106 protein-coding genes, 1 tRNA gene, 3 pseudogenes and 1 riboswitch (1 of these 111 running past the window's edge) are annotated in these 115,343 nt (G+C 62.6%); of the genes and pseudogenes, 79 read left to right on the top strand and 31 right to left on the bottom strand.

Annotated features, from left to right (window positions below; translation table 11 throughout):
* The first annotated feature begins 168 nt into the window (after positions 1-168).
* On the top strand, positions 169-1,164 hold the full coding sequence (gene msrP / locus U4012_RS22360; protein WP_321801586.1) for a protein-methionine-sulfoxide reductase catalytic subunit MsrP: 996 nt from the start codon (positions 169-171) through the stop codon (positions 1,162-1,164).
* Between the two features lie 20 nt (positions 1,165-1,184).
* Positions 1,185-1,874, top strand: coding sequence for a protein-methionine-sulfoxide reductase heme-binding subunit MsrQ (msrQ, locus tag U4012_RS22365; protein ID WP_321801588.1), 690 nt, complete (start codon positions 1,185-1,187; stop codon positions 1,872-1,874).
* An 85-nt stretch (positions 1,875-1,959) separates the two neighbouring features.
* Here the strand turns inward: msrQ and lptM are convergent, their stop codons facing one another.
* On the bottom strand, positions 1,960-2,241 hold the full coding sequence (gene lptM, locus U4012_RS22370) for an LPS translocon maturation chaperone LptM (protein WP_124522252.1): 282 nt from the start codon (positions 2,239-2,241) through the stop codon (positions 1,960-1,962).
* Between the two features lie 36 nt (positions 2,242-2,277).
* Between lptM and cyaY the strand changes: the two genes are divergently transcribed.
* Entirely contained in the window at positions 2,278-2,604 is a 327-nt protein-coding gene (gene cyaY / locus U4012_RS22375; protein WP_124487840.1) for an iron donor protein CyaY, read from the top strand.
* 100 nt (positions 2,605-2,704) lie between these two features.
* On the opposite strand, the gene U4012_RS22380 is transcribed toward cyaY, so the two are convergent.
* Positions 2,705-5,092, bottom strand: a complete 2,388-nt coding sequence (locus U4012_RS22380) for a penicillin-binding protein 1A (RefSeq protein WP_321801592.1) — start codon at positions 5,090-5,092, stop codon at positions 2,705-2,707.
* A gap of 226 nt (positions 5,093-5,318) precedes the next feature.
* On the opposite strand from U4012_RS22380, the gene U4012_RS22385 reads away from it, so the two are divergent.
* The 12 genes from U4012_RS22385 to ugpQ all read left to right on the top strand — a co-directional run bounded on the left by U4012_RS22385 (position 5,319) and on the right by ugpQ (position 17,472).
* The gene (locus U4012_RS22385) at positions 5,319-6,242 is read left to right on the top strand and encodes a hypothetical protein (protein ID WP_044845986.1); all 924 of its coding nucleotides are present in this window, start codon (positions 5,319-5,321) and stop codon (positions 6,240-6,242) included.
* Positions 6,239-6,874, top strand: coding sequence for a fimbrial protein (locus tag U4012_RS22390; protein ID WP_321801596.1), 636 nt, complete (start codon positions 6,239-6,241; stop codon positions 6,872-6,874). Before U4012_RS22385 ends, U4012_RS22390 begins: the two co-directional genes overlap by 4 nt.
* Positions 6,871-7,737, top strand: a complete 867-nt coding sequence (locus U4012_RS22395) for a pilus assembly protein (protein ID WP_321801598.1) — start codon at positions 6,871-6,873, stop codon at positions 7,735-7,737. The genes U4012_RS22390 and U4012_RS22395 overlap by 4 nt, the downstream gene beginning before the upstream one ends.
* Positions 7,734-9,395, top strand: a complete 1,662-nt coding sequence (locus U4012_RS22400) for a type IV pilus secretin PilQ (protein WP_321801600.1) — start codon at positions 7,734-7,736, stop codon at positions 9,393-9,395. The genes U4012_RS22395 and U4012_RS22400 overlap by 4 nt, the downstream gene beginning before the upstream one ends.
* A gap of 40 nt (positions 9,396-9,435) precedes the next feature.
* The gene (locus U4012_RS22405; RefSeq protein ID WP_082088580.1) at positions 9,436-9,990 is read left to right on the top strand and encodes a shikimate kinase; all 555 of its coding nucleotides are present in this window, start codon (positions 9,436-9,438) and stop codon (positions 9,988-9,990) included.
* Positions 9,987-11,066 (top strand): 3-dehydroquinate synthase, encoded by a 1,080-nt coding sequence (gene aroB, locus U4012_RS22410; RefSeq protein WP_321801602.1) that lies wholly within the window; start codon positions 9,987-9,989, stop codon positions 11,064-11,066. The genes U4012_RS22405 and aroB overlap by 4 nt, the downstream gene beginning before the upstream one ends.
* A 41-nt stretch (positions 11,067-11,107) precedes the next feature.
* Positions 11,108-12,316, top strand: coding sequence for a deoxyguanosinetriphosphate triphosphohydrolase (locus tag U4012_RS22415; RefSeq protein ID WP_321801604.1), 1,209 nt, complete (start codon positions 11,108-11,110; stop codon positions 12,314-12,316).
* 90 nt (positions 12,317-12,406) lie between these two features.
* Complete coding sequence (ugpB, locus tag U4012_RS22420; RefSeq protein ID WP_044845979.1) at positions 12,407-13,741, top strand: sn-glycerol-3-phosphate ABC transporter substrate-binding protein UgpB; 1,335 nt, start codon at positions 12,407-12,409, stop codon at positions 13,739-13,741.
* A gap of 98 nt (positions 13,742-13,839) precedes the next feature.
* Positions 13,840-14,724 (top strand): sn-glycerol-3-phosphate ABC transporter permease UgpA, encoded by an 885-nt coding sequence (gene ugpA, locus U4012_RS22425; protein WP_044845978.1) that lies wholly within the window; start codon positions 13,840-13,842, stop codon positions 14,722-14,724.
* Positions 14,721-15,566, top strand: coding sequence for a sn-glycerol-3-phosphate ABC transporter permease UgpE (gene ugpE / locus U4012_RS22430; RefSeq protein ID WP_044845977.1), 846 nt, complete (start codon positions 14,721-14,723; stop codon positions 15,564-15,566). The genes ugpA and ugpE overlap by 4 nt, the downstream gene beginning before the upstream one ends.
* A gap of 27 nt (positions 15,567-15,593) precedes the next feature.
* Positions 15,594-16,679: a sn-glycerol-3-phosphate import ATP-binding protein UgpC gene (locus U4012_RS22435; RefSeq protein WP_124487847.1), complete on the top strand. Its 1,086-nt coding sequence runs from the start codon at positions 15,594-15,596 to the stop codon at positions 16,677-16,679.
* Positions 16,680-16,707: 28 nt separating this feature from the next.
* Positions 16,708-17,472, top strand: coding sequence for a glycerophosphodiester phosphodiesterase (gene ugpQ, locus U4012_RS22440; protein ID WP_321801836.1), 765 nt, complete (start codon positions 16,708-16,710; stop codon positions 17,470-17,472).
* A gap of 163 nt (positions 17,473-17,635) precedes the next feature.
* On the opposite strand, the gene U4012_RS22445 is transcribed toward ugpQ, so the two are convergent.
* Positions 17,636-18,361: an OmpW/AlkL family protein gene (locus U4012_RS22445; protein ID WP_044845975.1), complete on the bottom strand. Its 726-nt coding sequence runs from the start codon at positions 18,359-18,361 to the stop codon at positions 17,636-17,638.
* 193 nt (positions 18,362-18,554) lie between these two features.
* Between U4012_RS22445 and U4012_RS22450 the strand changes: the two genes are divergently transcribed.
* From U4012_RS22450 to thpR, 6 genes and pseudogenes are all read left to right on the top strand, one after another.
* The gene (locus U4012_RS22450) at positions 18,555-19,268 is read left to right on the top strand and encodes a transposase (RefSeq protein WP_006752972.1); all 714 of its coding nucleotides are present in this window, start codon (positions 18,555-18,557) and stop codon (positions 19,266-19,268) included.
* A gap of 289 nt (positions 19,269-19,557) precedes the next feature.
* The gene (locus U4012_RS22455) at positions 19,558-24,261 is read left to right on the top strand and encodes a glutamate synthase-related protein (protein WP_044845974.1); all 4,704 of its coding nucleotides are present in this window, start codon (positions 19,558-19,560) and stop codon (positions 24,259-24,261) included.
* Between the two features lie 85 nt (positions 24,262-24,346).
* Positions 24,347-25,813, top strand: a complete 1,467-nt coding sequence (locus U4012_RS22460) for a glutamate synthase subunit beta (protein ID WP_044845973.1) — start codon at positions 24,347-24,349, stop codon at positions 25,811-25,813.
* Between the two features lie 209 nt (positions 25,814-26,022).
* On the top strand, positions 26,023-26,556 hold the full coding sequence (locus U4012_RS22465) for an RICIN domain-containing protein (RefSeq protein WP_052664703.1): 534 nt from the start codon (positions 26,023-26,025) through the stop codon (positions 26,554-26,556).
* 571 nt (positions 26,557-27,127) lie between these two features.
* Positions 27,128-27,313 (top strand): annotated as a pseudogene (locus tag U4012_RS22470) (alanine:cation symporter family protein); the annotation flags it as partial.
* Between the two features lie 113 nt (positions 27,314-27,426).
* The gene (thpR, locus tag U4012_RS22475; protein WP_321801613.1) at positions 27,427-27,975 is read left to right on the top strand and encodes an RNA 2',3'-cyclic phosphodiesterase; all 549 of its coding nucleotides are present in this window, start codon (positions 27,427-27,429) and stop codon (positions 27,973-27,975) included.
* 81 nt (positions 27,976-28,056) lie between these two features.
* Here thpR and U4012_RS22480 read toward each other — a convergent pair whose 3' ends face one another.
* The gene (locus U4012_RS22480) at positions 28,057-29,826 is read right to left on the bottom strand and encodes an ABC transporter ATP-binding protein/permease (protein ID WP_044845970.1); all 1,770 of its coding nucleotides are present in this window, start codon (positions 29,824-29,826) and stop codon (positions 28,057-28,059) included.
* Between the two features lie 268 nt (positions 29,827-30,094).
* Positions 30,095-30,218, top strand: a riboswitch (TPP riboswitch).
* A gap of 234 nt (positions 30,219-30,452) precedes the next feature.
* Between U4012_RS22480 and U4012_RS22485 the strand changes: the two genes are divergently transcribed.
* The 29 genes from U4012_RS22485 (at position 30,453) to tatC (ending at position 51,968) form a co-directional block, all read left to right on the top strand.
* Entirely contained in the window at positions 30,453-31,589 is a 1,137-nt protein-coding gene (locus U4012_RS22485; protein ID WP_321801615.1) for an FAD-dependent oxidoreductase, read from the top strand.
* Between the two features lie 32 nt (positions 31,590-31,621).
* Positions 31,622-31,819, top strand: a complete 198-nt coding sequence (gene thiS / locus U4012_RS22490) for a sulfur carrier protein ThiS (protein WP_014898319.1) — start codon at positions 31,622-31,624, stop codon at positions 31,817-31,819.
* Between the two features lie 38 nt (positions 31,820-31,857).
* Entirely contained in the window at positions 31,858-32,673 is an 816-nt protein-coding gene (locus U4012_RS22495) for a thiazole synthase (RefSeq protein WP_039322226.1), read from the top strand.
* Positions 32,670-33,794 (top strand): thiamine phosphate synthase, encoded by a 1,125-nt coding sequence (gene thiE, locus U4012_RS22500; protein ID WP_321801619.1) that lies wholly within the window; start codon positions 32,670-32,672, stop codon positions 33,792-33,794. Before U4012_RS22495 ends, thiE begins: the two co-directional genes overlap by 4 nt.
* Before the next feature lie 84 nt (positions 33,795-33,878).
* A complete protein-coding gene (locus U4012_RS22505; protein WP_044845966.1) occupies positions 33,879-34,700 on the top strand; it encodes an ABC transporter ATP-binding protein in 822 nt (273 codons plus the stop codon).
* The gene (gene mlaE, locus U4012_RS22510) at positions 34,697-35,464 is read left to right on the top strand and encodes a lipid asymmetry maintenance ABC transporter permease subunit MlaE (RefSeq protein WP_006762098.1); all 768 of its coding nucleotides are present in this window, start codon (positions 34,697-34,699) and stop codon (positions 35,462-35,464) included. Before U4012_RS22505 ends, mlaE begins: the two co-directional genes overlap by 4 nt.
* A 24-nt stretch (positions 35,465-35,488) precedes the next feature.
* A complete protein-coding gene (gene mlaD, locus U4012_RS22515; RefSeq protein WP_044845964.1) occupies positions 35,489-36,049 on the top strand; it encodes an outer membrane lipid asymmetry maintenance protein MlaD in 561 nt (186 codons plus the stop codon).
* Positions 36,050-36,081: 32 nt separating this feature from the next.
* Positions 36,082-37,047 (top strand): VacJ family lipoprotein, encoded by a 966-nt coding sequence (locus tag U4012_RS22520; RefSeq protein WP_044845963.1) that lies wholly within the window; start codon positions 36,082-36,084, stop codon positions 37,045-37,047.
* A 110-nt stretch (positions 37,048-37,157) separates the two neighbouring features.
* A complete protein-coding gene (locus U4012_RS22525) occupies positions 37,158-37,787 on the top strand; it encodes a phospholipid-binding protein MlaC (protein WP_044846000.1) in 630 nt (209 codons plus the stop codon).
* The gene (locus tag U4012_RS22530) at positions 37,784-38,059 is read left to right on the top strand and encodes a lipid asymmetry maintenance protein MlaB (protein WP_044845962.1); all 276 of its coding nucleotides are present in this window, start codon (positions 37,784-37,786) and stop codon (positions 38,057-38,059) included. The genes U4012_RS22525 and U4012_RS22530 overlap by 4 nt, the downstream gene beginning before the upstream one ends.
* A gap of 192 nt (positions 38,060-38,251) precedes the next feature.
* Positions 38,252-39,178 (top strand): ABC transporter ATP-binding protein, encoded by a 927-nt coding sequence (locus tag U4012_RS22535; protein ID WP_044845961.1) that lies wholly within the window; start codon positions 38,252-38,254, stop codon positions 39,176-39,178.
* The gene (locus tag U4012_RS22540) at positions 39,175-40,014 is read left to right on the top strand and encodes an ABC transporter permease (RefSeq protein WP_321801624.1); all 840 of its coding nucleotides are present in this window, start codon (positions 39,175-39,177) and stop codon (positions 40,012-40,014) included. The genes U4012_RS22535 and U4012_RS22540 overlap by 4 nt, the downstream gene beginning before the upstream one ends.
* Positions 40,015-40,064: 50 nt before the next feature.
* Entirely contained in the window at positions 40,065-40,304 is a 240-nt protein-coding gene (locus U4012_RS22545; RefSeq protein ID WP_006477131.1) for a BolA family protein, read from the top strand.
* 14 nt (positions 40,305-40,318) lie between these two features.
* The gene (gene murA, locus U4012_RS22550; RefSeq protein ID WP_124487855.1) at positions 40,319-41,668 is read left to right on the top strand and encodes a UDP-N-acetylglucosamine 1-carboxyvinyltransferase; all 1,350 of its coding nucleotides are present in this window, start codon (positions 40,319-40,321) and stop codon (positions 41,666-41,668) included.
* A complete protein-coding gene (gene hisG, locus U4012_RS22555) occupies positions 41,665-42,318 on the top strand; it encodes an ATP phosphoribosyltransferase (protein ID WP_006751807.1) in 654 nt (217 codons plus the stop codon). Before murA ends, hisG begins: the two co-directional genes overlap by 4 nt.
* A 24-nt stretch (positions 42,319-42,342) precedes the next feature.
* Positions 42,343-43,659 carry a histidinol dehydrogenase gene (gene hisD / locus U4012_RS22560; protein WP_321801628.1) on the top strand — a complete coding sequence of 439 codons (1,317 nt, stop codon included), beginning with the start codon at positions 42,343-42,345 and terminating at the stop codon, positions 43,657-43,659.
* A 122-nt stretch (positions 43,660-43,781) separates the two neighbouring features.
* Positions 43,782-44,855 (top strand): histidinol-phosphate transaminase, encoded by a 1,074-nt coding sequence (gene hisC, locus U4012_RS22565; RefSeq protein WP_044845957.1) that lies wholly within the window; start codon positions 43,782-43,784, stop codon positions 44,853-44,855.
* Between the two features lie 65 nt (positions 44,856-44,920).
* Positions 44,921-45,508, top strand: a complete 588-nt coding sequence (hisB, locus tag U4012_RS22570; RefSeq protein WP_006751804.1) for an imidazoleglycerol-phosphate dehydratase HisB — start codon at positions 44,921-44,923, stop codon at positions 45,506-45,508.
* A 62-nt stretch (positions 45,509-45,570) separates the two neighbouring features.
* On the top strand, positions 45,571-46,191 hold the full coding sequence (locus tag U4012_RS22575) for a YchE family NAAT transporter (protein WP_044845956.1): 621 nt from the start codon (positions 45,571-45,573) through the stop codon (positions 46,189-46,191).
* Positions 46,188-46,829: an imidazole glycerol phosphate synthase subunit HisH gene (gene hisH, locus U4012_RS22580; protein ID WP_044845955.1), complete on the top strand. Its 642-nt coding sequence runs from the start codon at positions 46,188-46,190 to the stop codon at positions 46,827-46,829. The genes U4012_RS22575 and hisH overlap by 4 nt, the downstream gene beginning before the upstream one ends.
* A 163-nt stretch (positions 46,830-46,992) precedes the next feature.
* Complete coding sequence (hisA, locus tag U4012_RS22585) at positions 46,993-47,748, top strand: 1-(5-phosphoribosyl)-5-[(5-phosphoribosylamino)methylideneamino]imidazole-4-carboxamide isomerase (RefSeq protein ID WP_034183653.1); 756 nt, start codon at positions 46,993-46,995, stop codon at positions 47,746-47,748.
* A 104-nt stretch (positions 47,749-47,852) separates the two neighbouring features.
* Positions 47,853-48,626 (top strand): imidazole glycerol phosphate synthase subunit HisF, encoded by a 774-nt coding sequence (gene hisF / locus U4012_RS22590; protein ID WP_044845999.1) that lies wholly within the window; start codon positions 47,853-47,855, stop codon positions 48,624-48,626.
* Complete coding sequence (hisI, locus tag U4012_RS22595) at positions 48,626-49,042, top strand: phosphoribosyl-AMP cyclohydrolase (RefSeq protein WP_044845954.1); 417 nt, start codon at positions 48,626-48,628, stop codon at positions 49,040-49,042. Before hisF ends, hisI begins: the two co-directional genes overlap by 1 nt.
* Positions 49,039-49,404, top strand: coding sequence for a phosphoribosyl-ATP diphosphatase (locus tag U4012_RS22600; RefSeq protein ID WP_044845953.1), 366 nt, complete (start codon positions 49,039-49,041; stop codon positions 49,402-49,404). The genes hisI and U4012_RS22600 overlap by 4 nt, the downstream gene beginning before the upstream one ends.
* 71 nt (positions 49,405-49,475) lie before the next feature.
* Entirely contained in the window at positions 49,476-49,868 is a 393-nt protein-coding gene (locus tag U4012_RS22605) for a DUF4870 family protein (RefSeq protein ID WP_044845952.1), read from the top strand.
* 29 nt (positions 49,869-49,897) lie between these two features.
* Complete coding sequence (locus U4012_RS22610) at positions 49,898-50,263, top strand: histidine triad nucleotide-binding protein (RefSeq protein WP_044845951.1); 366 nt, start codon at positions 49,898-49,900, stop codon at positions 50,261-50,263.
* A 93-nt stretch (positions 50,264-50,356) separates the two neighbouring features.
* A complete protein-coding gene (gene tatA, locus U4012_RS22615; RefSeq protein WP_044845950.1) occupies positions 50,357-50,587 on the top strand; it encodes a Sec-independent protein translocase subunit TatA in 231 nt (76 codons plus the stop codon).
* Positions 50,588-50,613: 26 nt separating this feature from the next.
* Positions 50,614-51,144, top strand: coding sequence for a Sec-independent protein translocase protein TatB (gene tatB, locus U4012_RS22620; protein ID WP_044845949.1), 531 nt, complete (start codon positions 50,614-50,616; stop codon positions 51,142-51,144).
* A gap of 41 nt (positions 51,145-51,185) precedes the next feature.
* On the top strand, positions 51,186-51,968 hold the full coding sequence (gene tatC, locus U4012_RS22625) for a twin-arginine translocase subunit TatC (protein ID WP_044845948.1): 783 nt from the start codon (positions 51,186-51,188) through the stop codon (positions 51,966-51,968).
* A gap of 242 nt (positions 51,969-52,210) precedes the next feature.
* On the opposite strand, the gene U4012_RS22630 is transcribed toward tatC, so the two are convergent.
* The gene (locus U4012_RS22630; protein WP_044845947.1) at positions 52,211-53,416 is read right to left on the bottom strand and encodes a Do family serine endopeptidase; all 1,206 of its coding nucleotides are present in this window, start codon (positions 53,414-53,416) and stop codon (positions 52,211-52,213) included.
* Positions 53,417-53,437: 21 nt separating this feature from the next.
* Between U4012_RS22630 and U4012_RS22635 the strand changes: the two genes are divergently transcribed.
* The 14 genes and pseudogenes from U4012_RS22635 (at position 53,438) to U4012_RS22700 (ending at position 65,958) form a co-directional block, all read left to right on the top strand.
* Entirely contained in the window at positions 53,438-54,184 is a 747-nt protein-coding gene (locus U4012_RS22635) for a Nif3-like dinuclear metal center hexameric protein (protein ID WP_044845946.1), read from the top strand.
* Between the two features lie 218 nt (positions 54,185-54,402).
* Complete coding sequence (gene petA / locus U4012_RS22640) at positions 54,403-55,023, top strand: ubiquinol-cytochrome c reductase iron-sulfur subunit (RefSeq protein ID WP_124487917.1); 621 nt, start codon at positions 54,403-54,405, stop codon at positions 55,021-55,023.
* The gene (locus U4012_RS22645; RefSeq protein ID WP_124487862.1) at positions 55,020-56,402 is read left to right on the top strand and encodes a cytochrome b; all 1,383 of its coding nucleotides are present in this window, start codon (positions 55,020-55,022) and stop codon (positions 56,400-56,402) included. Before petA ends, U4012_RS22645 begins: the two co-directional genes overlap by 4 nt.
* 21 nt (positions 56,403-56,423) lie before the next feature.
* Positions 56,424-57,182 carry a cytochrome c1 gene (locus U4012_RS22650; protein ID WP_257775419.1) on the top strand — a complete coding sequence of 253 codons (759 nt, stop codon included), beginning with the start codon at positions 56,424-56,426 and terminating at the stop codon, positions 57,180-57,182.
* 94 nt (positions 57,183-57,276) lie between these two features.
* On the top strand, positions 57,277-57,888 hold the full coding sequence (locus U4012_RS22655; RefSeq protein ID WP_006400565.1) for a glutathione S-transferase N-terminal domain-containing protein: 612 nt from the start codon (positions 57,277-57,279) through the stop codon (positions 57,886-57,888).
* Positions 57,889-57,959: 71 nt separating this feature from the next.
* A complete protein-coding gene (locus tag U4012_RS22660; protein ID WP_044845942.1) occupies positions 57,960-58,481 on the top strand; it encodes a ClpXP protease specificity-enhancing factor in 522 nt (173 codons plus the stop codon).
* 19 nt (positions 58,482-58,500) lie between these two features.
* A tRNA-Thr gene (locus U4012_RS22665) sits at positions 58,501-58,576 on the top strand.
* A gap of 100 nt (positions 58,577-58,676) precedes the next feature.
* Positions 58,677-59,117: pseudogene (locus U4012_RS22670) on the top strand (IS110 family transposase); the annotation flags it as partial.
* A gap of 96 nt (positions 59,118-59,213) precedes the next feature.
* On the top strand, positions 59,214-60,152 hold the full coding sequence (locus U4012_RS22675; protein WP_321801641.1) for a hypothetical protein: 939 nt from the start codon (positions 59,214-59,216) through the stop codon (positions 60,150-60,152).
* Between the two features lie 166 nt (positions 60,153-60,318).
* Positions 60,319-60,657 carry a hypothetical protein gene (locus tag U4012_RS22680; protein ID WP_321801643.1) on the top strand — a complete coding sequence of 113 codons (339 nt, stop codon included), beginning with the start codon at positions 60,319-60,321 and terminating at the stop codon, positions 60,655-60,657.
* Positions 60,658-60,735: 78 nt separating this feature from the next.
* Positions 60,736-61,983, top strand: a complete 1,248-nt coding sequence (locus U4012_RS22685) for a DUF3987 domain-containing protein (RefSeq protein WP_321801646.1) — start codon at positions 60,736-60,738, stop codon at positions 61,981-61,983.
* A gap of 259 nt (positions 61,984-62,242) precedes the next feature.
* The gene (locus U4012_RS22690; RefSeq protein ID WP_321801648.1) at positions 62,243-63,451 is read left to right on the top strand and encodes a DUF3296 domain-containing protein; all 1,209 of its coding nucleotides are present in this window, start codon (positions 62,243-62,245) and stop codon (positions 63,449-63,451) included.
* A gap of 311 nt (positions 63,452-63,762) precedes the next feature.
* The gene (locus tag U4012_RS22695; protein ID WP_321801650.1) at positions 63,763-64,194 is read left to right on the top strand and encodes a hypothetical protein; all 432 of its coding nucleotides are present in this window, start codon (positions 63,763-63,765) and stop codon (positions 64,192-64,194) included.
* 504 nt (positions 64,195-64,698) lie between these two features.
* A complete protein-coding gene (locus U4012_RS22700) occupies positions 64,699-65,958 on the top strand; it encodes an inovirus-type Gp2 protein (protein WP_321801652.1) in 1,260 nt (419 codons plus the stop codon).
* A gap of 156 nt (positions 65,959-66,114) precedes the next feature.
* On the opposite strand, the gene U4012_RS22705 is transcribed toward U4012_RS22700, so the two are convergent.
* From U4012_RS22705 to U4012_RS22715, 3 genes are read right to left on the bottom strand one after another with little or no spacing between them, the layout of a single operon-like run.
* The gene (locus U4012_RS22705) at positions 66,115-67,014 is read right to left on the bottom strand and encodes a ParB/RepB/Spo0J family partition protein (RefSeq protein WP_264253316.1); all 900 of its coding nucleotides are present in this window, start codon (positions 67,012-67,014) and stop codon (positions 66,115-66,117) included.
* On the bottom strand, positions 67,011-67,931 hold the full coding sequence (locus U4012_RS22710) for a ParB/RepB/Spo0J family partition protein (protein WP_264253315.1): 921 nt from the start codon (positions 67,929-67,931) through the stop codon (positions 67,011-67,013). The genes U4012_RS22705 and U4012_RS22710 overlap by 4 nt, the downstream gene beginning before the upstream one ends.
* Positions 67,909-69,495: a recombinase family protein gene (locus tag U4012_RS22715; RefSeq protein ID WP_321801839.1), complete on the bottom strand. Its 1,587-nt coding sequence runs from the start codon at positions 69,493-69,495 to the stop codon at positions 67,909-67,911. Before U4012_RS22715 ends, U4012_RS22710 begins: the two co-directional genes overlap by 23 nt.
* A gap of 100 nt (positions 69,496-69,595) precedes the next feature.
* Between U4012_RS22715 and U4012_RS22720 the strand changes: the two genes are divergently transcribed.
* Positions 69,596-69,949 carry a hypothetical protein gene (locus tag U4012_RS22720; RefSeq protein WP_301771685.1) on the top strand — a complete coding sequence of 118 codons (354 nt, stop codon included), beginning with the start codon at positions 69,596-69,598 and terminating at the stop codon, positions 69,947-69,949.
* A 64-nt stretch (positions 69,950-70,013) separates the two neighbouring features.
* Here the strand turns inward: U4012_RS22720 and U4012_RS22725 are convergent, their stop codons facing one another.
* From U4012_RS22725 to U4012_RS22740, 4 genes are all read right to left on the bottom strand, one after another.
* Positions 70,014-70,496, bottom strand: coding sequence for a DUF6933 domain-containing protein (locus tag U4012_RS22725; protein WP_415750395.1), 483 nt, complete (start codon positions 70,494-70,496; stop codon positions 70,014-70,016).
* A 28-nt stretch (positions 70,497-70,524) separates the two neighbouring features.
* The gene (locus tag U4012_RS22730) at positions 70,525-70,851 is read right to left on the bottom strand and encodes an H-NS histone family protein (RefSeq protein WP_321801659.1); all 327 of its coding nucleotides are present in this window, start codon (positions 70,849-70,851) and stop codon (positions 70,525-70,527) included.
* Positions 70,852-71,352: 501 nt separating this feature from the next.
* Positions 71,353-73,584, bottom strand: coding sequence for a S8 family peptidase (locus tag U4012_RS22735; protein ID WP_321801661.1), 2,232 nt, complete (start codon positions 73,582-73,584; stop codon positions 71,353-71,355).
* On the bottom strand, positions 73,581-74,489 hold the full coding sequence (locus U4012_RS22740; RefSeq protein ID WP_321801663.1) for an ATP-binding protein: 909 nt from the start codon (positions 74,487-74,489) through the stop codon (positions 73,581-73,583). The genes U4012_RS22735 and U4012_RS22740 overlap by 4 nt, the downstream gene beginning before the upstream one ends.
* A 1,123-nt stretch (positions 74,490-75,612) precedes the next feature.
* On the opposite strand from U4012_RS22740, the gene U4012_RS22745 reads away from it, so the two are divergent.
* Genes U4012_RS22745 through U4012_RS22755 form a run of 3 tightly spaced genes read left to right on the top strand, consistent with a single transcriptional unit; the run spans position 75,613 to position 78,726 of the window.
* The gene (locus U4012_RS22745) at positions 75,613-76,620 is read left to right on the top strand and encodes a PP2C family protein-serine/threonine phosphatase (protein ID WP_321801665.1); all 1,008 of its coding nucleotides are present in this window, start codon (positions 75,613-75,615) and stop codon (positions 76,618-76,620) included.
* A 34-nt stretch (positions 76,621-76,654) separates the two neighbouring features.
* Entirely contained in the window at positions 76,655-77,656 is a 1,002-nt protein-coding gene (locus U4012_RS22750; RefSeq protein WP_321801666.1) for a serine/threonine-protein kinase, read from the top strand.
* Positions 77,653-78,726: a serine/threonine-protein kinase gene (locus U4012_RS22755; protein ID WP_321801667.1), complete on the top strand. Its 1,074-nt coding sequence runs from the start codon at positions 77,653-77,655 to the stop codon at positions 78,724-78,726. Before U4012_RS22750 ends, U4012_RS22755 begins: the two co-directional genes overlap by 4 nt.
* Before the next feature lie 225 nt (positions 78,727-78,951).
* On the opposite strand, the gene U4012_RS22760 is transcribed toward U4012_RS22755, so the two are convergent.
* From U4012_RS22760 to U4012_RS22775, 4 genes are all read right to left on the bottom strand, one after another.
* Complete coding sequence (locus tag U4012_RS22760; RefSeq protein ID WP_321801668.1) at positions 78,952-79,788, bottom strand: HNH endonuclease signature motif containing protein; 837 nt, start codon at positions 79,786-79,788, stop codon at positions 78,952-78,954.
* On the bottom strand, positions 79,788-81,416 hold the full coding sequence (locus U4012_RS22765; RefSeq protein ID WP_321801670.1) for an AAA family ATPase: 1,629 nt from the start codon (positions 81,414-81,416) through the stop codon (positions 79,788-79,790). The genes U4012_RS22760 and U4012_RS22765 overlap by 1 nt, the downstream gene beginning before the upstream one ends.
* Before the next feature lie 380 nt (positions 81,417-81,796).
* Positions 81,797-82,123: an H-NS histone family protein gene (locus tag U4012_RS22770; RefSeq protein ID WP_321801672.1), complete on the bottom strand. Its 327-nt coding sequence runs from the start codon at positions 82,121-82,123 to the stop codon at positions 81,797-81,799.
* A gap of 690 nt (positions 82,124-82,813) precedes the next feature.
* Positions 82,814-83,992, bottom strand: a complete 1,179-nt coding sequence (locus tag U4012_RS22775) for a hypothetical protein (protein ID WP_321801674.1) — start codon at positions 83,990-83,992, stop codon at positions 82,814-82,816.
* 129 nt (positions 83,993-84,121) lie between these two features.
* On the opposite strand from U4012_RS22775, the gene U4012_RS22780 reads away from it, so the two are divergent.
* A complete protein-coding gene (locus tag U4012_RS22780; protein ID WP_208204946.1) occupies positions 84,122-84,469 on the top strand; it encodes a helix-turn-helix domain-containing protein in 348 nt (115 codons plus the stop codon).
* 78 nt (positions 84,470-84,547) lie between these two features.
* Here U4012_RS22780 and U4012_RS22785 read toward each other — a convergent pair whose 3' ends face one another.
* Together U4012_RS22785 and U4012_RS22790 are read right to left on the bottom strand one after the other, a co-directional pair.
* Positions 84,548-85,339, bottom strand: a complete 792-nt coding sequence (locus tag U4012_RS22785; RefSeq protein ID WP_321801678.1) for a methyltransferase domain-containing protein — start codon at positions 85,337-85,339, stop codon at positions 84,548-84,550.
* A gap of 9 nt (positions 85,340-85,348) precedes the next feature.
* Entirely contained in the window at positions 85,349-85,747 is a 399-nt protein-coding gene (locus U4012_RS22790) for a hypothetical protein (RefSeq protein ID WP_321801680.1), read from the bottom strand.
* Positions 85,748-85,812: 65 nt separating this feature from the next.
* On the opposite strand from U4012_RS22790, the gene U4012_RS22795 reads away from it, so the two are divergent.
* Positions 85,813-86,070, top strand: coding sequence for a helix-turn-helix domain-containing protein (locus U4012_RS22795; protein WP_038761981.1), 258 nt, complete (start codon positions 85,813-85,815; stop codon positions 86,068-86,070).
* Positions 86,071-86,073: 3 nt separating this feature from the next.
* Here U4012_RS22795 and U4012_RS22800 read toward each other — a convergent pair whose 3' ends face one another.
* The 9 genes and pseudogenes from U4012_RS22800 to U4012_RS22840 form a co-directional block, all read right to left on the bottom strand.
* Entirely contained in the window at positions 86,074-86,400 is a 327-nt protein-coding gene (locus tag U4012_RS22800) for a hypothetical protein (protein WP_415750396.1), read from the bottom strand.
* A 75-nt stretch (positions 86,401-86,475) separates the two neighbouring features.
* Complete coding sequence (locus U4012_RS22805; RefSeq protein WP_321801685.1) at positions 86,476-87,282, bottom strand: DUF4942 domain-containing protein; 807 nt, start codon at positions 87,280-87,282, stop codon at positions 86,476-86,478.
* Between the two features lie 66 nt (positions 87,283-87,348).
* Positions 87,349-88,476: a hypothetical protein gene (locus U4012_RS22810; protein ID WP_321801687.1), complete on the bottom strand. Its 1,128-nt coding sequence runs from the start codon at positions 88,474-88,476 to the stop codon at positions 87,349-87,351.
* A pseudogene (locus tag U4012_RS22815) lies at positions 88,473-89,380 on the bottom strand (phage capsid protein). Before U4012_RS22815 ends, U4012_RS22810 begins: the two are co-directional and overlap by 4 nt.
* A gap of 49 nt (positions 89,381-89,429) precedes the next feature.
* The gene (locus U4012_RS22820; protein ID WP_062885040.1) at positions 89,430-89,657 is read right to left on the bottom strand and encodes a hypothetical protein; all 228 of its coding nucleotides are present in this window, start codon (positions 89,655-89,657) and stop codon (positions 89,430-89,432) included.
* Between the two features lie 11 nt (positions 89,658-89,668).
* Positions 89,669-90,664 (bottom strand): YqaJ viral recombinase family protein, encoded by a 996-nt coding sequence (locus U4012_RS22825; protein WP_122780677.1) that lies wholly within the window; start codon positions 90,662-90,664, stop codon positions 89,669-89,671.
* A gap of 75 nt (positions 90,665-90,739) precedes the next feature.
* Positions 90,740-90,940: a hypothetical protein gene (locus U4012_RS22830; RefSeq protein WP_321801692.1), complete on the bottom strand. Its 201-nt coding sequence runs from the start codon at positions 90,938-90,940 to the stop codon at positions 90,740-90,742.
* Positions 90,937-91,905: a DUF932 domain-containing protein gene (locus tag U4012_RS22835; RefSeq protein WP_321801694.1), complete on the bottom strand. Its 969-nt coding sequence runs from the start codon at positions 91,903-91,905 to the stop codon at positions 90,937-90,939. Before U4012_RS22835 ends, U4012_RS22830 begins: the two co-directional genes overlap by 4 nt.
* 99 nt (positions 91,906-92,004) lie before the next feature.
* On the bottom strand, positions 92,005-92,745 hold the full coding sequence (locus U4012_RS22840; protein WP_321801696.1) for a hypothetical protein: 741 nt from the start codon (positions 92,743-92,745) through the stop codon (positions 92,005-92,007).
* Between the two features lie 414 nt (positions 92,746-93,159).
* On the opposite strand from U4012_RS22840, the gene bcpA reads away from it, so the two are divergent.
* The 6 genes from bcpA to U4012_RS22870 all read left to right on the top strand — a co-directional run bounded on the left by bcpA (position 93,160) and on the right by U4012_RS22870 (position 107,065).
* The gene (gene bcpA / locus U4012_RS22845; RefSeq protein WP_321801698.1) at positions 93,160-102,579 is read left to right on the top strand and encodes a contact-dependent inhibition toxin BcpA; all 9,420 of its coding nucleotides are present in this window, start codon (positions 93,160-93,162) and stop codon (positions 102,577-102,579) included.
* Between the two features lie 9 nt (positions 102,580-102,588).
* Positions 102,589-103,398 (top strand): immunity 49 family protein, encoded by an 810-nt coding sequence (locus U4012_RS22850; protein ID WP_161654666.1) that lies wholly within the window; start codon positions 102,589-102,591, stop codon positions 103,396-103,398.
* 70 nt (positions 103,399-103,468) lie between these two features.
* Positions 103,469-103,651 carry a CDI system lipoprotein BcpO gene (gene bcpO / locus U4012_RS22855; RefSeq protein ID WP_226809489.1) on the top strand — a complete coding sequence of 61 codons (183 nt, stop codon included), beginning with the start codon at positions 103,469-103,471 and terminating at the stop codon, positions 103,649-103,651.
* Positions 103,652-103,675: 24 nt separating this feature from the next.
* Entirely contained in the window at positions 103,676-105,412 is a 1,737-nt protein-coding gene (locus U4012_RS22860; RefSeq protein ID WP_321801701.1) for a ShlB/FhaC/HecB family hemolysin secretion/activation protein, read from the top strand.
* A 154-nt stretch (positions 105,413-105,566) separates the two neighbouring features.
* Positions 105,567-106,157 carry a hypothetical protein gene (locus U4012_RS22865; protein WP_321801703.1) on the top strand — a complete coding sequence of 197 codons (591 nt, stop codon included), beginning with the start codon at positions 105,567-105,569 and terminating at the stop codon, positions 106,155-106,157.
* A gap of 500 nt (positions 106,158-106,657) precedes the next feature.
* Entirely contained in the window at positions 106,658-107,065 is a 408-nt protein-coding gene (locus U4012_RS22870; protein ID WP_321801705.1) for a hypothetical protein, read from the top strand.
* 41 nt (positions 107,066-107,106) lie between these two features.
* On the opposite strand, the gene U4012_RS22875 is transcribed toward U4012_RS22870, so the two are convergent.
* The 3 genes from U4012_RS22875 to U4012_RS22885 all read right to left on the bottom strand — a co-directional run bounded on the left by U4012_RS22875 (position 107,107) and on the right by U4012_RS22885 (position 109,499).
* Positions 107,107-108,477, bottom strand: a complete 1,371-nt coding sequence (locus U4012_RS22875) for an integrase family protein (protein ID WP_321801707.1) — start codon at positions 108,475-108,477, stop codon at positions 107,107-107,109.
* Positions 108,478-108,897: 420 nt separating this feature from the next.
* On the bottom strand, positions 108,898-109,161 hold the full coding sequence (locus U4012_RS22880) for a helix-turn-helix transcriptional regulator (protein WP_321801709.1): 264 nt from the start codon (positions 109,159-109,161) through the stop codon (positions 108,898-108,900).
* 14 nt (positions 109,162-109,175) lie between these two features.
* On the bottom strand, positions 109,176-109,499 hold the full coding sequence (locus tag U4012_RS22885; RefSeq protein ID WP_321801711.1) for a type II toxin-antitoxin system RelE/ParE family toxin: 324 nt from the start codon (positions 109,497-109,499) through the stop codon (positions 109,176-109,178).
* Positions 109,500-110,324: 825 nt separating this feature from the next.
* Between U4012_RS22885 and U4012_RS22890 the strand changes: the two genes are divergently transcribed.
* The gene (locus U4012_RS22890; RefSeq protein ID WP_321801713.1) at positions 110,325-110,528 is read left to right on the top strand and encodes a hypothetical protein; all 204 of its coding nucleotides are present in this window, start codon (positions 110,325-110,327) and stop codon (positions 110,526-110,528) included.
* A 91-nt stretch (positions 110,529-110,619) separates the two neighbouring features.
* On the opposite strand, the gene U4012_RS22895 is transcribed toward U4012_RS22890, so the two are convergent.
* Positions 110,620-111,420 (bottom strand): cystine ABC transporter substrate-binding protein, encoded by an 801-nt coding sequence (locus tag U4012_RS22895; protein ID WP_044845938.1) that lies wholly within the window; start codon positions 111,418-111,420, stop codon positions 110,620-110,622.
* Positions 111,421-111,785: 365 nt separating this feature from the next.
* On the opposite strand from U4012_RS22895, the gene U4012_RS22900 reads away from it, so the two are divergent.
* The gene (locus tag U4012_RS22900) at positions 111,786-114,965 is read left to right on the top strand and encodes a type VI secretion system Vgr family protein (protein ID WP_321801716.1); all 3,180 of its coding nucleotides are present in this window, start codon (positions 111,786-111,788) and stop codon (positions 114,963-114,965) included.
* A 50-nt stretch (positions 114,966-115,015) separates the two neighbouring features.
* Positions 115,016-115,343, top strand: partial view of an RHS repeat-associated core domain-containing protein gene (locus tag U4012_RS22905; RefSeq protein ID WP_321801718.1) — the 5' end (the start) only. The gene runs 4,316 nt beyond the window's last position; 328 of the gene's 4,644 nt are visible here — the first part of the coding sequence; its start codon is at positions 115,016-115,018; the stop codon falls past the right edge of the window.

Here is a 115,343-nt window from a genome sequence, read left to right on the forward strand (position 1 = left end):
CAAGCTGTAAGATTTCCGACGCGGGTCCGACAAAAGACCGCCGGCGCACTGCGTGCCCGGCGGTTTTCTTTTGTAACGGGCGGGCGGTCCGGGCGTCGAACGGCGCAGGATGGGTCGGGTCGAACGCTCATGAAGCGTGCGCGCCGCGCATGCAGGAGGAGCAGCACGATGTGGATCAAACACCCTTTGCGCACCGTACTGACCGGCGGTGACATCGCGCAGAGCCAGATTACGCCGCGCGCGGTGTTCGAGAACCGGCGGCGCGTCTTGCAGGCCGCCGGCCTGGCGGCGGCGGGCGGATTGCTCGGCGGCAGCGGCGCGGCGTTCGCCGCCTATGCGTCGCCCGACGCGCGGGCCGCGAAGCTCGTGGCGAAAACCAACCCGAAGTTCGTCGCGGCCGACCAGGTGACGCCGTTCAAGGACATCACGTCCTACAACAACTTCTACGAGTTCGGCACCGACAAGGGCGACCCGGCGCAAAACGCCGGCACGTTGCGGCCGCGCCCGTGGCGCGTGAGCGTCGAAGGCGAGGTGCTGCACCCGAAGGTGTTCGATCTCGACGAACTGCTGAAGCTCGCGCCGCTCGAAGAGCGCGTGTACCGGCTGCGTTGCGTCGAAGGCTGGTCGATGGTGGTCCCGTGGATCGGCGTGCCGCTGTCCGAGCTGATCAAGCGCGTGCAACCGACCGGCAACGCGAAGTACGTGCAGTTCGTCACGCTGGCCGATCCGTCGCAGATGCCGGGGCTGTCGACGCCGGTGCTCGACTGGCCGTACTCGGAAGGGCTGCGGATGGACGAGGCGATGAATCCGCTGACGCTGCTGACGATGGGCGTGTACGGCCAGGTGTTGCCGAACCAGAACGGCGCGCCGGTGCGGATCGTCGTGCCGTGGAAGTACGGCTTCAAGAGTGCGAAGTCGCTCGTGAAGATCCGCTTCGTCGGCAAGCAGCCGAAAACGAGCTGGAACACGTACGCGTCGAACGAATACGGCTTCTATTCGAACGTGAACCCGAACGTCGATCACCCGCGCTGGAGCCAGGCGACCGAGCGCCGGATCGGTGAGGACGGCTTCTTCACGCCGAAGCGCAAGACGCTGATGTTCAACGGCTACGGCGATCTCGTCGCGTCGATGTATCAGGGCATGGACCTGAAGAAGAACTTCTGAGTGCGCCGGTGAGAAACGACATGCCTCCTTCGACGCTGACGCCCGCGCGCGCGTCCGGCACGCGCACGGCTGCCGCCGGCAGTTCCCGGGGCGGCGCAGCGCGTGCTGCCGCGCCGCGCTGGCTTGCCCCCGCCAAGGTACTGGTTTTCGCGGCCGGACTCTATCCGCTCGCCCGTCTCGTGCTGTTCGGGCTGACCGACCGGCTCGGCGCGAACCCGATCGAATTCATCACGCGCTCGACGGGCCTCTGGACGCTGGTGATGCTCTGCCTCACGCTCGGCGTCACACCCCTTCGGCGCGTGACGGGCGTTTCAGCGTTGCTGCGCTTTCGCCGGATGATCGGCCTGTTCGCGTTCTTTTACGCGACGCTGCATTTCACGACGTATCTGTGGTTCGACAAGTGGTTCGACGTGCTCGCGATCCTGAAGGACGTCGGCAAGCGTCCGTTCATCACGGTCGGCTTCGCCGCGTTCGTGCTGCTGATTCCGCTGGCCGCGACCTCGCCGCGCGCGATGGTGCGCCGGCTCGGCCGTCACTGGGCGACGCTGCATCGCGCGATCTATGCGATCGCGCTGTTCGGCGTGCTGCATTTCTGGTGGATGAGGGCCGGCAAGCACAATCTCGCGCAGCCGAAGCTCTACGCGGTGATCGTTGCGGTGCTGCTCGGCTGGCGCCTGCTCGAATGGGGCTGGCGGCGCGTCCGCGCATGACGAGGCGGGCTCGGAAAAACAAAAGGCGATGACGGGCAGTCATCGCCTTGGTCGCGCAGGAAGCCGCGCGAGCGGCGGCGCACGCTTACTGCGTGGCGGCCGGGCCGGATGCCGGCGTCACGGCCTTCGATGCATCGCTCGACAGCTCCGGTGACAGCGTGAGCGGCGTGCCGGAAGAATCGGGAATGCTGTCGGACGACGCGTTTTCATCGGTCGGCGTGACGTCGGACGGCGCCGTGTCCTGCTGCTGGATGGGCTTCGCCGGCAACGGGGGCACGGTGGGCAGATAGAGCGGACCGCGTTGACCGCAGCCGGCAAGAATCGCCAAAGCCGCTACAATCGCGCTCATCCGGAAAACGACTCGCATGATCGTCCCTGAACAATTTAACCGATAGAGTTTAGCATGTCCGATACTGAATACCTGGCCCGCGCCGAGGCCGTGCTGGCGGCCGTCGAGCGTACCGTGGATGCCGCGAACGACGGCGATCACGACATCGATCTGGAGCGCAACGGCAGCGTGCTGACACTGACGTTCGAGAACGGCTCGAAGATCATCGTCAACCTCCAGCCGCCGATGAAGGAGCTGTGGATCGCCGCGAAGGCGGGCGGGTTCCATTACCGTTTCGTGGACGGCGAATGGCGCGATACGCGCACCGGCACCGAGTTCTTCGCGGCGCTTACCGAATACGCAACGCAGCAGGCCGGCCTGCCGATCACGTTCGGCGCGTAACGCGTCCGGCGCTTGCCTGGCCGGGCGGCCGATACGCCGGATCGAAGCACAAAGAAAAAGCGCCCCGCGGGGCGCTTTTTTCATGCCCGGGCCGTTCGTGTCAGTGGCCGCGGAACAGGTTCATGATGTCCTGCTTCTCCTGTTCGTCGACGTGCGGCACCGCTTCGTCGGTGCTCTGCACCGCCGGCGCCTGCGGCACGCCGACCGTCGACACGAAGCCGTGCCCCGGCGTGAAGTCGGTGAAGTACAACTCGCTGCCGAGTGCCTGGACGTCGTCCGGCATCGTGGGCTTGAACTCCGGCACGCCCTTCAGCGCCGCGCCCATATAGTCGATCCAGACCGGCAACGACAGGCCGCCGCCGGTTTCGCGATCGCCGAGGCTGCGCGGGTTGTCGTAACCGATCCACGCGATCGCCGCGAGCGTGTGCTGGTAGCCGGCGAACCACGCGTCGTGCGAGTCGTTCGTCGTGCCGGTCTTGCCTGCGAGGTCGGTGCGCTTCAGTACGTTGGTGCGCGCGCCCGTGCCGCGCTGCGCGACGCTCTGCAGCAGGCTGTTCATCACGTACGCGTTGCGCGCGTCGATCGCGCGCGGCGCGTTCTGCTCGGCGATGAGCGGCTGCGCGCGGGCGACGACCGCGCCGTTCGGATCGGTCACTTCGGCGATCAGGTACGGATTCACGCGGAAGCCGCCGTTCGCGAACACCGAGTACGCGCCGGCCATCTGCAGCGGCGTGACCTGGCCCGCGCCGAGCGCCATCGGCAGGTAGGCCGGATGGCGGTCGGCGTCGAAGCCGAAGCGCGTGATGTACTGCTGCGCGTACTTCGTGCCGATGTGGTTCAGGATCCGGATCGACACGAGGTTGCGCGAGCGCTGCAGCGCGGTGCGCATCGACATCGGGCCTTCGAAACCGCCGCCGTAGTTCTTCGGTTCCCACGGCTGGCCGCCGGTTTCCGCGGCGCTGAAATACAGCGGGCCGTCGTTGATCACCGTGGCCGGCCCGAGGCCCTTGTCGAGCGATGCCGAGTAGATGAACGGCTTGAACGACGAACCCGGTTGCCGCCACGCCTGCGTGACGTGGTTGAACTTGTTCTTGTTGTAGTCGAAGCCGCCGACCAGCGAGCGGATCGCGCCGTCCTGCGGAACGATCGAGATGAACGCGCCTTCGACCTGCGGCAACTGCGTGATCGACCACTTCCCGGCGTCGTTCTTCACGACCCGGACGATCGCGCCCGGGCGGATGCGGCGGTTCGGCTGCGCGCCGGCCGACAGCGCGCCCGACGCGAAGCGCAGGTTGTCGCCTTCGATCGTCGCGCTGCTGCCGTCGATGAAGGCGATGGTGATCTGGCGCGGGGTGGCCGCGGTGACGACCGCCGCGATCAGCTCGCCGTTGTCGGGGTGTTCGAGCAGCGCATCGTCGATCGCCTGCTCGCGATCGTCGGCGCCGGCCGGCAATTCGATGAAGCCTTCCGGCCCGCGATAGCCGTGGCGGCGCTCGTAATCCATGATGCCCTTGCGCAGCGAGGTGTAGGCAACCTGCTGGTCGGCGGAATCGATCGTCGTGACGACGTTGAAGCCGCGCGTATAGGTTTCCTCGCGGTACTGCGCGTACATCATTTGCCGGACCATTTCCGCGACGTACTCGGCGTGCACGCTGAACTCGCGGCCCGCACCCTTGACGGCGAGCGGCTGCGCGACGGCTTGGTCGTACTGCTCGCGCGTGATGAAGTTCAGCTCGAGCATCCGCTGCAGGATGTATTCCTGGCGCACCTTCGCGCGCTTCGGATTGACGACCGGGTTATACGCGGACGGCGCTTTCGGCAGCCCCGCGAGCATCGCCGCTTCGGCGAGCGTGATGTCCTTCAGGTCCTTGCCGAAATAGACCCGCGCGGCGCTCGCGAAGCCGTACGCACGCTGGCCGAGATAGATCTGATTCATGTAGACCTCGAGAATCTGATCCTTCGTCAGCGCGCGCTCGATCCGGTAGGCCAGCAGCATTTCGTAGATCTTGCGCGTGTAGGTCTTTTCGCTCGACAGGAAGAAGTTGCGCGCGACCTGCATCGTGATCGTGCTCGCGCCCTGCGACGCATGGCCATTCGTCAGTGCGACGAAGCCGGCGCGGGCGATGCCGGTGAGGTCGACGCCGCCGTGATCGTAGAAGCGTGCGTCCTCGATCGCGAGGATCGCCTTCTTGAGCGAGTCGGGCACGTCCTTGAAATGGACGATGTCGCGGCGTTCCTCGCCGAATTCGCCGATCAGCACGTGATCGGACGTATAGATGCGCAGCGGTACCTTCGGACGATAGTCGGTCAGCGCGTCGAGCGACGGCATGTTCGGCCACGCGACGACGAGCGCGTAGCCGAGCACGAGGCCGCCGGCCACGACGAGGGCCACGCATATCGCGGCGAGGCCGATCAGGACTTTCAGCCACCAGGACCGCTTCTTCGGCTCGGGCGCGGGAGGCGGGGACGTAGGGGACGTGGATTGCATAGGCATACCGGAAAACAGTCCCGCGATTATAGCTGCCCGGTAAGACCGGTCCTGACGCGGGGGGCGGCGGCCGGAAACCGGCTGATCGCGGTGCCGCCGGCATAGTGTCCGCGAGGTCGCCCCGTGCCACAACTGGCCGTCCGGCCGACTGTCGGGCACACGCGCCGCTTTGCAGAATCAGGCCTCGGAAACGCGGCGTGGGCCGCAACGATCGCGGGAGGCTGGGATGACAGGACGATGGGCGGCGCGGTTCGCGCCGGGCAGGCACCGTTCGACGGGCATCGACGTCGGGGCGGACGAGGTGAGGGTGGCCGTGCTGAGCCGGCGCGGGCGGGCCGTGGAGGTGCGGGTCGAAGGACTCGAGCGGGAGCCGGTCGGATTGCAGGACGGGCCGGAGGAGGCGCGCTGGGCCGCGGTCGCACGCGCGTTGGCGGCGGCCGTGTCGCGATTGTCGGCGGCGGGCGTGCGCTGCGACACGCGCGGCGTGATGGCGCTGCGCGACGACGAAATGCGGACCGCGACGCTCGATCTGGCCGGGCGCGACGACGTCGCGGACGCCGCCCGGCAGGCCGCTGAACGGATCTCGGGGCTGCCGCCCCACAGCCTCGCGTTCGACTGGCGGCAGGACGACGGCGCGTGCTCGGGCGAGATCGAGGTCGCCGTGGCGCCGCAGGCATTGCTCGAACGGCGGATCGACGTCGCCGCGCAGGCCGGCGTCGACCTGACGGCCGTCGACGGCGAGTCGGCCGCCGCGCTGCGCGCGTTGCGCTATGCCGCGCAGTTCGAACCCGATGCCCACGGCCCGTACGCCGCATTCTGGTTCTGCGACACGGGCGTGCGCGGCTGGCGGGTCGACGGTTCGATCGCCGTACCGGTGCTCGCGGTGTCCGGCGACGTGCAGGCGGCGTTCCCCGACGCATTGCGCCAGTGCGTGTTCGAGCCGGTGCGCTGCGTGCTCGTAGCCGGCGACGCGCGCAGCATCGCCCGCTGCGGTACGTCGGCCGCCGATATCGGCGATGCGCTCGGCGTGGCCGCGGTGCCGTTCGACTGCACCGGATGGGACGGGCTGCCGGGCGTGCCCGCCGGAACGCAGGGCGGTCCGGCGTTTGCCCTCGCGATCGGGCTGGCGCTGCGCGGGGTGTGGGAATGATGGCCGATGTGGGGTTCGGGCGAACTGCCGCCGGCCACGCCGTGCTCGGCGGCTTCAATTTGCTGCCGTACCGTGAGCGGCTGGCGCAGGCGTTGCGGCGGCGCCGTGCCGCGCAGTGCGGGGCGGCGATCGTGCTCGGCGTGCTCGGGGCCTGCGTTTGGACGGGGGCGGCGACGGCGTGGCGATGGCGCGTGGATGCGGAGCGTACGCGTGTGGAGGCGCGGCTGCGGCAATTGCAGCCACGGATCGATGCCGAACGGCGCGCCGCCGGCGTGGCCGCCGACCTCGCGCGACGCGATGCACGGGCGGCCGCGCTTGCCGCGCCTTGCCGGCGTGTCGCCGGGCTGCTCGCGACGCTGGCGCAGGTGCGCGACGACACCGTCCGGCTCGACGCATTGCGCACGACTGCGTCCGGCGCCGTGCTCGACGCGCGCACGACGAGTTACCGGGCGGCCGCGCGGTGGCTCGCACGGATTGCGGTCGAGCAGCGTGACTGGCGATTCGATGTCGGTGCGCTGACACCTGCTTCGGCCACGCCGGTCACGGGTTCGGCCGTGCCGTTCCGGTTTTCCGTGCAGGTGCGTTGGCACGACGCGCCGCCGCGGCAGAACGCAGCGGGAGGCGACGCATGACGGCGATCACGCATCGGTCCATGCCAGCCGGTGCCGGGCGGCGCGGCCGCATGGCGCGGATGTCGCCGGCCGCGGCGCATGCCATCGGCTGCGTGGCGGCATTCGCGTGCGTGACGATGGGCGGCATTCATCTGATGGATGCTGTCGACGCGAGCGGACTCGCACGCAGTCGCGCGTTGCTGGCAACGGCACAAGTGCGTGCCGCCGACGCACAGCGGCTGCTCGCGACCGCGCCACGGCGCAACCCGGGCCCAGCCGCCGGGCACGCCCCCAGCGTGCCGCGTGCATCGGGGTGGCCCGCACTGATGCTTGAGCTGGCGGACCTGGCCGGCGCGAGCGGACTGCGGATCGTGTCGATCGAGCCGCGGCGCACTGACGAAGCGGCCCCGGATGGCCGACGCACGGTGCGGATCGTCGCGGACGGCGGCTTTCCGGCGTTGCTGCGGCTGATCGGCGGGCTGGCGAGTTTTCCCGCGCTGGTGGTGCCGTCGAGGCTGCACATCGAGCGGAAACCGCCCGCGTTGCGGGTGGACATGACGATCGACGTGTTTCCGGCGCTGTCGGGGGCTCGTGTTCCCGATGGCACGGTGCGGCTGCTTGCCGGCGTGCCGAGCGACGATCCATTCGGCGGCGATGGCTTGCCAGCGCAGGCCGACGATGCGACGCCGCGCCTGGCCGGCACGATTCGCGACGTACGCGCCGGGCTCGCGCTGTTCGACGCGGGCGATGGCGCATTCGCGACCGTTGCGCCGGGCGAAGCGTTCGGGATGTCACGCGTGGTGAGCGTCGATGCCGGTGCGGTGACGCTTGCGACAGCTGATGGCGCGCGCCGGTTCGTCATGGATGACGGAGGTCGCCCATGACGAAGTACGGATGGCGGGCGATCGCATTCTGGGTCGGATCGGGCGTGGCCGCGGCACACGCGGCGCTGCCGCCGTTGCCCCTGTTGCCGCCTTTGCCGCCGGCCGGCTGGCCGATCGCATCGATGCAGGCGCATGCCCAGGACACACCGCTGCCGCAGGGTGCGCCCGACGGTGCGGACGGCGCGGACGGTGCAGCGCCCGCGCATGACGGCCGGCCGCCGTTCGATCACGCCGTGCGCGCGGCGCTTCAAGCGGACACAATCGCACCGGTGCCCCGGCTGGAAGGGCCGCCGATTCCATTGCCGCCGCCGACGCGCATGAGCGACGCCGCGGCCCGGCACCCCGGCGATGCGGATGACGCGCGGCGGATCTCGCTGAATCTGCAAGGCGCCGGGCTCGCCGCCGCGTTCGACGCGCTCGCGCGATTCACCGGGCTGAACATCATCGTCGGCGAGCAGGTGCGCGGCACCGTGACGTTACGTCTGAACAATGTCCGCTGGCGCGATGCGTTCGACACGTTGCTCGACACGCACGGGCTCGCGATGTCCCGGCGCGGCAACGTGATCTGGGTCACGCCGGCGGCCGAACTCGCCGCGCGCGAGCGCGAGCGCTTCGAAACGCACGCACGCGCGGCCGAGCTGGAGCCGCTCGCGAGCCGGACCTTCGCGCTGCATTACCCGCGCGCGCAGGACGTGCAGCGGCTGCTGGCCGGAGCGACCGGCCAGCGCCTGCTGTCGAAACGCGGTGCCGCGGCGGCCGATCCGCGCACGAACCTGTTGTTCGTCACCGATCTGGCGCCGCGCATCGCGCAGATCGCGGGCTTGATCGACGCGATCGACCGGCCATCGCGGCAGGTCCGGATCGAGGCGCGGATCGTAGAAGGCGAGCAGGGCTTCTCGCGCAACCTCGGCGCACGCGTCGCGCTGCGCGCGCAGGGACGGGCGCCCGCGGCCGACGGCGCGGCATTCGCGACGGACACGCGCAACGCGCTCGACCTGGCCGCACGACCGCTCGGCGGCTTCGAGGCGGCGACGGCCGGCTTCACGTTGTTCGCCGCGCCGCTCAGCCGCGTGCTCGACGTTGAATTGAGCGCGCTCGAGGCGCAGGGGCGGGGCCAGATCGTTTCCAGCCCCCGCGTGGTGACGGCCGACCGCGTGAAGGCGATCGTCGAACAGGGCTCGGAACTGCCGTACCAGGCGAAGGTCGGCAACGGCGTGAGCGGCGTGCAGTTCCGCCGCGCGACGCTGAAGCTCGAGGTCGAGCCGCAGATCACCCCCGACGGGCGCGTCGTGCTGGACCTGGACGTGACGAAGGACAGCATCGGCGAGCCGACGGCGGCCGGCCCGGCGATTCATACGAAGCACGTCCAGACACGCGTCGAGGTCGAGGACGGCGGAACGGTCGCGATCGGCGGGATTTACGAGCAGTTGAACCGGGACGATGTGACGCGGGTGCCGCTCTTGGGCAAAATACCGGTACTGGGCGCGCTTTTCCGGCACCGCGCACGGCGCGACCAGCGCAGCGAATTGGTCGTCTTCATCACGCCGACGGTCGTCGGCGCGCGTTGCGAAACGGCCGGCGCGGGCGACGCGGATGCGCGAAAAACGGGGCCGGAAGTCGGCGGCGCAGGCTCGACAAGGCAGCCGCTTTGCCAGTAAGCTGCGCCACACACCAGCAAGATTCAAGCAGAGGAAGCCGTTGCAAGCGCGGGACCCACACGCAAACGTATTTTTCGTCGGCCTTATGGGAGCGGGTAAGACCACCGTGGGCCGTGCGGTCGCGCGCCGGCTCGACAGGACGTTCTTCGACTCCGACCACGAAATCGAGGCCCGCACGGGTGCGCGCATTCCGGTGATCTTCGAGATGGAGGGCGAGGCCGGGTTTCGCGACCGCGAATCGCAGGTGATCGCCGATCTCACGCAGCGCGAGAACATCGTGCTCGCGACGGGCGGCGGCGCGGTGCTGCGGCCCGAGAATCGCGACTGCCTGAAAAGCAGCGGCATCGTCATCTATCTGCGCGCCAATCCGCACGATCTGTGGCTGCGCACCCGCAAGGACAAGAACCGCCCGCTGTTGCAGACCGACGATCCGAAGGCGCGTCTCGAAGCGCTCTACGAAGTGCGCGACCCGCTGTACCGCGAATGCGCGGACTTCATCATCGAGACCGGCCGCCCGTCGGTCAACGGCCTCGTCAACATGGTGCTGATGCAACTCGAACTGGCAGGCGTCATCGCCAAGCCGCTACAAGCATGATTACCGTCAACGTCGATCTGGGCGAGCGCGCCTACCCGATTCACATTGGTGCCGGCCTGATCGGCCGCACCGAGCTGTTCGCCCCTCACATCACCGGTTCGTCGGTCACGATCGTCACGAACACGACGGTCGATCCGCTCTACGGCGACGTGCTGCGCGCGGCGCTCGCGCCGCTCGGCAAGCGCGTGTCGACGGTCGTGCTGCCGGACGGCGAGGCCTACAAGAACTGGGAAACGCTGAACCTGATCTTCGACGGCCTGCTGACCGAGCGCGCCGACCGCAAGACGACGCTCGTCGCACTCGGCGGCGGCGTGATCGGCGACATGACCGGCTTCGCCGCCGCGTGCTACATGCGCGGCGTGCCGTTCATCCAGGTGCCGACGACGCTGCTGTCGCAAGTCGATTCGTCGGTCGGCGGCAAGACGGGCATCAACCACCCGCTCGGCAAGAACATGATCGGCGCGTTCTGCCAGCCGCAGGCCGTGGTCGCCGATATCGGCGCGCTGACCACGTTGCCCGATCGCGAGCTGGCGGCCGGCGTGGCCGAGGTCATCAAGACGGGCGCGATCGCCGATGCGGCATTCTTCGACTGGATCGAGGCGAACGTCGAGGCGCTGAACCGCCGCGAGCCGGCCGCGCTCGCGCATGCGGTGAAGCGCTCGTGCGAGATCAAGGCGAGCGTGGTCGCAGCCGACGAACGCGAAGGCGGGCTGCGTGCGATCCTGAATTTCGGCCATACGTTCGGCCATGCGATCGAGGCCGGGCTCGGTTATGGCGAGTGGCTGCACGGCGAAGCGGTCGGCTGCGGGATGGTGATGGCGGGCGACCTGTCGGTGCGGCTCGGCCTGCTCGACGAAGCGTCGCGGCAGCGGCTCGACGCGGTGATCGCCGCCGCACATCTGCCGGTGCGCGGGCCGGCACTCGGCGATGCGCGCTACATGGACCTGATGCGCGTCGACAAGAAGGCCGAAGCCGGTGCGATCAAGTTCATCCTGCTGAAGCGATTCGGCGATACGCTGATCACCCAGGCGCCCGACGAAGCCGTGTTCGCTACCCTGGCGCAGACGACCCGGTAACGGCGCCCCGGATGCCCCGGCGCCCCTGACATGGAGGAGACGTGAGCGAGACATCCAGCAGCAAACCGACCCGAGCCGGCCGCGCATCCGTCGCGGCGCTGGCCGAGCCGCCGACGCTGGCGGCGCTGGAAGCCCATCTCGCTCCGTATGCCGCCCACGCGTCGCAGTCGCGCGGCCGCCGCCATCAGGAAACCCCGCCGGCGGCGCGCACCGAATTCCAGCGCGACCGCGACCGCATCGTTCATTCGACCGCGTTCCGCCGGCTCGAATACAAGACGCAGGTCTTCGTCAATCACGAAGGCGACCTGTTTCGCACCCGCCTCACGCACAGCCTCGAAGTCGCGCAGATCGCGCGTTCGGTCGCGCGCAACCTGCGCCTGAACGAGGATCTCGTCGAAGCGATCTCGCTCGCGCACGATCTCGGTCATACGCCGTTCGGCCATGCCGGGCAGGACGCGCTGAATGCGTGCATGCGCGAGCACGGCGGCTTCGAGCACAACCTGCAGAGCCTGGCGGTGGTCGACGAACTCGAGGAGCACTACGGCGCGTTCAATGGCCTGAACCTGTGCTTCGAGACGCGCGAAGGCATCCTCAAGCACTGTTCGCGCGAGAACGCCCGCAAGCTCGGCGCACTCGGCGAGCGTTTCCTGCAAGGCCGCCAGCCGTCGCTGGAAGCGCAGCTCGCGAACATCGCGGACGAAATCGCGTACAACAACCACGACGTCGACGACGGCCTGCGCTCCGGCCTGATCACGATCGAGCAGCTCGCCGAAGTCGAGCTGTGGCAGCGCCACTACGACGCGGCGCTCGCCGAATTCCCGCATCTCGAAGGCCGCCGCCTCGTGCACGAGACGGTGCGCCGCATCATCAACACGCTGATCGTCGACCTGATCGACGAGACCACGCGCAATCTCGCGCGTGTCGCGCCCGCGTCGCTCGACGACGTGCGCGCCGCGCCGCCGCTCGTCGCGCACAGCGAGCCGATCGCCGCGCAGGCGGCGGCCCTCAAGCGTTTCCTGTTCAAGAACCTGTATCGCCACTACAAGGTGATGCGCATGGCGAACAAGGCGCAGCGCGTCGTCACCGGGCTGTTCGACGCGTTCATCGACGATCCGCGCCTGCTGCCGCCGCCGTACCAGTCGGACGACGAAGCGCAGCAGCCGCGCCTCGTCGCGCACTACATCGCCGGCATGACCGACCGCTTCGCGCTGAAGGAATACCAGCGCCTGTTCGTCATCAACGACAACTGACTGTCACAAACGATCACTAGACTTCGCCGGTTCAATGGCGACGGGAATGTTGCACACGCTGTTGGTAACGTTTTCACAGGAGAGAGATCGATGAAGAAGAAGCCCGCGGGGACAATGGTTCGCTCGATCGCGCTGGGCGGCGCGCTCATGTTCGGTGTGCAGCATGCGGCGTTCGCCGCGACGGAGATCCAGTTCTGGCATGCGATGGAGTCGGCGCTCGGTGAGCGCGTCAACGAGCTCGCCACGCAGTTCAACGCATCGCAGAGCGACTACAAGATCGTGCCGGTCTTCAAGGGCACGTACGACCAGGCACTCGCGGCGGGCATCGCCGCCTATCGTAGCGGCAACGCGCCGGCGATCCTCCAGGTCTATGAAGTCGGCACCGCGACGATGATGCAGGCGAAGAAGGCCGTCGTGCCGGTCTACGACGTGTTCAAGCAGGCCGGCGTGCCGCTCGACGAAAAGGCGTTCGTACCGACCATCGCGAGCTACTACAGCGACGCGAAGACGGGCCATCTCGTGTCGATGCCGTTCAACAGCTCGACGCCGGTGCTGTACTACAACAAGGACGCGTTCAAGAAGGCCGGGCTCGACCCGAACCAGCCGCCGAAGACGTGGGCCGACGTGCAGGCCGCCGCGGAGAAGCTGCGCAAATCCGGGATGACGTGCGGCTTCACGACCGGCTGGCAGGGCTGGATCCAGCTCGAGAACTACAGCGCGTGGCATGCGCTGCCGTTCGCAAGCCGCAACAACGGCTTCGACGGCGCCGACGCGGCGCTCGAATTCAACAAGCCGCAGCAGGTCGCGCACATCGCGTTCCTGCAACAGATGCAGAAGGACGGCACGTTCACGTACGCGGGCCGCAAGGACGAGGCATCGGCGAAGTTCTACAGCGGCGACTGCGGGATCCTGACGACGTCGTCGGGCGCGCTCGCGAACGTGCAGAAGTTCGCGAAGTTCAGCTACGGCACCGGCATGATGCCGTACGACGCGAACGTGAAGGGCGCGCCGCAGAACGCGATCATCGGCGGCGCGAGCCTGTGGGTGCTGGCCGGCAAGGATCCGGCGACCTACAAGGGCGTCGCGAAGTTCCTCGCATTCCTGGCCTCGCCGCCGATCGCCGCGAAGTGGCACCAGGAAACCGGCTACCTGCCGGTCACGACGGCCGCGTACGAACTCACGCGCCAGCAGGGCTTCTATGCGAAGAACCCGAGCGCGGAAACCGCGATCAAGCAGATGATGAACAAGCCGCCGCTGCCGTATACGAAGGGGCTGCGCCTCGGCAACATGCCGCAGATCCGCACGGTCGTCGACGAAGAGCTGGAGCAGGTCTGGGCGGAGAAGAAGTCGCCGAAGGAGGCGCTCGACTCGGCGGCCTCGCGTGGCGACGAGCTGCTGCGCCGCTTCGAGAAGTCGGGCGGCTGAGCCTGCATCGCGTTCGTGCCGCCGGCCGCCGCATCGCGTATGCGCGCGTGCGGGCCGGCGGCACGGTTCCCTTCCCGTTTCGCCTCCGGACACCCGCGATGCAATCCCGTTCCCGTTTCGGCGCGAGCCTGCTGCCGTACCTGCTGATCGCGCCGCAGCTCGCGATCACCGCCGTGTTCTTCCTGTGGCCGGCCGGCGTCGCGCTGTGGCAGTCGACGCAGATGCAGGACGCGTTCGGCACGTCGAGTGAATTCGTCGGTTTCGCGAACTTCACGCACCTGTTCGCCGACCCGCTGTACCTCGACTCGTTCCGCACGACGCTGGTGTTCAGCTCGCTCGTCACGGTCAGCGGGCTCGTCGTGTCGCTGCTGCTCGCCGCCTGCGCCGACCGCGTGATCCGCGGCGCGCGCGTATACCGCACGCTGCTGATCTGGCCGTATGCGGTCGCGCCGACGATCGCGGCCGTGCTGTGGGCGTTCCTGTTCAACCCGAGCATCGGCCTCGTCACCTATGCGCTCGCGAAGGGCGGCATCGTGTGGAATCACGCGCTGAACGGCGGCCAGGCGATGTTCCTCGTCGTGCTCGCGTCGGTATGGAAGCAGGTGAGCTACAACTTCCTGTTCTTCTACGCAGGGCTGCAGGCGATTCCGCGCTCGCTGATCGAGGCGGCGGCGATCGACGGTGCCGGGCCGGTGCGGCGTTTCTTCCACATCGTGCTGCCGTTGCTGTCGCCGACGAGCTTCTTCCTGCTGGTCGTGAACCTCGTCTACGCGTTCTTCGACACCTTCCCGGTGATCGACGCGGCCACCGCCGGCGGCCCCGCGCAGAGCACGAAGACGCTGATCTACAAGATCTTCACGGAAGGCTTCCAGGGGCTCGACATCGGCAGCTCGGGTGCGCAGTCGGTCGTGCTGATGATCATCGTCGTCGGCCTGACGGTGATCCAGTTCCGCTTCGTCGAACGCAGGGTGCAATACGCATGATCGAAAATCGCAAGGGCTTCGACCTGTTTTGCCACGCGGTGCTGATCGCGGGCGTCGTGCTGATCGTGTTCCCCGTGTACGTCGCGTTCTGCGCGGCGACCATGAACGCGCAGGAAGTGTTCACGATCCCGCTGTCGCTGGTGCCGAGCACGCACCTGCTGGAGAACGTCGCCTATATCTGGGGGCACGGCAGCGGCGGCACGACGGCGCCGTTCGGCCGGCTGCTCGTCAACAGCTTCGTGATGGCGCTCGCGATCGCGGTCGGCAAGATCGCGGTGTCGATCCTGTCCGCGTACGCGATCGTCTACTTCCGCTTCCCGTTCCGCAACACGGCGTTCTGGCTGATCTTCATCACGCTGATGCTGCCGGTCGAGGTGCGGATCTTCCCGACCGTGCAGGTCGTGTCGACGCTCCACATGACGAACACCTACGCAGGGCTCTCGCTGCCGCTGATCGCATCGGCGACCGCGACGTTCCTGTTCCGCCAGTTCTTCATGACGCTGCCCGACGAGCTGATGGACGCCGCGCGCATCGACGGCGCGGGGCCGCTGCGCTTCTTCCGGGACGTCGTGCTGCCGCTGTCGAAGACGAGCATCGCGGCGCTGTTCGTGATCACGTTCATCTACGGCTGGAACCAGTATCTGTGGCCGATCCTGATCACGACGGAGGCGTCGCTGTCGACGGCGGTGGTGGGCATCAAGACGATGATCGCGAGCGGCGACGCCGCGACCGAATGGCAATACGTAATGGCGGCGACGCTGCTGGCAATGATTCCGCCGCTCGTCGTCGTGCTGGCGATGCAGCGCTGGTTCGTGCGCGGCCTCGTCGATTCCGAAAAATAACTGACGTAACCGGGAGAAGGACAAGGTATGGCTGCGCTGAGCTTGAAGGGCGTCAGGAAATCCTACGACGGCAAGCAGCACGTGCTGCATGGCATCGACGTGGAGATCGCCGACGGCGAATTCATCGTGCTGGTCGGCCCGTCGGGCTGCGGCAAGTCGACGCTGCTGCGGATGATCGCGGGGCTCGAGACGGTGACGGACGGCGAGATCGCGATCGGCGAGCGCGTGGTGAATGCGCTGGAGCCGAAGGATCGCGACATCGCGATGGTGTTCCAGAACTACGCGCTGTATCCGCACATGACGGTCGCGCAGAACATGGGCTACGGGCTGAAGATCCGCGGCATCGAGCGCGCGACGATCGACGCGCGGGTCGCTGCCGCCGCGAAGATCCTCGAGCTCGAGCCGCTGCTCGCGCGGCGGCCGCGCGAACTGTCGGGCGGCCAGCGACAGCGCGTCGCGATGGGGCGCGCGATCGTGCGCGAGCCGTCGGTATTCCTGTTCGACGAGCCGCTGTCGAACCTCGACGCGAAGCTGCGCGTGCAGATGCGGCTCGAGATCCAGCGGCTGCATGCGCGGCTCGCGACCACGAGCGTGTACGTGACGCACGACCAGATCGAGGCGATGACGCTCGCGCAGCGCGTGATCGTGATGAACCGCGGCTATGCGGAGCAGATCGGCGCGCCGGTCGACGTGTACGAGAAGCCGGCGACGGTGTTCGTCGCGGGCTTCATCGGCTCGCCGGCGATGAACCTGATGCACGGCCGGCTGTCGGAGGATGGCGCGACGTTTACGGTCGCGGGCGGCGGCCCGGCGCTGCCGGTCGCCGGCGCGCCCGGCATCGGCACCGCGATCGCCACCGGGCGCGACTGGGTGCTCGGCGTGCGGCCGGAGCACATGACGCCGCAGCCGGGTGTCGCGCAGGCGACGCTGCCGGTCGACTCGTGCGAGCTGCTCGGCGCGGACAACCTCGCGCACGGCCGCTGGGGCAACCACGACGTCGCGGTGCGGCTGCCGCACGCGGATCGTCCCGCGCGCGGCACGGCGCTGGGTGCCGCGCTGCCCGCGCACCGGCTGCATTTCTTCGATCCCGAGACCGGCAAGCGGGCCGGCTGAACCTGACGAACCCGTTGCGAGGCGCATGATGACTTCCCGAACCGACTGGCCCTATCCGCGCGTCGTCGCCCATCGCGGCGGCGGCACGCTCGCACCGGAGAACACGCTCGCCGCGTTCGACGAGGGCGCGCGGCGCGGTCACCGGATGGTCGAGTTCGACGCGAAGCTGTCCGCCGACGACGTGACGTTCCTCCTGCACGACGACACGGTCGACCGCACGTCGAACGGCCGCGGCCCGGCGGCGGGCATGCGTTATGCGGCGCTGGCCGCGCTCGACGCCGGTGCCTGGTTCGACGCGCGTTTCGCGGGCGAGCGGATGCCGACGCTCGAGGCGGCGGCGGCGCGCTGCGTCGCGCACGGGCTGGCGGCGAACGTCGAGATCAAGCCGTGCCCGGGCCGCGAGCGCGACACGGGGCAGCGGGTCGCAGCGGATGCGGCCGCGTACTGGCATGGCGCGGCGGTGCCGCCGCTCTTGTCGTCGTTCTCGTTCGAGGCGCTGCAACAGGCGCGCGCGAGCGCACCGGCGCTGCCGCGCGGGATGCTGTACGAGGCGGTACCGGACGACTGGCACGCGCAGGTCGTCGGTGCGCTCGGCTGCGTATCGTTGCACGCAAGCCACAAGGAGCTCGACGAACCGCTCGTGCGCGCGATCAAGACGGCGGGCCTGCGGATCCTGGTGTACACGGTCAACGACCTCGCCCGGGCGCGCGAACTCGCGCGCTGGGGCGTCGATGCGGTCTGCACGGACCGGATCGACCTGATCGCCGCCGATGCGCTGGACGACATCGCGTAGCGACCGGTCCCGCGCGATGCTGGTCGCGGGAAAACCCTGAGGCAAAAAAACGACGCCCCGGCGGGTTTCCGCCGGGGCGTTTTCCATCGTGGAGACGTTACGTCACGAAAAATCGGCTACAAATTGCAGCAGGATTAACCATTCCCCAAATATTCGACTACGCTTAGAAGCGGTAGCCGATGTTCAGGTACGTGACGATCGGATTGAGCGAGATCTTCGCTTTCGACGTTTCGGTCAGGGTGCCGACCGGCGTCCGGCGGGCCGTCGTGAAGGTCGCGGTGACGCTGATCGGGATGTACGAGATCGACAGGCCGCCGAACCAGTGTTTCGTGAAGTTGTACGTGAAGCCGGCGTTGAACACGGGCGCCCACTGGTTGCTGGTCGTCGCGCTGGTCGGGCCGCCGAGCACGCCGTTCTCGAAGCTGCTGTTCGTGATCTTTGCGCCGGTGAACCACGTATATGTCGCGCCGACGCCGACATACGGACGGAACTTCGCGTTGGCGTCGTTGAAGTGGTAGCGCAGCAACACGGCGGGGCTCCACTGGTACGCACGGCCGAGTACGCCGAAGTTTTCGAACCGACCCTTGCCGGTAATGTCGAACTTCGGCGGTATCCCCATCACGAGCTCGGTGGAGATATGGTCGGTGACGAAGTAGCCCGCTGCGAGACCGAGCGTATCGGCGTCGTTGATGCCGGCGCCGGTGTTGGGAATCGATTGGTTGATGGGCGTGCCGCCGACGCCGTAGACGAACAGCGGGTCGCTGCTGTCCTGCGGCGAAAAGTGCAGCCAGCCGGTGCTGACGTAGAAATCACCTGCGGATTGTGCGTGTGCCGTACCGCCCGCGAATGCGAGCGCCACGGCCCCCGTAATGGCCAGTTTTCGTTTCATTGTGTCTCCTCCGATCAAAGGCGTGCTCATTATGACGACTGCGTTTAAAACCAAACAAGCTCGCAAGTTAGAGCTTTCTCCCTAGGATTCGCACGACCGTACGCTTCCGCGCCCCGCCAGGACAGGCATTCTACGCAGGTGCGCATTTTCGGACCTTCGGGTATTTCCTAACGCGTTCAAACGGACATTCAGCATGGCACGGTTAGCACGACTCTACGTTCCCGACCAGCCGCAGCACGTGATACTGCGCGGCCTGGATCAGCAACCCGCGTTTGTCGACGACCAGGACTACGAACTCTTCATCGATTGTCTGAAGGCCGCGGCACGCGATCACCATCTTTCGGTGCATGCCTACGTGCTGCTGCCGCGTCAGGTGCAGCTCCTCGTGACGCCGAGCGACGAGGCGAGCCTGCCGAAGGCGATGCAGGCGGTCGGCCGCCGCTACGTCGCGCATTTCAACCGGCGCTATTCGCGGCGCGGCACCCTGTGGGAAGGCCGCTATCGCGCGACCGTGATCGAAGGCGAGCGCTATTTCCTGCTCGCGAGCCGCGTGGTCGAGATGAGCCCGGTGCGCGCGCAGCTGGTCGCGACGCCCGACGCCTATCGCTGGTCGAGCTACCGGCACCACGTCGGGCTCACCGTCGACAGCCTGATCACCGACCATCCGCTCTACTGGGCGCTCGGCAACACGCCGTTCGACCGTCAGCGCGCGTACAAGGAGCTGTGCGAGCAGCCGCTCGACGAGCGGCAGGCCGATCAGCTCCAGCAGGCGACGCTGAAGGGCTGGGTGCTCGGCGGCGAGAACTACCGCGAGTGGGCGGCGCGCACGGCGAACCGCCGCGTGTCGCCGCTGCCGCGCGGACGCCCCAGAAAGGTGCGTGAAAACACGCCGCCGATCCAGCAGTAATGCGGGAAAGGCGGATCACGAGGCGGCGCTGCGGGCGCCGCTTCTTTTTGCACCAAAACGATACGGCCCCAATAAAAAGGCACCAGATTCGAGCATTGGTTTAAATGGGGTTCGATCAAGCGGTTTTTGTTGCTATTCCTTTGATTCGTCGCGTATATTCCGAATTCCGGTGGCCCGGGTGAAGCTCGCCCAACCACTGTCGGCCGTGCCGTCTCCCGTCGGGAGCGGGATCGACGGCAACAAAAAAATGGTTCAACGGCCCTCGAGGCCCCTTTACGACGGTGTCCCCATGAACGACCACCAGCAGCCGCTCGCCGCGGTGCCCGCCGCACAAGGTCTGTACGACCCGCAAAACGAACACGACGCCTGCGGCGTCGGCTTCGTCGCTCACATCAAGGGCAAGAAGAGCCACGAGATCATTCAGCAGGGTCTGAAGATCCTCGAGAACCTCGATCACCGCGGTGCGGTCGGTGCCGATCCGCTGATGGGCGACGGCGCCGGCATCCTGATCCAGATTCCGGACGCGTTCTATCGCGAGGAAATGTCGAAGCAGGGCGTGACGCTGCCGCCGGCCGGCGAATATGGGGTCGGCATGATCTTCCTGCCGAAGGAAAACGCATCGCGTCTCGCGTGCGAGCAGGAGCTCGAGCGGACGGTGCGGGCAGAAGGGCAGGTCGTGCTCGGCTGGCGCGACGTGCCGGTCGACCATACGATGCCGATCTCGCCGACGGTCAAGGCGAGCGAGCCGCTGATCCGCCAGATCTTCATCGGCCGCGGCAAGGACATCATGGTGACGGACGCGCTCGAGCGGAAGCTGTACGTGATCCGCAAGACCGCGAGCCACCGCATCCAGGCGCTGAAGCTCAAGCACGGCAAGGAATACTTCGTGCCGTCGATGTCGGCGCGCACGATCGTCTACAAGGGGCTGCTGCTGGCGGGCCAGGTCGGCGTGTACTACCGCGACCTGCAGGACGCGCGCGTCGTGTCGGCGCTCGCGCTCGTGCACCAGCGCTTCTCGACCAACACGTTCCCGGCCTGGGAGCTGGCGCACCCGTACCGCATGATCGCGCACAACGGCGAGATCAACACCGTCAAGGGCAACGTGAACTGGCTGAACGCGCGTACCGGCGCGATCGCGTCGCACGTGCTCGGCGACGACCTGCCGAAGCTGTGGCCGCTGATCTACCCGGGCCAGTCGGACACCGCATCGTTCGACAACTGTCTCGAACTGCTGGTGATGGCCGGCTACCCGCTCGTGCACGCGGTGATGATGATGATCCCGGAAGCCTGGGAACAGCACACGCTGATGGACGAGAACCGCCGCGCGTTCTACGAATACCACGCCGCGATGATGGAGCCGTGGGACGGCCCCGCCGCGATCGCGTTTACCGACGGCCGCCAGATCGGCGCGACGCTCGACCGTAACGGCCTGCGCCCGGCGCGCTACATCGTGACCGACGACGACCTCGTCATCATGGCGTCGGAAGCCGGCACGCTGCAGATCCCCGAATCGAAGATCGTCAAGAAGTGGCGCCTGCAGCCGGGCAAGATGTTCCTGATCGACATGGAACACGGCCGCATCATCGACGACAAGGAGCTCAAGGACAACCTCGCGAACGCGAAGCCGTACAAGAGCTGGATCGACGCCGTGCGCATCAAGCTCGACGAGATCGAGCCGAAGGCCGAGGACGTCGCGGCCGGCCGCACGCAGGGCGCCGCGCTGCTCGACCGCCAGCAGGCGTTCGGCTATACGCAGGAAGACCTGAAGTTCCTGATGGCGCCGATGGCGCAGCAGGGCGAAGAGGCCGTCGGCTCGATGGGCAACGACTCGCCGCTCGCGGTGATGTCGAACAAGAACAAGACGCTCTATCACTACTTCAAGCAGCTGTTCGCGCAGGTCACGAACCCGCCGATCGACCCGATCCGCGAGAACATGGTGATGTCGCTCGTGTCGTTCATCGGCCCGAAGCCGAACCTGCTCGACACGAACAACATCAACCCGCCGATGCGTCTCGAAGTGTCGCAGCCGGTGCTCGACTTCAAGGACATCGCGAAGATCCGCGCGATCGACCAGTACACGGGCGGCAAGTTCAGCGCGTACGAACTGAACATCTGCTACCCGGTCGCATGGGGCAAGGAAGGCATCGAGGCGCGCCTCGCGTCGCTGTGCGCGGAAGCCGTCGACGCGGTCAAGTCGGGCTACAACATGCTGATCGTGTCGGACCGCAAGACGGACGCCGAGCACGTCGCGATTCCGGCGCTGCTCGCCACGTCGGCGATCCACTCGCACCTCGTCCAGCAAGGGCTGCGCACGAGCACGGGCCTCGTCGTCGAGACGGGCTCCGCACGCGAGACGCACCACTTCGCGCTGCTCGCGGGCTACGGCGCGGAAGCCGTGCACCCGTACCTCGCGATGGAAACGCTCGCGAAGATGGCCGAAGGCCTGTCGGGCGACCTGTCGCCGGAGAAGGCCGTCTACAACTTCACGAAGGCGGTCGGCAAGGGCCTGCAGAAGGTGATGTCGAAGATGGGCATCTCGACGTACATGTCGTACACGGGCGCGCAGATCTTCGAAGCGCTCGGCCTGTCGAGCGACCTCGTCGAGAAGTACTTCAAGGGCACGGCCTCGAAGGTCGGCGGTATCGGCCTGTTCGAAGTCGCGGAAGAAGCGATCCGCCTGCACCGCGATGCGTTCGGCGACAACCCGGTCCTGCGCGACATGCTCGACGCGGGCGGCGAGTACGCGTATCGCGTGCGCGGCGAAGACCACATGTGGACGCCGGACTCGATCGCGAAGCTCCAGCACGCGACGCGCAGCAACTCGTACCAGACCTACAAGGAATACGCGCACCTGATCAACGACCAGACCAAGCGTCACATGACGTTCCGCGGCCTGTTCGAGTTCAAGGTCGAGCCGACCAAGGCGATCCCGATCGAAAACGTCGAACCGGCGAAGGACATCGTGAAGCGCTTCGCGACGGGCGCGATGTCGCTCGGTTCGATCAGCACGGAAGCGCACGCGACGCTCGCGATCGCGATGAACCGGATCGGCGGCAAGTCGAACACCGGCGAAGGCGGCGAGGACGAGAAGCGCTACCGCAACGAACTGCGCGGCATTCCGATCAAGTCGGGCGAGACGCTGAAGTCGGTGATCGGCGACGAGATCGTCAGCGACATTCCGCTGAAGGATGGCGATTCGCTGCGCTCGAAGATCAAGCAGGTCGCGTCGGGCCGCTTCGGCGTCACCGCCGAGTACCTGGCATCGGCCGACCAGATCCAGATCAAGATGGCGCAGGGCGCGAAGCCGGGCGAAGGCGGCCAGCTGCCGGGCCACAAGGTGTCCGAATACATCGGCAAGCTGCGTTACTCGGTGCCGGGCGTCGGCCTGATCTCGCCGCCGCCGCACCACGACATCTACTCGATCGAGGATCTGGCGCAGCTGATCCACGACCTGAAGAACGTGAACCCGAGCTCGAGCATCTCGGTGAAGCTGGTGTCGGAAGTCGGCGTCGGCACGGTCGCGGCCGGTGTCGCGAAGGCGAAGGCCGACCACGTCGTGATCGCCGGCCATGACGGCGGCACGGGCGCGTCGCCGCTGTCGTCGGTCAAGCATGCGGGCACGCCGTGGGAACTCGGCCTCGCCGAAACGCAGCAGACGCTGGTGCTGAACCGCCTGCGCGGCCGCATCCGCGTGCAGGCCGACGGCCAGATGAAGACGGGCCGCGACGTCGTGATCGGCGCGCTGCTCGGCGCGGACGAATTCGGCTTCGCGACGGCACCGCTCGTCGTCGAAGGCTGCATCATGATGCGCAAGTGCCACCTGAACACGTGCCCGGTCGGCGTCGCGACGCAGGATCCGGTGCTGCGTGCGAAGTTCAAGGGCCAGCCCGAGCACGTCGTGAACTACTTCTTCTTCGTCGCCGAGGAAGTGCGCGAGATCATGGCGCAGCTCGGCGTCGCGAAGTTCGACGACCTGATCGGCCGTGCCGACCTGCTCGATACGCGCAAGGGCATCGAGCACTGGAAGGCGAAGGGCCTCGACTTCTCGCGCGTGTTCTACCAGCCGGAAGAGTGCGAGGACGTCGCGCCGCGTCACGTCGACGTGCAGGATCACGGCCTCGAGCGCGCGCTCGACCACGTGCTGATCGAGAAGGCGAAGGCCGCGATCGAGAACGGCGAGCATGTGTCGTTCATCCAGCCGGTGCGCAACGTGAACCGGACGGTCGGCGCGATGCTGTCGGGCGTGATCGCGAAGAAGCACGGCCACGAAGGCCTGGCCGACGACGCGGTGCACATCCAGCTGAAGGGCACGGCCGGCCAGAGCTTCGGCGCGTTCCTCGCGAAGGGCGTGACGCTCGACCTCGTCGGCGACGGCAACGACTACGTCGGCAAGGGCCTGTCGGGCGGCCGGATCATCATCCGTCCGACCAACGACTTCCGCGGCAAGTCCGAGGAAAACATCATCTGCGGCAACACGGTGATGTACGGCGCGATCGAAGGCGAATCGTTCTTCCGCGGCGTCGCGGGCGAGCGCTTCTGCGTGCGTAACTCGGGCGCGACGGCGGTCGTCGAAGGCACGGGCGACCACGGTTGCGAATACATGACGGGCGGCACGGTCGTCGTGCTCGGCGAAACCGGGCGCAACTTCGCGGCCGGCATGTCGGGCGGCCTCGCGTACATCTACGATCCGGAAGGCACGTTCGCGGCGAAGTGCAACAAGTCGATGGTCGCGCTCGAGCCGGTGCTGCAGCAGGCCGAGCAGGAGCGCACGGTCGACCGCGCGCTCTGGCATGCGGGCACGACGGACGAAGCGCTGCTCAAGGGGCTCGTCGAGCGTCATTTCCAGTTCACGGGTTCGCCGCGCGCGAAGTCGCTGCTGGAAAACTGGGACGCGGCGCGCCGCCAGTTCGTGAAGGTGTTCCCGCACGAATACAAGCGCGCGCTGGGCGAGATCGGTGCGAAGAAGGCGGCGAAGGAAGTGCTGGCCGCCTGAGCGACGAACGACATAGAGAATGCCGCGCGCGCCTGACGGCCGCGCGCGGCTCCCCCACCCGATACACCGAACAGAAGAGCACCTTATGGGCAAGGCAACCGGTTTTCTGGAGTTCGAACGCCGCCACGAGGCGTACGAAGCACCGCTCACGCGCGTGAAGCACTACAAGGAATTCGTCGCGGCGCTGACCGACGCGGACGCGAAGGTCCAGGGCGCACGCTGCATGGACTGCGGCATCCCGTTCTGCAACAACGGCTGCCCGGTCAACAACATCATTCCTGACTTCAACGATCTCGTTTACCGCCAGGACTGGCAGCAGGCGATCGAAGTCCTGCATTCGACCAACAACTTCCCCGAGTTCACGGGCCGCATCTGCCCGGCGCCGTGCGAGGCAGCCTGCACGCTCGGGATCAACAACGATCCGGTCGGCATCAAGTCGATCGAGCACGCGATCATCGACAAGGCCTGGGCCGAAGGCTGGGTGAAGCCGCTGCCGGCCGAACACAAGACCGGCAAGAAGGTCGCGGTCGTCGGTTCGGGCCCCGCGGGCCTCGCCGCCGCGCAGCAGCTCGCGCGTGCCGGCCACGACGTGACGGTGTTCGAGAAGAACGATCGCGTCGGCGGCCTGCTGCGTTACGGGATCCCCGACTTCAAGCTCGAGAAGTGGCTGATCGATCGCCGCATGCGCCAGATGGAAGCGGAAGGCGTGACGTTCCGCACCAGCGTGTTCATCGGCAAGGATCCGCTGCCCGAGTCGATCGGCAGCCTCGCGAAGGAAACCATTTCGCCGGACACGCTGAAGGAAGAATTCGACGCGGTCGTGATCGCGGGCGGTTCGGAAACGCCGCGCGACCTGCCGGTGCCGGGCCGCGAGCTCGCCGGCGTGCATTTCGCGATGGACTTCCTGCCGCAGCAGAACCGCGTGAACGCGGGCGACAAGCTCGCCGACCAGCTGCTCGCGAAGGGCAAGCACGTGATCGTGATCGGCGGCGGCGATACGGGTTCGGACTGCGTCGGCACGTCGAACCGTCACGGCGCGAAGCAGGTCACGCAGTTCGAACTGCTGCCGCAGCCGCCCGAAGAGGAAAACAAGCCGCTCGTGTGGCCGTACTGGCCGATCAAGCTGCGCACGTCGTCGTCGCACGAGGAAGGCTGCGAGCGTGACTGGGCGGTTGCGACCAAGCGTCTCGAAGGCAAGAACGGCAAGGTCGAGAAGCTGATCGCGGTGCGCGTCGAGTGGAAGGACGGCAAGATGCAGGAAGTGCCGGGCTCCGAGTTCGAGATGAAGGCCGACCTGGTGCTGCTCGCGATGGGCTTCACGCAGCCGGCAGCCACCGTGCTCGAGGCATTCGGCGTCGCGAAGGATGCACGCGGCAACGCGCGTGCGGCGACCGAAGGCGATCGCTCGTACTACACGTCGGTCGACAAGGTGTTCGCGGCAGGCGACATGCGTCGCGGCCAGTCGCTCGTCGTCTGGGCGATCCGCGAAGGCCGCCAGTGCGCGCGCTCGGTCGACGCGTACCTGATGGGGCATTCGGAACTGCCGCGCTGAGCTGAAGCGCGCGAGCGGGTTTCGAGGAAAACCGGGCGTCCGAAAGGGCGCCCGGTTTTTTTATTGGGCCGAGCGCTGCCGGCAATCAATAAAGCAGCAATTAAATCGACAATTTATAAAAACAAAAATATCAAACGATATATTGAGGTAGAGATTGAATCGGGGTCTATCGCCACCTATAGTGATTTTCGCCTGATTAATTCAGGTGCATGAAAAAGGTCTGGTTTTCATACTTTTTGGAGAAAATCATGGCGTATATATCGATGTCGTTTCAGTTTACGCAAGACCCCACGCGCGTCCTCGGTGTTGCCCAGAACAATACCAACGGCAGCGTGATCGGCCCCAATGCCCCGGTACAACTGCGCTACTTCACCGACCCGAATGTGCAGACCCTGTGGGACTACGATCCCACCCACGGTTGCATCATTCTGGATTTCAGCGATTCGAACGGCGGCGGCAAGCTGGCGGTCGACTTCGCAGACGGGAAGGTCGCGCCCGAGACGCCGCTGGTCCTGCGTCCGTTCACGGGGGCGCCGTCGCAGCGCTGGAGCATTTCGATTCGCCCGGGATATATTACGTCCCTCGCCAACACAGGCCTCGTGATCGACGACCATTACGATAGCCTGCAAGCGAACAACCTCGTCTGGGCATTCCCCTACAACGGGACCCACGCACAGCAATGGACGCCGGTTCATGCCTTCCAGGCAGTCGCCGAAAGAGCGCCGCAATCGCTACGAGCATAAGAACGGTTCGTTGTCGCCACGGGAAGGTGGTGCCCGTGGCGGCAACGGGGCGGCCCATTCCGTGCGCGAATGCCGTGACATCGATAAGTCGGAATCGTGGAAAACCGCTTCGGTTCGCCACATTAATTTCTGCTTTGGCATGCTCGCGTTTTGAGAAATTTTCCATGGCTAATCGGATGGCATGAAAAGCCGGTTCAATGGCGGGTTTTGTTTTTCGTCGTGATTTCTATTTGGCGCTCCGCTATTGCGAACGTTTTCCGGTGCGAAAAGCCGCGAATCGCCCACCGCGCTATTTTCGGACTGGATCGCTACTTGGCGCCGCGCCAACCACTCCGCGTGACGAAGTGCGTGGCTTCGCGGCACACACGAGTCCCAGGCATGCATGCGCCGCTCGCTCCCCCCCGTTGCGCGTCCCGCATCTTCCCGAAGCGTCGCCTAACCTGATCACATCGGGCGTTGATGTTTCGTTTCGCGATTTCGAAGCCTTTCGTTTTGTAATAACCATTGAGAACTGTCTTCGCCGTGTTCACACGGCCGCCGCGTATGACGACCCCATTTACAACGACTCTGGATGGAGGCATTCGTGCATGGGTTGATCGACGCCGCCAACGGCGTGTTGTGGAATGACGTGCTAATCGCACTGCTGCTCGGCGCCGGCAACATCGCCGGCGTCGCGGTCGCGCTGACGGTCGGCGGGGCGGGCGCGATCTTCCGGATGTGGATGACGGCGCTCGTCGGGATGTCGTCGGCGTTCGTTCCCGAACTCGCTCACGTGCTGCCGGCCGACGTGTGGGGCGAGCACGGCCCGCTGCCGCAGCGAGCGGCGCCTGTCGAAGTGGTGGCCGAAGCACGCGTGGCGGTGCGCGAGTCATGAACGGCGACCGGCTCCGTGTGTTCGTCGCACTGATGCCCGATACGGCGTCGCGCGATGCGTTGCACGCGCTGCCGGTCACCCGCGGCGCGCGGCGCACGCTGCCCGCGCAACTGCACGTGACGCTCGCGTTCATCGGCGCGATCGAACGCGCGCGTTGCGACGCGCTGGCCGCACGCCTGCCGGCGCTCGCGGCCGCGCATGCTTTGCCGTTGCAGCCGGTCGAGCGGATTGCATGGTGGCCGAGCCTGCCGCGCGCGAGGCTGATCGTCGCGGAACTCGCGCCCGATCCCGCCTGTGTGGCGCTGAATGCCGAGTTGTCCTTGCTGCTGCGCGAGCTGGGCGTGCCGGCCGACCGCCGGCCGTTCCGGCCGCACGTCACGCTCGCGCGGCTGCCGCGCGACGCGGACGGGCAGCCTGCGCACGGCGGCGCGACTGGGCGGCCGGTTGCGCTGCGTTTCGTCGCGCTGACGCTATTTGAAAGCCGGTTGTCGCACGACGGCGTGTCGCATGTGCCGATCGTGTCGGTGCCGATCGTGCCGGCGTAGCGGGAAGACGGGAAGACGGGAAGACGGGAAGGACGCGGAAGAGAAGGCCGGCGCGGCATGCGCCGGCCTTCTGTTGTGCGGTTACGCGGCGACCTTGTCGCTGTCGTTCACGCGTTCGACGTTGATCGTGCCGACGTGGAACGCGGCCAGCGACTCGCGGTGCGCGATGCTGACGATCGCGGCCTTCGGCAGCCGTTCGGCGAACAGGTGGTAGAGCCGCGCTTCGTTGTCGGCGTCGAGCGCGCTCGTCGCTTCGTCGAGGAACAGGAAGTCCGGCTTGTGCAGCAGCACGCGCGCGCCGGCGAGACGCTGCTGTTCGCCCGGCGACAGCACACGCGTCCAGTGGCCGGTCTCGCCGAGGCGCTCGACGTAGTCTTCGAGGCGGCACGCGCGCAGCGCGTCGCGGCACGCGTCGTCGGTGAACGTGTCGGGCGCGGCCGGATACGTGAGCGCTGCTTTCAGCGTGCCGATCGGCAGGTAACTCGTCTGCGGCACGAACATCATCCGCGCGCCGACCGGCGCGTCGATCGCGCCGTCGCCGAACGGCCAGAGGCCCGCGAGCGCGCGCATGAACGTGCTCTTGCCGGAACCCGACTTGCCGATCACGAGCCAGCGCGAGCCGGGTTCGATCGTCACGTTGCCGATGTTCGCGAGCGCGTTGCCGTTCGGCAGCGCGAGCTTCAGCGACGACGTCGACAGCTTCGCGGCATCGACGTAGTGCAGGTTGATGCCGCCGTGCTCGGTCGCGGGCGACAGGCTTTCCTTCAGGTGCGACGTGCCCATCACGCGCTTGAATTCACGCAGACGGTTGACGGTGGCGCGCCATTCGACGAGGGTCGAGTAACTGTTGATGAACCACGAGAACGAATCGCTGACGGTGCCGAACGCGGACGAGATCTGCATCAGCACGCCGAACGAGAACGCGCCGGCGAAATAGCGCGGCGCCGCGACGACGAGCGGGAAGATGATCGCGATCTGCCCGTAGAAGCTCAGCACGAACGTGAGGCGCTTCGTGTACTTCATCACGCGCCACCAGTTGTCGCGAATGCGCGTGAACAGGCTCTGCGCGTTGGCGGTCTCGGTTTTCTCGCCGTCGTAGAACGCGATCTGCTCGGCGTTCTCGCGCACGCGGATCAGCCCGAAGCGGAAGTCGGCCTCGACGCGCTGCTGCTGGTAGTTGATCGACACGAGCGGGTGACCGACCTTCTGGATGATCAGCGAGCCGACCACCGCGTACAGCGCGGCCGCCCACACCATGTAGCCGGGGATCGTGATCGGCGTTGCGCCGAGCGAGAGCGTGAGCGCGCCGGCGAGCGACCACAGGATCGTGATGAACGACACGAGCGTGACGACCGTCGACAGCAGGTCGAGCGACAGCGCGAGCGTCGTCGTCGCGAACGACTGGAGGTCATCGGTGATCCGCTGGTCGGGGTTGTCGGCGAGACGGTCGCGTTCGATCCGGTAGAACGCGCGATCGCCGAGCCACTGGCCGAGAAACCGGTCGGTCAGCCACTGGCGCCAGCGGAACCCGAGCATCTGGCGCAGGTAGCGGCCGTACACCGCGAGGATGATGAAGCCGAACGCGAGCGCGGAGAACTGCATCAGCAGGTTCGGGAAGTCGTGGACGTCCTTCGACTGCAGCGCGTTGTAGAACTGCGCGTTCCACTTGTTCAGCTTGACGTTGATCCAGACCACGCAGAGGTTGATCGCGATGATCGTGACCAGCAGCCCCCACGCGACTTTCCATTCGGACGACACCCAGTAGGGCTTGATGAGGCTCCATGCGGATACCGGGCGCTCGTCCTGCGGCGCGTCGGAGGCGGAGCGGACGGGATCGATCGATTGGGTCATGTGCTTCCTGATGAGTAGCCGGCGCGCGGGCCGGGCGGAGCCGGACGCGCGCCGCGATACGGCATGCCGGGACGAGGTGCCGACTGACGGCGGGCGTCCGGATGGTGGCCCGCGCGTCTTAAACGGCACTTAAGGCCGGCGGTGACGCGGCAACCGGCCGCTCGCGCGGCCGGCCTGCGGGCATTGTGCCAGAGCGGCGCGGCGCGACGGCGAATTTGCCGCAAGGGGACAGTTTGCGGCGCTTTCCGCTTTTATGGTCTAATGGCCGACGACGAAACAGGGGTGCTTCGAGCGCGGCCGACGGACAGTTCCGGGCAACGCGGCGAGGCTGAGAAAGACCCTTCGCACCCGATCCGGGTAATACCGGCGAGGGAAGTTTCTGATCCCGCCGGGCCGCGCTGGCCGCCATCCCACATGGTCAGCGCCCGAGTCCCGCCCGGCCGGCCTTTGCTGCCGGTTTCGTCCTTTTGGGTACGCGCGTCGCGCGTTACGGAAGGAATGATGACCGCTCAATCTTCAGTCTTTTGCGCTGTTCCCGATCCGCTGTCGTGTGCGTCTGCACGGGACCGTGTGCGCGCGTCGACATCCGTCGCATGCGCCCGCCTGGTTCGCGGGGAGGGGGCGCGATGAACCTCCATGCTTCCCGGCCGGATTTCGCGGTACTCGGCGGCGGCCTCGTCGGCCGCCTGATCGCGTGGCGGCTCGCGGGCGACGGGCATCGCGTCGCGCTGTACGAACGCGGCGGCCCGGACGGCGAGCAGTCGGCCGCGTGGGTCGCGGCCGCGATGCTCGCGCCGCTCGCCGAGGCGGCGAGTGCCGAGCTGCTGATCACCGAGCTCGGCGCCGCATCGCTCGCGCGCTGGCCGCAATGGCTCGCGGAACTGCCCGAACCGGTGTTCTTCCAGCAGCACGGCACGCTCGTCGTCTGGCATCACGCGGATCGTGCCGAGGCGCCGTTGTTCGAGCGGCGCGTGCGCGCGAACGCGCCGGCCGAGCTGTTCGACGGCGGCTTCGTCGCGCTGGCCGGTGCGCAGGTCGACGCGGCCGAGCCCGCGCTCGCGGGGCGCTTCGCGCGCGGCCTGATGCTGCCGCGCGAAGGGCAGCTCGACAACCGGCAGGCGCTGTGCGCGCTCGCGGCGGGCCTCGCGCAACGCGGCGTCGAGCTGCACTGGCACGCGACGATCGACGACGCGAACCGGCCCGACGCGCATTTCACGATCGATTGCCGTGGGCTCGGCGCGAAATCCGCGCTGCCCGAGCTGCGCGGCATCCGCGGCGAAGTCGCGCGCGTGCATGCGCCCGGCATCGGGCTCACGCGGCCCGTGCGGCTGCTGCATCCGCGCTATCCGCTGTACATCGCGCCGAAACAGGACGACCTGTACGTGATCGGCGCAACCGAGGTGGAGGGCGAGGACATGTCGCCCGTCAGCGTGCGCTCGGCGCTCGAACTGCTGAGCGCGGCGTTCTCCGTGCACCCGGCATTCGGCGAGGCGCGCATCCTCGAACTCAACGCACAGTGCCGCCCGACGCTGCCCGATCATCGCCCGGCGGTGATCTGGGACGGCGCGAGGACGCTCGCCGTCAACGGCCTGTACCGGCACGGCTTCATGATCGCGCCGGAAGTCGCGCATGCGGCGGTCGCGTTCGCGCAGGCCGCGCTCGGCGGCACGTTCGCCGATGCCGACGCGTTCGCCGCGTGGCGCGATGCCGCGCGCTGGCCGACGCTCCTTCATCACCGCGACGACGCGCGCCAGCCGGCCTGACGCGCGCCGCCGACCGAATTCGACCAAGCCTCATGGATATCCAGATCAACCAACAGACGCTGACGCTGCCCGACGGCGCGACGGTGGCCGACGCGCTCGCCGCGTACGGCGCGCGTCCGCCGTACGCGGTCGCGCTGAACGGCAATTTCGTCGCGCGCACGCAGCATGCGGCGCGCGCGCTCGCGACGGGCGACAAGCTCGACGTGGTGCACCCCGTCGCGGGCGGCTGAGCGCCGCCGGTTCGCCCCCGCTCTTCCAGGAAAACGACATGACGTCCCTCACTTCCGCCGACGCGCTGACGCTGTACGGCGAAACCTTCGCAAGCCGCGTGCTGCTCGGCACGTCTCGCTATCCGTCGCTGCAGTCGCTGTCCGACTCGATCGCCGCGTCGCGCCCCGGGATGGTGACGGTCGCGCTGCGCCGCCAGATGACCGGGGGCACCGCCGAGGCCGGTTTCTTCGACCTGCTCAAGCGTCACGCGGTGCCGTTGCTGCCGAACACGGCCGGCTGCCAGACCGTCGCCGAGGCGGTGACGACCGCGCACATGGCGCGCGAGGTGTTCGACACCGACTGGATCAAGCTCGAGCTGATCGGCGACGACTACACGCTGCAGCCCGACCCGGTCGGGCTGATCGAGGCGGCCGCGCAACTGGTCAAGGACGGCTTCAAGGTGCTGCCTTACTGCACCGAGGATCTCGTGATCGGCCGGCGCCTGCTCGACGTCGGTTGCGAGGCGCTGATGCCGTGGGGCGCGCCGATCGGCACCGGCAAGGGCGTCGTGAACCCGTACGGGCTGCGCGTGTTGCGCGAGCGGCTGCCGGACGTGCCGCTGATCGTCGACGCGGGGCTCGGGGTGCCGTCGCACGCGTGCCAGGTGATGGAGTGGGGTTTCGACGGCGTGCTGCTGAACACGGCCGTGTCGCAGGCCACGCACCCGGAGATCATGGCGCGCGCGTTCGCGCAGGGCGTCGAGGCCGGCCGTGCGGCCTACCTCGCCGGGCCGATGGATGCGCGCGAGACCGCGCATGCGAGCACGCCGGTCGTCGGGATGCCGTTCTGGCACCAGGACGGGGGCGGCGCATGAGCGCGCGCTTCGCCGATGCCTTCTGGCCGCCGGCCGACGAGCTGGCCGAAGCGGCCGAGCGGATTCGCGCGCGCCTCGGCGACTGGCCGGCCGGCACGACGCCGTGGCGGCTCTGCGTCGTGGCGCCCGACGTGCCGGCCGACGGCGACGTGCTGATCGTGTCGGCCGGCGACCGTGCCGCGCAGGCGCGCGCGTCGGCCGCATCGCGCCCCGCATCGCCGGATGCGGTCGCGATCGAATTCGACGAGCGCGGCGCCGTGCTGCATGCCGCGGGCGTGCGCCACGCGCTGGAAGCCGCGCATCCGCTCGCCGACGACTGGATCGCGGCGCTCGCCGCGTTCCTCGACTGCGGTTTCGCGCCGATCGACGCGCTGGTGCTCGCGCTGGCGTGGCGCGACGGCGACGAAACGCGCGATGCCGATGCGTGGCCGGTCGACGCGGCACGGTTTCCGCGTGTCGCCGGCCTGGCCGCCGCACCGGAGCCGGCATTCCCGCCGTGCCCCGCGCAACTGGGCCTGTATCCGGTCGTCCCGGATGCCGAATGGGTCGAGCGCGTGCTGGAATGCGGCGCGCGGACCGTGCAGCTGCGCGTGAAAGGCGCGGAGCCGGACGCATTGCGCCGGGAGATCGCGCGCGCGGTCGCGGCAGGGCGCCGCTATCCCGATGCGCGCGTGTTCATCAACGATCACTGGCAGATCGCAGTAGAAGAGGGTGCGTACGGCGTACATCTGGGCCAGGAGGATCTGGAAACGGCCGATCTGGCCGCGATCGCGCGCGCCGGCCTGCGGCTCGGGCTGTCGAGCCACGGTTATTACGAGATGTTGCGGGCCTTGCACGAGCGCCCGAGCTATCTGGCGCTCGGGCCGGTCTACGCGACCGCGACCAAGGCAGTCGCGGCGCCGCCGCAGGGCCTGGCGAGAATTGTCCGCTATGCGCGCTTCGCGGGGGCGCGGGCGCCGCTCGTCGCGATCGGCGGCGTGGGGCTCGACGCGTTGCCGGACGTGCTGGCGACGGGCGTCGGCAGCGTCGCGGTCGTCAGTGCGGTAACGGGCGCGATCGATTATCGGGCGGCGATTGTTGCGTTGCAGCAATGCTTTGCCCGACAATTTGACAATCATTGACCGCAGGGCCCGGAACGGCGTCACGACATCATTCCAATGCAGGCCCTATAATTCGGCGTTCTGCGTAAAAGGACTGTCAGCTCCGTGAGCCCCACTCCTACCGAGACCCTGCTGGAACTTCGCGACGTCGACTTTGGCTACGGCGACCGCCTCGTCCTGTCGAACCTGAACATGCGCTTCGGGCGCGGCCAGGTCGTCGCCGTCATGGGCGGGTCGGGTTGCGGCAAGACGACCGTGCTGCGCCTGATCGGCGGGCTGGTGCGCGCACGCCGCGGCCAGGTGCTGTTCGACGGCGCCGACGTCGGCGCGCAGACGCGCGACGGCCTGTACGCGCTGCGCCGCAAGATGGGCATGCTGTTCCAGTTCGGCGCGCTGTTTACCGACATGTCCGTGTTCGAGAACGTCGCGTTCGCGCTGCGCGAACACACCGACCTGCCCGACGACCTGATCCGCGATCTGGTGCTGATGAAGCTCAATGCGGTCGGCCTGCGCGGCGCGCGCGACCTGATGCCGTCCGAGGTGTCGGGCGGGATGGCGCGCCGCATCGCGCTCGCGCGCGCGATCGCGCTCGACCCGCAGCTCATCATGTACGACGAACCGTTCGCCGGCCTCGATCCGATCTCGCTCGGCATCACCGCGAACCTGATCCGCACGCTGAACGAGGCGCTCGGCGCGACGTCGATCCTCGTCACGCACGACGTGCCGGAATCGTTCGCGATCGCCGACTACGTGTATTTTCTGGCCAACGGCGGCGTGCTCGCGCAGGGTACGCCCGACGAGCTGCGCGCATCGACCGACCCGAGCGTGCGCCAGTTCATCGACGGCGCGCCGGACGGCCCGTTCAAATTTCATTACACGAGCCCGCCGCTGGCAGCGGATTTCGGGCTCGGCGGAGGGCGCGCATGATCAGCGCGATCGGACGTTACGTCATCGGCGGCCTCGAGCGCGCGGGCTACGGCACGCGGCTGTTCGTGCGCCTCGTGCTGGAATTCTTCCCGCTGTTGCGCCGGCCGCGGCTGGTCACGAAGCAGATCCACTTCCTCGGCAACTATTCGTTCGTGATCATCGCCGTGTCGGGCCTGTTCGTCGGCTTCGTGCTCGGCCTGCAGGGCTACTACACGCTGAATCGCTACGGTTCCGAGCAGGCTCTCGGCCTGCTGGTCGCGCTGTCGCTCGTGCGCGAACTCGGCCCGGTCGTGACCGCGCTGCTGTTCGCGGGCCGCGCGGGCACGTCGCTGACGGCCGAGATCGGCCTGATGAAGGCCGGCGAGCAGCTCACCGCGCTCGAGATGATGGCCGTCGACCCGGTCAAGACGGTGATCGCGCCGCGCCTGTGGGCGGGCATCATCGCGATGCCGCTGCTCGCCGCGATCTTCAACGCGGTCGGCGTGCTCGGCGGTTATTTCGTCGGGGTCGTGCTGATCGGCGTCGATCCGGGCGCGTTCTGGTCGCAGATGCAGGGCGGGGTCCAGGTATGGGCCGACGTCGGCAACGGCGTGATCAAGAGCATCGTGTTCGGGTTCGCCGTGACCTTCATTGCGCTGTTTCAAGGGTATGAAGCGAAGCCCACGCCCGAGGGCGTGTCGCGCGCGACGACCAAGACGGTCGTGTTCGCGTCGCTCGCCGTACTCGGCCTCGATTTCCTGCTGACCGCGCTGATGTTCAGCTAAGCCTCAGCCAAGCCAAATTTTGGGATGACGATGAAAAAGACTGCTCTCGACTTCTGGGTCGGCCTGTTCGTGGTGGTGGGCTTCCTTGCGGTGCTGTTCCTGGCGCTCAAGGTCGGCAACATGAGCTCGCTGTCGTTTCAGCCGACCTACTCGGTGCGGATGAAATTCGACAACATCGGCGGGCTGAAGCCGCGCGCGGCCGTGAAGAGCGCGGGTGTCGTGGTCGGCCGCGTGAAGGCGATCGGCTTCGATCCCAACACCTATCAGGCGCTGGTGACGATTGATATCGACGGCCAGTATCCGTTCCCGAAGGATTCGTCGGCGAAGATCCTGACGTCGGGCCTGCTCGGCGAGCAGTACATCGGCCTCGATCCGGGCGGCGACACCGAAATGCTGAAGGCGGGCGATACGATCACGATGACGCAGTCGGCGATCGTGCTCGAGAACCTGATCGGCCAGTTCCTGTACAGCAAGGCAGCCGACGCGGGTGGCGCGAAGCCGGCATCCGGCGCCTCGGCCGCACCGGCGGCGCCCGCACCGGTCGCGGTGCCGGCCTCCGCGGTGTCCGGTTCGGCCGCCCAATAACCACACGAGAGAAAGACCAGAGGGTAATGACCATGCAGACGATCCGCATCAGGCACGCCGCGCTCGCGGTGGCGGCAGTCGCCGCGTTGAGCGGTTGCGCGACCGTGCAGACGCCGACCAAGGGCGATCCGCTCGAAGGCTTCAACCGGTCGATGTACAAGTTCAACGACACGGTCGACACGTACGCGCTGAAACCGGTCGCGAAGGGCTACCAGTACGTGGTGCCGCAGCCGGTGCGCGACAGCGTGACGAACTTCTTCTCGAACATCGGCGACGTCTACATCGCGGCGAACAACATCGTGCAGCTGCGGATCGCGGACGGCGTCGGCGACATCATGCGCGTCGTGATCAACACGGTGTTCGGCGTCGGCGGCCTGTTCGACGTCGCGACGATCGCGAAACTGCCGAAGCACACGGCCGACTTCGGGATCACGATGGGTCGCTACGGCATGCCGTCGGGTCCGTATCTCGTGCTGCCGCTGCTCGGCCCGAGCACGCTGCGCGACACGGCCGGCCTCGGCGTCGACTACGTCGGCAACCCGCTCACCTACGTGAAGCCGGACGGCCTGAGCTGGGGCCTGTTCGGCGTGAACCTCGTCAACACGCGTGCGAACCTGCTCGGCGCGGGCGACGTGCTGGATGCCGCGGCGCTCGACAAGTATTCGTTCGTGCGCAACGCGTACCTGCAACGCCGCCAGATGCTGATCGACAACGCGCGCGGCGAGGCCTCGACGACCTCGAGCAACGATGCGCTGCCGAAGTACGACCTGCCGGACGACGGCGCGGCACCGGCGGCAGCCGGTGCGGCCGGGACGGCGGGCGCCGCGGCAGTCGGTGGCGCGACGGCGCCGGCCGGCGCATCGGGCGCGGCCGTTGCCGCACCGGCGTCGGGTGCCGCCCAGGCGCCGAACCCGGCCAGCGCGACGACCGTGCCGCCGATGCAGGTGGCGCCGCCGTCGCCGGGCGGATTCCGCTTCCCGAGCATCCGGCTGCACTGACGCGCTTACATTCGTTACAGCCGGAAACGATTCAGTCGGTAGCGCACGCGAACCTTCGCGTAAGCTACCGGCTCCAACCTTCGCATCGACTCTTCATGCAGGTCTCCATGATGAAAAAACTGTTCCTGATTCCCGTTTTCGCGGCGCTGTTCTCGTTCGGCAGCGCAGCTCACGCGCAAGTCGACCAGTCGAACCCGCAGGCGCTGATCAAGACGGCGACGCAGCAGGTGCTCGACGAGGTCAAGCAGCAGACGATCAAGCAGGGCGACACCAACCGCATCATTACGATCGTCAACAAGGACATCCTGCCGTACACCGATTTCCGCCGCACCACGCAGCTCGCGATGGGCCGCAACTGGCGCACGGCGTCGGCCGAGCAGCAGCAACAGGTTCAGGAGCAGTTCAAGCTGCTGCTGATCCGCACGTATTCGGGCGCGCTTGCGCAGCTGAAGCCGGACCAGCAGATCCAGTACCCGCCGTTCCGTGCCGATCCGGCCGACACCGACGTCGTCGTGAAGACGGTCGCGATGAACAACGGCCAGCCGGTCCAGATCGACTACCGCCTGTACAAGACGGCCAACGGCTGGAAGGTGTATGACCTGAACGTGCTGGGCGCATGGCTGATCCAGACGTACCAGCAGCAGTTCAACGAGAAGATCCAGCAAAGCGGCGTGGACGGCCTGATCAAGTTCCTGACGCAGCGCAACCAGGAACTTGCCGCCGGCAAGCAGGCGTCGTGAGCGGCTTCGCGGCCGGCTCCTCGCTGACCGTCGCGAGCGCGAAGTCCGCGCTCGCGGACGGTCTCGCGCGCATCGACGCGGGCGAAACCGCCGTCGACTGCGCGGCGCTGACGCAGTTCGACTCGTCCGCGCTCGCCGTGCTGCTCGCATGGCAACGTGCCGCCAAAGCGCGCGGCGCGACCCTCGACATCCTCAATCTCCCCTCGAAGCTCGCCAGCCTCGCGCGCGCCTACGGCGTCGACGCGCTCATCGACGGCACCGGGCGACATTGACCCTGTCCGACCGAAGCCTGCCGCGCCAGCCGGCGCGCGCACGCTTCAGGCCGCGCGCCTTAGGCGCCGGCTCCACCAGCCGGTTTGCCCTATAATCAAGCGTTTTGCGGGGCAGCCAATCGGCGTCCGGCCCCCATTTTCTTTCGCAGCAAGCACAGAATAGGCGTCGCGGCCCCTGCGCCGCGCACAGTCATGTCAGCCATAGAAATCCGTCACGTCAAGAAGCGCTACAAATCGCTTCAGGCGCTCAAGGGCGTCAGCCTGTCGGTCGAGGAGGGCGAGTTTTTCGGTCTGCTCGGCCCGAACGGCGCAGGCAAGACCACGCTCATCAGTATCCTCGCCGGGCTCGCCCGGGCCGATGAAGGCAGTATCTCGGTGCGTGGCCACGACGTCGTCAAGGACTTCCGCGGTGCGCGCCGCGCGCTCGGCGTCGTGCCGCAGGAACTCGTGTTCGACCCGTTCTTCACCGTCCGCGAGACGCTGCGGATCCAGTCCGGCTATTTCGGGCTGCGCCGCAACGACGACTGGATCGACGAAGTGATGGCCAATCTCGACCTCACCGAGAAGGCCGACGCGAACATGCGCGCGCTGTCGGGCGGCATGAAGCGCCGCGTGCTGGTCGCACAGGCGCTCGTGCACCGGCCGCCCGTGATCGTGCTCGACGAGCCGACGGCCGGCGTCGACGTCGAGCTGCGCCAGACGCTGTGGAAATTCATCTCGCGGCTGAACCGCGAAGGCCACACGATCGTCCTGACCACGCATTACCTCGAGGAAGCCGAGTCGCTGTGCGACCGCATCGCGATGCTGCGTCGCGGGGAAGTCGTCGCGCTCGACCGCACCGACGCGCTGCTGCGCCGCTTCGCGGGCTTGCAGCTGTACCTGCGGCTGGCAACGGGCGCGCTGCCCGCCGAGCTGCGCGGGCTGGAGACCGATCCGGCCGCACGCGCGCCGGGCGAGCATCTGCTGCGTCTCGCGAGCTACGACGATGTCGAGCGGATTCTCGCGCAGTGTCGCGCGGCGGGCTGCACGTTCGACGAGATCGAGGTCCGCAAGGCCGACCTCGAGGATGTGTTCGTCCAGGTGATGAACGGAGCAGAAGTCGTCGAGGGATTGGCATGAATCAACAACCCCCACGCGAACTTCGTTCGCTGCCCCCCGAGGGGGCGCCCGCCACTCTTGGGGCGGCCCGGCGAGTGTCGGGAAGCGGTTTTCAAACGCTGTTCTACAAGGAACTCCTGCGTTTCTGGAAGGTGTCGTTCCAGACGGTGTGCGCACCGATCGTGACGGCGCTGCTTTACCTGACGATCTTCGGCCACGCGCTGTCGGGCCGCGTCGAGGTGTATCCGGGCGTCGAGTACGTGAGCTTCCTGGTCCCCGGCCTCGTGATGATGAGCGTGCTGCAGAACGCATTCGCGAACAGCTCGTCGTCGCTGATCCAGTCGAAGATCACCGGCAACCTCGTGTTCGTGCTGCTGCCGCCGCTGTCCTACCGGGACATGTTCGGCGCGTACGTGCTCGCATCCGTCGTGCGCGGGCTCGCGGTCGGCGCGGGCGTGTTCGTCGTGACGATCTGGTTTGTCCCGATGCATTTCGCGGCGCCGCTGTTCATCATCGCGTTCGCGCTGCTGGGCTCGGCGATCCTCGGCACGCTCGGGCTGATCGCCGGGATCTGGGCCGAGAAGTTCGACCAGCTCGCCGCGTTCCAGAACTTCCTGATCATGCCGCTGACGTTCCTGTCCGGCGTGTTCTATTCGACGCACTCGCTGCCGCCCGTGTGGCGCGAGATCTCGCGTCTCAACCCGTTTTTCTACATGATCGACGGCTTCCGTTTCGGGTTCTTCGGCGCGTCCGACATCAACCCGCTCGCGAGCCTCGCGATCGTCACCGGTTTCTTCGTGCTGCTCGCGATGTTCGCGATGCGGCTGCTCGCGACCGGCTACAAACTGCGTCATTGATATCGACGGCGGCGGCCGCCACGGGCGGCGCGCGCCGACAGGAGCCCCTCATGTTGCCGACTCCCGAACAGGTCAAGCAATACATCGCCGGCGGTCTCGCCTGCACTCATCTGGAAGTCGAAGGCGACGGCCAGCATTTCTTCGCGACGATCGTGTCGGCGGCCTTCGAAGGCAAGCGGCCGATCCAGCGGCACCAGCTCGTCTATGCGGCGCTCGGCGATCGCATGAAGCAGGAAATCCACGCGCTCAGCATGAAGACGCTGACGCCCGCCGAATGGCAGAACGCATAAACCGGAACCACTGAGTGCAAGTCACCGTCAACGAGCGCGACGCCGTCCAGAGCGTCGCCACGGCACACCCGGCCGCCAACGGGGAATCGCAGGGACATGGGATGGACAAGCTGGTGATCGAAGGCGGTCGCCGGTTGTCGGGCGAGATCGTCGTGTCGGGCGCGAAGAACGCCGCGCTGCCGATCCTGTGCGCGGGGCTGCTCAGCGCCGAGCCGGTCGAACTCGACAACGTGCCGAACCTGAAGGACGTGCGCACCACGCTGAAGGTACTGAACCAGATGGGCGTGAAGAGCGAAACGGACGGCTGCCGCGTGCAGCTCGACGCATCGCGCGTCGACAATCTCGTCGCGCCGTACGAGCTCGTCAAGACGATGCGCGCGTCGATCCTCGTGCTCGGGCCGCTGCTCGCGCGCTTCGGCGAGGCCAAGGTGTCGCTGCCGGGCGGCTGCGCGATCGGCGCGCGGCCGGTCGACCAGCACATCAAGGGCCTGCAGGCGATGGGCGCCGAGATCAGCATCGAGCACGGCTTCATCGAGGCACGCGCGAAGCGCCTGAAGGGCGCGCGCATCGTGACCGACATGATCACGGTGACGGGGACGGAAAACCTGCTGATGGCCGCGACGCTGGCCGACGGCGAGACGGTGATCGAGAACGCGGCGCGCGAGCCGGAAGTGAGCGATCTCGCACACTTGCTGGTCGCGATGGGCGCGAAAATCGACGGCATCGGCACCGACCGCCTCGTGATCCAGGGCGTCGAGCGGCTGCACGGCGCACGCCATTCGGTGATTCCCGACCGCATCGAGGCCGGCACGTTCCTGTGCGCGGTCGCGGCGGCGGGCGGCGACGTGATGCTGACGGGCGTGCGCCCGCACATCCTCGACGCGGTGATCGACAAGCTGCGCGAGGCCGGCGTGTCGATCGAGGAAGGCGACAGCTGGCTGCGCGTGAAGATGGACCGCCGCCCGCAGGCGGTGACGATCCGCACGTCGGAATACCCGGCGTTCCCGACCGACATGCAGGCGCAGTTCATGGCCCTCAATTCGGTCGCGACGGGCACCGCGCAGGTCGTCGAGACCATCTTCGAGAACCGCTTCATGCACGTGCAGGAGCTGAACCGGCTCGGCGCGAACATCACGATCGACGGCAACACGGCGCTCGTGACGGGCGTCGACAAGCTGTCCGGCGCGAACGTGATGGCGACCGACCTGCGCGCGTCGGCGAGCCTCGTGATCGCCGGGCTGCGCGCCGAAGGCGAAACGCTCGTCGACCGCATCTATCACCTGGACCGCGGCTACGACCGCATGGAAACCAAACTGACCGCCGTCGGCGCGAACGTGCGCCGCCTCTCCGGGAGCCAAGCATGACCGCGCCGCTGACCCTCGCCCTGTCGAAGGGCCGGATTTTCGAGGAAACCCTGCCGCTGCTGGCGGCCGCCGGCGTGCAGGTGGCCGAGGATCCGGAAACGTCGCGCAAGCTGATCCTGCCGACGACCGATCCGAACCTGCGCGTGATCATCGTGCGCGCGAGCGACGTGCCGACCTATGTCGAATACGGCGCGGCCGACTTCGGCGTGGCCGGCAAGGACGTGCTGGTCGAGCACGGCGGCTCGGGCCTCTACCAGCCGATCGATCTGAACATTGCACGCTGCCGGATGTCGGTGGCCGTGCCGGCCGGTTTCGACTACGCGAACGCGGTGCGCCAGGGCGCGCGCCTGCGGGTCGCGACCAAGTATGTCGAAACGGCACGCGAACACTTTGCCGCGAAGGGCGTGCACGTCGACCTGATCAAGCTGTACGGCTCGATGGAACTGGCGCCGCTCGTCGGGCTGGCCGACGCGATCGTCGACCTCGTCAGCTCGGGCGGCACGCTGAAGGCGAACAATCTGGTCGAGGTCGAGGAGATCATGGCGATCTCGTCGCGCCTCGTCGTGAACCAGGCTGCGCTGAAGTTGAAGCGCGCGGCGCTCAAGCCGATTCTCGACGCGTTCGAACGCGCGTCGCAGAATGGCAATTGAGCGCATCACCGTAACGGAACTTCCATGGCCATCACCATCCGCAAACTCGATTCGACCAGCGACGGCTTCGACGCCGCGCTGCGTGCGGTGCTCGCGTTCGAGGCGAGCGAGGACGAAGCGATCGAGCAGTCGGTCGCGCAGATTCTCGCCGACGTGAAGTCGCGCGGCGACGCCGCGGTGCTCGAGTACACGAACCGCTTCGATCGGCTGGACGCCAGCAGCGTCGCCGCGCTCGAACTGCCGCAGGACGCGCTGCAGACGGCGCTCGACGGCCTCGCGCCGAAGGCGCGCGCGGCGCTGGAAGCCGCCGCCGCACGCGTGCGGGCGTATCACGAGAAACAGAAGATCGAGTGCGGCACCCATAGCTGGCAGTACACGGAAAGCGACGGCACGGTGCTCGGCCAGAAGGTCACGCCGCTCGACCGCGTCGGCCTGTACGTGCCGGGCGGCAAGGCCGCCTATCCGTCGTCGGTGCTGATGAACGCGATTCCCGCGCGGGTCGCGGGCGTCGGCGAGATCGTGATGGTCGTGCCGACTCCGGACGGCGTGAAGAACGACCTCGTGCTCGCCGCGGCGCTGCTCGGCGGCGTCGATCGCGTGTTCACGATCGGCGGCGCGCAGGCGGTCGGCGCGCTCGCGTACGGCACGGCCACGGTGCCGGCGGTCGACAAGATCTGCGGGCCGGGCAACGCGTACGTCGCGTCGGCCAAGCGCCGCGTGTTCGGCACGGTCGGCATCGACATGATTGCCGGACCGTCGGAAATCCTCGTGCTGTGCGACGGCACGACCGATCCGAGCTGGGTCGCGATGGACCTGTTCTCGCAGGCCGAACACGACGAACTCGCGCAGTCGATCCTGCTGTGCCCGGACGCCGCGTTCCTCGAGCGCGTCGAGAAGGCGATCGACGAGCTGCTGCCGACGATGCCGCGCCAGGACGTGATCCGCGCGTCGCTCGAAGGTCGCGGCGCGCTGATCAAGGTGCGCGACATGACCGAAGCGTGCCGGATCGCGAACGACATCGCGCCGGAGCACCTCGAGATTTCCGCGCTGGAGCCGCAGCAATGGGGCCAGCAGATCCGCCACGCCGGCGCGATCTTCCTCGGCCGCTACACGAGCGAAAGCCTCGGCGACTACTGCGCCGGCCCGAACCACGTGCTGCCGACCTCGCGCACCGCGCGCTTCTCGTCGCCGCTCGGCGTGTACGACTTCATCAAGCGCTCGAGCCTGATCGAAGTCAGCGCTGAAGGTGCGCAGACGCTGGGCGAGATTGCTTCCGAACTCGCATACGGCGAAGGGTTGCAGGCGCACGCGCGCAGCGCCGAACTCCGGATGAAGGGGTGACCCGCGCGCCGGAGCCGATGCCGACGCATCGACTCCGGACGACGAGGAGACCAAGCGCAGGGCGGCAGCCGCCGCCCTGCCGACCAATTTGACGCCGGCGCGACGCACGCCGGCTTGAGACCATGACGACGCCACAAGACATCATCCGCCGCGACGTGCTCGCAATGACGAGCTACCCGGTGCCCGACGCGAGCGGGTTCGTGAAGCTGGACGCGATGGAGAACCCGTATTCGCTGCCGGCGCCGCTCGCGGCGGCGCTCGGCGAGCGCCTCGCGCAGGTCGCGCTGAACCGCTACCCGGCGCCGCGCCCGGGCGCGTTGCTCGACAAGCTGCGCCGTGCGATGGGCGTGCCGGCCGCGTGCGACGTGCTGCTCGGCAACGGTTCGGACGAAATCATCAGCATGATGTCGGTGGCATGCGCGAAGCCGGGCGCGAAGGTGCTCGCGCCGGTGCCGGGCTTCGTGATGTACGAGCTGTCCGCGAAGTTCGCGCAGCTCGAATTCGTCGGCGTGCCGCTCAAGGCCGACCTGACGCTCGACGCCGACGCAATGATTGCGGCGATCGCCGAGCACCGGCCCGCGATCGTCTATCTCGCGTACCCGAACAACCCGACCGGCACGCTGTACGACGAAGCCGACGTCGAGCGGATCATCGCGGCCGCGCGGCACAGCCTGATCGTGATCGACGAGGCGTACCAGCCGTTCGCGGAGCGCTCGTGGCTGCCGCGCGCCGCCGAGTTCGACAACGTCGTCGTGATGCGCACGGTGTCGAAGCTCGGCCTCGCGGGAATCCGCCTCGGCTATCTCGCCGGGCTGCCGACCTGGCTGACCGAGTTCGACAAGGTGCGCCCGCCGTACAACATCAACGTGCTGACCCAGGCGACCGCCGATTTCCTGCTCGACCACCTCGACGTGCTCGACGCGCAGGCGGCCGAACTGCGTGCGGAACGCACGCGCCTCGCGCAGGCCGTGGCCGCGCTGCCGGGCGCGACGGTGTTCCCGAGCGCCGGCAATTTCCTGCTGGTGCGCGTGCCGGACGCGGCGGCCGTGTTCGATGCGTTGCTCACCGAGCGGGTGCTGGTCAAAAACGTGAGTAAAATGCATCCGTTGCTGGCCGAATGCGTGCGGCTGACCGTCGGTTCTCCCGACGAAAACGCGCGCCTGCTGGCTGCCTTGAAACTCGCGCTGCCCGGTTGACCCCAGGGCGCGGCGGCGCGCGACGATCAATCCCCATTTACATCAGACTCAATCAAGGAATTGCCATGCGTGTGGCGGAAGTCGTTCGCAATACCAGCGAAACGCAGATCCGTGTGAAGCTCGATCTCGACGGTACGGGCCGGCAGAAGCTGGCCACCGGCGTGCCGTTTCTCGACCATATGCTCGATCAGATCGCGCGACATGGTCTGATCGATCTCGAGGTCGAAGCGCATGGCGATACGCATATCGACGACCACCATACGGTCGAGGACGTCGGCATCACGCTCGGCCAGGCCGTCGCGAAGGCGATCGGCGACAAGAAGGGCATCCGCCGCTACGGCCATTCGTACGTGCCGCTCGACGAGGCGCTGTCGCGCGTCGTGATCGACTTCTCGGGCCGGCCGGGTCTCGAATTCCACGTGCCGTTCACGCGCGCGCGGATCGGCACGTTCGACGTCGACCTGTCGATCGAATTCTTCCGCGGGTTCGTGAACCACGCGGGCGTCACGCTGCACATCGACAACCTGCGCGGGATCAACGCGCACCACCAGCTCGAAACGGTGTTCAAGGCCTTCGGCCGCGCGCTGCGTGCGGCGGTGGAGCTCGACGAGCGCGCGGCGGGGCAGATTCCGTCGACGAAGGGCAGCCTCTAACTTTCGAACGGACAGGACGCCACGGACAACCTCACGGCTTCGGCGCGGCGCGCCGGCTTGCGATGGATCTGCTCAAATCGTTCATTTCCCTGCTCGCGCTGATCAATCCGGTCGGCGCGGTGCCGTTCTTCCTGAGCCTGACGGCGCAGCAGACGGACGACGAGCGGCGCCGCACGATCCGGATCGCGTCGGTGTCGGTGTTCTGCGTGATGACGGTGACGACGCTGCTCGGCCAGCAGATCATCGACTTCTTCGGCATATCGGTCGGCTCGCTCGAAGTGGGCGGCGGGATCATCATGCTGCTGATGGCGATCAGCATGCTGAACGCTCAGGCCGGCAACACCCGCTCGACGCCGGAGGAGCGCCACGAAGCCGAGCAGAAGGACAACATCGCGGTCGTGCCGCTGGCGATTCCGCTGCTGACGGGCCCCGGCTCGATCAGCACGGTGATCATCTATGCGGCGAACTCGCATCACTGGTATGAGCGAGCCGGGCTCGTCGCGATCGGCGCGGCGCTGGCTCTGCTGTGTTTCTTCGCGATGCGGCTTGCCGAGCCGATCGCGAACTGGATCGGCCGCACCGGCATCAACATCGCCACGCGGCTGATGGGTTTGATGCTGTCGGCGCTGGCGGTGGAATTCATCGTCAATGGACTGAGGGCGCTACTGCCTGCACTGAGATGAAAACTTCGATTGCGATTGTGGATTATGGGATGGGCAACCTGCGCTCGGTCGCGCAGGCGCTCAAGAAGGCCGAACCGGCCGCCGACGTGGCGATCGTCGACACGCCGGCCGCGATTCGCGCGGCCGACCGCGTCGTGCTGCCCGGCCAGGGCGCGATGCCCGACTGCATGCGCTGCCTCGGCGAATCGGGGCTGCAGGAAGCGGTGATCGAGGCGTCGCGCACGAAGCCGCTGCTCGGCGTGTGCGTCGGCGAGCAGATGCTGTTCGACTGGAGCGCGGAAGGCGACACGAAGGGCCTGGGCCTGCTGCCCGGCAAGGTCGTGCGCTTCGAGCTCGATGGCCGCCTGCAGGACGACGGCTCGCGCTTCAAGGTGCCGCAGATGGGCTGGAACCGCGTGCGCCAGTCGCAGCCGCACCCGCTGTGGGACGGCGTGCCCGACGACGCGTATTTCTACTTCGTTCACAGCTATTACGTGAGCCCGGACAACCCGGCGCACACGGTCGGCGAAACGGCCTACGGCGCGCCGTTTACGTCAGCGGTCGCGCGGGACAATCTCTTCGCGACCCAATTCCACCCCGAGAAAAGCGCGGAAGTCGGGTTGCGTCTGTATCGCAACTTCGTACACTGGAAGCCGTGAACGTGGTGCGCGAGCCACAGTTGACAGGGCGCAAACGCCTGTCGTGCGGGGCTCGCACGCTTAAGCACCGAAAGAGTTGTACTAAACTAGCGAGACGGCGCGGCACCGGTTTGGCCGGTGCGCGCCGGATTCTTTTCATTTTCCACGACGACACCCGATTGCTATGTTGCTGATTCCGGCCATCGATCTCAAAGACGGTCAGTGTGTGCGCCTCAAACAGGGCGATATGGACCAGGCCACGATTTTCTCCGAGGACCCGGCGGCGATGGCCCGCAAGTGGGTCGATCTCGGCGCCCGGCGGCTGCATCTGGTCGACCTGAACGGCGCATTCGCCGGCAAGCCGAAGAATCTCGAGGCGATCGAAGCGATCCTCGACGAAGTCGGCGACGAAATCCCCGTTCAGCTCGGCGGCGGCATCCGCAGCCTCGAGACGATCGAGAAGTATCTCGACGCGGGCCTGTCCTACGTGATCATCGGCACCGCGGCCGTGAAGGATCCGGGCTTCCTGCAGGACGCGTGCACCGCGTTCGCGGGCAACATCATCGTCGGCCTGGACGCGAAGGACGGCAAGGTCGCGACCGACGGCTGGAGCAAGCTCACGGGCCATGAGGTGATCGATCTCGCGCAGAAGTTCGAGGACTACGGCGTCGAGTCGATCGTCTACACGGACATCGGCCGCGACGGGATGCTGCAGGGCATCAACATCGAGGCGACCGTGAAGCTCGCGCAGGCGGTCGGCATTCCGGTGATCGCCAGCGGCGGCCTGTCGAACCTCACGGACATCGAGAACCTGTGCGAAGTGGAAGAGCACGGCGTCGAAGGCGTGATCTGCGGCCGTGCGATCTACTCCGGCGATCTCGATTTCGCGGCCGCGCAAAAGCGCGCGGACGAACTGAACGGCGAACTCGACAACGCGTAACCGCGGTGTCCCGTTCGCCGGGGCTGCCCGCAGGCGGCCCCGACCGGAAGCCTCGCGCGAGGCTTCCGTAACCGGCCGTTCCACCGCGGCCTATGGCGTACATCATGGCTCTAGCTAAACGCATCATCCCCTGCCTGGACGTGACTGCCGGGCGTGTCGTCAAGGGCGTCAACTTCGTCGAGCTGCGCGATGCCGGCGACCCCGTCGAAATCGCCCGCCGCTACGACGACCAGGGCGCCGACGAACTGACGTTCCTCGACATCACCGCGACCTCCGACCAGCGCGACCTGATCCTGCCGATCATCGAAGCCGTTGCGTCGCAGGTGTTCATTCCGCTGACCGTCGGCGGCGGCGTGCGCGCCGTCGAGGACGTGCGGCGCCTGTTGAACGCCGGCGCGGACAAGGTCAGCATGAATTCGTCGGCGGTCGCGAACCCGCAGCTCGTGCGCGACGCGGCCGACAAGTACGGCTCGCAGTGCATCGTCGTCGCGATCGACGCGAAGCGCGTGTCGGCCGACGGCGAGGCGCCGCGCTGGGAAGTCTTCACGCACGGCGGCCGCAAGGGCACGGGCCTGGATGCGATCGAATGGGCGCGCAAGATGGCCGAACTCGGCGCGGGCGAGATCCTGCTCACGAGCATGGACCGCGACGGCACGAAGTCGGGCTTCGACCTCGCGCTCACGCGCGGCGTGTCGGACGCGGTGCCGGTGCCGGTGATCGCATCGGGCGGTGTCGGCTGCCTGCAGGATCTCGCGGACGGCATCAAGGACGGCCGCGCGGACGCGGTGCTGGCCGCCAGCATCTTCCACTACGGCGAGCACACGGTCGGCGAGGCGAAGCGCTTCATGGCCGAGCAGGGCATCGCGGTGAGGCTGTGATGAATACGGAAACGAAATCCCTGCCCGCGTGGCTCGACAAGGTCCGCTGGGACGACAACGGCCTCGTGCCGGTGATCGCGCAGGAAGCGTCGACGAACGACGTGCTGATGTTCGCGTGGATGAACCGCGAGGCGCTGGCGAAGACGATCGAGACGCAGCGCGCGGTCTACTATTCGCGCTCGCGCAAGCGCCTGTGGTTCAAGGGCGAGGAGTCGGGCCACGTGCAGCACGTGCACGAGGTGCGGCTCGATTGCGACGAGGACGTCGTGCTGCTGAAGGTCGAGCAGGTGTCGGGCATCGCCTGCCACACCGGCCGGCATTCGTGCTTCTTCCAGAAATTCGAAGGTACGGTGGACAGCGGCGACTGGGTCGCGGTCGATCCGGTGCTGAAAGACCCCGAACACATCTACAAATGACGCAATCGACCGAAGACACGCTGCTGCGCCTCGCGGCCGTGATCGATAGCCGCAAGGGCGGCGACCCCGAACAATCGTACGTATCGCGCCTGTTCCACAAGGGCGACGACGCGGTGCTGAAGAAGATCGGCGAAGAGGCGACCGAAGTCGTGCTGGCCGCGAAGGACGTACGCCAGGGCGGCGCGCCGACGGCGCTGGTCGGCGAGGTGGCCGATTTGTGGTTCCACTGCCTCGTGATGCTGTCGCATTTCGACCTGAGCCCGGCCGACGTGATCGCCGAACTCGAGCGCCGCGAAGGGTTGTCGGGCATCGAGGAAAAGGCGCTGCGCAAGCGCCGCGAGCGCGAGGAAAACGGCGGTTGACGGCTCGCGGCCTGCCGCGCCGGCGACAGTGCGGTAAGCTGTAAGAATTGTCATCCAACGGGGGTAGCATCATGACCGATACGCCGAGCCAGCTTCCGACGCCGTCGGTGCCGGGTGCAGCGGACGCCGAGCGGCTGAACGGTTTGCGCACGTTGACGCACGTGCTGTACGGCCTCTACGCGATTCATTGGCTGACGGGCGGCGTCACCGGCCTCATCGCGATCATCATCAACTACGTGAAGCGCGGCGACGTGGCCGGCACGCCGTACGCCGACCATTTCGAGTGGCAGATCCGCACGTTCTGGCGCGCGCTGATCGCCTACGTGATCGGCTTCGCGCTGATGTTCGTGGGCGTGGGATTCGTCATCATGTTTGTCACGTGGATTTGGACGCTGTACCGTATCATCAAAGGTTGGCTGTACCTGAACGACAACAAGACGCTCGATTCGCAGGCCTGGTTCTGACCGGCGCGCGGGCGTTTCGCAGGAGCAACATGAGTCACGATCCGAATTGCCTGTTCTGCAAGATCGCGGCGGGCGAGATCCCGAGCACGAAGGTGCACGAGGACGACGAATTCGTCGCGTTCCGCGACATCCGCCCCGCGGCCGAGACGCATGTGCTCGTGATTCCGCGCCGGCACGTGCCGACGCTGTCGGCGGCGAGCGAGGCCGACGCGCCGATGCTCGGCCGGCTGATGCTGCTGGTCGCGCGTCTGGCCGACCAGCTCGGCGTCGCGTACACGGGTGGCGAAACCGGTTTTCGCACGGTGATCAACACGGGGCCCGGCGGCGGGCAGGAGGTTTACCACCTGCACGCGCACATTCTGGCCGGCCCGCGCCCCTGGCTGCGGATGGGTTGACGTCGCGGGGCGTTTCCCCGCATCGATAGTCGAAGCCGGCGTGCCGCCGGCGATTTGCGCCGCGACGCGGCGTGGTTGAGGAGAGGTTTCATCATGGGTGGATTGAGCATTTGGCACTGGCTGATCGTGCTGCTGATCGTCGCGCTGGTTTTCGGTACGAAGAAGTTGCGCAACATCGGCAACGACCTCGGCAGCGCCGTGAAGGGTTTCAAGGACGGCATGAAGGACGGCGAGACGCCGGCGGACGCGCAGCAGCTGCCGCGCAACGGCTCGGTCGACGTCAACGCGAAGGAAACGACGCGTTCCGACTCGAACAAGGCGTAACGCCGGCACGCTGACAGGCATTCGCGATGCTGGATCTCGGTCTTTCGAAGATGGCGCTGATCGGCGTCGTCGCGCTCGTGGTGCTCGGCCCCGAGCGCCTGCCGCGCGTCGCGCGTACGGCCGGCGCACTGTTCGGCCGCGCGCAGCGGTACATCAACGACGTGAAGGCCGAGGTCTCGCGCGAAATCGAACTCGACGCGTTGCGGACGATGAAGACCGATTTCGAGACGGCCGCGCGCAATGTCGAGACGACGATTCACGACAACCTGCGCGAGCACGAGAAGGAGCTGAACGACACGTGGAACTCCGCGGTCGGCGGCCTTAACGAAGGCTCGGTCGATGCCGGTACGTACGGCTCCGACACGCCCGCGGCGCCGTCGTGGCGCGGCAGCACGGCCGCGCTCGCGCCGAAGCGTCGCAACTGGCGTGTGAAACAGGCGGCGACGCCTGTCTGGTACAAGCGCGCGACGACCCGCCGCACGCACGTGCAGTCGGGCGCCGCGCGTGTCGCGCGCCACCAGCCGGCCAGCCTGCGCCGGCCGACGCGCTTCTTCTGAGCCGAGCGCATGCTCGCTCGTCAATCCTACCGAGGGCCGGTGTGAGCGACCCCCAGCAGAACCCGGGCGACGCCCCGGAAGAAACCTTCATTTCCCATCTCGTCGAGCTTCGCGACCGCATCATTCGCGCGGGGCTGGCCGTGATCGTCGTGTTCCTCGGGCTCGTGTACTGGGCGCCCGACATCTTCCGGCTGCTCGCGCGGCCGCTGATGGAAAACCTGCCGAAGGGCGGCAGGATGATCGTGACCGACGTCACCGGCTCGTTCTTCGTGCCGATGAAGGTCACGATGCTCGTCGCGCTCGTGATCGCGCTGCCGATCGTGCTGTACCAGATCTGGGCGTTCGTCGCGCCGGGGCTGTACCAGCACGAGAAGAAGCTCGTCGCGCCGCTCGTCGGCAGCAGCTATGTGCTGTTCCTGTGCGGGATGGCGTTCGCGTACTTCCTCGTGTTCCCGACGATCTTCCGCGTGATGGCGCACTACAACGCGCCGCTCGGCGCGGAGATGTCGACCGATATCGACAACTACCTGAGCTTCGTGCTCGGGATGTTCATCGCGTTCGGCGTCACGTTCGAGGTGCCGATCGTCGTCGTGCTGCTCGTCCGGATGGGCGTGCTGACGCTGAAGAAGCTGAAGGAGATGCGGCCGTACGTGATCGTCGGCGCGTTCGTCGTCGCGGCGGTCGTCACGCCGCCGGACGTGTTCTCGCAGCTGATGCTCGCGTTGCCGCTCGTCGTGCTGTTCGAGATCGGGCTGCTGGCCGCGCGATTCTTCGTACCGAAGCCGACGGAAGAACCCGAGGCGGAGAACGGCGCCGCGAGTTGATACGGGACCGGTGCGCGGCGGCCGGCATGATCGCGGTCGTCGATACGGCCCCTCGACAGCGTTGAAGCCGGCCGGGCCGACCGGATGGTACAGATCGCGAGGGCGCCCGCAGCTTCTTCACCGTGAAGAAGGCATGCCGAAGCAACGCCGCCGGACCAAAGCAACAGGGCAGCCGATCAGGCTGCCCTTTTTTGTTTCCGTCCTTGGCTGGCAAGCGGCGCCGGTACGCCGCCCGCCGGAGGTCATTCGCTGTCGCTGTCCTGTTCGTCGAGCGCCTGCTTCGGCGGCGGCGGCCGCTTGCCGATCACGACCTTCACGTCGAACTCCTTGCCCTTGCGCACGACGTGCACTTTGGTCGGCGTGCCCGGCTTGATCTGCGCGACGGTGTTCAGCAGTTTCGTCGTGTCGGTGATGTCGTCGCCGTTCACGCTCACGAGGATGTCGCCCGGCTTGATGCCGGCCTTGTCGGCCGGCCCGCCCTGCAGCACGCCCGCGACGATCGCGCCCGACTTCTGCTGGAGCCCGAACGATTCGGCGATTTCCGGCGTGACGTCCTGCGGCTCGACGCCGATCCAGCCGCGCGTGACCGAGCCCGTCGTGATGATGCTTTCGAGCACGGTGCGCGCGGTCGACACGGGGATCGCGAAGCCGATGCCGAGCGAGCCGCCCGAGCGCGAGTAGATCGCCGTGTTGATGCCGAGCAGGTTGCCGTTGACGTCGACCAGCGCGCCGCCCGAGTTGCCCGGGTTGATCGGCGCGTCGGTCTGGATGAAGTTCTCGAACGTGTTGATGCCGAGGTGATTGCGGCCGAGCGCGCTGATGATCCCCATCGTGACCGTCTGGCCGACGCCGAACGGGTTGCCGATCGCGAGCACGACGTCGCCGACCCGCGACTGGTCGGAACGGCCGAGCGTGATCGTCGGCAGGTTCGTCATGTTGATCTTCAGCACGGCGAGGTCGGTTTCCGGGTCGCTGCCGATCACCTTCGCGGTGCCCGTGCGGCCGTCGGCGAGCGCGACTTCGATCTGGTCGGCGCCGTCCACGACGTGCTGGTTCGTTAGAATGTAACCTTCAGGGCTCACGATAACGCCCGAGCCCAGGTTGGCGGCCGGCTCGTCGTGCTGCTTGCGCGCATTGCGGTCGCCGAAGAAGTAGCGGAACAGCGGATCCTTCGCGCGCGGATCGGGCGGCAGCGAGCCGTCCTTGCTGGAGAAGACGTTGACGACGGCGGGCATCGCCTTTTGCGCGGCCTCGGCGTACGACGTGGTCGCGGGGGCGCCGCCGATGCCCGGTGCGACTTCGCGCAGCGCGACGATCGGCGTGGCGAGCTGCTTGCCGAGCTGTCCTTGCCGTTGCAGCCATTGCGGCTTGAGCGTCACGACGATGAACATCAGCGCGAGCAGTACGGTCACCGCCTGCGCGAAGAACAGCCAGAAGCGTCTAAGCATCTGAAAGGATTAGAGGTTTATATGGATCGGATCGAACTTGAATTGTACTTGAACAATACCCTTGAAATCGCGCGCTTCAAGGACTATTGCCCGAACGGCCTCCAGGTCGAGGGGCGCCGCAAGATCGAGAAGATCGCTACCGGCGTGACGGCGTCGGTCGCGTTCCTCGAAGCCGCGCTCGAATGGGGCGCGGATGCGGTGCTCGTCCATCACGGCTATTTCTGGCGCAACGAGGCGCCGCAGATCACCGGCCGAAAGTACCAGCGGCTGAAGCTGCTGCTCGCGAACGACCTGAACCTGTTCGCATTCCACCTGCCGCTCGACGCGCACCCCGAGTTCGGCAACAACGCGCAGCTCGGCGAGAAGCTCGGGCTGCTCGGCGAGCAGCGTTTCGGCGACGGCGACCTCGGCTGGATGGCCACGCTGCCGATGCCCGTCTCGCTCGAGCACTTCGTCGCGAAGGTCGAGCGCACGCTCGGCCGCACGCCGCTCGTGCTCGGCGATCCGGAGATGCAGTTGCGCCGCATCGCATGGTGTACGGGCGCCGCGCAAAGCTATTTCGACGCGGCGATCGACGCGGGCGCCGACGTGTTCCTGACCGGCGAGGTGTCGGAATCCGTCACGCACGCGTCGGCCGAGAGCGGCGTCGCGTTCGTTGCGGCAGGGCACCACGCGACCGAGCGCTACGGAATCCAGGCGCTCGGCGCCCACTTGTCCGAAGAATTCGATCTCGAACACCTTTTTATCGATATTCATAATCCGGTCTGAACGCCGGATTTGCGGCGGTGCATCGAAATTTCGCAATGTAGCGCATGCTTAAAAGAGAAATGATTTAATCGCTCCGATAGTGGGGGAAAACCCTTAACTATCAATTACTTCGAAGGGATTTTCGTCTCCGGGCCTTGTAAATGGCGACTCCATTCGCGCAAACTAGCGGCGGAATGAAAAGTCGTGACGGAAAATCCAACTCAGAAGTGGGGCGTGTGATGCGAGACAAGGAAGAGAAACGCGTCGACAGCGGCCGCCGTACCTGGCTGATTGCGACATCCGTAGCAGGTGGCGTGGGAGGCGTAGCCACCGTCATACCTTTCGCGGCGTCGCTTGCGCCGTCCGCGAAAGCGAAAGCGGCCGGAGCACCGGTCGAGGTCGACATCAGCGGCCTGAAGCCCGGCGAGATGGTCACGGTGCCGTGGCGCGGCAAACCCGTCTGGATCCTGAATCGCACCGATTCGATGCTGGCCGACGTCGTCAAGGCCGACAAGGAAGTGGCCGATCCGACCTCGAAATCCCCGTATTCGATGCCGTTGCCCGCGTATTGCGCGAACGAATATCGCTCGCGGGCCGATCGCAAGAACATTCTCGTCGTGATGGCCGTGTGTACGCACCTCGGCTGCACGCCTAGCCAACGCTTCACGCCGGGTCCGCAGCCGAACCTGCCGGACGACTGGCCGGGCGGCTTCCTGTGCCCGTGCCACGGTTCGACCTACGACCTCGCCGGCCGCGTGTTCAAGAACAAGCCGGCGCCCCAGAATCTCGACATCCCGCCCTACATGTTCACGTCGGCGACGACCCTCGTGATCGGCAAGGACGAGAAAGGAGAAGCGTGATGGCCGACAACAAGGAAGTCTCCACGACAGGTCTCACCGGCTGGGTCGACCAGCGCTTCCCGCTCACGTCCACCTGGAAGAAGCACGTTTCCGAGTACTACGCGCCGAAGAACTTCAACTTCTGGTACTTCTTCGGCTCACTCGCGCTGCTGGTGCTCGTCAACCAGATCGTCACGGGCATCTTCCTCACGATGAACTACAAGCCCGATTCGACGCTCGCGTTCGCGTCGGTCGAGTACATCATGCGCGAGGTGCCGTGGGGCTGGCTGATCCGCTACATGCACTCGACCGGTGCGTCGATGTTCTTCGTCGTCGTGTACCTGCACATGTTCCGCGGGCTGATGTACGGGTCGTACCGCAAGCCGCGCGAACTCGTGTGGATCTTCGGCTGCGCGATCTTCCTGTGCCTGATGGCCGAGGCGTTCTTCGGCTACCTGCTGCCGTGGGGCCAGATGTCGTTCTGGGGCGCGCAGGTGATCGTGAACCTGTTCTCGGCGATTCCGTTCGTCGGCCCGGACCTGTCGTTGTGGATCCGCGGCGACTACGTGGTGTCCGACGTCACGTTGAACCGCTTCTTTGCGTTCCACGTGATCGCGATTCCGCTCGTGCTGGTCGGCCTCGTGATCGCGCACCTCGTCGCGCTCCACGAAGTGGGGTCGAACAACCCGGACGGCATCGAGATCAAGGCGAAGAAGGACGCGGACGGCATTCCGCTCGACGGCATCCCGTTCCACCCGTACTACTCGGTGCACGATTTCTTCGGCGTCTGCGTGTTCCTGATGGTGTTCGCGCTGATCGTGTTCTTCTCGCCGGAGATGGGCGGCTACTTCCTCGAGTCGAACAACTTCGTCCCGGCGAATCCGCTGCAGACGCCGCCGGAAATCGCGCCGGTGTGGTACTTCACCGCGTTCTACGCGATGCTGCGCGCGACCACCGATCCGTTCAAGATCGTGCTGATGATCGTGATCGCGCTGCTCGGCGTGCTCGCGCTGATCCGCGCGCGCGGCAAGTGGAAGGTCGGGCTGCCGGTGCTGGCCGCGGCGATCGTCGTGTTCATGTTCCTGACGGAATCGAAGTTCTGGGGCGTCGTCGTGATGGGCTCGGCGGTGATCACGCTGTTCTTCCTGCCGTGGCTCGACCGCAGCCCGGTGAAGTCGATCCGCTACCGGCCGCTGTTCCACAAGGTGTTCCTCGGGATCTTCGTCGCGGCGTTCCTGATCCTCGCGTTCCTCGGCACGCGGCCGCCATCGCCGGTCTCGACGCTGATCGCGCAGGGCTGTGCGCTGATCTACTTCGCGTTCTTCCTCGGCATGCCCGTCTGGACGCCGCTTGGCACGTTCAAGCAGCCGCCGGAGCGGGTGCGCTTCAAGCCCCATTAACGAGAGCGAGGAGAGAACGACATGAAGAAACTGCTTTCGACGCTCGCGCTGATCGGGGCGACGGCCGTCGCGCTGCTGGCGGCGCCGGCCGTGCGCGCGGAGGGTAATTTTCCGCTCGACCGGGCGCCCGATAACACGGAAAATCTCGTTTCGCTTCAGCACGGCGCGCAATTGTTTGTAAACTATTGCCTGAACTGCCACAGCGCGAACCTGATGCGCTACAACCGTCTGACGGATCTGGGCATATCCCAGAAGGAGATCGAAACGAATCTCCTGTTCACGACCGACAAGGTCGGGAACACGATGTCCGTCGCGATGCGGCCCGAAGACGCGAAGAACTGGCTCGGCACGACGCCGCCCGACCTGTCGGTCGAGGAGCGGGCGCGCGGTCGCGACTGGCTGTACACGTATCTGCGGAGTTTCTACCGCGACGATACGCGGCCGAGCGGCTGGAACAACGCGGTGTTCGAGAACGTCGGCATGCCCCATGTATTGTGGCAACTGCAGGGGCAGCGCACTGCCAAATTCGAAGACAAGACGGACGAGGAGACGGGCGAGAAGGTCCACACGCTCGTCGGCTTCCAGCAGGTCACGCCGGGGACGTTGTCGCCGCCGGACTATGATGCTGCGGTGGCCGACCTGGTGGCCTATATGACATGGATGTCCGAGCCGGCCCAGCAGACCCGCAAACGCCTCGGCGTGTGGGTGCTGGTCTTTCTCGGTGTCCTGACTTTCCTGGCCTGGCGGCTCAATGCCGCGTACTGGAAAGATATCAAGTAAACACGCCTGACCGGCGTGGGGCCGGCGCAAGGCGGAACCCGTGAAAGGGGTTGCGCCGCGTGCCGGCCCTCGGCTTTTTTGAGGAAACGCAAATATGATGGTTCTGTATTCCGGCACAACTTGCCCGTTCTCCCAGCGTTGCCGGCTGGTGCTGTTCGAGAAGGGGATGGATTTCGAGATCCGTGACGTCGACCTGTTCAACAAGCCGGAAGACATCTCGGTGATGAACCCGTACGGTCAGGTGCCGATTCTGGTCGAACGCGACCTGATCCTGTACGAATCGAACATCATCAACGAATACATCGACGAGCGCTTCCCGCACCCGCAACTGATGCCGGCCGACCCGGTGCAGCGCGCCCGTGCACGCCTGTTCCTGCTCAACTTCGAGAAGGAGCTGTTCGTTCACGTCAGCACGCTCGAGAACGAGAAGGGCAAGGCAGCGGAGAAGAACCACGAGAAGGCACGCCTCGCGATCCGCGATCGCCTGACGCAACTCGCGCCGATCTTCGTGAAGAACAAGTACATGCTCGGCGAGGAGTTCTCGATGCTCGACGTCGCGATCGCGCCGCTGCTGTGGCGTCTGGATCACTACGGCATCGAACTGTCGAAGAACGCCGCGCCGCTGATGAAGTATGCCGAGCGGATCTTCAGCCGTCCGGCCTATATCGAAGCACTGACGCCGTCCGAAAAGGTCATGCGTCGTTGATGATGCAATGAGGGCAAGACGGAGCGGGCGGCGCGGCGTGCCGCGTGCCCGCTCCGGGTTCGAGGATTGTGATGCAAGAGATTTCAACGAAGCCTTATCTGCTGCGCGCGCTGTACGAGTGGTGCACCGATAACGGTTACACGCCGCATATCGCGGTGAGGGTCGACAACTCGACGCGCGTGCCGCGTCAGTTCGTGCGTGACGGCGAGATCGTGCTCAACATCAGCTTCGAGGCGACGAGCCAGCTGCAGATGGGTAACGAGTGGATCGAGTTCACCGCCCGGTTCTCCGGGAAGGCGCACAAGATCGAGATTCCGGTGGCCAACGTGCTCGCGATCTACGCGCGCGAGAACGGCCAGGGGATGGCGTTCCAGGTCGATGCGGTGGCGGGCGAGGGCGCGGATTCGGGCGCGTTCGAGGACGATGCCGAGCAGGCCGATGAGGTGCGGCGCGACGAGTCGCCTGTCGTGCTGGCGCCGGTTGCCGATCAAGGTGCGAACGAAGAACCGTCCGAAGGCGCTGACGAACCGCCGAAAACCGACGGGGATGGCTCGAAAGGCGGCAGCAGACCTCGCCTCAAGATCGTGAAATGAGGTAGAATCTCGCGCTTACGCCGGCTTAGCTCATCTGGTAGAGCAGTTGATTTGTAATCATCAGGTGGCGGGTTCGAGTCCTGCAGCCGGCACCATATAAAACAAGCACTTAGCCCAGCCTACATGGCTGGGCTTTTTGTTTTATGAGTTCGGTGTAGGTGTTGTGTAGGCATTTTCGGTCTGCCTTGATCCACGCTATTCGTCGTCGATCAGCCTTCCACCATCGGTGCACTTCCTGTAGCCGTCGCCCGAGCTGAGGGCGTACTCGTCGCCTATCTGCCCGGACTGGCCATGCGCCGCATTGCCGATCTGCGCACTGGCGAAGCCAAGACCGATGCCCGCGATGCCCCGATCATCGCCGAAGCCGCTCGCTCGATGCCGCATACGCTGCGCTCGCTTCGACTGGCCGACGAGCAACTCGCCGAGCTCACCATGCTGTGCGGCTTCGATGACGACCTCGCCGCTCAGGTCACGCAGACCAGCAACCGCATTCGCGGCTTGCTTACTCAAATCCATCCGGCGCTCGAGCGAGTTCTCGGACCGCGCCTCGACCATCCTGCGGTGCTCGATCTGCTTGAGCGCTACCCGTCCCCAAGCGCACTTGCTGCTGCCAGCGAGAAGACGCTCGCTGGCCGACCGTAGCTCGTCTCATTGTTAGTTTGGCACACGTAAAATCCGTGGATGACGGTGCCGACCCGGCGCCGCCAGTTATTCCAATGCGACGACGGGGCCATGACAGATACAAAATCGCAACAAGAACGCATTGCTGCCGCTAGAGCAGAGGCAGGTGAACGGAAGAGGATGGGGGAGCGAGAGTCTCTCTATCGCAATTTTCTGTCTTTATCCGAAACGATACAGATGGTCGCGAACTGCATCCAAATTCCGGATAATGAACTCGATCAGGTTGTACTGGCGGACAAGGAGCTGGGGGATGTTGCCGCCTTTGAAGCAAGAGTTGCTGCAACTTCCCGCAAACAGCTATTTCGAACCTCACGAGCAGCCGACATACTTGGCGTGAACATTGCCAACACACCGGCTGGTCACCGCTTGCGCTGGTTCGACGCGACGACTGGAAGAGGGGAAACCTATTGGCAGAGTACCGCGGCGCGCGAAGAGGGGCTAGCGCTTCTGGCGGACATGGCGAAATGGGAGTCCTCGGCGCGCGAAGCGCAACGTCGCCAAGCCATGTTCAATGGTTCGCGCTGGTCGGCCCATGAGCCTTCGTCTGCCCCGCGGTTCCGTGATCTGCCGACGACTCCGCGGATCCGATTGATCGGTTTCGATCCAGACGAACTCATCGACTTTCTCCTGGTGCAACGAATTCCGAACACGCTGGTGTCGGTGCTTCCGTTCTCCGAGGTGCGGGAATCTGCTCCGGCTCAGATTCCCACGTCGGCGGTATCTCGTGCAGAGAGACGTCCAAAATTTCGTGGCCCGCTAGCCGCGACACTCGCGATGGCTTGGCAAATTGCCCACGATCGTGATAGTCCTCATTCCATTCTGCATGCGCTTGTTGAGCTTGCGCAGAGGAAACCGCCACCGAGACCGCTCCACTCAGCTACGGACGATGGCCAGGAAGTTAAATGGGTGAATGATGAGGGCGAGATTCAAATTTTCACGATCAAGGACATGCAGAGCCGGATGCGCGTAATCCGCAAGACAAATACATAAACTGACGTAACTCGACGTAAGGCTGTCTGTCCGTCTGCATCTCGCTAAAGTTGGTTCCAAGCTGTTCGCATGGACCTAGGTTGAATCTGGTCGAAAGAGGTTGATCAGGATCTCTCGGTTCATGCGGCGCGAAACCCCTTGTTTCGTATTTTGCTAGGAGCGACAGATGCACCAGAACGCCATCAAGGCAGCGACGATTCCCGATCGCCGTCAATCCGTAAACGAGCCGCCGCGTCCGGTTCTCCTCCACGCCGACAACCGTTCCGATGAGGTCGAATCTGCTCGTCCCTGGAGCGGCACCTCGGCCCATACTTCCCCCGCTTCGAACGGGCGGGAATACTTCACGACTGAAGAGGCTGCAGATTTCCTTGGCCTGCGTCCTCAGACGCTGCGCAAGGCGTATTCCAACTATGGCCGCTATTTATCCGTCGTGCCACGAAAATCAGCTAACCGGCGTTTGTATTGGAGGGCTGACTTGGTCCGTGCACTGATCGAGGGGGCTTAAATGTACGCGCGATACAACCGCGGCTTCCATCTGCCAATTAACCCCGAGCGCTTTCCGACTGAGGCTCTCGGAACGAGAATGCGAAGCCTCTACGATTCTCTCGTCGACACGATTAGGATCCCGTCAATCGTCGTTGGACCGATCGTTGTGCATGCCGGTATCGCATATGCGAATCCAGTCGCGAATATGTCCTCACCACGCGGTCGAGACGGTCCGTTCGGTATCAACACGATGTTGAGCGCGGTGTCAGGTTGTGGTAAGACCGAGGCAAAAAACGCGGCGTTCGGTGAAATGTTCGAATTTCAGCGTGAGCAACTCGCGAACGCGGTCGACGGAGAAATCTGCATCGACAGTCACGTGATTCACAACGCATCGATGCCGGCGATCGTCAAGCGCGTCTCGAAGTATCCGGTTGCGAATGAGATCGACGACGAATTTGCATCGTCCCGAACCGGTTCGATGACCCGTGATGCTAATACGCGCGTCCAGTTTTTTGACGGGCAGACATTCTCCGTCGATCGCGCGACGACGGGACGCTACATTCTTCACGATCCGCGATTTACGAGCCTTGTGTTGACTCAGCCGCATGTACGCATCGCGTTCGACGAGCGGCATGCAAAACGCCTACGCGCATTAGGGCTTGCGACGCGCACACAGTTCGCTGAATACGCAGGCGAGCCGGTCGCACTCGATCTTGTCCCAGTTGATTCGCGCATCTGGGATGAAAACTGTCGACGTCTTCTTAACCTGTGGGTCGAAATCATGTGTGGACGAGCGCGGCGAGGGCTCGTTAAGTTTCAGCCAGATGCTATTCGACTCCTGAAAGAGATTGCCGAAGGCTACCGAGTGCGTGGGCTACGTGGCGGTGATCTGGAGGATCTTGTGGAGCACGCTGCTCGTCAGACCGAAAACATCGCGCGGTTGGCCGCCGGAATGCATGTGTTCGAGGATGTTCCCGGTGATGTATCGGCAGAAGAGTTGGAGCAAGCAGAGGCAATTGGTTTGTGGTTCACGGAGCACTACAAGCGCCGTTTTCAGCCGAAGCCAACTATGCCACGGGAGTTCGAAGAAGCCGACTGCCTTGTGCAATGGTTGCATGGGTTTGTGTACCGAACTCGGCAACTGACCATCAAACGTTGCGATTTACTTGCGTACGCACCGGACATGGGATTGAGTAGGGCTGCAGCAGTGCGAGCGTTGACGGTGATTTGTTCGTCCGGCTATGCCCGAATCTCTCCGGGCAAGACAGCATGGATTGAACTTAATCCTGCCTACTTTCACACGCAATCGGTTGTGAATCCTTGGTCTTTTCGTACGTTGATCTGATCGACTCTGCCCCAGTCCCTGCCCCTTGTACCAGAGGGGTGAGGTAGGAAGTAACGCAAGCCAGTTCGTAGTCGAGGCGAGGATAGTGAATAAATTAGATAGGAATGCAAAGTAAGAAAGTCTAAATATCGACAAAATTTCCGTGCGATTGATCGCGCCAAGCAAACATGTTCGTAGCCACCAACTGGTGGCTACGCGTAACTAATAACGGGTGCCATAACGGATGTGGATGGCAGCGAATAAATAACAGGTGAACGATATGGCAGCAAAAGAAGATTGGTTTCAAGCAGGCCGGATCAAGGATCTGGTTGATGATTCCCGTGATGTCAACAGGTCAGCTAACAGCGTGTGGGGTGACCACGGCAGTGAAATTCTGCTTGGCCGAAACTTAGGGGCGCTGGTGTTCGCGGTGAGGTTCATGGATGGAGTGATCCGGACGAAAGACGTGGCTTTCAAGATTCAAGCCCGCAAAGGCCGGAAAGTGGCGGTGGCGTCGTCCCCCCTCGCGAGGGGGTTCGACCTTTTGGGGGCAATGGTTCGTGTGTACTCGCGCGGCTTTCATTTCTCGCCTCAGTTGAGGCTGCTTTTCGACTGCTTCGCGACGCACGAGATTCGTCGCTGTCTTCGAAGAAATCGAAACCTTCCTTTCGATAAAGACCGTATAGAGGCAGAGGTGTTCGAGGAGTTCATCGCGTTTCTGCGCGAAGAGGGGGCTCGTATCGGCATCGTCAGCCAGATGAACGATTGGGAAAACTCTAGTAACGGAAACGAGAAGAGTGTGTTGAACTATATTGGCGCGCTGTTTAGCCGCAATAGTTCGATCGTTCCTGTGGAAATGCAGTTGTTCTACAAGAAATCTTGCGTCGACGAGTTGCGGTTGCATGAAGTCGCAGAAATGGTAGCCAAAGAAGAGGCCGATGACATGGCGTGCCTGTATCGTCGTGAAGATACAGTCGATGCCTTGCCGGAGGCGCTGAGGCAACATGACGTGACCGAGGTGATTGGGGACCGTGATCGTCTCTTTCGCAACATGCGCTCGAAGCGGTCAATCTTCGGGAACATGGTGGGTTATGTATGGCGGCTTGATTGCTCCTATACCGGGTACTACCTGCGTGTTGTGTTTTTGTTCGATGGTTCGCTGGCAGCAGCAGGTGGCGCGTTGGGGGAACACATCGGCCAATACTGGGTTGACGGGATCACGGACGGTCGAGGTCAGTTCCGCAACATGAGCAGTACATCGCGGAAATTTTCGGGGGATGCTGACTTGATCAGCAAGATCAATCACGATGATGCGGAAAAACGAGAGGCGCTGACGCGCTTTTTATGCCGCTTGGCTCGACGTGACCGGTATGTGTGCGTGCAACCGTTGTCGGGCTTTAAGCGCTTCGGCACAGGTCGCGCGCAGATGGTGGCGCCTGCGGTACCCCAGGGCAAGGCGCGAACCAAATTACAGAAGAAGTCGGAGTAAGGCTTCTCCGTCGCAGCGTGGCGAGCGACGAGGCATATCGGAGATAGCTCTTGGCCATATCAGAATTAGCTCTTTGCCTTACCTGATAACGCTCTCCCGCGAGTCTCATTAGCCTTGCCCGCTTTCTGCATTTTCCGTCCGAGTGACGAAACGGTCCTGAGCACGGTGTTCGCATCGGCCGCTGCAAAGTGGTTGGCTCACGCGGCAACTGCGTCAACAGGGCGTAGCCGTATCGTCAATGAATAGTACATGCCTCGGGTGCCGGCCGTTAATCGGTTGTGGCACCCGAGTAAGTCTTGCTGGAAGCTAAAATGAACATGAACGTAAAAACAGGTAACGTCAGTGGAACTGATAGTCCAATGTCGGATGCACTGGCACGTTCACCGGACAGCCGTATGAATGAGGTAGTCGGTGAATTGAACATTGATGCGTTGAAGGCTAGTCTCGAAGACTACGAACCGCCGAAGAAGTACACGACAACCGAGATCGTCCGCGCGCTATTTCCCTTGCTGGATGCAAAGCGGAAAGCCGGGGCATCGCCCGAGCAACTTGCCGACGTTCTACAGAAGAACGGTTGCGACATCACCGCGCAAACGCTCAAGACGTTGATGTCGAAGATTCGGAAAGAGGCAGGCATTGCTTACACGACGTGTCCTTGTTGCAATTCGAGGGTGCCGGAATCGACCATCTTGGTCCGGCCCGATGGTGCCACTGATGACGGATCGTCGACGCTGGCGGCATAGGTGATGAGTGATGACAGCGGCTCACTGGGCGACACATTGTCGATGTCGTTGTGTTGGCGAGGTGCTGTCATCGCTTGCGAGCTTACGATAGCTGCCGACAGAGAGTCAGCGAGGCAAACAAGCGCTCGATCGTGCGGCAATGACACGTTGTCGTAGATGAGACGAAAACACCAAGTCGACCACTACATCCTATGCGTGAATACTCAGCGCGGGAACGATGATTGAAGAAGGCGATCTCGGCGATGACTGGGCGATATTGATCAATCAATTCCGGTTCCTTTCTTATACCTCGTAGAGAGGTGTAGTGCGCCTCGTAGAAAGAGACCAGGAGAGATGTCTGGTACGACTCATAGGGAAGTATGAGCAAGAGAGTATTAAGCAATGCTACGCACAATGGGAGTTCCTCCCTTTAGGTGAAGAAAAAGCACAGCGTTTATTCTTTGCTCAAGTGACGATGGGCATGCGAAAAGATGATGGATGTAAAAAACACAAGAGGTAGATCAGATGACGAAGCTGATAGAGCGACGCAGCGATGCGGAGATTGCAGAGCTGTTGCTCAATGCGGCAACTTACTCCGCGAAAGATCGTTGGGCAGAAGAACATCGCGATGCGGTTGGGACTGTATCGCGGGAGGTGTCACGTATTGCCAAATGCGTGAAAGACGTCATCGACTCGCAACGACCGCTGTTCTCGATCAAGCTCGTGGAAAGCGCCTTGCCGTGGCTTCCGGAAAGCGTTGAGGTGGATTCGAAGGATCTCGGCAGAGCCTTCTTGGATTGCTTGAATATCGAATTGGAAAGCATCTTGCGGGAACATCCGATCGTACGCCAGCATCCATACGTTGACCTATTCTGGAAGAATCTCTATCGCGACGAGCAATCGGACGCAACGCAGGGCGTGTATTCGGTGTTCGATTTGCGTAACCGTGTCGGCAACTTGCCGACCCTGAACGACGACGAGCGAAGGGCAGTCGTTGCGGGATTGAATAACATCGTCACCAGGATACAAGAAGAAGGGCGCGGTGACGCGTTTCGCATGCAACTGAAGCGGTACTGGCGTCCTGCAGCGGAGAACTATCGGTCTGTGATCACCCTCATTCGCGCGATACAGGCCCGGTATCACCACCTGTTAATCATTCGACTGGACCTGAGCTACCTGAAGGCACATAGGGCTTCAATCAGCTACGCAGAAGTCCGTCGTCATCGAATCGCGTTTCGACGTTACGTGAAGCGTTGCAAGCGCCTGAAGCGTGCGTACTTGGGAGATGCCCTCAAACTGGAGTTTGGGGTCGACATGGGGCTGCATTACCACGCGCTGGTGTTCGTCAATGGTGACAAACTGCATGGTGATGTAGACCTTGCGCGAGCTTTGGGCGAGCACTGGAAGATTAACATCACCGCGGGCCGAGGCAACTACTTCAACTGCAACAGTCAATCCTACGGGAAGCTTCGCGGAATTGGCTCGGTGCGGTATTACGACGAGCAAACGCGCCACAACTTGGAGACGCGCGTCGCGGCTTACGTCACGAAACCGGATTTCTACATCCGCTCCGTGAAGGACGACGGGGATCATACGTTCTGGACGAGCCCGCCGCCCAAGGACGAGCCGATGAGACGCGGACGCAAGCGCGGGAAGATCGATGCGCAGGCCGCATTGATAAGCAAGCCGTTACCGTCCAAGCGAAGGTGTAGACCGCGCGTGCCGGAACGTAGAAAGGATTTTGCGATGCAGGCATCGGGAAGCTCTTTCGCTGTATCGGCATAGGGGGCAAATCGTATGCCGAAGGACAACAGAGGTGGCCTCGCTCGTTCGGACTGTATTCTGAGATTTCCAGTGGAACGTCCGAGGCAATTATGCTGTTGATCTAGTCGCCGGCAGCGCCGCGAAGTCCGCTGTACCTCGGTAGAGGGGCAAGACAGCTTATTCCCTCTCGGATGCTCGGTTGTCTGAGGCGATCGCTTCGATTGTTGTCACCACGCTGGACAGCAGGTCTTCGTGGTAGCGCTTCAGATGCCCGTGGATGTTCTCGTTGCGCAGCAAGCGAGCGATGAACCCCTTCGCCACGACGAGCGATAACATGGTGTCGCCGATGGTGTCTTCCACTGCCATACTGTCCTGTTGCAGGCGTTCCATCTCTGCTTCCATGCGCGAAATATCCTCGGGTGAAATTTCCTCCCGCTTTTTTGGCTTGGCCTTGTCCGTCAGGGCATCGGAGCGTGTGGTCACGAGAATCATTTCCGCGTAGGGCTTCGTGAATTTGTTCGCGGCAATCATCATCTCGGCGGCTTCGATCTGACGAAACGGCTTCATCTTGCGTAGCACCCCGAATACGGCGGGGATTACCTGTCGGTCCTTCAGGAGCCGGGCTGCTTCCGGTGCAATACCGTCGAGCAGGTGAGCTTTCTCGCGAACACGTTTTACGTCGATGTCGAGAACTTGGGCAATACGCTCTTCCGAGGCACCCTTGGCAAGCGCTGCACGGATCATGCGATGTTCTTGAACAGATGCAATACGGGTGATTTGCCGGTTGAACGTGAATCCCTCATCGTCGAGCGAAACCATGCAACGGGCCGTTGCTTGTCCGAGCTGCTTCAGGGCTTCGAGTCGCAGGCGACCGTCAAGCAGATCGTAATGGCCTTCCCCTTTCTGTGACGGATGAACGGCCAGTGGCTCGATCACACCCAGTTCACGGATGGAACTGAGGATTGTCCGAAACTTCGGCGTTTCGAGCACCTTCGCTCGGATGGGCACCAGCGGGTGAATATGGTCGAGCGGCACCTCGATCATGGTTGGCTCGAACCCATGTCTGATCGCGCTCATGGCAGCATCTCCGCTGGAATGCGTCGTGCAATGACTTCGGGAATGTCGCTGATCTGTTCGGCGCGCAGTAGGGTGCGGAAGTGTTCGTCGGATAGGAAGTGCCGCATAGCCGACGTAATGAGCAACAGGCGTTCTTCCTGTATACGCGCCTTCTGGATATTGAGTTTCTGTCGCCGCACTTCTGTCTTGTAGATACGCAGTAGTTTCTGCGGCGTGGGCTTGTCATCGCGGCCGGAACGGGGTTTCGCGTAGTACGCTTTCCCGAGTGCCTCGCGCTTGCTAATCAGTTTGCGTACGCGCAGCAGTTGTTCACCCTTGAGCGTGCCCTGTTCGTAGGCTTCCAGCAGCGCTTTCTGGACATCTTCGCTCGATGCGCGTGAGATTTCGACGGCGAGCCAGATCGGTACAATTCGTTTCTCGACAGCACGCACAAGGCGCTGTTCGCCGTTGTTGAGCAGGTGCAGGATGCTACTGATGTAATCGGCGTCGAGATTGATTTTTCGGGCAATCTGCTCTGCGCTGTATCCTTTGGCGCGCAACACTTGGATGCCGCTCAACAGTTCTTCGGTCGTATGCCGACGGCGTGCGATGTTCTCGGTCAATGAAATCAGGAATCGATCAACTTCCGGCGCATCGAAAATACAGCACGGAATCATGGTCTCTCCCAAATGCTTCAGGGCTTCAAGGCGTCCCTGTCCACATAGAACCTCGTACCAGTCGCCCTCCTTGTCTTTCCCGCCAAGCGCCACGCTGATTGGCCGTTTCAACCCGACCACGGCGATGTTCTCCACCAGTTGCGAAAAAAATAGGGGATTGCGTGTGCGCGGATTGAGTACGCGCAGCCGGTCAGCCGGAATTAGCAGTATCTTCTCCGACGACGAAGGCGGCCCAGGCTTAGAATCTTGGTTGCCATTCATGACTGCCTCCACGTAGCGGCACTCGGCGGCCGAGATAGACGAGCATCGATAGGTCGTCGTAGCGGTAAGCGTCGAAGCCCTGTTCGTTGTAGTCGCCGAGGCGCAGCTGTTCTGACCAGACGTCGATGGCTGGAAGCAGGTAGTAGTCCCGGATCGACTGCGCGTCGGGGGCCATACGTACGGCGATCGTGATGTCGGGCTTCAGCGCGGTATCGAACCGTACAAGCCAGCGATTGGTGCCAGCATTGGTCGTGCGACATCGGCACAGGGCGAGCGAAACTGTGAATTCCCCGTTGACCCGCAGCAGATCGGTTGTCGAGTTCCGATCTATTCGTGCTCCAGCGGCTGTCATGGCGTTCATTGCATCCGAAACGATGTTTGGATGCAGTTCGCGCAGACGGCGGTTAATTTCGAGGTAACGGTAGTCCCGATCCGGGGTATAGCCGATTAAGGTATATGTACGGATCAGGCTGCCGAAACGACCGGCGAACGCGCTGCTCGAAGGGCAGTCCGTTGTCTCGTCGATCACAATGCCAGATAAGTAGCCGTGTCGCAGCAGTACCCGGCGTAACGCAGCCAGCATTTCTTCGTCAGTGAGCCGGTAAGAGCGTGCGAGGATGATCTGGCGCGCAGCATTGAAGATCAGCCGGTCGACAATGGGATCGAATGCGTCTGCTGCTCGTGCCCAGGCTGCCGGTGGATTTCTGACCCGTTCTTCCTTGAGCTTGAAGGACGTGCGATTCCAGACATTGTCACCGACGTATTTGTCGTTGATCAGGATCTGGTGAACCGTGCCACGTGTCCAAGCGGTTCCGCGATCCGTGAGTTTGCCCTCGCGATTGAGCAAGGCCGCTATTTCCGATTCGGTCAGTCCATCTTCCACGAATGCTTTGTATATCCAGCGCACAGTATCAATTTCTTCGACCGGGCCGGGTACTAGGATCACGCGGTCGGTCTGGATTGACTTGTGCTCGCCCGGTTTCAGTTCAGCCTTCCGAGCACCGGTATGGTCGATCAGCATGCGGCGCAGACCATAGCCGGCCGGACCACCTTGCCTCACGCCAAGCTGAATAAGACGCATTTGGCCGGCGTGTACCTTAACGCTCAGTTCGCGGCTGTACTCGCCGGCCATCGTGCGCTTCACATTCTTGATGATGCTGGATACGGCGCTGCCGTCATTCTCGAACTGCTCTGCGCAGTACAACACACGGACGCCGGCCTGCTTGCAGCGAATTTCATAGCTCGCGCTCTCATCAGGATCCTGGAATCGGCCCCATCGGCTCACGTCGTACACAAGGACGACGGAATAGTCTGCCTGCCCTGATTCCACATCACGCAGTAATGCTTTCAACTGATCACGGCCTTCGAGTCGCAGCCCACTTTTCCCTTCATCGGCGTAAATTTTGACGATTTCAAGATTTCGTGCCGCAGCGAACGCGAAGATCACCTCCCGCTGGTTTTCAGTCGAATACTGCTGGTGTTCAGTCGACATGCGCACATAGGCCGCGGCACGTTCCGTACCGTCGCTGTTTTCCGCTCGATTTTTTCGTACCCGCCGAATCACCGTATTCCCCACCGAAATGGAAGTCGCAGCCTTTTAATTTCTGCTATTTCGTCGTAGTCACATTGCGATCACAGCCAATATACTTTCGGAGGTCGGAAATATGTTGCGGGAAACACGCAAGAAGTTGCCGATCGACTCAGGTCGAGGACTCACTGCCCGTGAATATGCAGTCGCGGTCGAGGTAGCGCTGAAACGCGAGATCGGAACATCTCGGCACGCGGTCAAGACGCTCGCTCGTATGACACATGCGAGCGAACGCACGGTTCAAAACTGGCTATCGGGTGTGCGTGGACCGAATGGCGTGCATCTGATTCTGCTGGCGCAAAATTTTGCGTCGATCCGTTCGACCATCATGTTTCTCGCAGGTCAAGGGATGCAGCAAGCTGCTGATCTGGAAGCCGTGATTCAGTTACTGCTTGATGCGATTGCAATGTTGAACGGCCAAACGGGATAGGTACCCGAATATGCACTGCGCGATGCGCACACCTTCGATCTGCCTGTAGGGCCCGCGTAGCGCTTTAAGCGAGTGTACGCACCCGTTGTGCTGGACTATCGTAGCGCAATGGCTTACACGGTACGTTGGCGAGCTTCATGGAGAGACGGTGTAGATCCGGCGGCGCATCTTGTTCTTCTTTCCAGGCGCGTGCCAGAAATGCGAATTCGTTGAGCGTCCCGACTACGCTCCGATTGGCAGTCTTCGCGATCTCGCATTCACGCATGTGCTGCATCTCGGCATCGATTTTCGCGGCGTCCCATCCATGCGCCTGCAACACGATCGCCAGTGCTCTCGGAAGACGAGCAGGCAGGGTTGCCGCCGGCGCGAGCGGCATGAGTACCGGTAAGAGCGTGAGTTCATTGACGCAAAGGACCACTTGAGGGCGCCAGAACAGCACCGTGGCGTACCAATGGCCCAATGTGGACGCCGGTGTGCTCTCCGGGACGGAGGTCGGCTGGTGACCCAGGCGATCGAGTAGCTTACGGGTACAGTGAAGGTGAAACATTGTGTCGAGACGTCGAGTTGCTGTGGCGTCAGCGTTCTTCTGGCCACCAGGACTTTGGGGCTTCTCGGATGAGATAGTCGTCGAGGTTCTTGCCGACGAGCCACTTGGGACGCGGGCCTTTGCCGGACCACGACTGCCCCGTATCCGGATCGTAGTACTTGGCTGGTGCCTTCTTTCGTTTGGCCTTGACGGAGCCGGCGGCGCGCAGCAGTTCGATCTCTGTGATGCCGTACTCCTTGACATGGTCGGCGATCTGTTTGAGTTTCGCTTGCTTTTCCTGCTGCTTCGTTTCTTCAACGAGCAGGTTCAACTGACCGAGTTGCTTCTGCCATTCGCGAATGGTAGGGCTGTTCATGTGATGTTGTATTGTCCGAAGAAGCGTCCGTTGGGGTCAGGCTGGGCGGTCGAGCTCGCGTGATGCACTTTCACGTTATTCGAAGCTCGACAAAGCCGCCGAAGCTCAGGTCGGCCTTGAATAGATAGTTGAGCGTGCCTCTGGCTTCGAGATTGTCCAATGAGTTTGAATGGAGTGACACTCTTGCCCGCTCGGGACGCATCGAGTCCCAGAGTATCGATAACGCAGAGCTGTGTTCGCGGGCATTGTTTCACGGGCACCTCACTTGTCACGATCGTAGTTGCCCAAGTTTCAGAGACATCGCGCAGAGAAGTTACTATCCTTGGATCTTCCATTCATCTGCTCCTACAAACGTGAGGCTATGAAAGGTGGGTGTCGTGGTGGGAGTTCGTGAAGCTCGCCGCTGCCGAGGTATCAAGCGCGAAATAAACGCTTAACCGGCGAGGCCACGTGCAGCGGGGCATCCCGTAGAGCTATTGGAATTAACGCAGTAGCCTCTCGTCAGTCCTGGCGCCCGGAACCAACTTGTACAGGAAGATCCAGCCGAGGGCGAATTACGGCCAATCGATTGGCGTAGCGTGTTAGGACCTTATCGTACAAATCTCGGTTTTTGGGACTTTGTATCGTCACAACAAGTGCGTATGACAGATGCGGCGCGTCATTCGGACTGCCGGGATCACCTGGACGGCGTGCTAGATAATGAATATCGAAAACTGGCTCATGTAATGAGCTAGCGCGCTTTTTGGCACGATTGTGTAGCACCGTATCCCATTTATGCGCGTCAATGCGAAGGTCCTGTTCTCGGCTACGATCGTGGCGTTTAAAAAAGCTGCTTGGCGTAGGATAGAGAGGGTCTTTATCGAATTTTTGGGAGTGCGGCCGGAAGGTTACCTCCAACCCTGCTCGGGTGTAGTCGCCGGGTGTGTGAGGATCGGTAGTGCAGGTGTAACAAAACGTCGCTGTTACGATAACGTCACCAGCCAATTGTTCCTTGGGAAGTGGGATTTGAGCGCGCAGTACTTTTCCCGGCTTGAGCTTTCCTTGGTACAGCACGCGGACCGAGCCATTAGTGCACACCGCGATGTCAGATATTTCGGTCGGCACGGCTCCCCAACCGACTTCGTCTCGATTGTGTTCTGCCGGCGACGAACAATGGAGTAGCAATGCTCGAATTGCTAGTGGGGATAGCGCGCTGCCGAAGTAGGCTCGAAGCCCTGCGGCGATACGCATTACTGCCGGTGTCGCATAGCTGGTTCCCCAGTCCTCTGCGATGATTGGGCCGGGAAACACGAACCGAAAGGGGTTGGTTGATATGCCACCAAAGTGCACCACGTCCGGCTTTACGGTTCCGGGGTGTCGACCAGGGCCAATCGAGCTGTATGGCGCGCGCCTCCAGAGTGGACCAGTCGAATCGGTGGCGCCGACAGCCACTGCATTTACGCTGTCGCTGGGGACCATAATGCGACATTGAGGCCACGGACGATCTCCGTCGTTTCCAACTGCGACGGTTGCGAGCAGCTCAGAGCTTCCCAAGTGATCGTCAAGCATCGACGTCCATGCCGTTACCAGATCATCACCGGCGACCTCATAAGGACCGAAGCTGAATGTAGCGAACGAATAGTTGCTTTGGGAGAGAATACGGTCAACGTAAAGCATTACGTTGTACAGAGACCGATCGTTGGTCTTAGTGCCGAGCACGCGATAGTGGTCGACGGAGCAATATGGCCGAGGCTGATACCCGGCTTCAACATGACCGAATAACACAGCTGACGTTACAGCAGTGCCATGATTTTGGAGATCGGGAATTGGGGCGCCGATTTTGTCAGAATCGCTTGGCTCTATACCTTGCGCCCATGCGCCGAAGGGATGATCGTCTTTCAGTCCGCCGTCGAACACTGCGACTGTACAGTCTGGGTCGATTGCTCCTTCGGCTGGCAAAAAGACATGCGGCGGCACGGAAGCCGAGCGCACAACGGCTGGTTGCTCCAAAATTCGCAGTTTCGGCATGGGACGGATTGCCCGTACAAAAGCGAATCGAGCGAGCCGCTCTGCCGCGGCAGCTGTTCCGGACCCCGGTAGAAAGAGGAGGCCACGTGTCTGATAGTTGCTTTCTTGATCGAGTTCGACGCCAGCCTCTTTTGCGAATTCAAGGAAATCAGCCTCCCATTCAAAATCGACGTACGTGTCGAAATGGACCACCACTTCTAGTGGTTGAGGTTCCTTAGAGGCGATCTTTCCCATGATGCGATCAGACGGGCTCATTATGGCAACGCGCTCAAGCTTTAGAAGGTCTGAGAACGCGCTGTCTTGGCTGTTGATGTGAGTAGCATCCTCGGCCAACTTCTTGAACGCTGTTCGCTTGCCGGCAACGAAAATTGCTGTCGACGCTGCGCCCGCTTCGTTATCGTTACCCCTTCCCGCCCGTGGGCGTACCTTCACCGGCTTGCTGCCTATGAGTCGAAGATCGAACTGGCGGAGTAGCTTGTCCGGAAAGGCGCTACGCGACAAGTACTGAGGGTGCAGTGTCATCAACGAAACTGCCTGGTCTCCGGGACACGCGGCTATAGGAAGGCTCGCCATCTCGGCCGCTTGCTTCGTCAGTAACGGTAACAAATACGAGCGCTGCTCATCCCAAGAATACGGCGGTACCGCTCGGCTGTCGCGGTTTTGATATGGGACGGGAACCGACAGGTTCTCGCCGCGCCCCAAAATGAAGTTGACCTTTTCACTCACTTGTTGTTTTCCTCACTAAGGGCAATTCGCAACGTTTCTCTCGCAATTCCCGTTACGCGACTTGACGCGCGTTGCGCGAGACCGGCGTCTTTCACCAATGAAACAGCGAGTTCTTTGCGGTCGCTTTTTTCAAGATTTCTAGACCGCTCGCTTACCACTTCAGTTAAGAGCCTTTCCCCGGCTTCTAATCCGCCGATTACGATCGTTCTACGCAGCCGATCGGCCTCTCGTGCGAAATCACTTTGTGATGTGCCGGCCATTAAGATGGCTAGGACTAGTCGCCAACTTTTCGGCAGCGGATCGCTTTTCATTGTCATAGCGGTGCCGAGTCGTTTGAGCTCGTCGCAGCTAGGGCGGGGGAAATCGATTACGGTTTCAAAGCGCCGCCATACGGCTGGATCAAGTAGCTGGCCATGGTTGGTAGCTGAAATCAGTAGGTTTTCCGAAGGCCACAGGTCCATCTCTTGAAGAATCACAGTCACGAGGCGTTTCAACTCGCCTATGTCAGCGTCGTCGTCACGGCGCTTCGCAACGGCGTCGAGCTCATCGAGCAATAAGACGCATGGCTGGCGCCGAGCGAATTCAAATGCTTGTTTTAGGTTGTTACCAGTTTTTCCGAGAAAGCTGCTTACGACCGTAGCGAGATCAAGAACGAGCAGCGGTAGCCGCAACTCAATGGCGACTCGTCTTGCGGCCATCGTCTTGCCGACCCCTGGCGGACCTGTAAACAGCACAGTGCGCGTCGGTTCCAATCCTGCTTTCCGCAGTTTGGCGACAGCCTTTCGTTCATCCAATATGCGCTTTAGCTGAACATCGACTCCGTCAGCACACACAAGAGCATGGGGAAGCGTCGGCGGGTCTTCGACGCGAAGGAGATCGAGACGGCTGTCGAGGTCGACAGGCACGGCATGTCCGACGCCCGACGCTGCTCTTCGCACTGCCCTTGTTGGCGCCCCGCCCGCTTCGGGTTTGACGATGACCTGTGACAGTACGTCTGCCAAGGGGTCGTGTGCCGCTCTCAGCGAGCGTATCAATCGCATGAGTTGGATTCGAACTCTCTCGGCATCACCGGCTGCTCCGTATCTTGCTATCTGGACTAGTTCGTTGATGGTGTTGCTCATTTTAGGCCATGCCGAATGTAAGTGTATGAAAAGTAGCCAAAATATTCAAACATGAGATGGTCTAGTGAGGGAATTATCTCACCCAGAGGAGGCGGGTGCAACGAAAACCTGTTTATACGAACAGTATCGGCGCCGCCAGAAGAAACGTCGCGCGATGGCTTGCTGCTGCGACGTCGTAGTGCCAGATAGCGTGCAGGGGTAGGCAAAACGATGGAGCGATCCACTGGAGCTTCTTGGAGATGGGTAGGGAGTTTGCTGAGTCGAGCGCAGGCGATCCACGGAACGTTGCTCATTGCAAGCGGTTGTAGCAGCGGCAATGGGCCTCCGAGGAAGTCAATGCGACAATGAAGCGCGGAGTGTCTGAAGCGCGGAGTGTCGTGCGCGTCCGGATACCGTGCAAGACGAATGGAACGAGATCAGTGATCGATGACGCACGGTAACCGGCGGACGAAGCATAAGGTACGACTGCAATGAAAGACCGGCCCACGCGAAGTCAGGGAACAAGGGTGCTGGGCCACTGATGCTATCGACTGCGCTGATCCGGTTCAGGCCGCCAGACTGGCTGACTACGTGGCTTCCTACCTCGCGAAGGATGACGGCCAGATGATTCGAGGGAAGCCGACTCCGAAGGCGTGGACGTTGACGAGGGGCGGTAGTCCGTGCGCCTGCGTGGTTGGTTGAGGATAGGTTAGCGCCCCATCTTACGCGCTGCGTGGTATTGTGTATCGGTGGGCACGAAAACAAAGCCAATTGCACCGGTTCCGAGAAGTAGAGCTTTGTGCTCTTGGGCTATAGATGTCGTGAACTTGAAAATAATCTCAACATGCTAAAAGATAAGCTCATTCGGTGGTTCTCTCGTTCCACGATAGATCGAGCTACAAACGTAACTGCGGGACTACCATTTGCGTTGGCAACAGACATTGGGGCGTCCAGAGAGGAAAACCAAGATCGGGTTGGGGCTATTCGGGTTTATCCGCACTCTCGATCTATCGATCCATTTGTCGTGATCGCCGTTGCTGATGGAATGGGGGGCATGCGGGACGGGGCCGCCTGTGCAGCACGGACGCTGGCCGTATTTTTTGCGAATATGGCTAGTAGTGAAATCGCTGATCCGATGCGGCGAATTGAGCTCGCTGCCCAGGAAGCAAACGCGGCCGTATTTGATCTTTATAATGGAAACGGTGGCGCGACTCTATCCGCTATTTGCGTGGGGCTGGCCGGTAAATCGGTGCTAGTAAATGTAGGTGATAGTCGGATATACGGCGGGGGGGAGAGGAATGCGCCTCCGGTAAACCGGCTAACCGTCGACGATTCATTGGCCGAAGCTGTTGGTGGTCATGGGCGGGAACTATTGCAGTTCGTCGGTATGGGTGAAGGTCTGAAGGCGCATGTTTCGGTGATTAGTTCGGATACTCAACGGGTACTGATTACATCGGACGGAGTGCATTTCATTAATCACGATGCCCTTTGCGATATTTTTTGGAAAGCCCCAGATATTTATCGAGCCGCCGAGCGGTTGACCGCAATGGCGCGATGGTGCGGCAGTCCCGATAATGCGTCATTGGCCGCCGTGGATATGAGGCGACTACGTGACGATTTCGGAAGCGCGACGGACGCGAGTGTTAGTATTTGGGATCCTTTCAGCTCTGCGGAATTTTTAGTTCTCGCGACCACCGTACCGCCTGAGCAGCCGAAGCGAAGCATGGACGTTGGTCTCAATCAAACGCGGACGGCTGAAAGCGGGACAGGGGATCAAACTGAGAATGACCCGGTGGCAAAAAAGCCAAGAAAACGCAGGACAAGAAAGGAGGCAGTCCCGGAAAAGAAAAGTGCAAACGGGCCACAGCTTGTAATTCAGATTGATGACGATAAAGATTCAACGGCTTCGGAGAAAAGCAGTGAAGCTTCCAAGTAGATACGAGTTGTCCGGGGGGAGTGGCGGTGGGGGTATGGGTGATATTTACTACTGCTCGGATAAGCATCTGCAGCGCGATGTGGTGCTCAAGTTGCTCAAGGATGGCGAGGACGAGCGAAGGCTGCTTGACGAGCAGAAGGCACTAATTCAATTGCGATCGAAGCACGTTGTTCAGCTTTTTGATGTAATCTCCATTAACGATGGCCAGGATAAGACCGCATTGGTTTTGGAATACATCAATGGGAGCAATTTGGAGATTGGAGGGTATGTTCCAAGTGACGCGTACCTGAAGATCCTCTGGCAGATCGCGTGTGGACTTGCGGACATTCATGCGGCGGATGTAATCCATCGCGATATTAAGCCCAGCAATATCCGCGTGGATGGCAGTGGTGTCGTAAAAATTCTGGATTTTGGACTGGCAAGGCGCGAAGGTGCCGACGCCAAGACCAGAAGTATCATCGGTACGATTGGGTATATGGCACCCGAGTTGTGGGGCGGTGCGACAATCAGTTTTGATGCTTCGATTGATGTGTATGCGTTTGGTGTAACGGCGCTCGCGCTACTGAACGCCACACCTCCGAAGGAGATCTTCGAACGGCCACCGGAACCAGTAGCTGCTGGCGCGCTTTCGAGTCTTAGGGGAAGTCTCCCGGACGATTTGGTCTCGATATTGGAGCGGTGTCTGAGCTACAAGCCAGCTGATCGACCGCGAATGCGAGAGATTGAAGAGGCGCTGCGTCAGCATTTGTTGAGGGACAAGCATCGTGCGCTCGTTGTGATGAGTGGAAAGGCTCATGAGCTCAATGCTGCGTCGCGAAAGATGACGTTGACCTACGGAACTATTGGGTCCGTCGAAATCGGATATGACGGTTTCCGCTTTTCCGTCCTTGCGTTTTCCGGTGTTGTTTCGATCAACAATAAACCTGTGTCAGTCGGAACGGTGCTACCGGATTGCTGCGTCATTACGTTTGGCGCTGCCGCCTCCGCGAGGACGTTTGTAACTTTCGATGTGTCGAATCCAGAGGTGATGTCGTGATCAGTCCGGGGACAGTTATTGGCGGCCGCTACACCGTCATCGAACACGTTGGGCGTGGCGGGATGCAGGATGTGTATCGGGCGCGTGATGGCCTGCTAAATGTAGATGTCGCGTTGAAAACGCCTCAAGCAGGCCAGCCCACGAAGCGGTTTGCTGATAGTGCGGTTATTGCTGCACGAGTGAATCACCATGACGTGGCGAAGACGCTTGATTACTTCGTAGACGGCGTCGCGTATCTGGTCGAAGAGTTTGTTGAGGGTGAGTCTCTGGAGCAAAAGCTCGAACGTTTCGGCGTCCTTGATCCGCACTTGGGGGCACGGGTGCTCCATCATCTCGCGAAAGGCGTTGCCGCGTCACATCGCGTTGGTGTGATCCATCGCGATTTGAAGCCGAGCAATATCATGGCGTCTGCTGGTGTCAATCTTCACAACCTGAAGATTACCGACTTCGGCATCGCCACGCTAACGGCGGAAGTGTTTGATGAAGCCGCAAAGGCTGGCGACTTGACGCGTTCGACGTCTGGCACGGTAAGAGGGGCATTACCGTTTATGGCCCCAGAGATGATGTTTCGTAAGCCTGGCGAATATCCAGGTCCGGAAATCGACATTTGGTCCGTTGGTGCAATGATGTTTAAACTGCTGACCGGCGAGTTTCCGTTTGGCGTTTATCTCGAAGCGGCTGTCAATGTCAAGAATCGTGACCGGAAGCCCTGGCCTGCGTTCATGACTTCAAACGCTCAATTTGCTCCGTTGGCGCGAGAACTGCAATCGATTATTGACAGTTGCTTGTTGTATGATCCTGCAGTTCGCCCAACGGCGGAGGACCTTGTCCGGCAATGTCAAGATCTTTGTTATTTGGCGATCGATCGAGAAGTAGGGAAGATTGAGAAATTTATACAGAATGGATATAGCGGCTTTATCGATGGCGGCAAAAATCCAGTCTTTTTCAGCACGGAGAGCGTTTACGGCGAAATTCAGCCTGATATGAAAGGGAATAGAACAGTGTGTTACGCAAGTTTCCCTGGATCTCCACGTCAACGAGCGCATCCAGTGATTGTACTGAAATCGTGATTTCGATAGGTAACTGAGATCCGGCGCGATGCCAATACGTGCGGCAGACGGCGGTATGCGGGTTATGGTCGGCATGCTCCGCCTTGCTGCTGAGAGAACAAGAAGCGAGCGCTATGGTCACGTCGCGAGGGGCACCCGGAACCGATTGTGGATGCGCATTTGAAGGCTCACTGATAGGTGACTTGCCGAATTTTTCAATTGATGCGTGTCTATCGAGACCATCGGTTAATACCCTAGCACTTTGTAGAATCCCCCTTTGCAAAATGGTTTGCATTTCGCGAGTGCGAGCAGCAGGGCGGCTCTCCAGTCGTTTTTACCAAAGACATCTTCGTCAGCAGCTGCGCTGCGCTCCAAGAACATACGGAGTCCCTTGGCACCTCCATACTCGTATGCCATTTCTATTCCAGTTTTCTGTTCGCTAAGAAAAATATTGACTTGTGCGGGATAACGATCATTCAAATGAAAATCGTCAAGGTGTTGCTCCAAGCGAGCTTTTAGCTCTCTGTTCATTCCAGCACTGCGCTTGATCTTGAACTCGACGCTCATGGCTTTCCCTTTTATCGTCACAGCGGCGACAAGAAAGCGATGCTTGGAGACATCCTCGAGATATGCGTGCAAATGGTGCTTGTTCGGGTCGCTCCGAGGTTTGCGCGGCTTGTGGCCATTGCATTTTGAGCACGCGGGAACAAGGTTAAGTGGGAAAATACTGAAGCAGTTGTAATGTGCCTTCTGTAAATGATGATCGAGATCCTTGATCTCACCGAATCCGCAATACGGGCACTCGTTGACGGAAAGTTTGAGTGCTGATCGGAGCGTGCTGAGCTTACCGGTGTCGCTCACTTGGCCATACGCTTCGAGCAGAGCTTCGCGAACGGATTTGGATAGTCCCCCTTGCAACCACGCGGAATTGGGCCGTCCATTAGCTTGAATGTATTCGTTATACAAGCGCTCAATGACATCCTTTTGGACCGACCCAACTACCAATCCGGCTTGATCGTCCGGGAATACCGTATCCAGATCATCCCGTACGCGCGAGACGTCGGGTTTTTTAAGATTCCACATTAGCTGTTATCCGTTTTTGATTGCAAGCGTCTTGCCATGACATATGACCGTGCTTGATGGCTCATTTGGCCATTCATAAACAGATCCTCAATCTCGTCTTGATCATCATATTGCTTAAGAAGCTTATCAAGCACTCTGTGGTAATCGGTGGATTCAGCATTGAGGCCGAAAACTTCGGAGGTGATAAGTCCGATGCTCTCTCCAAAAGTTTCGCGTGTTGGGGATTTTGTAATAGCAGTCGTTCCATCTCTGCAAACCAATTTAACGTGAGTTGCAAGAGATTCTTGAACTACCACTGGCGAATGTGTGGCGATAATTCCGTATGATTCGTTTTCTTCCAGAATCTTTCGGAGAGCATGCATCATTGCTGCTAGCAACGGTGGATGTAAATGTGTTTCTGGCTCGTCGAAAAGCACGAGTGATGAGCGTTCTAGGGTCGCGATCAACCCGCATATCACTAGAGAGACGATTTTGTGCCCGGTGCTGCATAGGAGGAAGGAGTGTCGGATTTCTTCTGAAGAGCTATTGCTGATACCTTTGCTGGCAAGGGAGGAAAGTGCTGAATCAGCAAGAAGCGACATGAACAAATCATTGAGTTCGACAGTCCTATCTTTTTCACGAATTTGAGTCAAATAGCGCTCAAATTCATCTGTCAGTTGTTGGACAGACTTCAGTCGTGTGCTGGGAAGTCGGTCAACATCGTCTAAGACGCCGGTGTGCGGCTGGCGTTTTCCCTCCGCAGCCATGTCTCGAAGTCCAATAAAAGCGAAGCGCCCTTTGCCAGCGCTCAATTCGGCGGCAATCTTACGGCGGTCTCTCCCATCATTGCCGGGTAAGCGGAAGCTGTCGAAAGGGCTGAAGGCTACTGTGATGACTCGTGGAAAGCCGATACCCGACGGTTCGACTGAACCAAGATCAAGCAATGGTGTTTCCTGGCGCTCGCTAACAGTGCCAAGCGCCACCCGTGCGAGACGGGCAAGCAGTGTGCTCTTACCGGAGCCATTGCGACCGACCAATACGGCTACACGCTCGGGGAGCGTGGGCGTACGCCGAGTGCCGGAACGTTCTTCGCTTCCTGAAAAGTGGAACTCGATTGGTTGGAGCCACCCTGGGGCAGCGAACGAAAACCGTAGGTCGCTTCCTGGTAAGTGACTATAGTCACCGGTGAGAAGGCCGCTCGCGAGTTGTAAGTAACCATCATCCTTTTCATCTCTGAAGAGCGACGTGCGCCATCCTTCCTCCTTCTTAAACTGGTCCATTAGTTCTGGATTGGCAACCACATCACGCAATGCCCTAAGTATCTTGCGACGAAGATTGGCCGGAAGGAGTTTCACCCGTTCGTAGTAGTCAAGTGACGTTCCTACGGAACAGAATTCGTCACCGAGCCGATTGAAAGGCTTTGTAATAAGAATGCCGTCTGATGGAGTTTGTCCCGCGCGGAGAATTTTGACGGGGCCGATCAAGTCTTCTTGGATACGTCCCTTTTCGTCTATCTTGGCGTAAGATAGCCTATATAGGGTCTGAAATCCATAGTCATTCCAATTATCCTGCTCTAGTACGAATGCTGGCAGTCCTTCCCGTGGCCATGTTCCACGAGGTTTTCGGACTAAAAATGTGAATTTCGGCATGCATATCCTTTCTGCATTATTCTGATGTAGATGTCAAAGCAAATTGTCGCAAGGAGTGAGTTTGTTAGCGGATGTTTTGATTTTCCACGATTTGGCGTGTACTTTGTCTATTTTCGTCAACGGTCCGGCTCATTGTGTCTCCTTGCTGTAAGGGGATTTTAGGGGCTGACAGATCGGACCGATGCTTCGGTTTCGAACCTTTGTATGCACTCGATTGACTTCTAAGTCGGTACACCCGGTTCGCTGCGCACAAGTGGCGCGTAAGCAAGTTGGGGTAACGTCAATCCGCTGTGGATGGTTCACGAAGATGCTGGCTCGCAGAGTCAGATGCCGCTCGCGCTGCAAGCGCTACATGTCAACTGTCAGGATTGGATGATCGGTCAGGTTCGCTCCGGCCACCAAGGTTTTGGTGCCTCGCGAATGAGGTAGTCGTCGAGGTTCTTTCCGACGAGCCACTTGGGACGCGGACCTTTCCCGGACCAAGACTGACCTGTATTGGAATCATAGTACTTGGCTGGTGCCTTCTTTCGCTTGGCTTGGATGAAGCCAGCAGCGCGCAGCAGCTCGATTTCGCTGATGCCGTACTCGTTCACGTGTTCGCCGATCTCGGCAAGTACGGCTTGCTTTTCCCGTTGCCTTGCTTCTTCAACAAGCAGGTTCAATTGACCGAGCTGCTTCTGCAATTCTCGAATGGTAGGGCTGTTCATGTGACGATGTCCCGAAGGCGATTGCAGGTTGGGTGCAATCGTGTCGCAAAATTAGGCGAACGCGATTCTATCAAGGCTGGATCAGAGTAAACGGCCAAGTTTGCGTACCGACCCGCTTCGAGCGCGGAGCGACTTCGCGTTGCGGATTGTGGGTCGATAGACGAAGATCATCAATTCTTGGCCGAATCCCGGCTCCTCGACTATCTTGGAAGCTTCCGGTATTTCAACGCGTTTCCAAATCCGAAGGTGTTCCCCATGAACGCTCCAACGGTAGAGGCGCTGTCGGCCGCAGCTCGCGCGGGAATCACGGTCATTAATCGCGATGGAAGTACCAGGCGAATACGTGGTGCCACGGCGTCGGTCGGAACATCGGTGGTCGATGTTTTTTTCGATCCAGAACTCGGCACGTACGTATGGACAGTCGACGGGATCGAGCGAAGCGTCGAGTGGGTGCGCTGGTTTCTAGAAACCGGGTAGTACCTGTTGGCTTGCCGAGGCGCAGGTCCGCGGGTGCGCCGTCGATGGCCCACCGGTAGTTCGGCGATTTGTGGAGCGGATGTGGGACCACGCAGTATACGACCGAACCCTCCGTCGATTGCGCTGTTGGCGCGCGCATTGCAAAAAAAGAGGGTGATAGCCCGAGAGGGATGCGCCCGAAAGCGCATCCATGATATGCCACGTTGGTGGCTGTTACGACGGCCGTTTTCCTGCCTTGCACCACGACCGCCATTCGTTGAGCTGGTCGGCCGTTACGGTCGCTTCGTCGCCGTTTTCACGGTGAAAGGCTGCCGTCCAGACTGATACGCAGATGTCGTTGTCCGCCGACCCCGCCGTCGTTGCCGACGGGGCGGCAGAGTTCAGCCCACCACGAAGCTTCTCTTTGCAAGTTGCTTCGAGGTCGTTCAGACGATCGACACCAACACCGTTCATGTTGTCCAAGGAGTGGAGTTGTTCGTCGACGCATGTTTTGACTTCGTTGCTGGCCGGCATCTCTTGCCCGTTCTGGTATGTCTTTTCGTAGATCAGTTTTCCATCAGCATTCCAGCGTTTGACTTCGCCGGATAGTTTCCCGTCGACATACTCGGCATGGCCGGTCAGCTTGCCCGTGTTCGGATCGAATGATTCTTCGGTTCCTTGTTGGGTACCGTGCGCAAACGTCGCCTTGTAAATTACCTGCTTGCCGTCTGACGCATAGCGCGTGAATGCACCGTCATACTTGCCATTGATGAGCGTAGCAGTCAGCACACGGTTGCCTGTATTCGGATCGAAGGCTTCTTCGTCGCCAGACAGAGCGCCGTCTTGCCAATGAGCAACATGGACCAGCGTGGCATTGCTCGAGCTGTAGATCGCCATTTTCCCGTCCGGGTGCCCATTGTTGAGCATCACGTCGACAAGCTGATGATCACCGCTGGTATTGAACAGCGCGAACCTGTCGTCGAGTGTGCCGTTCTTGAATCGGGCTTCGATCCGTTTTGCGCCGCCATTGGGATCTGAGCAGGTTGCGTTGCCATCCGGCAAACCTTCGTCGATGTTGACATCGCACAGTGCGTGTGGGGTCAACATGAGCAGGACGGCGTTTCCGCTTCCGATGAGACTTTGTGCCTCACGAGGATCTCCCGGAATCAACGCACCTGTATTGAGGATCGCTGCACTGATCTGGCGGAATCCCGGCTGCTGGCCCAAGAGATTGTCGGCTGGAACGTTCGTCAGCTTTCCGGAAAACGGCTCGTTCGCGTTTCCGGCATATACCTTGCCATTGACGAGCTGAGCGTTGCGATAGTCGAGTACGTCACCTTTGCAGCCGGCCAACGCGAGGGCCGCAACGAGGCTAGAAAGAATCAGCGGGTAGCGGCAGTTCGGTACTTTCATGTGAATGATCCTGTTCTTATGTGGAAGCGGAATCAGTTGAATATCAACTCAAAGAGAGGAATCTCAACCCTGTAAGTCCTTCATGTCAAGAAGTCGATGCCCAACCATCTAGGTGGAATGGGAGCGGACATGCGGGATACGGAAGAAACGCGGCTCGCCCGGCGGGTCGGCAAGGCGATTGCTCGGCGTCGGGAGGAGAGCCACTTGACACAGGAGGACGTGGCCGAACAGCTCGGGATCGGGAATGAAGCGATTTCGCGCATCGAGCGCGGCATCGTCATGCCGACGGTTGCTCGCTTGGTCCAGCTGGCCAAGGTGTTTCAGTGCAATGTCGCCGACCTGTTGACGGAAGCCAGCCATCGGCCCGACGATCAAGCTCGGCATCTCAGCCAGTTGCTTACGAAGCTGAACCCGCAAGATCGAGAAACCTTGGTATCGATCGTCGAAACGCTCGCAGCTCGACTGGCACACAAATAAAAAAACCGACCGGAGAACCGGCCGGCGAAACGGTTCTGGCGATCCGAGGGTGATGTTTGCCAGAACCCAGGCACCGAACTACGACGTCTTTTCGGCCAGCACGGTCAGGTGCGTCCGGTTCGAGATGCAGTGAGCGGACAGGACCTTGAAGCCCTGGTCCGTCATGAGTCGCCTCATGGCCGTCACGGAGAAGTACCAGAGGTGGCCGGGCGGGCCGAAGTGCTTCCAGTTCTGCCCGCGGCGGACAGCGGAGAAATGCGTGACGCACGGCACGACGAAGTACACGCGGCCAGCAGGCGCAAGCACGCGCCGTACTTCGGACATGAACTCGCCCAGATGCTGAACATGTTCGAGTACATGGAAACCGACGATGAACTCGAATCGGTTGTCCGGATAGTGCTGGTCGAACAGGCTGCCTTGCGCCACATCAATTCCGTTTGCGCTCATGTAGGCCATCGGCCCGGTCGCATAGTCGATGCCTCGCAGCTCGAATCGCTGCGTCTGCTTGAGCGCCATCAATAGGTGTCCTTCGCCATATCCGATCTCCAGCAGCTTGCGCCGACCCGCTGCGCACCGAACAAGGTTGCGTGCATGCCACCAGTTCTCAACCGATTTCGAGAAGCGCTTCGATAGCCGCTTCCGGGAGACCGGCACGAATTCGTTGACATCGCCGTAGTAGCCGGAATAGAACGCGGCGAGCGTCGCATCTGACGGTACGTTACGGACGTAGACGAACCGGCATTCCGGGCAGCGATCGATGTAGTAACCGTCCCGCTCGAAATATGGCATCGGCAGACCGCCACATACAGGGCAAGCCAGATTGAGGTAAGCATCCCCGCGGTGATGAACGTCTTTGGTCGTTTGCAACATCGTTTTTCCTTATAAGGGGCGGCTGAGGTCGTTGTCGGTCACCCGCGATGGAGCGGGAGTGATCTGCTGCGCCTCGACAGGCGGTTCTGCATGCAGGACCGCAGCGCACGCTCGGTAAATCACCGGACCGACCACGCCGACGTTTGCGAGAGCGATTAGCCGCTCCCGACGGACTTGATCGGGAACGGTCCGGTCGCCGACGAGTAACCAAACCGCATCAATCAACGCTTGCCGTGCTGCGCTCCGCCGGCTCAGATAAATCGCCCCCGCAATGGGACCCAGACATACGGACGCAACGCCCCATGCAATCGGTGGCAAGCCGACGCGGCGGGCGCCGAGCCGGCGCATGTCGAAGACGACGGCCAGTGCAGTGACGACGCCGCCTCCCAGCCAAATCAGTTGAAACATGTAAGCCTCCCGAATATACCGTATACGGATACAGAATATTCGAAATGCGTATCTAGAATCTCTTCATGACTCATCCAATCCACGATCCCCGCTATCAGCGGATCGCGACGCTGCTCGGCGAGCTGCGCAAACAGCGCGGTTTGTTACAGCAGGACGTCGCCGACCGCCTCGGGCGCCCACAAGCCTTCGTCTCGAAGGTAGAAAGCGGCGCTCGCCGTGTGGATGTCGTGGAATTGCTCGATTTCCTGAGGGCGCTGGACGCGGATCCGCACACCTTCATCGACGCGCTGCTGAACCCGCCGATTTCGTCCCTGCCGCGATAACGCCTAGTAGTCGCTAGGCAGCAAAAACGTCGTCGATGAGCGATCCCATTCGGTGATGACCCAGACGGTTTGCCCGCCGGGTAGGACGTAGCTGGACAGCGGGCGCAGCCCAGCATCAATCGACAACTCATTCTGCTGGCGGTCGGATTCGGAGAGGTCGCCCCAGTCGCCGCGGATGTGGCGGATCAACAGGTCGATGATCGACACGTGCGCGTCGGCAATTGCTACCAGCGCGGCGGGCGTGGCGAAGATCCGGCCGAGCTTGAAGCGCGGGCCGGCGGATTGTACGGAAGGCGGATTCACGAAATACTCCAGGTAATGGGCGAACACGGGCCTCCGGATAAACCGGATACCGAGTCCGCTGAATGGATAAAGGAAAGACGAGACGCAGGACGCGTCGCGGAACTACCGGGCTTCGGACGCCACGGCGTTCGGATAGTGCTTCGCGAGGATCTTGTTCATTTTGTCGACCAGATCAGTACGCTTGAACGTCAGGTGCCCGTTGCCGTTCTTGAACCAGCGCAGGTGGAAATAGCCGTGCTCGGCCTCGGTCTTTCGTTGACGCTGTGCCTCCGAAATGAGCGTCGACGTGCCATGCCGATGATCCGGCTCCGGCTTGCCATCGAGCACGCTGAACACTCGCATCAGATCGTCCAGTTCGTTCGTCACGTGGTAGTTGGAGCTGCCTTGCGAGAGGAGATACCGGACGATGATGCGCTTGCCGAACTTGAACGGCTCGTTCGTTTTGTAATTCCAAGACAGTCGCCGGAAGCACTGGAGCACGCCGCGTTCGAACATGTCGCCGCGCGCCCCGTAGAGTTGGGCGAAGGTCGCTTGGATGTTGGCGGCCGTCAGTTCCGGTACCTCGCCTTCGGCAATCTGGTTGCTCCATTGTTCACGTGCCTTCGCATCCATGAAGGTTCGCAGCCCCGACTCTGACAGCAGGTAGTCCCAGCCGCGTACGTCGACGATGCGCACCATAGCGGCTTCGGCTTCGTCGCGCTTCGCATACTCTCCGGTAACGGTCGGTCGGCCGCGGCAGCCGTAGCTTTCATCGAGCACGAGCCGGGGGAACCCGAGATGCGCAGCCTTGGCGAGTTGTTGGGCTTCGCCGAGCAGATCGAGCGCGGCGCGCACGCGTTCGACGACGGCGACGCGATGGTTGGCGAGGTTCGTAATGCTGACGCTGGGAACGAGTGCGGTGGTATCCATGTGGCATGACGAGAATGAAGTGAAATGAAGGCGACAAGAAAGAAGCCGGGCGCGCAGCCCGGCTGTTTATGCCGCTACGTTGTGTTCGGCAAGCTGACGACGTAGTTCAGCAGCGCGGGCCTGGGAGCAGCCCAGATGACGGCGTATGTCGGCAACGGTCGGACGGACGAGCCCAGTCGCGACATCCTGAATGAGTCGCGACAGGTGGTCGTCGTTGGGAGCGCCGGTCGGTAATGGCGTAATCGGATCGTCGCGCGGCGCATGACCGGTGGTCGTACGGTCGTGACTGGGCGTTACGGAATTGCGACTAACGGTCTCGTCGTCGCGACTGGCCGCGACGGGCATGACTCCCGGCTGAGTCATGCCGCCCGCATCCGTGACTATCGTGACTACGGGTTCAGTTACATTCGGCGCTGCCGTGACTGGCATGACGATTGGCTGAGTCACGGCGGGCGTCACCGTGACAGCTGCCGGCGTAACGCCCGTCACGACGGGTAACGGCTTCGGTAACGGCGATCGAAGCGCGACGGACCACAACAGACAGGCCACGCCTTCGAGTACCGCAGCGAACCCAAAGCCAGTCAACAGATCGACACGAGCGGTTGTCGTGCCGAGTAACGCGGCGAGTCGTGCCGTGACCGGATCGGCGAGCAGCGCGTCACGCCGTTCCGTTACTCGATCCGTCGTGACTTGCTGACGGCGGATGTCGTTGGCTTCGGCGTTCAGCGCATCGATCTTGGCCGCGAGCGTGACCCGCCGACCGTCTAGAGTCACGCAGTTACCGTTGCAGTAACGGGCGTTGGCGGTCGCGAGTTGCGCCGTTACGGCGGCGCGTTCCGCCATGACGGCGGTGAGACTCCGACCGAATGACGGAGCAGCGTCCATTCGGACTGTCGCCGCCCGTTGTTCGCCGGCATGCTGTTGGGCGAACGCGAAAAACACCGCATGCCCGTAGCAGGCCGTCACGAGGCATGCGCCCCATAACAGGCTACCCATGCCCCGAACGACGATCGGCGCATCCCGAATCAGTGCCGGCAACAAGTGTGCGCTCGTGACGAGCACCGTACCGATGGCGATCCAGATCAGCCGTTCCGGTAACGTACCGCCGCGCTGCCAGCCCGCCAGAATCGACAGGCTGAACGCAGTGGTCGTTGCCAGCGTCGCCAGCGCGATCGCCCCGCGTCGAACGCTCATGCTGCCTTGCCGCCGAGCAGGACGGCTTTGCGTTCGAGCTTCTGGCGAAGCGTGGCTGGGGTGTCTGCAGAGCCGCCGTCACCAGCGTCCGATTGCGGCGCATCCTGCGGATAGAATTCTTCGGCAACAGCAGCGCGCTCGTCCGGACTATCCTCAAACGCACCGTTGGCGAAGCCGAGCCGGGCGGCGGCATCGAGTGCCGCCTGGTCGAATCCGGCTTCGCGGCGGCGCGCGTCCAGTTCCTTCGCCTCGATTAGCGTCTGTTCGAGCTTGCTTCCCGAACGTACACCGCGAGGTCGACGTAGTAGATGGCTGACCGGTAGCTCTGTGTGGTCGACTTGCCGCGAATTTTTAATTCTAGCGGCAGACAGGCGAGCAGGTTGCCAGAGACGGCGCGGAAGTAGTGCAGACGTGCGGCGAGCGTGCGGATACTGTTATACGACGTCGTCCGGAAGATGAACGAATCAAGTTCATCGTCGTCCCCGATGGATACGTTCATGCGCCCGTAGGGCTTGCAACCGCTTTGACGGCCGAAGACGCAGCCATCCGGTGACGGGCAGGGAAGGGTTTCGATACCGACGTCGGTGACGCGTCGGCATTGTTCTCCATTGCCGACACACAGGGGTCGTCCGGTATCACGATCGAACAACGAATATTCCGACCGCAGGTTCAGATCGGGATCGTTGAACAGCACGCGAACCGGAATCGCGCGTAGCTTGCCGGACGTTGCCTTTCGCAGCGTTTCGTTGAGCGGGTGCAGCATCCATTCGCCGCGTTGTTGGACTTGGGTAGTGAGGGTGAATTGGTCGTCTTTCTCGGGGATGCGTTTACCGTTCTTTTCGACGATACGACCGATGGAGATGCGCCCGACAACGGGCGGAGTAATAGCAAGACCTTTGAGCATGCGGTCCTCTGAATAGAAAAGGGTGGGAGGTCTACAGGCGGCGCACCGGCTATCGCGCGAAGTGCGTTTCGAGCTTCGTGTGGATTTCCTGGGCGACGCCTTGCCAGGCTTCGACGCTGATCAGCGGGTGAACGCCGAACTGTTCTTGCAACGTTTCGAGGGGTACGGTCGCAACGCGCTCGGCGTGCTTACTGAGTGCGTCCATCACGAACGCTTGCGCGAGCGCGCCGTAGCGGGAGAACGTCATGATCTCCGTGAGACATTCGAGGTTGGTCATGGGGAATCGAATCAGGTGGAAACGAGAAAGCGCCGCGAACCCGGCTTCGAACGGGCGTACTGCGTTTCGAACTCGGGGTGGTCGGCGAGCAGCCGTTCTAGGTCGACGGTGGACGAATCCTTGCTGCGCTTGAACGAAACGGAGCCGGTTTCGAATACAGCCCGAGTTGCGTCACCCATGGCTTGCTGGAGCGTTTGCTTGAATTGCGCTTCGAGTTGCTGGCGCGTCTCGATCTCGGCTCGCACGGCGACCAGATCGGCGAACACGGAGGACAGCACCCGATCGTTGCTGAAGTCGATGGTTTCACCGTTGCCGGGATACAGGTGACGCAGCGCACGGTCGGCGGATTCCGATCCGTCCGCAGGAGGCGGCGTATCGGATTCCACGTAGCGCCAGAATCGCTGTTCCAGTTCGATGAGCCGTCCGATCAACGCGTCGTCCCGTTCGATTCGATGCACTTCAAGCGCCTGCCCGCAAAGCAGGACCGCGACGTGTGCTGCTGTCTTGCCGGTGACGGCGAGTTGATGTTGAACCTGGATCTGCACATACTCCGGCACGCCTTCGCGCCAAAGGCGGGTGCCATACTCGCCGGCCGTCTTGCACTCGAGGATCTGGACGTCAGGCGCGCCGACGACCTCCCGGTCGATGTTCGCCAGCATCCACGCGATCGATGGATGTCGCAGCACCGCGTTGACCTTGCGGACCTTGTTGCCGGTCTGCCGGGTATAAACGGCCGCGACGATGGGCTCCAACAACGTGCCCCAATACGTAGGGGACGTCGTATCGGCCGGATCAGGCCGGGGAAGACCTTCCGCGCGTCCGGTCTTGTCGAGCCACAATTCCAGCGCGCTCATGTACGGATTGAGCCCGACCGCAGCTGCAGCATCCGATCCGCCAATGCCGGTACGACGCACCGCGAGCCAGTCGTCGCGCGACAGATCGTGGGTCTTGACGAGCTTCAGCGCTGGCTTTCGCGTGCGCGGTGGCTCGGGGTGAGGAGTGTTCAAGAGACCTCCAAAACGAAGAAGCCCGGCAGACGAATCTGACCGGGCCAAAGGTGAGGGGAGTACAGGGGAAGAGTGTTACGCTGAGTGGGGGCGTCGGAAGGCGTCCTGCAACGCGTCGCCAGCGAAGGTCACGAGTTTTCCATTTCCGAGGTGGACAGTCGTGCCTTGGGGTTTGATTTGCAGGATCGTGGCATAACGGCCACCGAACCGTAACCCGGCTCCACGCGGGATCTGAATTCGCATGTCGACGGCAAGAGGCGGCATGGCCTTGGTCATGCGACAAGTTTCATCGCCTCGTCCCAGGCGCGCTGCTTGAGCGTTGCTCCCGCACCGAACCAAGCGGCATCGAGCCGGTGATCGTCGGTACGGGCACGCCGGTGGTGATCGACGTATTCCGTCACCGAATTCAGCAATCCCCATGCAGTACCCGACGCGGACGCAAGATCCGCACCCTTGCCGCGACCGGCGTAGAGCTGGCCCACCGCCCTGATCGCGCGTTCGTTGACGGCGACCGTTTCGCGATCCGGGAGATTGGCTGTCGAGTAGGTCAGCACGCGGCGCAGGAACGCTTCGGCCGCCGAGTCCGTCACCTTGCGTTCGGACAACGCTTTGGTGCGGGCCATATAGGCGTCCCATGTGGAAACGGCGATGCCGAGCTGTCGCTTCACGGCGGCTGCATCAAACTGCGATCGATGCGAGACTTTGATCGCGCCGGCGTTGTTTCCCAAGGCGATTTGCAGCGTGTTATTGCAAACGACTCGGATCGACGTGAACTGCGCCGTCGTCGCGAGCGTGCCGTCGCATGCCGTGGCGAGCAGCAGGTAGCCATTTACCTCGTCTTTGCCTTTAAGCATGCCGGACTGACCGGTGCGGGCGAGCGCCCAGAGCTTGCGGCCCTGCCGTAGCACCCCTGCCGTTTCGAGCTGGAAGCCGCCGATCTCCGTCAGGTCGCGATAGAACTCCAGAATCTCTTCGGGCTGCACGACCTGATAGCGTGCAGAGACAACGGACAAGGGTGCTTTGGTGTCCGATCGGTACAAGACCTTCTGTTCGGGAAATGCGTGAATTGAGCCGAGGTTCCGATTGCCCGCAGCGACGAAACGCACCTCAGCTTCTTCGATCCGCCAGTCCATGCCGGCGGCGCGTCTCCAGACTTCGAGAGGTTGTTTCGGGGTGAGTTTGTTTCCGAGGCCGTGCCAGGGTTCGGCTCCGACGTAAGCCATTGTTTGAACGAGATGCATGGTGGCTCCTTGAATAAAGACGAGGGCATACAGTCCGGCGAGCGCCGGACGGAAAGAGAACTGAGGGGAGAACAGCGAGAGGGGAGTGAGGTGAACCGTTTAGTTCTGCGCGGTACTGAAGGCGTGACCGCAGGCGAGACAGTGGTGATTGTCCAGCACGTTGTCATCGATTGCTGCGCCAACAGCAGATCCGGCCGCGCAGCCCGCGGCGCTGCCGACGAGGCCGGCAATTACCGCACCGGCGAGCCCGCCGAAGACCGTGCCGAGTGGTCCGGCGATTGAGCCAACGACCGCACCGGTCTCCGCGCCAGCGAGCGCGGCGGCCATGCCACCCGTCGCCCCTGCAACGCTGCCGATCGTGCTGCCAGCTTTGCGGGCGCGATTGCGTGTGTCGATGCGCGATGACAGGCAGCGTGGACAACGAATCGTCGGCCCGGATGACGACGCAGTGGCAGGCTTGGGCGGCGCCGGCTTGTCCGGTTCACCCGTCAACGATTCGATCGCGTCGTGCAGATCGTGGCGTGCGTCGGTCGCTTGGGGCGCATGGGCGGGCACTTCACGCCGAGCGAACGGCGGATAGCTATTGACCGATTCGGCGTTGACTTCATGCGCGGCGAGAACTGCGTGGTCGGGATACGGCGCGAACGCCTCCCATTCGTCGAATTCATCGACGTCGACGGAACGCGGGTCGACAGCGTTGTGAGTCGGCGGGGGCGCAACAGCTGCGTGTCGGCGTGCCGGCCGGTTCTTGGTAGCGAGCCAATAGAAACCCACCGCGAACATGGCGACGAGCGCGAGGCCCAGCCCGATCAGCACAAAGGTAGGGGGATCAGAGATCACGGAAACTCCTGAGCGAAGTGCGCCGATGCGGAAATGCATCGACGGAGCGGCCGTAGCTGGCTGTACTCAGGAAGGTGATATGTGGTTGAAAGAAAGTAAATTCATGGTCGAGTGCCGATTTGACCTCGCAATTCTGTCAGGGATTTTTTTGAGATGATGCGTGAGGTAAGATTCGCGCGGATTGCGATTAACAATGCCGCCGACATTTGCGGTCGACAGAGTATGTGGTTATCCAAAATATCGAGATAGCCAGACTGATCTGGCAGTAATCGAGCGAAAGAGTTGTTTCGCCCGTCGCATCTCGGCAACGGTTGACACTCTTTGACGCTGACTTTCCACGGTTTCAATTAGATTTCATGCGATGTTCGAGGCCGTGAGGGCGGATCGAACGAAAATCGCGAGTAGACCAAGGTTATGAATAAAAACCATTATCGGCTGGTGTTCAGCCGCGTGCACGGTATGTTGGTCGCAGTGGAAGAAACGGCCAGCTCAGCGGGGAAAGCAAGCGCAGGTGAAACGCGGCGTACCCTCGATCGCAGCGGTCTGCATGTAGTGACGCAGTTCGCGTTACGTTTTGCGGCATTTGCTGCGCTGATTGCCGCGGGCGCGATGCCGATGTGGGTGCACGCACAAATCGTCGGAGCGGGGCCGAATGCACCATCGGTAATCCAGACGCCCAACGGCCTGCCGCAAGTGAATATCAACAAGCCGGGTGGTGCTGGCGTCTCGCTGAACACCTACAACCAGTTTGACGTGTCGCATGCTGGCGCGATCCTGAACAACTCGCCGACGATCGTCAACACGCAGCAGGCCGGCTATATCAACGGCAATCCGAACCTGAGCGCGGGGCAGGCGGCGCGCATCATCGTCAACCAGGTTAACAGCACGGCGGCCAGCCAGATCAAAGGGTACGTCGAGATAGCGGGAAGTCGTGCGGAGATCGTGCTGGCCAACCCTGCCGGTATCGTCGTGGACGGTGGCGGGTTCATCAATACCTCGCGTGCGGTCCTGACAACTGGCGTGCCGCAGTTTGGCGCGGACGGATCGTTGACGGGCTTCAATGTTAATCGCGGCCTCGTGACCGTGCAAGGTGCGGGCCTCGATACCTCGAATGTTGATCAGACTGACATCATCGCCCGTGCTGTACAGGCAAATGCCGCGATCTATGCGAAGAATCTCAATGTAATTGCCGGTACGAATCAGGTTAATCACGACACGCTTGTCGCGACGCAGATCGTCGGCGACGGTCCTGCGCCTGCTGTCGCGATTGACGTGGCTCAGTTAGGCGGCATGTATGCCAATAGGGTGTTTCTGGTTGGCAACTCCGCAGGCGTGGGTGTTGCGAACGCCGGGACGATCGCGGCGCAGGCAGGCGATTTGACGCTGCAATCGGATGGCCGGCTCGTGCTCACGGGCAAGACGACCGCGAGCGGCAACCTCGCGCTGTCGGCCGCGGGCGGCATCCAGAACAGCGGCACGACGTATGCGCAGCAGTCGTTGTCGGCCAGCACAAGTGCCGATCTCACGAACAGCGGCACGCTCGCAGCGCAGCAAAATACAACGGTCAACGCTGGCAGCGTCAACTCGACCGGCACGCTCGGCGCCGGCGTGAACAACGACGGTTCCGTCACGCACAGCGGCGACCTGAACCTGACTGCGTCGGGCCAGCTCATCGCGACCGGCCAGAATGTGGCGGGCGGCAATGCGTCACTGACAGGCGGCAGCGTGAATCTCGCCGGCAGCCAGACGGCGGCGAACGGCAATCTGTCGCTGAACGCGACGGCCGGCGACCTGAACCTGTCGAACGCGACGACGAGCGCGCAAGCGGCCATTCAGGCAAATGCGTCCGGCACGGTGATCAACGATCACGGCAACCTGTCGAGCGGCGGGAGCACGACGCTGACCGGCGGCAATCTGTCGAACCAGGGCGGCAAGGTTTCGTCGCAGGGGCCGTTGTCGGTCAACGTGGCCGGCCAGATCGCCAACCAGTCCGGCGAACTGGTATCCGAGAGCACGGCGGACTTGCATGGCGGCGCCATCGCGAACAACCAGGGCACCCTGCAAAGCGCGGCCGGCATGACGGTGGCCGGTGCGTCACTGGACAACACGGCGGGTCGGATCACGTCGCTCAACGGCGACGGTTTGTCGGTGACGACCAGCGGCCAATTGACCAATGCGGCGGGTACCACCGCGAACGGCGCGCAAGGCGGCGTGATCGGCGGCAACGGCGATGTGTCGGTCCAGGGCGCAAACGTTGTCAATCGCGGCGCGCTTACATCCAACACGAATCTGCGGGTATCGGGCCAGTCGGTCGACAACGGCAGCGGCACGCTGCAGGCTGCGCAAAAAGTGGCCGTCGACGCGGGCGCGCGCCTGGTCAACAACGGCGGCTCGATCGCCGGCCAGACGGCAACGATCAGTGGAACAACGCTCGACAACAGCGCGGGCACCTTGCAGGCGAGCCAAGTGTCGTTGAACACGACCGACCTCGTGAACCACGGCGGCACGATCACGCAGACCGGCGCCGGTGCGATGAGCGTGAACGTGTCTGGCACGCTCGACAACTCGAATGGCGGCACGCTGCAAACCAACAGTACCGATCTGATGCTCGCGCCTGCCGCGCTTGTCAACGATGGCGGCACGATCACGCATGCGGGCAACGGCACGCTGACGCTCGGCAACGGTTCAGGCTCGGTGTCGAACGTAGGCGGTTCGATCGCGAGCAACGGGCGCGTCGTCGCGCAAACCGGCGCGCTGAACAACACATCGGGCTCGATCAACGCGCAGAACGGACTGACGGCAACCGTCGCGGGCACGCTGAACAATGCGAGCGGCAAGCTGTTGTCGAACACCGACGTGAGTGTCACCAGCGGCACGCTGTCGAACGATCGCGGCCAGATCGGCGCCAGCACGAATGCGACGATCCGAACGGGCTCGATGACGAATCAGAGCGGCTCGATCGTCGCACCGAACCTGTCGGTCACTGCCGATTCCACGCTCGACAACAGCGGTGGCAAGCTCGAGGCCAATCAGCTTGCGCTGACGACTGCCAACCTCGTGAACCACGGCGGTACGATCACCCAGTATGGATCGTCGGCGATGGGGATGAACGTCAGCGGCACACTCGACAACTCGGCCGCCGGCGTGATCCAGACCAACAGCACGGACCTGACGCTCACGCCGGCCGAGCTGAACAACGCAGGCGGCACCATTACGCATGCCGGCGTGGGCACGCTGACGATCGCGCCGGGCAACGGAGCCAGCGCGCTGAACAACGCGGCTGGCACCATCGTGACGAAGGGACAAGCCATCGTCAACGCGGCTACCTGGAACAATGCGAGCGGTATCCTCGCCGCACAGCGTGGCCTCAACGCCACGATCGCGGGCGACGTAAACAACGCGCAGGGATTGCTGCGATCAGACGCATCGCTGTCGTTGAAGAGCGGCGGCGCCCTGTCAAACCAAGGCGGCCACGTTCAGGCCGGGCAGTCGACAGCAGGCGACGCTAGCACGCTCGTCATTCAATCGGCCTCGATCGACAACGCGGACGGCGCCATTGTCGACCTCGGTGCCGGCAGGATGACGGTGCAAGGCGGCAGCCAGATCGCCAACAGCCACGCCGGCGGCGTAGCGGGTATGGGCGCGATTACCGGCAACGGCGATGTGACGGTAAGCGCCGCGTCGATCAGCAATACGCAAGGCGGTCAGCTCAGCGGTGCATCGCTGCATGTTCAAGGCAACACCCTGGACAACAGCGGCGGCACCATTGGCAACGTCACGAACTCGAACGGCGACGTGAACGTGACGACGGCCGGCGCCATCACGAACACGAACGGCCAGATCAGCTCGACGCACGACCTGTCGGTCGCGGCGGCCACGCTGCAGGGCGGCGGCACGTACAGCGCAGCGCGCGACGCGAACGTGAACTTGCAGGGAGATTACACGGCGGCGTCCGACACGCAGTTCAACGTCGGTCACGATCTCGCCTTCACGTTGCCCGGCACCTTCACGAACAACGCGAACCTGCAATCGGTTAACAACCTGAGCGTCAACGCCGGAAACATCGTCAACGTGGGCGCTTTGACGGCCGGCGGCTTGCTGCACACGCAATCGACCAACCTGATTAATACCGGCGCTCTCGTGGGCGCCAGTGCCTCGCTCAACGCGACGAATACGATCTCGAACCTCGGGCCGACTGCGCTGATCGGTGCATCGGACAGCAACGGTACGCTGGAAATCCTCGCACACGACATCGAAAACCGCGATGACGCGACCGCGACCGATTCGATGGCGACGACGGCGATCTTCGGCATGGGCAAGGTCGTGCTGGCAGGCGGCAAGGACGCCAGCGGCAACTACACGAATGCGGCGCTCGTCAACAACGTGTCCGCGCTGATTCAGTCCGGCGGCGACATGGAACTGCATGCGGACAAGATCACGAGTACGCGCCGCGTGATGAAGACGTCGACGAGTTCGATCGATCCATCGCTGCTCGGCCAGTTCGGTATTCCGATCAGCGGCCGTACTGGCCAGGTTGGCGTGAAGGATCCGGACAGCATCGGCGGCGTCTACACCGAGCCGCCTCACGGCGGTCAGTGGAACAGCACGTATCAGTTCACGACCTACTACGCGGACAGCGCGACGGCAACGACGGTAACGGACATCAGCCCGGCCGCGCAGATCGTGTCGGGCGGCAAGATCGATGCGTCGTCGGTCGGCACGCTGCAAAACTACTGGAGCAACATCGCCGCGGTCGGCGACATCAAGATGCCGGCGCACTATGACGCCGACGGCTGGGCGGCGTCCGGGCAGAAACTGCCGGGCGTGACGGTTTCCTACTCGGGGCAGTATCACTACAACAACTACGACAACACCGAACACGACTGGCAACTGCCGTTCGGCAACGCGCCGTTCGTGACTGGGCGTCCGGGTGGCTATACGCAGGCGGCGCCGGCGTCGATCAAGGATTACACGCTGCCCGGCTACTTCTCGACGATAAGTTCGAACGGCACGATTTCGGGCACGGGTGTCAGCGTCAGCAACACGGCGGCTAACGCATCAATTCCGCCGCTCGGTTTGTTGCCGGGGCAGTCGGTGCCGGGGCTTACGCCGACCACCCTGAGCGGCAACGCCAGCGGCGCAAAATCGGGTGCATCGTCCGTGCACGGTGGTCCGCCGGCGCCGGTCGACCCGATCATCGCCAGTGCGACGGCGCTGAACGTGCTGAACAACCTCACGATTCCGCAAGGTGGCCTGTACCGGCCGACGACCGCGCCGAATGCGAACTACGTGATCGAGACGAATCCGGCGTTCACGAACCAGAAGAACTTCATTTCGAGCGACTACTTCTTCGGCCAGCTCGGCGTAGACCTCACGCATATTCCGAAGCGACTTGGTGACGGCTTCTACGAGCAGCAGCTCGTGCGCAACGAAGTCACGGCGCTGACTGGAAAGGCAGTGCTCGGACCGTACGCAGACTTGCAGACAATGTATCAATCGTTGATGGCAGCAGGCGCGGATCTGTCGAAGTCGCTCGATTTGCCGATCGGCGCGAGCCTGTCGGCCGAGCAGGTGTCGAAGCTGACCAGCAACGTGATCATGATGGAGACGCGCGTGGTGGACGGCCAGTCGGTGCTGGTGCCGGTCGTGTATCTCGCGCAGGCGAACCAGCAGAATGTCAACGGCCCGCTGATCAGCGCGACGAATATCGATTTCCAGAACGCGCAGTCATTCACGAACAGCGGCACGATCAAGGCGGACAACACGCTGGCCATCCAGGGCAAGCAGATCGACAACGCGTTCGGCGCGCTGCAAAGCGGCGGGCTGATGTCGCTGAAGACCGAGAACAACATCGATCTGACGTCGGCGAACGTGAAGGCCGGCAGTTTGCAACTGGATGCCGGCAAGGACCTGATTCTCGATACGGCGACGAAGACGAACACGCGCGTGAGCCGGGACGGTGCAACGAGCGTGGTGACGACGCTCGGGCCAACCGCCAAACTGGACGTCGCGGGCAATGCGTCGATCGTCACCGGCGGCAACTTCCAGCAGAACGCGGGTAACCTGTCGGTCGGCGGCAATCTCGGGATGAACGTCGGCGGCAACTGGGATCTCGGCGCGGTGCAGACGGGCGAGCACAAGATCGTGCAGCGGGCGAACGGCGTGTCGAATACCGACATCAACAAGGTCACCGGCAGCTCGGTGACGGTTGGTGGGCAGTCGAGCATCGGCGTCGGCGGAGACCTGACGGCCAAGGGCGCGCAGATCGACCTTGGTCAGGGCGGCACGATCGCGGCCAAGGGCAACGTGACGCTCGGCGCGGCGAGCACGACGTCGACGGTGAACAGCAACAGTTCGGGTAGCGATAGCCATGGCAGCTACGCGGAGACGTTGCACACGTCCGATCAGGCGCTGACCGGCACGACGCTCAAGGGTGGCGATACCGTCACATTGGCGTCGGGCAAGGATCTCACGATCAGCGGCAGCACGGTCAGCCTGGATAAAGGCAATGCGAACCTGATGGCGAGCGGCGATGTGAATATCGGCGCGGCAACCGAAACGCATGTGCTGAACTCGCACGAAACGCACAGCCACAGCAATGTCGTGAGCGGCGTGCAGGTTGCAAGCGGCATCGACCAGACGGCGACCTATAGCCAGGGCAGCACGGTGTCGGCCGACAGCGTCAACATCGTCAGCAATCGCGACATCAACGTGGCGGGTAGCAACGTCGTTGGCACGAACGACGTGACGTTGCAGGCGACGCGCAACGTCAACATCACGACCTCGCAAGACACGACTCAATCGTCCAGCTATTTCGACAAGAAGGAATCGGGTCTTCTGACGAATGGTGGTTTGTCGGTGACGGTAGGTTCGCGCTCGGGCGCGCAGCAAGACCAAAGCAGCTCGGTGACGAATAAGGGGAGTGTGATCGGGTCATCGCAAGGCAATGTCACGATCCAGGCCGGAAAGGATGCCACGATTACCGGTAGCACGATTGTGGCAGGCCGGGATGTCGGAATCGCCGCTCAAAACGTGACGGTAAATGCCGCGTACGACACCTACAAGGACGCGCAGTCGCAGCAGTTCAGCCAGTCGGGTTTGAGTGTCGGATTGGGCGGCGGCCTGGTCGGACTCGGACAGTCGATGGCAGGCGCCGTCCGCCAAGGCCAGCAGTCGGGCGATTCGCGCCTCGCTGCAGTACAGGCCGTGGCGGCTGCCGAACAGGCTTACCAGAACCGCGGCGGGATCAAGGACGCGGCCAATGCCCTGTCGAACGGGAACGTGAGCGAAGCTGCCAAGGGCGTTCAGGTACAGCTCAGCATCGGGTCGAGCCATAGCAGCAGCAATGCGACGACATCGATCTCGAGCGCGAAAGGTTCGTCAATCATCGGCAACGGCAACGTCTCCATCACGGCGACCGGCACGCCGGACGCAAACGGAAATGCTCAGGCGGGCACCGGAAACATTGCGATGACCGGAGCGTCAGTGCTCGGCAAGAACGTCGCGCTCGACGCCAACAACGCGATCACGCTGCAAAGTGCGCAGAGCACCGAACAGAGTACGAGCTCGAACAGTTCGACCGGCTGGAATGCAGGCGTGGCGATCGGCGTGGGCAAGAATACGGGGATCAGCGTCTTCGCGAATGGCTCGAACTCGCACGGACAGGGCAACGGCGACAGCGTCACGCAAACCAATACGACGGTGGCGGCCGGCAACACGCTGACGATGAAGTCGGGCGGTGACACGACGTTGTCGGGCGCCAAGGTTTCAGGCGACAAGGTCAAGGTCGATGTCGGCGGCGACTTGACGATGACGAGCCTTCAGGATACGTCGAATTACAGCAGCAACCAGCACAACACGGGCGTCAGCGGCAGCTTTACATTCGGCTATGGTGGCGGCGTTGACGCATCGATCGGCCACACCAGCATCGACGCGAATTATGCGTCGGTGAACCAGCAAACCGGCATCGTGGCTGGCAAGGAAGGGTTTGATGTCAACGTGGCGGGCCATACACAGCTCAACGGCGCACAGATCGCGAGCGCGGCGCCGGCAGACAGCAATACGCTGACGACCGGTAGCCTCGGATTTACCGACATCCAGAACAAGATGTCGTATTCGGGATCGTCGGAAGGTTTTTCGACGTCGGGCGGCCCAAGCTTTGCACAGACGGGTGATAGCGCGAGCGGCGTCACGCACGCCGCGGTGAGCCCGGCGAAGATCGTCGTGAAGTCGGATGAACAGAACGGCACGGACAGCACGGCCGGGCTGTCGCGCGACACCGCGAACGCGAACCAGACGGTGGAGAACACATTCAACCTGCAGAAGGTCCAGAACAATATGGCCTTTGCGCAGGCGTTCGGCAAGGTCGCGACGTTCGCGGTGGCGGAAGCGGCGACTCAGTTGGAAAACAGCAGCCCGCAGATGAAGGCATTGTTCGGCGAAGGCGGTGCGGGTCGCGACGCGCTGCACGCCGCAGTGGCGGCGATCGGGGCAGCGCTGTCGGGTGGCAACATCGGCGGAGCGGTCGCGGGTTCACTGGCCGGTGATGTACTGCAGTCCCTGGCGCAGCCGATCATCGATCAGACTGTGAGCCAGTTGCCGCTGAGCGCGCAAGCCGCCGCGCGGAATGCGTTGAACGAGATCGTGGCGACGGCGGGCGGTGCGGCGGCTGGCGCTGTCGCTGGTGGGGGGGCATCCGGTGCGCTGGCCGGTGCAGGGTCGGCCGTCAACAACGAGCTTTACAATCGGCAGCTTCACGTAGAAGAGGTGAAGGTTGTCGAGCAGCTCGCGAAGGAAAAGGCGCAGGCGGTATGCCGCGGCGATTCAAGTTGCGTGGCGAAGGCAACGACTTACTGGACCGACATGCTCGAGCGCGCGGCGAAGGGAATGGTCGACGACACCGCCAACAAGGAAAACATGGCGTATCTCCAGACGCTGATCCAGACGGCGAACAATCCGACCAGCGAAGGCGCAATGGGAGGCCTCAGCTCTTACCTGGCGAACCTTCAGACAGCGCAAGACATGTTGTCGCAGTATATGGGCAAGCCGATTCTGGTACGCGGTTCGCCCATATTTTCTGCCGGTTCGCCGGAGACGTATTTCAGCGCGACGCCTGCGCAACGTTCGAACCCGTATCTGAATACCCTGGGTACACTGCCCGACTCTATCGTGCCGGGCGGAAGCCAGCGCGACCAGAGTCGAGTGGATTCCTTCGCCACGCAAAACGGCTCCGTGAAACCCGATTACACGATCGAGGAAACGGTCATCGGCGGTATCCTAACCAACAAGATCGCGTCGACGGTCGCCCGCGTGGGTGAGTCGATTGATGTTTGGTTGGCGGGGCCGGTGAATCCGACGGGCAAAGGGTTCATCAGCACTGGCAAGGTAACGATGGAGAGCATGCCGGTGAAATTGAATACCGCGGAACAAGGCGTGCTATCACAACTCGACCAGCTGCCGTCGAAGGATTTGCAGGGGCAGGCCCGTGAATATGTGGCGAACAACTACTTCGTGCGCAACGGCTTTACTCCACTGGATGGTAAGTGTGGCGTCAATTGCTTTGACGGCGTCTACATCAAGGGTGACACGGTATATATCAACGAAGTCAAGCCATTGAACGCGAACGGATCGGTCCAGCTTAATGGCCCATCCGGTAGCTTGCCAACGCAAATGACTGATGGATGGATTGATAGCGCAGTTGCCCGTCTTCGAAGTGGAGATGCAAATCAAAGGGCAACCGCCGACGTGATCCAGAAGGCAATTGATAGTGGCAAACTTGTAAAGGTCGTTACGGGTGTTAATTCTAATGGTGCAACACTTGTGAAGATAAAATAAGGTGTCGAAATGGATGCAGAGGCGATTAAGCGGAAATCTTTTGGATTTGATGCGGCCATGCGGCATATTCCGGAGATTTCAGGAAAGATCCGTAATCGGATCAAGCCTATTGATTTGAAGCGCTGTTATGATGGACTTTCGAGAGATCACTCCGTGGTCGGACTTTATGATTATTTTGTCAATGGCGATATGCCATCGCTCAAAAATAATTTATACGTTTCGTGTGTTCTCAAGTTGACTTCCCTCGCCATAAGCGAGGATCGCTTCGAGCTGCAAACACCAGATTACTTATTGTACTCGATGATGTCGGACTCCAATGCGATGGTCCAGGCGTTCTCGGTCGCCTCACCTCAGGGATTCGTGAGTGCAAGAGAAGATCCATTAAATAACCAGTTCTATGTTCACATGCTTCAGTTGGCTATGATGGGCGACGATGTTTCTCTAGCTGACAAGATTCGCCGAATGGCGAAGAACGGACGGAAGCCGCTGAGAACTGAATGCGAGCGTGGTGAGGATTTTTTCTCAACGTTGATTCGTGGCGATAAAGAAGGGCTTGAACAAATCATTCGCACTGACGCTTCACGCAAGTCGGAGCACGTGTATACAGAGGATTATTTTTCATTCTTGGCCGTACTGGAGGCGAAACTGTGCTGGCGCCGAGGTGTTTTTGTCGAAGTCGATCATCCGCTGGTGCCAATGGAGCTGATGCCGGTGAAGCCTCTCGATCACTACGATGACGTCTACGACTTTCTGAAACCCGGTTGGATGCCTCCTCCGCAAGGACTGATCGGCCGCGTTTCCCGGTGGTTTAAGACATGATCGATCGACGTCCCGTGACGCTGAGGTAATGATGAAGAAAGCTAAATGGTCGGCGGCTCTGGCGTTTGCTATGTCAGCGCTTCTCGCGGCATGCGAGACCGTGCCACCTGATGCTCCTCCGCGTCCTCCGCCGAAACCGGAAATGGAGCCCGTGTTGCCGTCGTGGTCGAGCACAATCTGGGTCATGGGCTTCTGGAAATGGAGCGGTACCGAATGGGTTTGGATTCCGGGGCATTTAGCACCCAAGCCATAAAATCGAACGAACAAGACCACATTTATGACAATCCGTACCCCGGTCGTGCTGCTGTCGGCCGCATGGCTGATTCCAATGGCCGTGTCGGCGCAAGAAGCTCCTCGGCCGATCATTTCGGGCAACGACCAGCAAATCCGACAGCAGGAAGAAGCGCGCGAGCGCGAACGGACCGTCACAGCGCCCGGGGTGCGTTCGAGCGTAACGGCGAGCGCAGGGTATCCAGCGCTACCATCCGAAACGCCGTGCTTTCGCATTGATCGTTTTGCGCTCGACGTGCCCGATACGCTGCCTGCTTCTCTGAAATCGCAAGGCGCGTCGGCGTTGCCGATGGATCGATTCGCCTTCGCGCGCGAATGGCTCGAGCACTACACTTGGCAGTGTGTCGGCAAACAGGGACTTGACGTGCTCGTCAAGGGCCTGTCGCAGGCGATTCTGGCGCACGGGTATGTCACGACGCGCGTGCTGTTGCCCGAACAAGATCTGTCGACCGGCACGCTGAAGCTCTCGCTGATCCCCGGTGTCATCCGCCATGTGCGCTTCGCCGACGAAAAGCTCCGCGGCACCTGGAAGACCGCCTTCCCGAACGGCGACGGCGAACTGCTGAACTTGCGCGACCTTGAGCAAGGTCTGGAGCAGATGAAGCGCGTGTCGAGCCAGGACGTGTCGATGCAGATCGTACCGGCCGATGTGCCGGGCGAAAGCGACGTCGTGCTCGACGTGAAGCGCGGCAAGCCGTGGACCGTCGTCGCCTCGATCGACAACTCGGGCACGCGGGCGACCGGCCGGCTGCAGGGCAACCTGTCGCTCGGCATCGACAACCCGCTCGGCCTGAACGACATCTTCAACGTCGGCGTGAGCCAGGATCTCGAGTTCGGTGACAAGCGCCTCGGCTCGCACGGCTGGAACGGCTTTTATTCGATCCCGTGGGGCTACTGGACCGCAACGCTCTCCGCATACACGAGCACGTACTACCAGCAGATTGCTGGCGTGAATCAGACGTTCGTCGCGAGCGGCAATTCAAAGACGGTCGATTTCAAGCTGGCCCGCGTGCTGTCGCGTAGTCAGAACGATGTGTTCGGCGCCTACGTTCGCCTGTCACGCCGTTTTGGACAAAGCTTTATCGAAGACACTGAGATCTCGCAGCAGCGCCGCAATAACACGATGATTGAGCTCGGCCTGACTGATCGCCACTACTTAGGCGGCGCGCAGTTTGACGGCTCACTTGCATATCGTCAAGGTGTCGGTGGATTGGGCGCCCAGGACGATACGTTGGCGGCGAGTGGCGGGCCGACCTATCGCTTCAAGATGGCGGTGCTCGACGCGAACCTGTCGGTGCCGTTCGCGATCGGCAAGCAGCCATTCCGCTATGTCGGCACATTCCACGGCCAGTACACCGGTAACACGCTTTACTACATCGACGACTTGACGATTGGCAGTCGCTATACAGTGCGCGGTTTCGATGGCGAGACGATGCTCGCCGCAGCGCGCGGCTTTTACTGGCGCAACGAATTGCAGGCGCCGATTGGGCAGACGGGACAGGCAGTTTATGCGGGACTCGACTATGGTCGCGTATGGGGCCCGCAGCCTGTCGCCCTTGTCGGGACGCAGTTGGCTGGCGCAGTGATCGGCATAAAGGGTAGCGTGGGTACGCGATTCGGAGCCTATGCGTACGACCTGTTCGTGGGTACGCCAGTCTACAAGCCATCTGAATTCCCGACCGCACGTTTCGCGGTCGGATTCCAATTGACTGCGCAGTTTTGAATGAGTGAGTCGCGATCGGCCTCGCGTGGATCTGGACAGGTTGCGTGGTGGCGTTCCCCGACGCATTTCGGGAAAGTGACACTGGGCGATCGAGGTCGAACCATGAGCGACGGCAATTGATTTAATTAGCACACTTAACAAATAGAGAGAATAGATGAACAAGAGAATGATTCTGTCGTGCCTGATGAGCACGGCTGCGTTGTTGGTGGCATGCGGTGGTGGCAGTGATGGCAGCGCGAGCAATGCTGCGAGCAGCGACAGCGCGTCAGGCGCGACCTCACCGACGACGCAGGACCCTCGGCCCGTCGAGTTCAAGTGTCCGGACGGGTACAAGTCGATTCAAGTCACGAAGAGTTCGATCCCGAACGCAACGATGACGCTGGTCACGGATGACGGTATCGCAACGTTGACGTTCAAGACGCCGCAAGACGGAGTCGTTCGCGACGGGACGATTTGCCTCGGGAAACCCGACCCGGTTCCGGCGGGTGTGAAGGCGGACTATGTCTACGAGATCAAGTCATACGGTGGGTTCGACAACATGTTCAACCGTACGCTGACCTTGAACTTCACCACCGATGTCGTTCCCGATCCGAATCCGCCGGTGATCGAGATGGCCAGTGTTTCGGGCGAGGTCGTCACCTACAAGCCGACGATCATGGGCTCGATCTATTCGAATCGGCCGAACTACAGCCTAGCCGCTGCTGCAAACTTCACCGGCCTGTACGTCGTCCGTCTGAGGCAATAAGTATCGGCGGCGGGAGAAAATCGCGCGTCGTATGCCGCACTTCCGTATCATCTGACAAACTCGAAGTACCAATTTCGATGCGCACGCGGACATGAATGGACGACGTGGGGGCATCTGGTACTTGGCGGGGCATGGTGTTGGCATTGCGCGAATCTCGCGAAGCGCCGAACGATAGAGGACATGCAGGCGGTTGCAGCGGCGCGCGGTGGTCGATGCTTGAGTACCGAATATCACGGCAATCGAGTCAAATTGACATGGCAGTGCGTACACGGGCATGTGTGGAACTCGATGCCTAACACCGTGATCAATCGTGGCGCATGGTGCCCGAACTGTTTTCGGCTGCGAGTCACGCGCGATCCTGCATTACGCCGGCGCTATGACCATGAGGGGAAATAGTGCAGCTGTCGGCGTCATGGCGCGATAATGTGAGACAACAGAAGGGTAAATCAGTGGGAAGAAGTGCGGGACGGCGAGGCGGTCGGGCAACGCTTACGAAAGAAATGCTGTTGCCGTTGTCGACCGAAAAGGTGCGATCGTTGTCGCTGGAGAACCATATGGCGCTGGCTGTGGTTCGCTCGGGACGCGGAGATTGTGATCAAGTCACTTGCCTGTTGCGCGTTGTCTACTTGGCGTTCTTTATGCGCAGCGAGACGACCTCCGGCTCAGACCTGAACTTGTATCGTCGAGCAGAGGCCGCATTGGACGCTTGTATCGCGCGTGCAGAGCGTAACGAGCCGTGGATGCTTCACGAGAACGAAGCCGCTGACGTGGAGCGGCTTTTAGTCGCGCATGACGAACAATTGGCAGCGGTGCCGAAGTACCGCTATCTCGCGGCTTGGGATCGGCTGCAACGTTTCGTGACGGGAACGGGGCGCTCGCCGATTCCAGTCAAGAACGAAACTGCCTGACGACTGGGTTGGGACAAGAATCGTGTTCGCTGCCCCGTATTTCAGTTCCTTGGAGGCTCGAATTTGATGTTTGCCTGTTCGAGCATCCACGCTTCGATTTTCGTATGCCACATTCGAAGCATGTCGAGAGGGCGGCGTCGGTAATGCTTCTCTGCAAGAGCACTTGGTTTGTGTCCTTGAATTTGGGCGACAACACCAACAGGAACTTCGCACCATTCGGCCAACGTGCCGAAAGACCTGCGCAGTCCGTGCAACGTTACGTGGGAGAGCCCCGCCGCCTGAATTGCTTGGTTATGAGCGTAGCGCGGCTCCTCGATATGCCCGCTTTCTGATGTGGGGCTTGGAAACACCCACGGAGATGGATGCCATGTCTTGCCTTGCTCTGCGAGGGTGGCAAGCACCGATGTTGCCGGTGGCTTGTCATTGATGTTCCTTAGCTCTCTCAGAAGCATTGCGAAATACGGGGTCAGCGGAATGACCCGACCGTTTTTGACTTCGATCTTGTCGTTTAGACGCATACTGTTCCAATCAAAATCGACATCGTCCCAGCGAAGTTCAGCAAGCTCCTCTCGGCGAGGTCCATTTATGAGAAGGCCCTGGAGGTATACGGAGACGACAAAATTCGGGATCGCTCGTACGGCCGTGAACCATGCATGCAGTTGTTCGCGCTGTAAGCTATCTCCCTCCTTTGTATTTGCACTGGGGAGAAGAGATTTGACTTTCGTGGATGAGTAGCAGTCGCTTGGGATCAACCCTGCGAATCGTTCGTGGCTTTCGCACCACCGTACTAAGGCTTTGATGACTCGATAGGCATACGCAGCGCTCGTCGGGCGTTCTGTTGTCTCAATCCGAAGCCACTCGGCTATCGCTGCTCCTGTTAGCTCCGCGAGCTTCACTCGCATCAGTACATACAGTGGTCCTCGCGAGGTAAGCCCTTTGCCGCGCTTCTTCTCTTCACCGCCCGCGGCGGATAGCTTGCGGTGGTCTTCGATGTACTGAGCCGATCGAGGTCGTTTTGTCTTTGGTGACACTTGTGTACGCAGATCGTCTAAATACGCTTCCCACGCATCGACGAAAAGCACGTCTTTGCGACGTGCGTCGGCCAACCGTGCTTCGTGCGCGGCCTTTTGTTCGGCACTGACTTCTCGGGGATCCCGTCCGGCGTCAATCAGGAGGGCAAGTCGAGCAGCTTCGGCTCGGGCATTGCTGAGATCCCAAGAGCGAGGATCGCCAATCGTCAGACGGATGGTTTTGCCAAAGAGGCGCGATTCAAAAACGAAGGCGCGGGCACCTGATTTCGTGACTCTGAGCCCTAGACCTGGACTCTTGGCATCCCAGTGGATTGTCTGCTGCTTACCTGCTACGCAAGGAAGCGAGTTCACTCGTTCTGTCGTGAAATTTACCTTGGACATGCTGGCTCCGGCATAACTGGCCTTGGCTGCCTACACGCTTTCGTGTAGGTATGGTGTAGGCAAATTATGGGATCCTCAGGCAACACGAGTCAATGTAAAATCATCAGGTTGAGTCGGGAAGGCCTTTTAATATAAGGATTGTCGCGCCTACATCTATCTCGATCGTAACTGATCAACCCGGCTGTTCGATGATTTGTAATCATCAGGTGGCGGGTTCGAGTCCTGCAGCCGGCACCATATCCGAAAAGGGGTTACGGAGTTTTCCGTAACCCCTTTTTTCGTTCGTGGCGATCACCGGCGTGCACACTGCACATCCGGGCAATGGTTCCCGACTGTGCTTTATCGCCAATCCGCGGGGACGGGCGTCGGCCTGCGGATTCCGTCGCTTGCGCGGCGCCGGGCCATCAAGCGGCAGTCGAACTACTTCATCGCTTCCAGACGTACCACGGCCCGACTTCCCGTCGCCTTCGCATAGCGCGCCAGCGTGCGCAGCGACGGCATCGTGCGACCGCTCTCCATCCGCGCGATGGTCGATTGAGTGGTCTGCATCCGCTCGGCGACCTGTTCCTGCGTCAATCCGGCGCGCACGCGTGCGGCGACAAGTTCGCGGGCAACGGCGAACTCCGGTGCCTGCGCGTCATACTCGGCCTGCGTGGCCGGATCGGCCAACAGGCGCTTCTTCAACGTTGCAAGGCTCGTCATTGCTCAATCCTCCTTATCCGGGCGCACGCCATTTCGATAGCGCGACGCGGTGTTCTCTGCGTCTTCTTCACGAACACGTGCAGCACGATCAGGCGTTGCTTCGTCCGCGCGACGTAGATCGCCCGCGCGATGCCATCACGCCCGGTCATGCGGATTTCCCAAAGCTTTCCCGTCAGCGCGCGCACATGGGGCATCCCGACGCGTTGCGGGCCGAACTCCGCCAGCATCTCCGCGATATGGAGGAAGCGGGCGCGCATATCGGGAGGCAATGCCAGCAATTCGGCCGTTTCCTCGGGTATCAACTCAACATGCCAGGTCATCAGTTTATCGCTTTTTTGCTATATCGGGTGAGTGAGTGGCCCACTGCATGCAATACACGGGGATTGCATCGACGCCCATCCCTTGATGTGCGGATATCCGCGACAGTGGGGCGGCGGTGGCGGCTATGCAGTGCTCATGAAGCGCATTCGCCGTCGACACGACCTTTCATAATCTCGGTGAAGATTTGCGGAGAGAAAAATACTTTGGTGTCCGTTCAATGTAGGCGGTTTCGATTGCTTTGAGTGAAAATTGGCCGTTCGGTATAGAAACCCTGACCAAACGGCAGACGAGGTGAGGCGAAGATTCCTGGGGCGGGGGGCGCTGCGAGAGACGGTTCGATTTCGAGCGACGAACGCTGCGTATCGCGTCAACGGAATCGTGCCGATATTGGTTGGAGTGCTAAAAATTTGAAGGGGAGAATTTTGAGGCGCATGGGCAATGGAGGCTAACGTCTCGACCGCATGGCACGTCAATCCAGCTCGGCCACAGGCATCGCCATCGAGGCTGAAGATGCCTACGCTCCCGCCCCGATCCGCACGACGTGCGCTGCGCTGGTAATCCGAGTGCGCATCGCACATCGTTGCGCCCCCCTTTCCCTGTCACGCCCGCGTCACGCTGCGCCCCTAACGTTGCACGTTCCCGCCGCGGCGCCACCGTCGCGATCCGGGCGTGCGTGACCCGCACGCGACGCCGTGCCCGCGTTGCGCAACGGTCAACCGGGGTCTCGCTCCCGGCGGCGCATCGACTATGCCTCGCACCATTCCATTCGAAAACACGATCGACGCCGATCGAACCGGATCGCGGACGATCAGGAGACAAGGACCATGTTGAGTCCGCATGAATTCTCGATGCTGCTGCGCATAGCCCGCGCACCGGACAGCGTCGACCTGGCGAACCCCGCGTTCGCCGTGCTCGTCGAAAAGCGGCTCGTCGACGATACGCAGGTACGCGTGAACGAGGTGGCTACGCGCCCGGCGCTGACGCCGATCGGCCAGATGCTGCTCGCGCGCTTCGACGAAGCGGCCTGAGCGAAGGGGAGAGCGAAGAGAGCGGGAGAGAAGAGGCGTCACGCCTTCGCCGCAGCGAGTGACGTGACGCAATGCAAGCGCGGCGAACCGCTTACTGCGCGACCGGCACCGTCACGTCGCTGCCAAACCAGTGCATCGAGATCTTCTTCAACGTGCCTTCCTTGCGCAGCGACTCCAGCGCATCGTTGATCGCCTTCTCGAACTTCGGATTGCCCTTGCGGAACGGGATCGCCATTTCCTGCTTGCCGCCGTTCAGCACCGCGCCCGAGCGCAGCGGCAGGTTCGACGTCTTGATCATGTACGGCAGCATCAGGCGGTCGTCGAGCGTCGCCTCGATCCGGCCTGCCGCGAGATCACGCAGCTTTTCCGGTGCGCCAGGATACGTCTGCACCTCGATGCCCGGCACGCTGCGCGCCATCTGGTCGTAGTTGGTGCCGAGCGTCACGCCGAGCTTCTTGCCCTTGAAGTCCTCGAGCGACTTGAAGTTGCGCGTGTCGTCCTTGCGCTGGATCAGCTGCGCGGCCGAGTACGTGTACGGCTCGCTGAAGTCGAGCGCTTCCTTGCGCTGCGGCGTGATCGTGACCTGGTTGACGATCACGTCGAACTTGCCGGCCTGCAGCCCCGCGATGATCCCGCTCCATTCGGTCGGGACGAACTGCGTCTTCACGCCGAGCTTGCCGGCAACCGCATTCGCGACGTCGACGTCGAAGCCCTCGAGCTGACCCGACGTGCCGCGCGAGTTGAACGGCGGATACGTGCCTTCGAGGCCGACGCGCAGCACGCCGGCTTTCTTCACCGAGTCGAGCAGGTCTTCCGCGTGCGCGGCGACGGCCGTGAAACCGAGGGCCGACGCGAGCAGCAGGCCAGATAGCAGGAACTTCGAACGTTTCATCGTGGATCTCCAGTGTTCAGTGTGGTGATGGGCACCGGGCATCGATCGTGCCCGGGCCGGGCCGGGGCCGAATGACGGGCACGTAGACACTACTCGCAACCGGGCGGCGCCGGAAGTCGAATTGGCCCTGATTGCAATCGATTTCAGCGGGCGGCGGGGTGGCAGCGCGGTGTGACGACGTGGCACGTGAGCACTGGACGAGCGTTAGAAAGGTTCGCCGTGGACGTTCGGACCAACGATTAAAAATACTCTTTTAAATCAGGTCATTTTCCGAGTCGGCTAGTAATTTGTCTGTAAAATCGCGCGAGCGAAAATCGCATCACGCGCCATCCGAGGGCGCGTCAAAAGAAGAAAAGGCCGTTGCCATGAACATGCAGAACACTGTTGCCGCATTGCGCGGCGGGTTGCTTCAGCAGGACCGGCTGCTGAAGCTCGATACGCCATTGGGCGCCAACGTGCTGACCGTGCAGCGGGCCGTCGGCCGGTCGCGCATCGGGCGCGCGTACGAATTCACGCTCGATGTGCTGTCGACCGACAGCGATCTGGAGCTTAAAAGGCTGATCGCGCAGCCGGTCACGTTGTGGATCCAGCAAGGCGATCGCAGCTACCGGCCGATCAACGGGTACGTGCACACCGCGCGCCGCCTCGGCGCCGACGGCGGGCTCACGACCTATCAGCTCACGTTCGCCGATTTCTCCCATTTCCTGAAGTTTCGCCGAGACCAGCGGCTCTGGAACGACACGACCGTCGACCAGATCATCAGCGACGTGCTGAACCAGCATCCGCAGGCGCAGGGGCATTTCCGCTTCGCGCTGTCGAAACCGCTGCCGAGCCGTTCATACACGCGTCAGCACGACACCGACTGGCATTTCGTGCATCGGCTGATGGAGAGCGAAGGCCTCTACAGCACATGGCAGCAGGCCGACGACGGCAAGTCGCATACGCTCGTGATCACCGACAACCTGCAGGCGTTCGCGCCGCTGTCGCCGGAGACCGTGCGCTTCTATCGGGGCGGCGCGGCGAGCGAAGCCGACGCGTTCACGCAATGGTCGGGCTCGCGCACGTTGCAGAGCGTGACCCGGACGACGCGCACGTTCGACTACAAGAATCCGTCGCAACCGTCGAACCCGAAGGGCACGACGCTGCCGACGATGGGCGGCCAGGGCGAATTGCCCGATCAGCTCGAAGTCTACGAGTACACCGGTGCGTACACGTATCTGGACCAGACGCGCGGCGACCATCTGACGAAGCTGCGGATGGAGGAATGGGAGTCGCAAGCGAAGCGCTTCCACGGCGCGGGCGGCGTGCGCGCGATCGATGCCGGCCGTCGTTTTACGCTGGCGGATCATCCCGAACACGATCGCGATCCGGCCGACCAGCGCGAGTTCGCGGCGATCGGCGTCGAATGGTGGATCGAGAACAACCTGCCCGTCGCGAGCAGCAGCGCGGACTTTCCGTACAGCCTGCGCGACGCGTTGACGCAAGCGCAGGAGGGCTACGGTGCCGACGCCGCGTTTCGCGTGCCGCATGACGACGGTTCGGTCGGCTTCTATCTCGTCGAGGTCGAAGCGCAGCGCGTGAGCGTGCCGTATCGAAGCCCGTTGGAGCACGAGAAGCCGAAGATGCATCTCGAGACGGCCATCGTCGTCGGGCCGCAGGGCGAGGAAGTCTATACGGACGAGCTGAACCGGATTCGTGTGCAGTTCGTATGGGATCGTCTGAACCCGGGCAACGAGAACGCGTCGTGCTGGGTGCGCGTCGTGCAGTCGGGTACCGGCGGCGGTTACGGTGGCGTGCACGTGCCGCGCATCGGCGAGGAAGTGCTGATCGACTACGTGGGTGGCGATTGCGACCGGCCTTTGGCAGTCGGGCGCGTGTACAACGGCGCGAACCAGCCGCAGTGGCATAGCGACGGGATTCTGTCCGGGTATCGATCGAAAGAGTATTCGGGCAGCGGCTACAACCACCTCGTGATGGACGACGCGACCGGGCAGAACCGCGTGCAGCTGATGAGCAGCAGCGCGAACAGCCTGCTGCATCTGGGCTACCTGATCGACCAGAACGGCAATTCGCGCGGGTCGTATCTGGGCAGCGGGTTCGATCTGCGTTCGGATGCGTATGGCGCGGTGCGGGCGAGTCAGGGCCTGTACGTGACCACGCACCCGAAGGCGCCGAACAGCCAGCCGCTCGACGTGAAGGAAGCGCAGCAGCAACTGGTGACGGGCCAAAGCCTGGTCGAGGCGATGTCGGGCGTGAGCGAGCAGCATCAGGCGGAAAGCCTCAAGGAAGCCCACGACACGATGCGCGCGTTCACCGACGCGACGCAGGACAGCGCGTCGGGCAACGCGTCAGGCGGACGCACGGCAGGCGGCGGCACGGGCAGCGCGAATGCGTTCAAGGAGCCGGTGATGCTGTTCGGCAGCCCGTCGGGGATCGGGATGTCGACACAGCAGTCGCTGCACGTGGTCGCGAACGATCACGTGAACGTCGCGAGCGGACAGAGTGTGCACGTCGCCGCGGGCAAGTCGCTGATCGGCAGCATCGGGCAGAAGCTGAGCCTGTTCGTTCAGAACGCGGGGATGAAGCTGTTCGCCGGTAAGGGCAAGGTCGAGATCCAGGCGCAGTCGGACAACGTCGAGGTGACGGCGCAGAAGGCGGTGAAGGTTGTGTCCGCAACCGACCGGATCGAGATCGCGGCCGACCAGGGGATTCTGCTGACGAGCGGCGGCGGGTATATCCGCATCAAGGACGGCAACATCGAGATTCATACGCCGGGTGCGGTCGATGTGAAGGGCGCGTCGCATACGTTCGCGGGCCCGGCGAGCATGGGTTATCCGCTGCCGAGCCCGCGGCCGGACCAGCCGGGGCAGTTGGAGCTGTTTCACAAGTACGTGAACGGCGAGGCGGTGAAGGGCGGGCTGTTCACGGTGAGAGACGTGAACGGCGCCGTGCTGAAGAAAGGGGCGCTCGACAACAGCGGCTATACGGCGGTGAGCGGTTTGCCGCCGGGTGCGGTGCGTGTCGAGTTCGGGAAGGAGCCGCGCGAGTCGGCTCAACCCGCAAATTACTTCAAGCAGGCGCAGTGGCCGGTCGAGCCCGTCGAGCCGTCGCCGCAGGCGGCGCAAGCCGCGGCGACGGACCAGTTCGCGAGCCAGTTGAAGGGGATGGCGCCTGCGGCGACGACGGCTGCGATGGGGCTTGCGAGCGGAGGTGGAGCCGGTGCTGCGTTGGGCGGACTGGCGAGTTCCGCATTGCCGGCTGCCGCAAGTTCGCTGGGTGGGGCAGGCGCGGTTTCCGCGCTACAGACGGCATCGAGCCTGGGCAGTGCCGCGAAGCAGGTGGCCGGGATGGTGCAGGCAGCTCGCCAAGGTGGGCTCGCGGCGCTGGCCGCGCCGGCTGCGAATGCGGCATCCGGTGCGCTGCAGGGCGCGCTACCTGGTGTCGCCGGGATCGCCGGAAAGGGCGCTACGACGGTGGCGTCGGCCGCCGGTGCGACCGGCATGAAGCTTCCGACGAGCGGGTTCGGCGGACCGCTGAAATCCTGAGAGGGCGGCTTGTCAGCCGTCTTGAAAAAACGAATTGAACGAACAACGACATGGCACAACAACTTCCACCGGGCGCCGAGAAAGAACAGGCCGTTTCCTGGCTCAGCGATATTTCGCCGAAAGATGTAGCGGCGGGAGGCGACCGTTTCAACAAGTGGCTGCTCAAGATCAGCGGCAATCACATTTCGTTCGAGGATCTCAAGACCTTCGCAAGCGCGGTGCCGATCATCGGCAACCTGATGGCGTTTTACGATGCGGTGTGCGACATCGTGATGATCGTCGAGAAGCGCCACGCCAATCTGCTCGATTACCTCGGGCTTGCGATCAACCTGATCGGCGTCATTCCGGTTCCGCCGCCGCTGGCATCGTTCCGACTGT

It is taken from the genome of Burkholderia sp. BCC1988 (assembly GCF_905339895.1).
Lineage (GTDB): Bacteria > Pseudomonadota > Gammaproteobacteria > Burkholderiales > Burkholderiaceae > Burkholderia.

Excerpts from the sequence above, each read along its gene's own strand:
- U4012_RS22465 (WP_052664703.1), top strand. The coding sequence starts at position 26,023 with ATGAAAAAGGTCTGGTTTTCATACTTTTTGGAGAAAATCATGGCGTAT.
- hisB (WP_006751804.1), top strand. The coding sequence starts at position 44,921 with ATGCGTGTGGCGGAAGTCGTTCGCAATACCAGCGAAACGCAGATCCGT.
- U4012_RS22450 (WP_006752972.1), top strand. The coding sequence starts at position 18,555 with ATGGCACGGTTAGCACGACTCTACGTTCCCGACCAGCCGCAGCACGTG.
- U4012_RS22705 (WP_264253316.1), bottom strand. The coding sequence starts at position 67,014 with ATGAGCGCGATCAGACATGGGTTCGAGCCAACCATGATCGAGGTGCCG.
- U4012_RS22720 (WP_301771685.1), top strand. The coding sequence starts at position 69,596 with ATGTTGCGGGAAACACGCAAGAAGTTGCCGATCGACTCAGGTCGAGGA.
- U4012_RS22575 (WP_044845956.1), top strand. The coding sequence starts at position 45,571 with ATGGATCTGCTCAAATCGTTCATTTCCCTGCTCGCGCTGATCAATCCG.
- msrQ (WP_321801588.1), top strand. The coding sequence starts at position 1,185 with ATGCCTCCTTCGACGCTGACGCCCGCGCGCGCGTCCGGCACGCGCACG.
- U4012_RS22795 (WP_038761981.1), top strand. The coding sequence starts at position 85,813 with ATGACTCATCCAATCCACGATCCCCGCTATCAGCGGATCGCGACGCTG.
- U4012_RS22700 (WP_321801652.1), top strand. The coding sequence starts at position 64,699 with ATGACGAAGCTGATAGAGCGACGCAGCGATGCGGAGATTGCAGAGCTG.
- thpR (WP_321801613.1), top strand. The coding sequence starts at position 27,427 with ATGAACGGCGACCGGCTCCGTGTGTTCGTCGCACTGATGCCCGATACG.
- U4012_RS22685 (WP_321801646.1), top strand. The coding sequence starts at position 60,736 with ATGCGAAGCCTCTACGATTCTCTCGTCGACACGATTAGGATCCCGTCA.
- thiE (WP_321801619.1), top strand. The coding sequence starts at position 32,670 with ATGAGCGCGCGCTTCGCCGATGCCTTCTGGCCGCCGGCCGACGAGCTG.
- U4012_RS22780 (WP_208204946.1), top strand. The coding sequence starts at position 84,122 with ATGCGGGATACGGAAGAAACGCGGCTCGCCCGGCGGGTCGGCAAGGCG.
- U4012_RS22860 (WP_321801701.1), top strand. The coding sequence starts at position 103,676 with ATGACAATCCGTACCCCGGTCGTGCTGCTGTCGGCCGCATGGCTGATT.
- U4012_RS22525 (WP_044846000.1), top strand. The coding sequence starts at position 37,158 with ATGAAAAAACTGTTCCTGATTCCCGTTTTCGCGGCGCTGTTCTCGTTC.
- petA (WP_124487917.1), top strand. The coding sequence starts at position 54,403 with ATGCGAGACAAGGAAGAGAAACGCGTCGACAGCGGCCGCCGTACCTGG.
- U4012_RS22545 (WP_006477131.1), top strand. The coding sequence starts at position 40,065 with ATGTTGCCGACTCCCGAACAGGTCAAGCAATACATCGCCGGCGGTCTC.
- ugpE (WP_044845977.1), top strand. The coding sequence starts at position 14,721 with ATGATCGAAAATCGCAAGGGCTTCGACCTGTTTTGCCACGCGGTGCTG.
- U4012_RS22390 (WP_321801596.1), top strand. The coding sequence starts at position 6,239 with ATGATGGCCGATGTGGGGTTCGGGCGAACTGCCGCCGGCCACGCCGTG.
- U4012_RS22455 (WP_044845974.1), top strand. The coding sequence starts at position 19,558 with ATGAACGACCACCAGCAGCCGCTCGCCGCGGTGCCCGCCGCACAAGGT.
- msrP (WP_321801586.1), top strand. The coding sequence starts at position 169 with ATGTGGATCAAACACCCTTTGCGCACCGTACTGACCGGCGGTGACATC.
- U4012_RS22750 (WP_321801666.1), top strand. The coding sequence starts at position 76,655 with ATGGGTGATATTTACTACTGCTCGGATAAGCATCTGCAGCGCGATGTG.
- U4012_RS22870 (WP_321801705.1), top strand. The coding sequence starts at position 106,658 with ATGCTGTTGCCGTTGTCGACCGAAAAGGTGCGATCGTTGTCGCTGGAG.
- U4012_RS22850 (WP_161654666.1), top strand. The coding sequence starts at position 102,589 with ATGGATGCAGAGGCGATTAAGCGGAAATCTTTTGGATTTGATGCGGCC.
- U4012_RS22385 (WP_044845986.1), top strand. The coding sequence starts at position 5,319 with ATGACAGGACGATGGGCGGCGCGGTTCGCGCCGGGCAGGCACCGTTCG.
- U4012_RS22630 (WP_044845947.1), bottom strand. The coding sequence starts at position 53,416 with ATGCTTAGACGCTTCTGGCTGTTCTTCGCGCAGGCGGTGACCGTACTG.
- hisF (WP_044845999.1), top strand. The coding sequence starts at position 47,853 with ATGGCTCTAGCTAAACGCATCATCCCCTGCCTGGACGTGACTGCCGGG.
- U4012_RS22765 (WP_321801670.1), bottom strand. The coding sequence starts at position 81,416 with ATGCCGAAATTCACATTTTTAGTCCGAAAACCTCGTGGAACATGGCCA.
- tatB (WP_044845949.1), top strand. The coding sequence starts at position 50,614 with ATGCTGGATCTCGGTCTTTCGAAGATGGCGCTGATCGGCGTCGTCGCG.
- U4012_RS22400 (WP_321801600.1), top strand. The coding sequence starts at position 7,734 with ATGACGAAGTACGGATGGCGGGCGATCGCATTCTGGGTCGGATCGGGC.
- U4012_RS22395 (WP_321801598.1), top strand. The coding sequence starts at position 6,871 with ATGACGGCGATCACGCATCGGTCCATGCCAGCCGGTGCCGGGCGGCGC.
- U4012_RS22695 (WP_321801650.1), top strand. The coding sequence starts at position 63,763 with ATGAACATGAACGTAAAAACAGGTAACGTCAGTGGAACTGATAGTCCA.
- U4012_RS22495 (WP_039322226.1), top strand. The coding sequence starts at position 31,858 with ATGACGTCCCTCACTTCCGCCGACGCGCTGACGCTGTACGGCGAAACC.
- U4012_RS22480 (WP_044845970.1), bottom strand. The coding sequence starts at position 29,826 with ATGACCCAATCGATCGATCCCGTCCGCTCCGCCTCCGACGCGCCGCAG.
- U4012_RS22760 (WP_321801668.1), bottom strand. The coding sequence starts at position 79,788 with ATGTGGAATCTTAAAAAACCCGACGTCTCGCGCGTACGGGATGATCTG.
- U4012_RS22865 (WP_321801703.1), top strand. The coding sequence starts at position 105,567 with ATGAACAAGAGAATGATTCTGTCGTGCCTGATGAGCACGGCTGCGTTG.
- hisC (WP_044845957.1), top strand. The coding sequence starts at position 43,782 with ATGACGACGCCACAAGACATCATCCGCCGCGACGTGCTCGCAATGACG.
- U4012_RS22835 (WP_321801694.1), bottom strand. The coding sequence starts at position 91,905 with ATGCATCTCGTTCAAACAATGGCTTACGTCGGAGCCGAACCCTGGCAC.
- U4012_RS22810 (WP_321801687.1), bottom strand. The coding sequence starts at position 88,476 with ATGAGCGTTCGACGCGGGGCGATCGCGCTGGCGACGCTGGCAACGACC.
- hisH (WP_044845955.1), top strand. The coding sequence starts at position 46,188 with ATGAAAACTTCGATTGCGATTGTGGATTATGGGATGGGCAACCTGCGC.
- U4012_RS22380 (WP_321801592.1), bottom strand. The coding sequence starts at position 5,092 with ATGCAATCCACGTCCCCTACGTCCCCGCCTCCCGCGCCCGAGCCGAAG.
- U4012_RS22830 (WP_321801692.1), bottom strand. The coding sequence starts at position 90,940 with ATGACCAAGGCCATGCCGCCTCTTGCCGTCGACATGCGAATTCAGATC.
- U4012_RS22660 (WP_044845942.1), top strand. The coding sequence starts at position 57,960 with ATGCAAGAGATTTCAACGAAGCCTTATCTGCTGCGCGCGCTGTACGAG.
- U4012_RS22540 (WP_321801624.1), top strand. The coding sequence starts at position 39,175 with ATGAATCAACAACCCCCACGCGAACTTCGTTCGCTGCCCCCCGAGGGG.
- U4012_RS22485 (WP_321801615.1), top strand. The coding sequence starts at position 30,453 with ATGAACCTCCATGCTTCCCGGCCGGATTTCGCGGTACTCGGCGGCGGC.
- U4012_RS22730 (WP_321801659.1), bottom strand. The coding sequence starts at position 70,851 with ATGAACAGCCCTACCATTCGCGAATGGCAGAAGCAACTCGGTCAGTTG.
- U4012_RS22895 (WP_044845938.1), bottom strand. The coding sequence starts at position 111,420 with ATGAAACGTTCGAAGTTCCTGCTATCTGGCCTGCTGCTCGCGTCGGCC.
- U4012_RS22710 (WP_264253315.1), bottom strand. The coding sequence starts at position 67,931 with ATGAATGGCAACCAAGATTCTAAGCCTGGGCCGCCTTCGTCGTCGGAG.
- tatA (WP_044845950.1), top strand. The coding sequence starts at position 50,357 with ATGGGTGGATTGAGCATTTGGCACTGGCTGATCGTGCTGCTGATCGTC.
- U4012_RS22875 (WP_321801707.1), bottom strand. The coding sequence starts at position 108,477 with ATGTCCAAGGTAAATTTCACGACAGAACGAGTGAACTCGCTTCCTTGC.
- U4012_RS22655 (WP_006400565.1), top strand. The coding sequence starts at position 57,277 with ATGATGGTTCTGTATTCCGGCACAACTTGCCCGTTCTCCCAGCGTTGC.
- U4012_RS22820 (WP_062885040.1), bottom strand. The coding sequence starts at position 89,657 with ATGACCAACCTCGAATGTCTCACGGAGATCATGACGTTCTCCCGCTAC.
- U4012_RS22770 (WP_321801672.1), bottom strand. The coding sequence starts at position 82,123 with ATGAACAGCCCTACCATTCGAGAATTGCAGAAGCAGCTCGGTCAATTG.
- cyaY (WP_124487840.1), top strand. The coding sequence starts at position 2,278 with ATGTCCGATACTGAATACCTGGCCCGCGCCGAGGCCGTGCTGGCGGCC.
- ugpB (WP_044845979.1), top strand. The coding sequence starts at position 12,407 with ATGAAGAAGAAGCCCGCGGGGACAATGGTTCGCTCGATCGCGCTGGGC.
- U4012_RS22445 (WP_044845975.1), bottom strand. The coding sequence starts at position 18,361 with ATGAAACGAAAACTGGCCATTACGGGGGCCGTGGCGCTCGCATTCGCG.
- hisG (WP_006751807.1), top strand. The coding sequence starts at position 41,665 with ATGACCGCGCCGCTGACCCTCGCCCTGTCGAAGGGCCGGATTTTCGAG.
- U4012_RS22675 (WP_321801641.1), top strand. The coding sequence starts at position 59,214 with ATGACAGATACAAAATCGCAACAAGAACGCATTGCTGCCGCTAGAGCA.
- U4012_RS22900 (WP_321801716.1), top strand. The coding sequence starts at position 111,786 with ATGAACATGCAGAACACTGTTGCCGCATTGCGCGGCGGGTTGCTTCAG.
- U4012_RS22725 (WP_415750395.1), bottom strand. The coding sequence starts at position 70,496 with ATGTTTCACCTTCACTGTACCCGTAAGCTACTCGATCGCCTGGGTCAC.
- hisI (WP_044845954.1), top strand. The coding sequence starts at position 48,626 with ATGAATACGGAAACGAAATCCCTGCCCGCGTGGCTCGACAAGGTCCGC.
- hisA (WP_034183653.1), top strand. The coding sequence starts at position 46,993 with ATGTTGCTGATTCCGGCCATCGATCTCAAAGACGGTCAGTGTGTGCGC.
- U4012_RS22790 (WP_321801680.1), bottom strand. The coding sequence starts at position 85,747 with ATGTTTCAACTGATTTGGCTGGGAGGCGGCGTCGTCACTGCACTGGCC.
- U4012_RS22885 (WP_321801711.1), bottom strand. The coding sequence starts at position 109,499 with ATGACCTGGCATGTTGAGTTGATACCCGAGGAAACGGCCGAATTGCTG.
- U4012_RS22600 (WP_044845953.1), top strand. The coding sequence starts at position 49,039 with ATGACGCAATCGACCGAAGACACGCTGCTGCGCCTCGCGGCCGTGATC.
- U4012_RS22535 (WP_044845961.1), top strand. The coding sequence starts at position 38,252 with ATGTCAGCCATAGAAATCCGTCACGTCAAGAAGCGCTACAAATCGCTT.
- ugpQ (WP_321801836.1), top strand. The coding sequence starts at position 16,708 with ATGACTTCCCGAACCGACTGGCCCTATCCGCGCGTCGTCGCCCATCGC.
- U4012_RS22680 (WP_321801643.1), top strand. The coding sequence starts at position 60,319 with ATGCACCAGAACGCCATCAAGGCAGCGACGATTCCCGATCGCCGTCAA.
- U4012_RS22610 (WP_044845951.1), top strand. The coding sequence starts at position 49,898 with ATGAGTCACGATCCGAATTGCCTGTTCTGCAAGATCGCGGCGGGCGAG.
- mlaD (WP_044845964.1), top strand. The coding sequence starts at position 35,489 with ATGACGATGAAAAAGACTGCTCTCGACTTCTGGGTCGGCCTGTTCGTG.
- U4012_RS22775 (WP_321801674.1), bottom strand. The coding sequence starts at position 83,992 with ATGAAAGTACCGAACTGCCGCTACCCGCTGATTCTTTCTAGCCTCGTT.
- U4012_RS22890 (WP_321801713.1), top strand. The coding sequence starts at position 110,325 with ATGTTGAGTCCGCATGAATTCTCGATGCTGCTGCGCATAGCCCGCGCA.
- U4012_RS22805 (WP_321801685.1), bottom strand. The coding sequence starts at position 87,282 with ATGGATACCACCGCACTCGTTCCCAGCGTCAGCATTACGAACCTCGCC.
- U4012_RS22650 (WP_257775419.1), top strand. The coding sequence starts at position 56,424 with ATGAAGAAACTGCTTTCGACGCTCGCGCTGATCGGGGCGACGGCCGTC.
- U4012_RS22460 (WP_044845973.1), top strand. The coding sequence starts at position 24,347 with ATGGGCAAGGCAACCGGTTTTCTGGAGTTCGAACGCCGCCACGAGGCG.
- mlaE (WP_006762098.1), top strand. The coding sequence starts at position 34,697 with ATGATCAGCGCGATCGGACGTTACGTCATCGGCGGCCTCGAGCGCGCG.
- U4012_RS22605 (WP_044845952.1), top strand. The coding sequence starts at position 49,476 with ATGACCGATACGCCGAGCCAGCTTCCGACGCCGTCGGTGCCGGGTGCA.
- aroB (WP_321801602.1), top strand. The coding sequence starts at position 9,987 with ATGATTACCGTCAACGTCGATCTGGGCGAGCGCGCCTACCCGATTCAC.
- U4012_RS22520 (WP_044845963.1), top strand. The coding sequence starts at position 36,082 with ATGCAGACGATCCGCATCAGGCACGCCGCGCTCGCGGTGGCGGCAGTC.
- U4012_RS22785 (WP_321801678.1), bottom strand. The coding sequence starts at position 85,339 with ATGTTGCAAACGACCAAAGACGTTCATCACCGCGGGGATGCTTACCTC.
- lptM (WP_124522252.1), bottom strand. The coding sequence starts at position 2,241 with ATGCGAGTCGTTTTCCGGATGAGCGCGATTGTAGCGGCTTTGGCGATT.
- ugpA (WP_044845978.1), top strand. The coding sequence starts at position 13,840 with ATGCAATCCCGTTCCCGTTTCGGCGCGAGCCTGCTGCCGTACCTGCTG.
- U4012_RS22690 (WP_321801648.1), top strand. The coding sequence starts at position 62,243 with ATGGCAGCAAAAGAAGATTGGTTTCAAGCAGGCCGGATCAAGGATCTG.
- U4012_RS22435 (WP_124487847.1), top strand. The coding sequence starts at position 15,594 with ATGGCTGCGCTGAGCTTGAAGGGCGTCAGGAAATCCTACGACGGCAAG.
- hisD (WP_321801628.1), top strand. The coding sequence starts at position 42,343 with ATGGCCATCACCATCCGCAAACTCGATTCGACCAGCGACGGCTTCGAC.
- bcpA (WP_321801698.1), top strand. The coding sequence starts at position 93,160 with ATGAATAAAAACCATTATCGGCTGGTGTTCAGCCGCGTGCACGGTATG.
- bcpO (WP_226809489.1), top strand. The coding sequence starts at position 103,469 with ATGTCAGCGCTTCTCGCGGCATGCGAGACCGTGCCACCTGATGCTCCT.
- U4012_RS22635 (WP_044845946.1), top strand. The coding sequence starts at position 53,438 with ATGGATCGGATCGAACTTGAATTGTACTTGAACAATACCCTTGAAATC.
- thiS (WP_014898319.1), top strand. The coding sequence starts at position 31,622 with ATGGATATCCAGATCAACCAACAGACGCTGACGCTGCCCGACGGCGCG.